The sequence below is a fragment of the Thermobaculum sp. T2p genome (assembly GCF_059335935.1).
This window is the reverse complement of the sequence record NZ_JANZYQ010000014.1, coordinates 1-115,343: the sequence shown is the minus strand read 5'-3', so window position 1 is coordinate 115,343 and position 115,343 is coordinate 1. Positions and strand designations below refer to the sequence as shown.

The following is a 115,343-nucleotide window of genomic DNA, read 5'->3' as shown; positions in this document are numbered from 1 at the left end:
TATACTTTCTCTTTCTTGCTAACCTGACTGAATCCACAATTATTTGGTATTATCCTTTCTATTGGATTTTGTATGTTGCTCTATTCTTAACCAAAGACTAAAGAGGTAAGTTAGCTATGCCTTCTAGCTACGCTACTAGGTTTCAAACTGAAGAGGCTGTTAAGGAATATGAACAGGTTGAGTATTCGCCTAACAGCTATTCTGCAAAGATATGGTCTTTGCAAAAGCCTGTAGTACTAAGTTTGATCGAAGATTTTGCCTCTGCTAGGACAGGGTCAAGATTGCTAGATTTTGCTTGTGGTACCGGAAGGATCCTATCTGCAGTTGAGCCGCTGGTGAGTGAGAGTGTGGGTCTGGATATATCACCCTCAATGATTAAAATTGCTGCTTCCAAGTGTAAAAGGTCAGAGCTTATAGTTGGAGATATTTTACAAACTCCAGATTTGGTGGATGATCAATTTGATATCGTTACTTGTTTTCGATTTCTCCTCAACGCTGAGTCACAAACAAGGATCGAAGTCCTTAAGATTTTGCGGTCAAAACTTGTCTTACGTAATGGTATCTTGGTTGCTAACGTACATGGTAATTCTTGGTCTACTAGACATATTGCGTTGCTCTACAGGAAGTGGGCCAAGGGAGAAATTCATAACGAGATGTCTCCCCCTGAGATCACTAGGATGTTCCATGCAGCTGGTTTCAAGGTAGTTAGGTGCTATGGATTTGGGATAACACCTCCGACTTTATATCGGACCCCGCTTGCTCTACCGGCTTTCAAGCTAGATTCGATAGCGGGAGACATAAATATATTCAGGAATATATCGGTAGATCTGCTATATGTCTGTGTTCCCATGTAACTTACTAGGGCTTAGCATCTGGGAGGTATATCCTTGTGGACCCTAGATCATTCTCCTGGAAGTATCTATTGCATTCACAAAGTAGACTTCTTCCTGTGCAGATTCCCAAGGATCTGTTACCGTTTCTCTATTCTGCTATTCATCCAGACGGTGATACAGCCGTCAAAATTGGCGAATCATCTTCCTGTATCAGTGATCATGCTCATAACGCACTAAGGTCTGCAGTAGTCCTGAATCCAAATAAATCTGATTGGGCTTATATTCGCAGGCAGGGGTTCAAGTTCATTAGAACTTATGGGGTGTTCCCAAGTATTAGAGACGCCAGATGGTATATTCCACTAGATAATCCTCTAGTTACTTTCAGGGCGTGGGATATATACAAACCCTTTGCTCTAAAGGGTAAGGTCTATAAGTGGGTATGCAGGCCTTTATCTCTTACAAGGCTCTCTAAGTACTTTAGTGACACGCTGCTCATAGCTCAGGACGAAGTACCAATTCTGACTGAGATAGCGTCTAAATATGTGGAAAACGATCCTGCCAAACAATTTATCGCTCTATCATCTGGTACGCCCGGACCCTCTAGAAAAGTAACTGCATGTTTGATAGATGAGTCTGGATACCCGACGGTTTTTGTTAAACTCGGGGACACCGATAAAGCCATAGCTTCGGTGCAGCATGAATTCGATATGCTGAATTATGTTGGTTGCCGAGAATATGAGTCTTTTGAGATACCCATTGTTCTGGGCTACGAAATGCGTGAAACATTTACCTACATAGCGACCAGACCAATCGGCAAAACCAGGCCATCTGGCTATACCCTCTTGCCTTTGCACATAAACTTCTTAAGAGAAACCTATAAACCCGTCGATGGACAATATCCAGTGGATGACCTCGTGCACGAGCTTACGTCTAGATACGATAAGATCAAGGACTCGTTACCCCAAGAATTTAGTGCCGCTTTAGCTGAATCTATCTTGTACATTGAAGACGCGATCCTTTATAAAGGTATGCACTCCCAGCTATCCCATGGGGATTTTGCTCCCTGGAACGTGTACCTCACGCCAAAGCGACTAGTTCTACTTGATTGGGAAAGCGCAAAGATTTCTCAGTTTCCACTTGCTGACGCGTTCCACTTCGTCATGCAGGTAGAATTATTAGTGAAGAATACGTCCGGAGAAACTAGTGCCGCTCGAAGTCTCAAGGAGGGGCAACGTGTAGCTAAGCTGATTGGTGCCGATTTTTCTTACAGACAAATAGTAGGCTTGTATATGGCGTATCTTGCGGACGTAATTTTGAGGTGGTTCGAAGACAGATCGGGGCAAGATAGCTATCATCTAGATGTTTTACAACTGGGTCGATTGAAAGCTTTGCTTGCCGCCTCTCGCCTCTACAGTGATGCTCGATCGGGAATTACGAGATAATGCGTATCTTGGTAGTACATAACTACTATAAGCAGCCTGGTGGAGAGGACCAGGTATTTAGATCGGAAGTCGAGCTGCTACGAAATAGGGGGCATGAGGTCTTTACTCTAGAGGCAACTAACGATGAGATCCCTGATAATCCCTCCATAAAGGACTCTTTGGCTGTAGCGCGTAATACAGTTTGGTCCTATAGGGGATATAGGTTAGTATATGAGGCTGTGGCCAGGAACAGTATCGATATAGTCCACTTTCACAATACATTTACTAGAATCTCTCCAGCAGCTTACTGGGCTACGAAAAGAGCCGGTGCTAGAGTAGTTCAAACTTTACATAACTACAGGTTATTTTGCCTTAATGCACAGTTCTATAGGGATCATAGAGTTTGCGAAGACTGCCTGCACAAACCAGTTCCCTGGCCTGGAGTATGGCATAGATGTTATAGGCAGAGCAGACTAGGAAGTACAACTGTAGCAGTAATGCTTACTCTTCATAGGAGTTTGCGCACCTTTTCTACTTACGTGGATGCCTATATAGTCCTTACCGAATTTGCGCGGTTAAAAGTAATCGATGGGGGATTATCGCCCCAAAAAGTGTATGTAAAACCTAACTTCCTGCTGGATGATCCGGGTCAAGGCTCACATCTAGGCGGATATGCCCTGTTTGTAGGTAGATTATCTGAGGAGAAGGGAGTATCGGTACTGTTAGAAGCATGGAGTGATCTTAGCCTTGATGTACCATTAAGAATTGTCGGGGACGGCCCGTTGAGTGGGAAGGTTGCAACTGCGGCACAACATGATAGACGTATTGAGTACTTGGGTAGATTAACTCAGGGCGAAGTAAGGCATCAAATGCGAGATGCAGCTGTCCTGATTGTTCCTTCTCTGTGGTATGAAGCTTTCCCGATGGTAGTTGTGGAGGCGTACGCTTGCGGATTGCCAGTGGTAGGTAGCAAGATCGGCAGTCTTGACTCCTTAATTGAAGATGGCATTCAAGGTGTGAAGTATCCCCCTGGAGATCATAAGTCCTTAGCGGATAATATAAGTTGTTTATTATCTCATCCTAACAAACTAGCGGAGATGAGTCTCAACGCAAGGAGAACTTACGAAGACAATTATAATGCCGATGCTAACTATAATGCTCTGATGCATATCTATAGTGAAGTTTTATCGAAATAAAGCTTACTATGTGCTTGGGCACTGTTCTTGATAAGTAAAATATATTGGCTTCTATGAGTTGTTAGGAGGTTGACATTTGAGCAAGATATTAGTAACTGGGGCTGGAGGTTTTATAGGTCATCACCTAGTCAAGAGCCTTAAGGAGCAAGGCCACTGGGTCAGGGGAGTAGATATAAAGCATCCAGAATATGAACCATCTCCTGCAGATGAATTCTTGATCCTGGATCTAAGGCGTTGGGAGAACTGCCTTAGGGCTACTGAGGGCGTAGAATACGTCTACAACTTGTCTGCCGATATGGGAGGCATGGGGTTTATCTCCTCTAACCATGCAAGAATTCTTCATAACAACATCCTGATTAGCACTCACATGATAGAGGCTGCTAGAGTCAATGGTGTTGATAGATATCTCTTCACATCTTCGGCTTGTGTGTATCCTGAGTATAGACAGCAGGAATCTAATGTTACTCCTTTGAAAGAGGAGGATGCTTATCCTGCTGACCCTCAAGATGCTTATGGTTGGGAGAAGTTGGTATCGGAACGTCTGTGCATACACTATCACGATGAGTATGGATTCAACACCAGGATAGTACGATTCCATAACATATATGGACCTCTAGGTACTTGGGATGGTGGAAGAGAAAAGGCTCCAGCAGCTATATGCCGAAAAGTGGCTATAGCCAAGCTTACTGGTAACCCGGAAGTCGAGATATGGGGAGATGGTGAACAGACCAGGAGCTTTTGCTATATAGACGACTGTGTGGTAGGCATACAAAAGATAATGATGAGTGATTATCATCTCCCTCTCAATTTAGGCACGGATAGGTTAGTAACCATCAATCAGCTTGTAGACATAGTAGCCGATATAGCCGGAATAAACGTAATCAAGAAGCACGTGCCTGGTCCTCAAGGTGTAAGAGGTAGAAACTCTGATAATACCCGTATACGGCAAGTTCTGGGCTGGGAGCCACAGATATCTTTAGAAGAGGGACTAAGGCGTACCTATGAGTGGATCGAGGATCAAGTAAGGCAGAAGCTTGCTATAGAAAGTAGCAAAGTGTCAGTTTAGGGTCTGCAAGTTGAGGAACCTTACGACCTATAAAGGACGCCTTAACGTACTAGGTGTAGGCATAAGTTCTATAGATATGAAAGGAGCCTTATCCAAGATAGATTCCTGGATAAGGCTCCGAGATAAGCAGTATGTATGTGTTACTGGGGTACACGGCGTCATGGAAAGCCAAGTTAATCCCAGGTTGAAAAAAATACATAACCGTGCTGGCATGGTTACTCCAGATGGCATGCCGCTTGTGTGGCTAAATAAACTTGCGGGCAACAACTGGGTAACTAGAGTATATGGCCCGGACCTTATGCTCGCTGCTTTTTCTCAAGGATTAGAGAGAGGGTACAAGCACTTTCTGTATGGAGGAGGTCCAGGGGTAGCAGAAAAGTTAGCAGAGTCCCTCCAGGAAAGGTTTCCAGGAGCCCGAATAGTGGGTTGCTATACTCCTCCTTTTGGCCCTTTGTCAGAAGACGAAGACCAAAAGATAGTTGAGATTATAAATTCATCCAATCCCGATATAGTGTGGGTTGGCCTAAGCACCCCTAAACAAGAGCTGTGGATGTACGATCATCGCAATAAACTCGAAGCTCCAGTACTGATAGGTGTCGGGGCTGCTTTCGACTTTCATGCTGGGCTGAAGGCACAGGCGCCAGAATGGATGAGACGGGTGGGTCTGGAGTGGTTGTTCAGGCTTGCCACCGAGCCTAGAAGGCTGTGGAAGCGGTACCTAAGAAACAACCCACTTTTTATCTGGAGTGTATCTCTTCAGATTCTAGGACTCAGGAAGTATCCGTGTGAATGGTAGGAGCGTGCTTACCATATCCCTGGAAGATATTTCCACTCTCTTTGATGCTTATCTTCCTGGTTACGATTTCTATGCTCGCGATCCATGTGAGGTAGCTATAGATCTCATAGGTTCATACCTTGTAAGTACGGACCACGAAGGACTCACAGCCATAAGGATAGTGGAGGTAGAAGCCTACGGGGGAGAGGATGACCCTGCGTCGCATGCTTTTAGGGGGATGACCAGAAGAAACGCACCTATGTGGGACAGCCCAGGGAGATCCTATGTTTACTTTACTTACGGTATGCATTACTGCTTCAACATAGTAACATCTCCCAAAGGTGTTGCTGGGGCAGTCCTTATTAGGGCTGGGCGGCCGGTTCAAGGCATTGACATAATGACACGAAGGCGTGGCAAGAGCTTATTGGGAGATCTTTGTAGTGGCCCTGCTAAGCTTTGCCAGGCTATGGGGATAGACCTAAGTCTAAATAATGTTATCTTGGACACTCCAAGGATTTGTCTACTTGTACCTCGAAACAGGAACCATCTAGAAATAGAATGTAGCGCCAGGATTGGTATACGCAATGGCCTGCATTTGCCCTGGAGATTTTACGAGAAGGATTCAGTGTGGGTATCTACCAAAAAATTAAACCCAGCATAGTTTTTTATTGTCCACTAGGCTATTTGTGTATTCCTCGTCTTGCCTGTTGTTTTTACAGGTAGTACTCTTTACCTGGCTACAGAAATTTTTACTTAGCTATTAGAGGACTTTGGGTGTCTAACATCCGCAGAACCGACAGAATAAGAAGCTTTGCTGGTCCGCTTAGAAGTATAGCCAAGCGTGGTGCATCTATGTCTCCGCCTATAGGCGTTGAGGTACGTGAGAGAAGGAAGGAGATCAGATATAAAGGTTTGCGGTGGATAGATATCCATAGACCTACCTTGGAAGACATCACTTACCTTGAGCAAGAGTTTGGTTTTCATCCTCTGGCATTGGATGACGTAACGAGTAAAATCCAAAGGCCAAAGCTGGATGACTACACAACCTACCTCTTCTTAGTGCTGCATTTTCCTGTATACGATCCTTCGGAGAGGGTGGCCGTGCCAAGTGAGGTTGATTTCTTTGTAGGTAAAGACTATGTGGTTTCAGTGCACGACGGTCAGTTGAAGCCGCTTTTGTTGATGTGGGCTAGAGCCGAGGAGGATGAAGAAAGCAGGGAGCGCTATATGTCTCAAGGACCTGAGATGCTCCTGTACTACATAGTAGACAGGCTTACTGACTACTTGTTTCCTATGATGACTAGGATAGATCAGAAGCTGGACCTGCTCGATAACAGGATTTTTCGAGGTGATCCCAGAAGGGCAGTGAGGGACCTTGCTGACTATAGACATGACATCATTAGCCTTAGGAGGATCATTCGTCCTAACATGCTAGTGATATCTCAGTTAGAGAACGGGAGAGCTTCCTTTCTGGACGAGAACCTGCAGCCTTATTGGGGGGATATCCTCGATCATTTGCAAAGAGTATGGGACATGCTTGGGGAGTTCAGGGAGCTAGTGGAGGCATTCGATGACACCTTCAATACTCTATACAGCTACAGGACGAACGAGACACTTCGTATACTTACTGTGATAAGCGTCCTACTACTTCCTCTTACCCTCATATCCGGCATATGGGGCATGAACATACCATTACCTTTTCAACCCGAGTTTAGAGATAACCCCTATTCATTCTTGGCGATAATAGTTCTAATGCTAATTACTGTTTTAGCTCTGATATTCGCCTTTAGGCGAAAAGGGTTGTGGTAATCTTAGTACCGTACTTCCCAACCACGGGCTTTTGTTGTTTTCGCCTTTTCTAATAGTCTCTCGATGGCTATTAGCCATAAGCGTCTTGCTGCTATAAATAATATTCCGCCGAACAGTATAAGCTTTCTACTTGCTGGCATAGGATCCCAGAAGTACTCTTTTTCTATCCTGTAACTCTCTTTCCAGTCCCAGCGCTTAGGCATTTCTACCTTTAGAGTGCCTAGATTTCTCCTGGCTATTACTATCGAGTCGTTTTCTAAAGGATTAGGCAACTTCTTGGGATATTGCACCCATATATGATCAAGTGAGCCCTCTATGCTGTAAGGTATACCCTTGGCCTTTAGTATGCTAGCTAACACCAGCATTCGCCCTTGACAGTCGCCTTTCCCAAGCCTCACTACCTCTTCAGTAGTAGGGAAGTACCAAGGAACTCCATACAGTTCCCAAGGAACGGCATATTTCACATATTCTGTATTTACCTTTTGTTCTATAAAAGCAGGGTCATCAGGAAGATCTTTAGCAATGGATGCCACAGCTTGCGTGTCTATATCAGGATTCATAGCGTTGGGGATAGATCTCATCAACATCATTGGATCTGGGTATAGTACCAGCAGCACCCACAGGAAGTAAGCAAAGAAAGCAATAACCCTCCGATGAATGTAAGATATAACAGGTATCATAGTATAGTTCCTAATTGTCCGTGTTTACCGAATTATAAACCTACTACCAGAAACTTCAACACGATCGATCGCCTCAACCTTCATTTACATATCCCATTAGATAAAAATTGCCACAAACAAAGAAAAAGATTTATCCTAGCAGAGGAAAGGATAAAGGGAGAAAAGCATTATGCAAGAAAAACAAACAATGGAAATGCGATGGGACCTAGAAAGCATATTCCCTTCTCTAAACTCGACACAATACGAAGACACATTAAAAGCAGTCAAAACACACATAGACAGCCTAAGACAAACACTAGAAGAGATAGAGAAGATAGATTCCCAAGAGGAAAAAGTACAGGTCCTAGATAAGATAATCGCGACCTCTAACACACTAGGTGAGGATTATCATAAGCTCTATTCATATGTCTATTGCATGGTAACAGCAGATTCACGCAACATAGAGGCGCAAAGGAAGCTAAGTGAGCTAGATAAGTATGGCGCTCAAATACAACAAATCAACTCAAAAATTACTGCCTGGATAGGCAAACTTAGTCTGGAAGAAGTTATCCAGCGTTCAGAGATAGCAAAAAACCACGAATTCTACCTAAGGGAAACTCAGATTCGTGCTAAGCACCTGATGCATCCAGAACAGGAAGATTTATACTCGGATCTTGCTCTAACTGGATCCACTGCATGGGAAAAGCTATATAGCAATCTCACATCTCAGATTACCGCTGTCGTGCCTCTCCCAGAGGGAGAAAAAGAGTTACCTATAAGCGCAGTTAGAAATCTGGCGCTACACAGCGATAGAAAAGTAAGAGAAAAAGCTTATAAAGCTGAGATTTCTGCTTGGGAGAAGTGGGCACTACCTATAGCATCTGCCCTAAATAGTATCAAAGGAGAGAGCCTAACAATATCACAAAGAAGAGGATGGAGCTCTCCGCTAGAGCAGGCATTATTCAGAAATAGAATAGACTTTGAAACGCTCAATGCCATGATGGAAGCTGCTCAAGAATCGTTCCCAAGCTTCAGAGAATACTTACAGACAAAAGCAAGTATTATAGGAGTCGAAAAGTTAGCTTGGTACGACATATTTGCGCCAGTAGGAAGATCAAACCGTAGCTGGACACCACAAGACGCAAAAGAATTTATAGTTGAGCAATTCCACAAATTCTCGCAGAAGCTAGGGAAATTCGCTCAGAGAGCTTTCGATAACAAGTGGATAGATCTAGAACCAAGAGTAGGCAAGGTAGGAGGAGCATATTGTATCTCCATACAGGGAGAAGAGTCGAGAATTCTTGCAAACTACGAATCATCCTTTGATAGCGTAAGTACCCTGGCTCATGAGCTTGGACATGCATACCATAACCTCAACAAAAGCCGCAGAACTTACTTACAAAAGTCGACACCAATGACGTTAGCAGAAACCGCTAGTACATTTTGTGAGACAATAATACAAAAAGCTGCCCTGGAGAGTGCTGATAAGGAAGAACAGATACTCATTCTTGAGGGATCACTACAAAATAGCTGTCAGATAGTTGTAGATATAACATCTAGGTTTCTCTTCGAGAAAGAAGTAATAGATAGGAGGAAAGATACGGAGCTATCGATAGAGGACCTAAAGTCCATCATGACTGAGGCTCAAAAAGCTACATATGGGGAAGCACTAGATAGTGATAAGCTTCATCCTTACATGTGGGCAGCTAAACCTCATTACTACGGATCGGATTTCTATAACTTCCCGTATATGTTTGGTTTACTGTTCGGGCTAGGTCTGTATGCAGCCTATGAGGAATCTCCAGAAGAGTTCAAAGCTAAGTACGATGAGCTTTTGTCATCAACTGGTATGTTCGGCGCCGCAGACCTAGCATTAAAGTTCGGCATAAATATAAGAGATAAGAGCTTCTGGAGATCAAGCTTAGAGGTTATCAAGCAAGACATAGCTAGATTCAAGGATCTAGTAACCTAGTTATATTCAGGAAAATAAAGTGAATTATATATCTAAGCTAGCAAGGTTAATATATCCATACAAGCGATTATTCATTATAAGTATCATATCAACTATTGCTGCCAACGTAGCATCATTGTTTGGGCCATACATCATAAGGCTGTCTATAGATTACGTTCAGAGCAGTAGATCACTTAGGATGATTGGGGTGTATGCCTTGCTACTGCTGTTGGCAGCGGCAGTTGAAGGCTACTTTAGATTCAGCACGAGATACTTCGGTGGCAGGGTTGCTAGAGAGATAGAGTACGAGCTAAGAAACAAGCTATTTAGACATCTACAGTTCCAAGATAGACAATTCTTCCAGTCCTGGCACACTGGTGACCTTATGGCAAGGGCCACTAACGATTTGAATGCTGTCCAAAGATCGGTATCACCAGGTATAACGAACTTATTTAATACTTTGGCGGCATTCGTGAGTGTAGTATCAGTCATGCTTAGTATAAGCGTAGTGTTGACCCTTTACTCCATCTTCATACTGCCTTTGATGAGTATTATCTTCATAGTTTCTAGTAGAGTTATAGAGAGAAGGTTTGAATTCGTTCAGTCCAGCTTTGGGGATATGTCTACTAAGGTTCAGGAGAACGCCTCCGGCGTAAGGGTGATTAACACATATGCCCAGGAGGATAATGAAATCAAGGACTTTGAACGAATAAACAAACAATATCTAGATGCCAGTGTCTCATTCATCAAGATCCAGTCTCTTCTATGGCCATCCATGTACGTAGTCGCAGGCATAGCCACAGTAATACTCCTCTTTATAGGCGGCAGACAAGTAATTCAAGGACGTATATCAATAGGTGAGCTCACTCAATTCTTGCTTTATATCGGCTCACTGCGCTGGCCCATGATCTCTATAGGATGGGTGGTTAACCTGATACAGCAGGGTGCGGCATCAATGAATAGAATAGAGCAGATAATCTCCAAGCTACCTTCCATAAGAGATGAGGACCCCGGCCTAAGCGAGATATCTAGTATAGAAGGAGAAATCGAATTTCGAAACATTTCGTTAACTATTGGGTCTCACAAGATCTTGAAAAACATAAATCTCAAAGTCCCTGCAGGCAGTACATTAGGCATCATCGGACCTACAGGATCAGGAAAAAGTATGCTAGTAAGCCTAATACCAAGGTTATGGGACCCCACGGAGGGGCAAATCCTGATAGATGGAATTAACATAAGACAAATACCTCTCAAGGTTCTTAGGAAGAACATAGGGTTCGTTACTCAGGATACTTTTCTGTTCTCGGATACATTGAAAGAGAACATAACCTTCGGAACAAACAATAAGGATGAGTCACTAGTCCGTTGGGCAGCTGAGGTCAGCCAGCTAAGTAGGGATGTAGAACAGTTCCCTAAGGGATACGAGACAATAGTAGGAGAAAGAGGAGTGACCCTTTCCGGCGGTCAGAAACAAAGAACAACAATAGCGCGTGCTATAGCAAGGGATCCTAAGATCCTGATACTAGATGATGCACTATCCAGCGTCGATACGAACACGGAGAGCGAAATACTGAAGAGGCTAAGGACAGTCATGCAACAAAGGACAAGCATAATTGTTGCTCACAGAATATCAGCTATACAGAACGCTGATCAGATAATCGTGCTGTCAGACGGGGAGATAGTTGAGCAAGGAAAACATTCAGAGCTATTGGAGTTAGATGGCCTATACGCATCAATATACAGGAGACAGCTAATAGCAGAAGAGCTAGGAGTAGATGAAACAGACTCATCCGTCGAAAACACATAAGATCCAAATACCGACAGAAGAATACTACGATCAGAGAGAGGATGCAGGGCTAACAGCATCTCTGCTAATTATACTGGTACTGGCGATTATTACTGCAATCCTCCAGATAACCGGCATAGTAAAGTTGATGTAAGCAAGAAAAAGCAATGGACGAGAAAAAGATTTCCATAATACTTGTATATCCATCAGGATCATACCGAGTTCTACCATATTTGAAAGCTGCCAAATCACTTGATGTAAAGGTACTACACGTTATTGATCGTATGCCTCCTGTTCTCAATAGACAAATGTCGGATGACGTAGTATCAGTAGACTTCGAGAAAGTTGAAGAGGCCGCAGACTCGGTAGTAAAAGCATTTGCAGAGGCAAGAACATCCGCAGTAATAGGTATAGATGACAGCTCCGTTGTATTGGCATCATTTATAGGCCAAAAAATGGGGCTCCCTGGAAATACTCCCCAGAGCGTTGGTATTTCAAGAGACAAGTCCAAGTTGAGAGAGACACTGACCAAAGCAGGACTATCAAATATACGCTTCTATTCATCGAGACTAGATGCGGATGAACACACCCTGGCCATAAGCTCATTCTATCCGTGCGTAATAAAACCTGTAAGCCTCGCGGCTAGCCGTGGGGTTATAAAAGCTAACAATCCCACGGAGTTCATAGAGGCTTTCTCCAGGATAAGGAACATGCTCCTAGAAGATGGGTCGGACCCCTCCACACAGATACTGGTGGAAGAATATGTACCCGGATTTGAAATAGCAGTTGATGGATTGCTAACAAACGGAGAACTAACACTTATAGCTATATTTGATAAGCCAGATCCAATGGAGGGGCCCTTCTTTGAAGAGACTATATACGTGACTCCATCTAGGCTGTCACCAAATATACAAGAGAGAGTAGTAAATCTTATCCAGCTAGCTAGCAAGGCAATAGGTTTAAGATATGGCCCTATACACGCAGAATTACGTGTAAACAGTGACAGCATTCATCTAATAGAGATAGCAGCCAGGGCCATTGGGGGTAAGTGCTCTACGATATTGGAATACAAGCTAGGAATGTCGCTTGAGGAACTTATAATAAGGCACAGCCTGGGTAACACGGGTAGTATAAATTGGTCTGCAATCAAAGATAACAATACAGCTACAGGCGTAATGATGATCCCTATTCCGCGTAGCGGCATACTAAACAAAGTAAGCGGGGTAGAAGAAGCACTATCGATTGAGGGTATTGAGAACATAGACATAAATATACCCCTCAAATCCCATGTGACACCACTCCCCGAAGGGGCAACCTACCTAGGTTTTATATTCGCTAAGGGCCCAACACCAGAGATGGTAGAGTACTCCTTGAGGAAAGCGCATTCGCTCTTGAAGATAGAGATCACTCCCGAGATTCCCATTATTAACCGGCACTTCCATCTCAAGAGCGAAGAGGGACTGACTTCAAAAGTGCACTAACAACACAAGTTATCGTTTAAAGGCTCAGCACAGCAATACCAAGGTTCTGTAAGGCCTGGTGCTTCCCTATAGGAATTCCTAACAGGAGCATCGGGCATTGGCAACCTCGCCTTGGCGTAGGCTACAGCTTTCACCCGATCAAAGATCTCATAATTAGTCTTATTCTGGGATACCATCTCCTGAACTAGCACCGATATCTCATGGTAGAGTTCGTCCATCCTAGTATCAGGGTGGGACCAGATGTAAGTAAACGATTCCTCATCCAGGGCGCCCAATACTCCCATCTGTTCCAGCTTGGGAATTATAAGAGACCCAGGCGGAACCAATAGCCTTATGGAGTAGTGTACAGGAGAAACATTAGGAATAAGATCTTGGTCTTCCACAAAGTGGAGCAGTTCAAGGAAGCTGTCCAATGTCTCCCAAGGAGTGAATGGTAATAGGGAAGGGTTCATCTCTATATCATTCTGCCTAAGAATGGACAATGCTTCTTCAACATCCTGTCGAGTATGACCTTTCTCTAGATTTCTAAGTACATCCTCGTTGAGAGATTCCACAGCTGAGACCACAAAAATACATCCTAGCTCACGCAATTCCGTAAATAAATCTCTCTTCTCGATTATGTGCTCGATCTTGATAGTCGCATCAAATGTGAGAAATGGAAACTCTTCATGTACAGCTCTCAAAATCTTTAGGACATGCCCTGGACCATTGAGAAAATCAGGATCGCCGAAGGTAATGTGTGTAGCCCCCGCATTAACCTGCTGCCTTATATCCTCTATTACTACGTCTTTAGGAACGACGAAGAACCTTCCCCCGTACACCGGAGGAATAGGGCAGTGAGTACATGTATGAAGGCAGCCACGAGTAGCCTCAACATACCCAGCCTTTCTAAGTTGGCCTTTATGCCTAAGAGCAGCGTACATTTCTATATTGGGAAGACTTTCCCTGTGAGGCACCACAAAACTCAGCTTGGTTAATATAGGGTTTAGTAAATCAGAGGTGAAAATCCCTGATCCATCATGCTGAGAAGACGAATCTTGTGCCTCAAGACTCAAAGCTAGATCCACAAGAGCTTGCTCATATTCACCAGCTAGGACAGAATCCGCCACGCTAGATAAGAGATAGTTGGCGTTAAGGTAAGCATAAAGACCATAGAAACATATATGAGTATTGGGATTAATACCCCTTATCTCCCTGGCTACTGGAACGGCAAGCCTCATGGCAGTATGCATAGGAGTAGATATCGCGACGAGCTTGGCGTTAGATACTCTAGAAAGATCCAAGTGCTCAATACTTAAGTCAACGGCTATAGGGGAAAACCCAGCCCTCTTTAGGAAGGCAGCAGGAGATGCCAGGGATAGGGGCTGGTGCCCAAGCTCATATACAGCTAAGAGGACTATATCTCCAGGGGCTCTCACTTCCTTGGAGCTGCTCCTCCCTTAGCCCCTCCCTTAGGGGAAGATGAGCCTACCGGTATCCAGCCTTCCGGCATCTGAGCGTTCTCTCCGAAGAAGAACTCTTCCATCTGTTCCCTAAGGAATGCCCTAGCCTCAGGATCGGCCATATTTAGACCATAATGATTAATTATAAGCTTTGCCTGCTCCTCCCAAAGTTGGTAGGCTTGAGCAGATACGTTTTCATAGATACGCTGACCAAGCTCGCCAGGAAATGGGGGCTCATCTAGACCCGGAAGCTCTTTGCCAAGTTTTACACAAAAGACCGTTCTAGGCATATTATAGAAAACCTCCAAACACCGTCATACAAGTATATCTGCTAAGCTAAGTTATAGGAATGCTTAGGTGGAATCAAAGGACAAAATAAACATCGCAATACTATGTTCCATATGTAGGTTCTCTACTTACCCCCTGTACAGGGTACTATCAAATAATCTATTTAATCCAGTACTGATAGCTATACACACTACACAATCTTATAGAAGAGACGAAAAATTACCTCTTGTTGACATAAATTCGGCAAACTTACAAAGAATTCTAGATAAGGATAGAGTAATAGTTATTAATGAAAAAAAGCAGCTTTACCAATTAGAGCAGGAGCTTGTAGTCTCTAAACCAGATATAGGTGTCCTGCTTTGCTTCCCATACAGAGTAGAAAGGAATATTATTTCGATACCAAGCAAGGGGTTTATTAATCTACATCCATCTCTGCTGCCTGCTAATAGGGGGCCAGACCCCATCTTTTGGTCCTTATACTATGGGGATAGAGAAACTGGTGTCACGGTGCACAAGGTAACAGAGGAACTGGACGAAGGCCCTGTAATCTTACAGCAAAAGGTAACTATACCAGTAGGTACAAGGTACTTAGAGCTTGAAGACGTGTGTGCCAGAATTGGAGCTGATCTGCTAGAAGCAGCCCTAGCAAATATTGATACCCTAATACCAATGGAGCAAAATAAAGAGCTAGCGACTTATAATCCTCTCCCAAAGTCAGAGCATTTAGTTGTGAGTACTGACTGGACAGCAGAGAGATCATTTAGATTCCTTAGGGGTATAGAGGGTATTTGGCTCCCTCGTATATCAGGCGTTTTCGGCAGCATTCCTGTGTTGAAGGCATTGGAATATACACAAGAGCCTATGGCAGAAGAAATAAGATCAGAAGATAGTACTGTCTTGATAAGATTTCAAGACGGAGCTGTCAGAATCATCCCAGCTAATTAGCAATCCACCAAACGAGTTTTACTTCGCAGAACGTGCCTTCTGCGAAGTAAAAAGATTATGCCTTCACTTATCTAGGAAAGTACCAACAAGTATTTATCAATCTAGCAGGACTCGTGATTTTCGTATAAGTGACTAAACCATGTCCTCAGCTTCATACTCGATATAACTTATAGGAATCGCCTAGGGATATTATGGTACTACCTTAGTTAAATAGATCTTCGCAACCGATCTAATGGGATATGTCAAATAGTGGTGTAAACTTGCTAGCTTTCAACTCGATGATAGTAACAGTATCTGTTGGCTTGATTCTAGTCATGTAAAAAGCCCTCGACCTACCCAGTAGGTCGAGGGCTATATAAACACAATTACGCAGGCCTTGCTCCCAAACCACCCTCGTATTCGGGAACAGTAGCAGGGTGTCGGGCAGTAGTTATGATCCAATCAACTATCACAGCTATCAGAGAACCCACGGCTATCGGAATTATGTGCAGATCACCAAACGCCGGACCATGAGGATAGAATACTTCAGCCACCCACATACCTAGAAACGGGTAGGCAGCAACCCTCCAAGGCTTCATAGCAAGCTTGCCCGGCAACAAGTCATACCATAGCACACCCAGAGCATAGCTAAGAGCTAGCATCAATAGGAACGTACCTATTTGCATCTTCCTACCTCCTTTATTAAATGCCTATGGATAAATGCTGTTCCTGATAGTATTTTACAACTTATATGATAAAACTACAAAATTTAGACTATGAATATTCATAATCATTATTAAATTTGATAACTATCATTTACTAAGTGTCCACTAATTCCTTGTGATTTGGCCAACGGCAGAAAAGATTATCAGCAATAAAGACGCAGCCATAAAGAGTATCCTCATATTAGGAGGTAGAAATACGCTTACTAACATCAAAAGCAGAGCTAGAAAAATGACAATTAAATGCTGTTTCATTAGAGTCCTGAAGTTATTGTTTTATGTCAAATTGCTTTGTAAGTAAATCCCATATACCTTATGGCTATCCTATCCCGTATTATTCCCACCTAAATAGCTCTATCTCCGTAAGCCCTATGTACACGCCAAAGTTAACAGGGTTCTGGTTCGTGCCAAGCACCCGCACCTTTTGGCTATGCACTGGCTTGAAGATGACCGTGTTGAAGCCCTCTGACGGTTGCACCGGGTAGCGCGATATCTCCTCTACATCCACCCACCTGTCGCCATCCCAATACTGTACCTTGTAGTCACGAGGCGGCTTGACCCCACCGTTGTCGTTGTAGAAGAACAAGTTCACACGCGAGAACACCATCTTGGTGCCTAGATCGACCGCGTACCAGTCCTGTGCGTTGTGCGAGTTCCACGACGTCCATCTTGGGGATGCCGCGTAGGAACCATCCAAAGGACCCCATAGGGTGTCGTAGGGTGATGTGTAGGAGGCAGATGGTATAACGTCGCGTCCGAAGAAGAGGTTGGCATTGACAACCTCAAGCTCAAGTAGTTGTGGACGCGAACCATCTGGGAAGACGAGCCTCACCTTGCGGGCCTTCACAGTATCGAACGACACCACATTCCTACCCACAACGATCCGATTGCCCAGCCACCAGGGATGCGTGACGTCTGCCCAAGAACTACCCGTCCAGTACTGGATGCCTACCTCACTTGGCAGGTTGTCCCCGCCAAGGTAGAACGTCACTCTGTTGAAGAGCTTCAGCCTGTGGAAGTCCATACCGTACCTGGGAGTGTCGTCGTCAATTGCAGGTCTCCAGGCACTCACGGGATTGATGGAGCCGTCGAGTGGTAGCCAGGCTGCGTCCGTATTCGACGAGACTATGGGCTCAGGAGTACCCAGTCCCGCGGATGGCCCCTTGGAGTTGCCAGAGAGGTTGCGGGTATTGAGAATCTCCAGCTCGCTGATGCCAACGTACGTGCCCGTGCCCTTGTGAGACGATACGTTCTCGATCCTCACCCGCACCTTGCCGGTGAACACAGCATCGAAGGTCACGGTATTAGCTCCCTCCACCGGGCGCTGGCTCGACCTGACCTGATTCTCGACTTCGTGCCAGGCGCCATCCTGCCAGTAGAGTACCTGGAAGGAGCGCGGTGGCTGGAGTCGGGAGCCAAAGGAGACGAAGTCCACAATCACCCTGTTCATCTCGCGTGGATACTCGAACTGCACCTCATACCAGTCGTACCTATGGCCAGAGTTCCAGTCACTCCATATCTTACCGTTGTCGATGGAGCCATCCAGCGGTGCCCACAGGTTGTCGTACTCAGGAAGGTTCCAGTCACCATTGAAGGTATAAGATGCGTTTGGCCTGGGATATCGCCTTGCCTCAGGATTGAGGGCTATGTTGGGTGCTATCTGTGGCTCCGGTGGGTTGTTGCCAAATATGAGACCATCGAACCACAGCTTGTACCGGCCAGCACTCCCACGAGTCACGATCTCGATCGAGCGCACGCGCGAGAGATCTGGCTGGCCAGTGGAGCTTCTTGCCCAGTCGGCGCTGCCACCCAGTGGCACCTGCAGCCATTGCCAGCCATCTCGGGCCTCTGAGTATGGTACTGAAGAGGGGTTGAGGTAGTTTACTCTTGGGGTGTACTCGAAGTAGCTAGAATTATCGGTCACGAGCCTGATCACCGGCTGTGGGTCGTTAAAGCCCCCAACCACCTCATGCGCAAAGCTGATCCAGAAGGCAACGTAGTCCCTGTCGGAGAGGTCCCAGGAGCCACTTGGAGCAGGATATCTCCAGACCCCTGTCGCCGCATTGCTCTCGATGCGGATCGACTCGTTGCCCACCACCCTGTGATCGGAGTCAACAACAACACGGGCATAAGGGGCTTCCTCTTCAGTCACAAGCGGTGACCAGCCCTCGAGTGTGGAGCCATCAGATATGAGCTGAGTACCCACCTTCACGTTGTCCACCCACCATCCGGGTAGATCCACTCCAGGGTCGGTCACGTAGCGGAAAGCAAGCAGCACCGTCCGACCAGCATACTGCGAGAGGTCGAAGGTCTCCGTGCGCCACCCACCCGAGTCACCACTGAAGCCAGGGACGTTATCCTTGACGAGCTGGATGGCATCGCTTGCAGTCTGGGTGGTAGTGTGCTCGTTGGCCAGGCTGCGGAACGTGCGCCCGCCGTCCGTTGAGACCTGCACGAATCCAAAGTCGTAGCCCTGCTCTATCTGATAGTAGGTATCGAACGAGAGGGTGGGAGAGCCGGCAGGCACTGTCACCTCGCGCACGATGCCACGATCGAGGTTGGGGGCTGCTCCAGAGCGGAGAGCCGGATTACCAGCCCCGTAGGGTGGGTTAGCATCAACCGCCCACTCGATAGCCTTGGCCGGGATCTCCGTCTGCCATGCCGAGGCGGCCACCCCTTCAGTACCCACCTCGGTGCCCCTAGGAGTAGCGTACACGTCGAACCACGCCAGGTCCGCAAGTCGCCCATTGTTCACCGTCAGGCTAACTCTGTAGAAGCCAGGATCGACGTAGGTGTGAATCACCGACGCAGTCTCCGCTATGTCACCGTCGCCCAGATCCCAACGGAATGAGAGCTGTCTGCCCTCGGGGTCGCTACTAGCGGAGGCATCGAAGGTAACGGGCTCGCCGATGTACACAGTGCGGGCAGAGATAGAGGCCCGGGCCACTGGAGCTTTGTCGTCCATTGTGGCCTCCCGCTGGAAGATGTCTGACACATTGGAGCCCCTGTAGATGGCGCCCTGGCCATTGCCAGTTATCTCGTTGCCGGCAAGGTCTACCCAGCGGGTGTCGTACATGTAGACGCCATAAGTGGTGTTGTTCTCAATGCGGTTCTGCTGGATGATCCAATGATAGGCCTCGTACCCCGGCTTGTAGCCGAGGGCCACACCGACGCTCTTGTTGTCATGGACGTAGTTACCGCTCATGATGAAGTGACTGCTGCTGCCGTGTACCACCGCGATACCAGCGTTACCGAAAGGTTCGGGAGCGTAGGCATTGACAGTGCCGTTGTATGCGGCCTCGTTACCAATAAGCACGGTGTGGTCGGAGCCACCTAGCCAGAAGCCATAGCTGGAGTAATTGCCCTTGTTGCGCACGAAGATGTTGCCCGCGGACCAGCACTCCCAGGCGTTGTTATGAGCATAGGAGGCATCATTACCCTCAAAGTAGTTGCCCGTACTAAGGTAGCCGTTGAGAGGGCGAATAAATACTCCATCACCGCCATGTGTAAAATCGTTGTACAAGAAGCGATTATCGTTCGACCCAGTTTCAATCAAAACACTAGCAGAATCCCGCGCATGAACCTCCCCCGGCGCTATGCGTATGCCATAATTCATCACGTTGTTCTCGATTAGGTTGAGGGAGGAAGCCCACATCTTGAGGCAGACGTTCGAGCAGTGCGAGAAGTAGTTATTCCTTATTGTATTTTCGTTACTATACCGAAGGTGAAGCCCATTCCAGATACGCTCTCCCCTGTTGTTTGTTATAGTGCTTCTATGCACACTAACCAACATCACTGCACCAAAGTTAGGTCCATCTCCCCATCCAAAGTCTGGGTCTGTGTAGTTGTCAGAAAAGTTATTGTCAGTGATAGTCCAATTTTGGCCGTTAGTCACTTTCAATCCAAGCTGAAATCCCTTAGCAGTGAGGTTCTTAAGAACTACGTTTGAATGACCTGTAGATGTCACAGCAGTTCCAAGAAAACTCTCCGGATCTCCAGCTCTACCAGGGCCGACAAGGAGTGCCCCATTCCCATCAACTGTAATGTTATCAGCCGCTATAACTATTCCCTCACCATTAGGGAAATAATACTCACCAGGGCGGAAAGTCACGTCTTGTGTAATTACCATTCCAGGAGTAGGCACAACAAGTTCTTCCTGAGCATGCACCACATCGAGTCCTATATTAGGTTTGTTAAACAACAATAAGGCTACCAGAATAATCCCTGTTGTCAATGATCGCTTTATATTGGTCAGGTACCTCATATCAATCGCCTCGGATGTATATGCATGAAAGATACATTAATACTATAAATATTGCAATAAGTTACAGGGGCAAATCGTTCAGAGAGATTTTGAGCACATGAGCTATACTAAAATGCTGCAAGCACAAAAATCGAAATACCTGATGGAAAACTAGACTTATGGAAATTGTATCTATCGATAGTCTACAAGAAGCGCTCAGAAGGAATAACTACATAGCTGATAGAGGCTTAGCAACATCCCTTTTTCTAGCACTACGCCTTGGAAAGCCCCTGTTGCTGGAGGGTGAGGCCGGTGTAGGTAAAACTGAGGTAGCAAAAGTAATGTCTCAGATCCTCAAGACAGATCTGATTCGACTACAGTGCTACGAAGGGCTTGATGTATCCCAAGCGGTCTACGAATGGGATTATGCCAGGCAGATATTGGAGATCAGGATACTAGAATCTGAAGGCTTAGATAGGCACAGTACGCTAAGAGAGATATTTAGCGAGGAATTCCTGATAAAAAGACCTCTATTACAAGCTATAGAGTACTCTTCGACACACGCAGGTAAATTCCCAGTCTTGCTAATAGATGAAGTAGACAGGTCAGACGAGGAGTTCGAAGCTTTCTTGCTGGAGATATTATCAGACTTCCAGGTCACCATACCAGAGATCGGAACGATCAAAGCACAAGCCAGGCCATTAGTAATACTTACATCTAATCGTACTAGAGAGCTACACGATGCCCTCAAAAGGAGATGCCTCTACTACTGGATTGACTACCCTTCCATAGATAAAGAAGAGGAGATAATTCGAGTTCGAGTTCCCGGGATAGAACGAGAACTTGCCCATCAAATAAGTAGCTTCATGCACAGACTTAGGGCCATGGATCTGTACAAGGTACCAGGCGTTGCCGAAAGTATAGATTGGGCATCAGCATTAGTAACTCTTAACCACTCTAAGTTAGATCCTGAAACGATTAATGAAACTATAGGCACTTTGCTTAAACATCAGGAAGATATCATCAACGTCCGTCGTGAGTTAGAGAACCAAGTAACCTTGGGTCAGAAATGAATGAGTTGAGAGAAAACCCAGATTTATCATCTCCCATAATAGGAAACCATATACTGGTGAAACTACTTGGTTTCACTAGGTATCTACTGAACAGCGGCGTTCAAGTAGGACTATCCCAAGTAGTAGATTTTGTGCGTGGAGTGACTCTCACTTCGCTGCAAGAAGAAGATATAAGAACAGTAGGTCTATTGACATTAGTAAACAGGAAAGAAGATATAGATAAGTTCAATGCGGCCTGGAAAAACTACTGGCGAGGGGAAAAGATAGATCAGGCAGGTAGAGAGCTCTCAACTCAAGCTCACAAGGGCGAGGGATTGCTACCTCATATAAATAGTGAATCCACCGCTATGCGCAACAACCTATCGGTACAGCCTCAAACTCTAGATATAAACCGCGACAGTGATAACAACGATGAAACACCTAACAATTTGGCAACATTGTATAGCCCAGACGAGATCCTACGGCACAAAGATTTTTCGAAGCTGTCTCCAAGCGAGCTGCTAAGAGCTCGAAAGCTCATCCAGCAAATGAGATTACAGATGCCGCTACGAAGATCGCGTAGATTGGTTCCATCTATAAAAGGTAGAAAGCTAGATATCAGAAAGTCCTTACGAAACCAGATAAAGTATAGGGAACTGATAAGTACCAGCTGGAAAGATAGAAAATTCAAGCCTAGAAAGATAGTTTTACTATGCGACATTAGCGGATCCATGGCCCCCTACGCCAGCATGTTAATACACTTTATGTATACACTTCATCAGGACAATGCAGCAATTGAAACCTTTGTGTTCGGGACGAAGCTCACCCGCATAACAAGACTCATGCAGAGCAAAGATGTCGACAAGGTATTGAAGAGGGTATCAGAGGAAGTTCAGGATTGGGCCGGTGGTACTAGGATCGGTGAATCTCTTCATACTTTCAACATCCGCTGGTCAAGGAGAATGCTCCAGCAGGGTGCTATTGTAATAATAATCAGCGATGGATGGGACTGTGGAGACGTCGATCTTCTCTCAAGGGAAATGGCCCGTCTACAAAGATCAAGCTACCGACTAATATGGTTGAATCCGCTACTTGGGACTCCCGGATATGAGCCTCTTACAAGGGGAATAAGAGCTGCTATGCCTTTCATTGATGATTTTATATCAGCACATAGCCTAGCTAGTCTAGAACACCTCGTGAAGCTTCTCGGAGAGATTCCATCAGTTAGAAGTCAGAGAAGGCAGGCCCCCGGATTTCTAATCTAGTTGACTCAGAACTAAACTCCTATTAGGATATTCAAGTATCCTTGTAGTTTGCTCTCACAGACATCAATCTCTGGAGGCTGAGTATGGCTTATTCATCCCTCATAGGTGCCAGAGTAAGAAGGAAGGAAGACCCAAGGCTAATAACAGGAAGATCTACATATGTAGGGGACCTTAGATTACCAGGCATGTGCTATGTCTCTTTCGTGAGAAGCCCCTACGCACATGCCAAAATCAGGAATATAGATACAGCAGAGGCTATTAGCGTACCGGGGGTAGTGGCAGTCTTTACCGGAGAGGATCTAATAAATGACTACGACCCTATGCCCATGTCGAGCTCAGGCGAAGGAGAGGCTCCCGACAGCTCCCAGGAGACTAGCCACACGCACTATGCCATCTCCATAGATAGGGTGCGCTATGTAGGGGAGATAATTGCGGCGGTCGTTGCCGAAACTCAGGAAGCAGCTGCAGATGCAGCTTCTAAGGTACAAGTGGATTGGGAAGAGCTTCCAGCCGTAGCTGATATTGAAGCTGCACTAAGTCCAGAGGCTCCAAAACTGTACGATAACACCAACAGTAATGTTGAGCATGTGTGGCGATACTCGAACGGAGATGTGGAAGGTGCCTTCAAGAACGCCCACAAAGTAGTAAAGCAGCGAATGATTAATCAGCGCCTAGCTGGCATACCAATGGAAGGTAGAGCTGTGGTTGCTTCTCCTGACCCGATGGTGGGCGGTATAACTGTATGGTCTAGTACTCAAGCCCCTCACCTATCGAGAGGTGATATAGCCAAAGTACTTCGATTACCCGAAAATGCAGTAAGAGTAATAGCTCCTGAAGTAGGAGGAGGATTCGGGGTCAAAATAGGTATATATCCAGAAGACATAGCTCTCGCGGCTATTGCACGTCGCCTCAACATACCTGTCAAATGGGTAGAAACACGTAGCGAGAACCTTATGGCCACCACACACGGCAGGGCACAGATAACTACACTCGAAGCAGCAGTAGACAAGGATGGTAAAGTACAGGCCATTAAAATGCATATTCTTGCAGACGTGGGAGCATACCCGGTAGCTCCAGGAATAGCAGAGCTAACGGGCAGGATGAGTACTGGAGTCTATGATATCCCGGCAGTTGAGATCGAAGCTACCTGCGTGTACACGAATACCACTCCTGTGGCAGCATACAGAGGCGCGGGTAGACCAGAAGCCGCTTATTATATAGAGCGTATGATGGATATCATTGCAGATGAGCTAGGTCTAGATCCTGCAGAGATCAGGCGTCGCAATTTCATTCCACCAAATGCTTTTCCCTACAGGACCGCAACAGGGGAACTCTATGATAGTGGAGAGTACAATAAGGCTCTTACAAAAGCTCTTGAGTTGGCGGACTACAATAGTCTAAGGGAAGAGCAGAGAAAGCTAAGAGATCAAAACAGCAACATCCTAATCGGAATTGGCATCTCTTGTTATGTTGAGATGTGTGGCTTCGGTCCCTACGACAGCGCTATAGTAAGGGTAGATCCCAGCGGCAACGTAACGGTTTTCACGGGCATATCTCCTCATGGTCAGGGGCAGGAAACAACGTTTGCTCAAATCGTTGCAGATACACTTGGCGTAGACTATGAAAAGATAATAGTAAGACATGGCGACACAAGAGAGACTCCCCAAGGTATGGGTACCATGGGAAGCCGCGGTTTAGTGGTAGGAGGGTCAGCTCTGGTAAGGGCTGTCAATAAAATACTTGAAAAGGCAACAAAGATAGCCGCTCACATCCTGGAAGCAGCCCCAGAAGACATAGAAGTGTTGAACGGCAAATATCAGGTAAGGGGAGTACCGAGCCGTAGCGTAACATTTGCAGAGATAGCATCCAAAGCTTACAGTGGTGACCTACCCGAAGGGATGGAACCTGGTTTGGAGTCCGTGGACTTCTTCAACCCCCCAGAGCTTGTGTATCCCTTCGGGGCACACGTAGCCGTAGTAGAAATAGAGAAAGATACTGGGATAGTACGCCTTCGAGACTACGTTTCGGTGGATGATTGTGGAAGACGAATAAGTCCTATGCTTGTAGAAGGTCAGGTACATGGCGGCCTGGCTCAGGGCATATCACAAGCGTTATATGAGGCAGTCTTATACGATTCTCAAGGCCAGTTACTAACTGGAACCTTGATGGATTACAATGTACCGCGAGCCACACAACTCCCCAGCTTTAGAACTGACAAGACCGAAACTCCTACGCCTCATAACCCTCTTCAAGCAAAGGGAATAGGAGAAGCAGCCACTATAGGCTCTACTCCAGCAGTAGCAAACGCAGTAGTGGATGCGTTAGAGCCTTTCGGTATAAGACATATAGATATGCCTTTCTGGCCAGAGAAGATATGGAAGATTATAAACTCCTCATCTCGTTAGCCCAGGGAATCCGATGATCCCTGGGTACATTCATTGCTTGATACCTCCGTCGTGTACGACGGAGGTATTGTTATGTCTAGTATAAAGCTTCCACCACTTATAGTACCCATCATAACGATCACTCACTATCTATTATCAGCTCCTCAGTTTACGCAGCAAAGACCAAGCGTATTGATATAGTGCTTGAATAACATGATCTAGGATACCTGGTAGTGGCACGATAGTAGACAATAGCACCGGCACTGTAAGCATAAGATTATCATGGGGCCAGTCAAAGGAGTACATCCTGTACATATACATGCCGGGGTATGCACAGGTACCATACCCACGATCGTCTATCCACTTCACAACATCCAAGATGGTAAGAGCATCACAGTAATTAGGGCAACTCTAAAAGGTCTTACAATGGAGCCCATGTTCATCAACGTGCATGAATCTATGGAGAGATTACACAATGTAATCGCATGTGGAGCCATTGGATCTCCTCCCTATAACAGGAATAGGAGCCTTAGGTTACATAGCAAACAAACCCTGGTCAGATGGATTTATCTTCATAGTAACGTTCTCCAGCATCATTGCGATTATCATGCAGCTTGTGATTAGGGAATCTGTACAGCGTCAATAACAATCGACGAAATCTTACAGCCTTTAAATTGGTATACAGTACCTGGGCATACACCAATCCATGGGGCGCATGTCCTAGTAGAGACTGGAAGGCACCTAGAGAGCTGTGTCATTATGGTAAGTCCCCAGCATACTGGTCCTATCTACTAGTTACCTAGTATCCAACTTTGTTGCGCCCTTTGGGGCAAAAGTAAGTGCAGAGCGTAGTACTTAACAAGATCAGCCGTCTTAGTAGCCGTGACACATTCTTGCTAGGTGTGGCTGGGGTATGGTGTTGGAGTTATCACCGAGGTTACGGTTATATCTACTATAGGCGTTTTTAGAAAAGGTCTAGAAGGGATAAGGTCCATGGGGAGGCCGCAACGCTGCTTCTGGAGATGATATAGGCTTTGCTAGACATAGTTTATTATCTGTAGTTGCTGGTGATCTGTCACTAGGCATGTTATTTTCCAGATACAAAGATAATCCCCATCCTAACTATTATTAAAAAGATTGACGCTATTAGGAAGAACACAATTATAGTAGTAAGAGGTTTTATAGAGTTACGGGCATCACTAAGCATACCTTCTTGAATTGGAACTACTTCACTCGGTGTATCATCACCAGACGCTATGGAAGGGACATCCTGATTATCCAGTAAGCTAGACTTTAGCTGCTCACTCACCTTGGAAAGGATCGCATACTTGGTGCTAAGCTTGTCCAAGCGCTCCTGCAAGTAATTGATTCTGGATACAATACTAGCACGCTCTACCAATGCTGCTTCCAGAATAGACCACAAGCCTGAGTCCTGCGCAATAGATATAACTCCGTCAACTACACCTAACCTGTTAGTTAGCTTTATCAGGTCATCTTTGACTTGAGCTTGGAGTCCATCCACTCGCTCAAGCATTGAGCTGATATCCCGAGCAAGTACACAGAGATCTTCATGGGGTTGTGGCATTTTGCACCCAATCTTACAGAACCCAGATCTATAATTGCCCGAGTTGCATTCAAGAAGGAACCATAAACTTATATCCTACTCTAGGTAGAACAACTATGTTGCCCAGCGATTCATTAGGCATGCCTAGCTTTCTGCGAATATGGCTTATATGAGTTTTAAGGAGAGACTCATCTCCCTCATCGTATCCCCAAGCATACTCAACTAGTCTAGAGGAAGGTACCACTCTACCAGCATTTGCAACAAGTATATAGAGCAGCTTGAATTCTGTAGGAGTCAAGTGTATTTCCCTACCATCCAGGAGGACCTCATGTGTATCCCTGTCAAGGGATAGCGGCCCGGATACTAACTTGCCTGAAAAGTCAACGCTAGAAGCACTTGAATTGCGCTTGGCCACAGCTCGTATCCGCATAGCCAATTGTCTATGACTAAAAGGCTTAGTCACGTAATCATCCGCGCCTATATGGAATCCTTGAACTATATGGTCCTCATCATTTAGCGCAGTCAGTAAAATCACAGGTGTATTAGATTGCTCCCTGATACGCTTGCAGACTTCAAAACCGTTCATCTTAGGCATATTCGCATCTAGAACCACTACATCAGGGTGATCCATCTGCCATCTACGTAGAGCTTGCAATCCATCACTTGCTGCTATGACATTGAAGCCCTCCCTTCTTAATGCATAGGCTGTAACATCAAGCATATCCAAATCATCATCAGCTACTAACACCTTCACCTTATCCCCTCCATGATTCTTATATACTTATAAAAAGTCTGCTGCTAGAGGACTTAGGCGTCTTATCCAAGGCTAGCGGGATACGAAACCAGAAGGTGGTTCCTATTCCCTTAGAGCTTTGCACACCCACAACGCCTCCATGCATCTCTACTATCGCCTTCACGATAGAAAGCCCCAACCCTTGCCCCTTAGAGTAAGACTCTCTGCCAACACTACCACGGAAAAATGATTCGAATACTCTATCCAACTCTGAAGAATCCATACCTGGTCCGTGATCTCGGACTCTTGTTTCGACAAAGTTATCTATTTCCAAAATTTCGACTTCTATCTGATCACCATCAAGAGAATAGTTGATGGCGTTGTTGAGTAAGTTGATTATCACATGCTTGAGCCTGACTTTATCTGCCCAAGCTGGAGATAGTTTCTTGGGCGCAAGTAATAAGATCCTTTTATTCTTCTGATCAGCTATCGGAGCCAAAATCTGCACTGCTTCACGAACGCAATCAACTATAGATACGGGCTCCAGCTTCAACACCAACCTTCTATCCACAATGGCAGTCCAAGTCTCAATATCCTCGACCATAGTCTTGAGCCAATTGACGCTTTTCTTTAGATGGCTAATTAGCCCCTTACATTCGTTGCTTTCTTGCGACTCTTCAAGCAGGTCTGCGATCAAACTAATAGTAGAAAGGGGAACCTTCAACTCGTGGGAAAACCTGGCCATGGCTTGTAAGTCCTTATTTTGCAGGTGATTGAAGGACTTAGAACTACTGTAGTTCGAACCGATTAGAGCATTACTCATCTGAAGCCCCTTTCTATTAGCATCGTTCCTGTTGCAACAATGAGCATACTGCAAGGGGCTACAAACTTCATCACCTAAAAAGGTAATTTTCAAGTAACTAAAATTGTGAATTTTCGGTTTAAGGAGACTCTATCCTGTAGATAATATTGTCGAGGATCTCCAGAAAGTCGCCTAAGGTTATATCCTCGTAGTAGGATTGAACCTTACCATTGAGGTAAAAAATAGAGTTCTTACCTTTATAGTAAAGGGTTATCCAAACGGTGGGTACATCTGTACACTTAAAACTCTCTAGCGGTAGGTCAGATATCACTAGAATCTTCTTCCCCAAATCACGGCACCGATTTGGTAAATTCTCAAGTTCAATGCAGACAACTTCAAGCTTAGGTCTAAGCCTGTATATCGCACCCGATATGGCTTCCCTGTAAACTCTAGGACTATTAGCAACCACTACGACGGGCTTCTCAACGGTTTCCATAATATCACCTGTGAAAACACGTCATGTCTTACCTTTGTAAGTTAGAATAAATAAAGATTAGTATGATTGAGTATTATTGAAGTAGATGCTTTGGTTTAACCTCTGTGTAGGTTTAATTTTTTACGAGATTTTTATGCGGACGGTGTAAAGCAATATTTACAAGCTTATAGCTCCATGTCTGAGTGCGAACAGTACGGCTTGTAGTCTAGAATTAGTATCTAGCTTACGTAATATGTTATTGGCATGTTTGTGAGCCGTATCCACGGTTATGTTGAATCTTGCGGCTATCTCCTTATCGCTTAGACCCTCTGCTATTGCCTGTAATATCTCCCTCTCCCTGTCAGTAAGTTGTCCTATCTTATCTCTGGCATTTGCATCCTCTATTCTGGCTCTACCAGCTAGAAGTAAAAGCTCAGCTATTTCCTGGGGACTATGAATTGAACCACCAGCTGATATGCATCTAATAGCCTGAATTATGTCTTGTACTCTGGATAGCTTTAGCATTACACCGTCAGCACCAGCATCTATAGCCCTAGCCAAATCTAGCTTGTTCATACTGCCGGTCAACACTAATACATGGCAAGCAGGATTCGATGACTTTATCTCCCTCACAAAATCTACGCCATTACCATCTGGTAACCCCAGATCCAGTAGTACTAAGTTGACACTCTGTAGATATTTCCTGGCCTCGGCTATGCTACCGGCCTGGGAAATGACGCTAATATCTTCCTCTATACTGCAGATTAGAGCTAAAGCCTCTCTAAATGCTGTATGATCATCTACAAGCAAAAGCTTGATCATGTTACCACCCGCTCCAGGTAGAAAGAAAAAACAGAACCCTTGCCAAGTTGAGAAGAGACTTCCAGATCTGAACCATGAAGCTGGATTATACGCCTAGAAACATAGAGTCCTAGACCAAGTCCCGGCAATTTTCTACCCAGAAGATCCCTACCACGTCCGAACTTACGAAAAATCTTATCCATATCGTCAGGATGTATACCAGGGCCATGATCTACAACTTCCAATTTGACCTTGTTTTCTGACACATTAGCTCTAATCAATATAGGGCTATTTCTCTGAGAATACTTAGCGGCGTTGCTAAGCAAATTCCTCATTACCTGTCCTATTCTTTCTCGATCAGCAAGAACTAACACGTCTGTATCGCCAACTACCTCTATAGGATGATATTCAGATAACAAAGATTGACCATAAACATAAGCATCCATGACTATTTCCTTAAGGCTAACCGGCGATAAAGAAACCTCAAAATCGCTCTTCTCATATTCTGAAGCATTGTATACATCACCGGCTAGGCTAGCAAGTACATCTACCTCTCGCTTTATGACATTCAACAGATCCTTATGGCGCATGTTAGCGTTAGCTTGTTCTATGACATCTAGTACAGCTCTGATCGCTGCGATTGGAGAGTTAAGCTCATGGGCAATCATAGCGCTGAAATCGGCTTTCATTTGAGCCAACTCCCGCAGCCTTCTAGTTTGCTCCTGCTCAATAAGCAACAACTTTTCTTGCTGCTCCTCCATACGCTTTCGATCAGTGATATCCGTATCCACATGCAGCACACTTGCAGGTAGGCCTTCCTCATCTCGCTGCAAAGCCTTGTGGCTCAAGATGGTCAGGTGCTTACCATCACGAGTATTGACGTGCAACTCCCCATCCCAAAAACCTACATTCTTCAAGCTGTTATATACATTGGCGTCTACGGACCTGTCGATGTTTATCAGAGAACTGAGAAGCTTGCCCTTTGCTTCCCCTTTGGTCCAGCCATACATTTTCTCAGCACCATGATTCCAATAGATAACAATGCCAGTGTCAAACTCAGTAGCTACTACAGCCACAGGGGCCATATCCAGCATTTGTGCCTGTCTTCTCAGCAACGAGGACTGAACCTTTACAAGCTTCTCTATCTTTGTCCTACGAGTTACATCTCTTAGAATGCACACAAATACAGGAGATTCATCAAGACCGCTGACTCTAGATAAACTGAGTTCAAGATGCAGATCTGCACCATCCCTGCTGCTCCCCATAAGTGTCATATCATATGCTGCGGGCTCCTCATCATTGGATAGGGGAAGCCATTCTTCGGTAAATCCCGGGACAAGCACCTCCAAACGCTTACCTGTTATCTCCTCAGCCTTGTATCCAAATATAGTCTCAACGGCTGGATTACAAGATAATATGCGTGTATCAGCCGACAGGGTGATAATGCCGTCGAGTGCTGACTCAAAAATCATTCGATATTTTTCTTCGCTCTGTCTGAGAGCCTCCTCAAATCTCTTACGGCTAAGAAGAGCACCTAAATACGAGGCAGTCAAGCTAGCTAAATCAATGCTTTGTGCAGTCATTTCAGGTTTAAGACAGAAAAAGTTGAGAACAACTATAGGCTCATCCTTATAGTAAACAGGGATAGCTATTTCGGCACCGAACCCTGCTTCAGAGCTAGACCCATGCTGAACGTTATGCTCGATTAATACCCTTCTTTCCCTGATAGCTTGGGAGGCCAGAAAGTTTCTAGATTCGCCGAGGCTTTCCCAAAAGCATCCTTCTTTGCTTATTGTAAGCTCCCTTGACGAGCCTTGAGGCCATGAAGAAATCAAGGATAACCCACTTCCTTGAGGAACCCATGCAAGCCCGAGATCCCATTCAAGAGCGGTGCACATCAGCCTCAGTACTTGCGTTAAAGCCGTATCCCAATTATCTACTTCAGCTATGGTAAGAGTAATAGCACTCAATAAACGTAGATCCTGTCCTACCCTGCGCCTATCCTTAGTCTTGCTAAATCGAAGGATATATTCAGCAGGGAGGCTATCGCCACAGGACTTTTCAATTTCATATATTACTGGATACATCAAACCATCCTTGGTGGAGAATATCTCAAACCTTGGATCAGCGAGAGTCAAAAGCCTCAAGTTACGCTCAAAATCGCACTCGGAGGCAAAGGTGTGTCTATGCCAAGAATGTAGCACATCATGCACGGTCTTACCTACGACCTCCGAGCTATCCATAGACAGCATTTTCAGAGCAGCATCGTTAGCACAAACGACCGTGCAGTCAGCATCAAACAGTAGGTACCCTTCTTCCATAGCGTATTCACCCATAAGATGAGCTAAGCAAAGACAATTTGTAAATAGACAATAACTAAAGGTTGTTAGATTTTCGTTAGATGGCTGAGAAACATAGAGGCAATTTGACCCTATCTCAACTATTTGCCAAGAGTACAAACAGTTTCTACACCATAACAGCCTACAATAAGAACCACAAGCCAATGCAGGAGATTTACTACCATGTCGAATATCACTATAGTTGGGTGTGGTTATGTTGGACTAGTGACTGGTGCGGTCCTTTCTAAGCTAGGTAATAATGTTATTGGAGTAGATATAGATTCAGAAAGAATAGCCAAGCTGAACGCTGGCATATGCCCCATATATGAACCGGGACTCGTTGAGCTTATAAACGAGCAAACCAGGAATGGCAAACTGGGGTTTACAACCATGTACGAAGAAGCTATTCCTGACTCAAGGTTTGTTTTTATTTGTGTCAACACTCCCCCATCACCTCATGGCGGTGCCGATATGCGGTTCGTGCGCAATGCTGCCAGGGAGATAGGGAGAAACCTATCAGTACAACATAAGACAATAGTAATTAACAAAAGTACTATGCCTCCAGGATCAGGCGATATGGTAGAAGCTATACTCTCTGAAGAGGCACAGCCAGAAGCAGAATTCGCTGTGGTAGCTAATCCAGAATTCCTGCGTGAAGGCAGCGCATTACACGATATGCTGAACCCTGACAGAATAGTCCTGGGATCAAAAGATCAGGAAGCAGCAGAGGCGGTAGCATCCTTATATTCATCGTTTACATGTCCCATATTACTCACCAACATACGCACTGCAGAGATGATCAAATACGCAGCAAACGCTTTCTTAGCCATGAAGATCTCTTTCATCAATGAGATGGCACAGATATGCGAAGCAATAGGAGCCGACGTAAGGCAAGTATCAACTGGTATCGGCTTGGATAAACGCATAGGTACACATTTCCTGCAAGCTGGCATAGGATTCGGAGGATCATGCTTCCCCAAAGATGCGCAGGCTTTGGAATACGTAGCGTCAATATCAGACTGCTACCCTAGAATCCTCAAGGCGGTTCTAGAGGTTAATAGAGAATCAAGGCGCAAATTCGTTACTAAGATAGACAAAGTTGTAGGAGGACTCTACGGCAAAACAGTAGGCGTATGGGGCTTAGCTTTCAAGGCTAACACAGACGATATTAGAGAGGCACCAGCGCTAGATATAATCCCTGAACTATTATCTAGGGGAGCGAACGTCAAAGTCTACGACCCAGCTGCGATGGAGAACGCCAGGCGTATTCTCCCTGAACGCGTCTCATTTTGCGAGAATGCATATGCAGCTGCAGAAAACGCCCATGTATTAGCAATCGTCACCGACTGGGAACAGTTTAGGAGCATAGATCTGATAAAGGTGAAGAAACTAATGACTACTTCCAAGATAGTAGATGGGCGCAACATTTTTGATCCAGAAATAGTAAGAGGATTAGGATTTGAATACGTAGGTATAGGGATACCTTGCTGCCCAAGTGAGCCTGAACGTTACCTACCACAAGCAAGCGTACCTATTTGGCATTAGAAGTAGTAATTATGAATTTGCCTCCTAAACTGCTAGCATACAGTAGCATAGAGTGAAGCAGAATTAGGAGGCACTTATTGGGTCAGAAATCCAACGTCAGAAATAATAATGCATTGATTTTAGGCATAGTAATCGGTGCGATAGTACTCGGTATAGCAATCGTTGCTTTCCTTGTGCTAACAAGCTCCTCCACAAGCAAAGACTTGGGAGGCTATGTACCCCAAGAACAAAGGATACCTAATGAAGGTAGAAGCCATGTAGCTACAGGAATCAAGGTGAATTATAAACACAACCCACCAGCCTCTGGACCTCATTGGCCTTCACCTGCTAACTGGGGAATATATAAAGAGCAAGTGCCAACCGAGGCCTGGGTACATAACTTAGAGCACGGTGGTATTGTAGTACTTTATAAATGTCAACAGAATTGTAAAGAGGTTCAAAAACAGCTCGAAAATCTATACAACTCCATCCCCCCAGATCCAGTATTTAACGAAAAAAAGATACTAATAACCCCGTATCCTTCACTACAAACCAGCTTTGCTGCTCTAGCTTGGGACTACTATCTACCAATGGATTCACTCGACAATCAGCTAGTGCTTCGTTTCTACAGGGAGCATATCAACAAAGGACCTGAACTTGTACCGTAGCTGTTATAGCGAAAACACTATGCCGTATCATCTCTAGCTACAGCAGCCTTACTTCATGTATACATTGCTATAAGCCATGAAGAAACAGAGAAAAGTAACTTAGGGCATAAACTGCTTATGAAATATAAACACAAATGCATACAACTAGAAAAAGAAGGCTAAGAATAGCTTCCTGTCTCGTCTTGAACCGAGTTATAGCTAGCCTTGAGCACTCCACATGATTCCCGTCTGACTAGATAACAAGGCACCTTATGTATCCCTGGCTCAGGGGTAGGTCCTAATATTGCCGAGACAATCATCTCTCCGGCCATACGGCCCATCTCGTACAGCGGTAGAGCCACAGTAGTTAGGGGTGGCACATGATGCGCGGCGAAAGGTCTATTATCAAAACCTACTACCGGAATGTCATCTGGCACTCTGATATCTAGTTCACACAGAGCTCTTATAGCTCCCGCAGCCAAACTATCACTGCAGCAGAACAAGGCATCAGGAGGATTATCCATGCTCATCAAGTCTTTAGCCATCATGTAGCCAGCATCTTCATACCATTTGCCTGAACGTACTAAGCTGGGATCATAGCTAATGCCTGCATTTTCAAGAGCAGACTTATAACCTTCTAGCCTATGATGGGTAGCCTCGTAATGATAAGGGCCATTTATTAGGCCTATACGCTTTCGACCCAGAGATATAAGATGATTCGTGCCTATCTCGGCCCCACCAAAGTCATCAGGAATAATGCAGGGGACATTGATATCCCGAGTATACTGGTAGAGGTACACAACAGGGATTGATCCTAGATCGAGTGCAGGAGCACCTCTTTCCCTGACCTTGTAGCCACTGAGTAATATGACTCCATCTACCTGCTTGTCAAGCAGAAGCTGCAGATGGGCTCTTTCTTTATCAGCATTTCCATAGCTATTGCAAAGGAAAACACTAAATCCTCGGGAGCTGGTAACATCCTCAACACCTCTCATCATAGAGGTAGTGAAGACGCCTTCTAGATCATCTGTAATCAGCCCTATAGTTAGAGTACGTCTAGACTTTAAGCTACGCGCTATACTGTTGGGCCTGAAGTCCAACTTGGCAACCGCACTCATTACCCTCTGTCTAGACTCTTGGCTGACGTGGGGAGCATCATTTAGAACCTTGGAAACTGTAGCCGGTGACACTCCAGCCAGCTTAGCTACATCGCGTATCGTGATCCTTTGGGGTCTCTTCTGCAATGCATTGTTCTTATCACTCATATGCAAGACCTACTAAATTCCAATAAATCTTGAGATTGAATTATAGTATCTCTTATGTTACTTGTTGCTACTCGTCATTATAGATTATCATATTATGAATCGTTTTATAAGAACTTAGGTATTACTACAATTGACAATAAGATTACTTATATAAAACGATTTAGGAAATAGGCTTATGTATGTAAATAATCTTAGTTATAATCCTAAGGATCCCCTACTTCCTCTTCCGGGTGACACCAACATCAGATGGGGGATCCAAGTGTTTACTACTCGCAACCTTTATGCCCTCGCACCAGATAGTATCAAACTATACGAAGCACCGAACTCAATAAGGATCGAGTGCCATGAACTTAGCTGGGCAGGCCAACAACAAAGATCCCAAGGTAGTGTAAAAGCTAGCGTTTGCCTCCAAGATGGCACATACTCATGGTCAATAGAGGCATGGCATCATGAGCCAGTAAAAGCCATAAAGCTATTACTGCACAACCTTCCGGAAGAACCTCTGAAGGCTGGTTTTTGGCATCCAACATCTCCACCAGGTGAAACTCAGAAGCCTTCAAGAGACATACCAATTCGATGGAGATACCCGTGGCCAGAGTGGCTAACACCCTGGGCATGTGTCGGAGAAGCTAGTAAGGCTATTTGTATCAGCGTTAGGGATTCTGAAGTCCGAGCCAAGCGTTTCTACGTGCATAGACCTCCATACTTGGAATATCCAGAGGTTGAAGTTATATGTGAGGAAGACGCGTGTAGATGGGATAGCTACTTTTCTACGCCAGAAATAAGGATGAGAATCGCTAACGGTTTCGATGAAATCACGGAAGATTTCGAGTCGCATCTGAGTTTCTTGGAAGAAGCGTATGGTCTACAGAGGTGGGAGATCAGACAAGATGTACCTAAATGGATGCACGACATTAAACTAGTGGTCAACCTTCATGGTCAGCATTGGACCGGATACGTATTCAACACTTTCCCAAAGATGGCAAAAGCGCTGGAGGAGATAACTAAGCACATCCCTGGGAGGAATGTATTGTGCTACATCCCTGGCTGGGAAGGACGGTATTATTTTCAATATCCTTATTATTCCCCTGGCGAGGACCTAGGTGGTGAAAGGGAGTTCGCAAGGCTCGTCTCTAAAGCTCACCAGCTGGGAGTGAAAATAATGCCTATGTTTGGAGCCAACGGTGCAAACGCACAACTTTATGAGCGTTGGCGAGAGGCTGCTTTCCTCAACAGAACTGGTCGAGTAGTAAGACTGATAAATGCTCCTGATTGGGATACAGATCGATTCGGTGAGGACGATCAGGTATTCCTCAATCCTGGAGAGCCAATGTTCCGAGAACACCTTTTGCAACAGATATCCCAGACAGTAGAAAAATTTGAAGTGGACGGAGTATTTCTGGATACCTCAGCATGCTGGTTCAACGATCCAAGATACAACCTTTACGAAGGATATAAACAACTAGTTGAGTCACTAAGAGCACGATTTCCCAATCTATTAGTAGCTGGAGAGGGTTGGTACGATGCGTTACTAGCTCTATTCCCAGTGAATCAAAGCTGGCTTGGAATATATAGAGGATATAGGTTTCACGAACTACTTACAAGATACTCTAGGGCGTTGGGGCACCTAGCGCAGGGCGCGCCAGGCACAGGCAGTACTGGCGTACATGAGGGAGGTTTCTATCCCTCTGTATATAAGCAACCAGCTTTTGGCCATATAGCTTGCATAACCATAGCTGATGATACCTTGGAGAAGTACTCCGGACTGGTAGCCCAGATATGTAAGGCAGCCCTCGGGATGGCTCAATGGCCGGACGAATAGATGAATAATTATGGAAGGGGAACCTCATGAGTAAGATAAGCAAGGTAGTAGTTGATACCTCGAACAGTCAGCATGCCAAACTCAGGCCTGTGCCAATAGATGGCACGAAACTTCAACAGGGATTTTGGCACGAAAAACTAAAGGTTAACAAGACAGTTACTATCCCAACACAATATGAGCAGATAGAAGCCACAGGAAGATTGGATAACTTTAGAAGGGTAGTGGGCAAAAAGGATGTGCCGTTCCAGGGCAGATATTACAATGACTCGGATGTATACAAGTGGATGGAAGCGGTAAGTTGGTCTCTGGCATACGATTATGATCCCGACTTGGATTCATTGCTGGATCGAGTAATAGAAGATGTAGCAGGAGCCCAATGGCCAGATGGTTATATAAATACCTACTTTTCCCTAGAGCGAGCAGATCAGAGATGGACAAACTTCGACTTACATGAGATGTACTGTGGAGGGCACCTCATACAAGCTGCAGTAGCTCACTACCGCGCTACAGGAAAGACAACCCTATTAGACGTTGCTATCAGGTTTGCTGACCATCTTTGTGATACTTTTGGACCTTCATCCAAGCATGGAAGAGATGGTACCGATGGGCACCCTGAAATCGAGATGGCGCTCGTTGAGCTTTATAGAACCACTGGAAACAATCGTTACCTAGAGCAGGCCAAATATTTCGTGGATGTACGCGGTCACGGAATATTGGGTAGCGCTTATGGTCATATGGGATCAGAGTACCATCAAGACCACAAGCCCTTCAGGGAGATGAGAGAGATAGTTGGACATGCTGTCCGAGCTCTTTATCTAAACTGTGGATCTACCGACATAGAACTAGAGCAACATGATGAAGAGATTAGGGAGTCGCTGCATGCTTTATGGGAAGATATGACCACCCGCAAAATGTACGTGACAGGGGGATTAGGCTCCCGTTACGAAGGTGAATCCTTCGGATCACCATATGAGCTACCTAATGCTAGAGCGTACTGTGAAACCTGCGCAGCTATTGCAAGCATCATGTGGAACTGGAGACTACTGCTACTTGAAGGGGATCCCAAATATGCCGATCTAATAGAACATACCCTATACAATGCAGTGCTGCCAGGTATAGCTCAAAGTGGAGACAAATACTTCTATGAGAACCCATTGGCAGATTACTATGCTCGACATACTAGATCTGCGTGGTTCGAATGTGCTTGTTGTCCTCCCAACATAGCTAGACTCATAGCTTCGTTACCAAGTTACTTGTACTCGACATCCAATAAAGGAGTTTGGATTCACCAATACGTGCCAAGTACTAACCGTGTGCAGATTGAAGATGAAGATGAATTGGAGTTTGTCGTGGAAACAAACTATCCTTGGGAGGATGAAATCAAAATTAAGATACTAACTAATATCCACTGCGCTTTGAATCTGAGGATACCCTCATGGAGTAAGAGTTCAGAGATAACTTTGCCCAATAATGAGCATCTACAAGCAGCTGGAGGAAATTACTTTACTATAGAAAGGCATTGGAAGGCAGGAGATTTGCTCACACTCAGGTTAGAGCTCTCTCCACAAAGGATATACGCACACCCCTATGTAGATGAGGATGTCCAGAAGGTAGTTTTTACAAGAGGCCCGATAGTATTCTGTTTTGAAGACGTCGACAACAAGGGCTTAGACCCCAGAGATGTATTGATACCAGAGAATGCTCGGGTCGTAGATTTCCCCCACAGTGATTTTCAAGGTGTTAGAGCCCTACATATTCAGAGTATGCAGAGACACCTGATACAGCCTCAGACGCTCTACTCTAGGGAGATTCATAAGTATGACGCTGTTCCACAAGAGTGCGTATTAATTCCCTACTTCCTGTGGAACAATAGAGGGAAGAGCCGAATGTCTGTCTGGCTAAATAGAATCTAGTATACGGTTATAACTAGTTATAACTATTTCATATAGAAATCTATATTAAAGACTTCTTGGAGTGAAGTAGACTCCTAAAGCTGCTAAGATACGAACCCAACGAACTCGTTGTCAGTTTCGGCTACGGCGTTATATCTCGCGGCGTAGGCTGCCACTTGAGCTCGATTTTTGAGATGTAGTTTGCTCAGTATATTCCTGAAGTGAAATTTTACAGTATGCTCAGTCACTCCAAGTTTTTCAGCCAGATCGCGCGTTGAGCTGACACCATGCACTAGTAATGACAATATCTCCCTTTCTCGAGACGTCAGTAAGGCAAAGGGTTCGTTCTTAGAAGAATACCTGGTTGTTAGTTCACTTACCAGCTTACGGGCTAGATCAGGTGTAAAGATGATCTCTCCATGTATTACTCTTCTTAGAACACATATGAACCTAGCATAGTCGACCTCTTTAGTAATGTAACCTCTGGCTCCTACTCTCAGGGCATCGAAAACAAGCAGTATATCTTTATCCTCAGCTAATACCACTATCCGAACTTCCGGAGCTTTTGAGCTAATGCTCTCTATAATAGATGTAGATCTTAACCTAGCTTCGGATACATCCATCAAGAGTAGATCAGGCCTAACAGCAATTACCCGCTCAACAAGCATATTTATGTCATCTAGCTCTTCAACAACATCAAAATCTTCCATCATGAGCATATTTCTCAAGCATTGCCGAAAAAGCGTATGAGTATCAAAGAGCATAACCTTAGTACGTGACATTTCTCCTCCCAAACCGGTAGCAATGAGTAATCGTACACCTCTTAGAACTTGAAATATCCAAGGCCAAAAATAGTTTGATTCAACAAGAAATCCTTTACCATGAATTTGCCTTGACATCACACACACAATTACCAACACTTTTTCCCACACAAATACTGGAACATTCTCTAGCAGATGCGGAGATTAACTGTTATTCTATGTTTATCGGTCGATAACATTTTCCTTCGTAGCGGATGCATAAGGCGGGGAGAAGTAACAAGTTATGGAATCCGAGCCAGAACCCTTCGGGAGCCTCCTTAGAAGCTTCCGAATAAGGAATAAGCTCACACAGGAAGAGCTAGCAGAGAAGTCAAACCTTAGTGTGAGAGCCATAAGTGACCTGGAGCGAGGTATTAAGCTAACCCCCAGACGTGACACTATAGAACTTCTAGCTCAGGCATTGAATCTTACAGAGGAAGAAAAAGCTAGGTTTGATCAATCCGCAAGGGCTCATAGATATACTGGGCAGAAAGTACTAATAGGGCGGCTGATGCCCATCTCCCTGACGCCATTTGTAGGTCGAGAAAAAGAAATAAAGGATATCATAGATATCCTTCAAAAGCCCTATGTAAGATTATTGACACTAACAGGTCCGGGCGGTACTGGCAAGACCCGCATGGCAATGGAGTTAGTTAAGCGCTTAGATGATACGCTTTTGGAGGGGATATATTTAGTGCCTCTAGCTCCAGTAATGGACCCAGAATTGGTACCGCACGTGATAGCCAGAACCCTAGAAGTGGACGAGAGCATCTCTACTAACGTGCTTAGCAATATCGTTGGGTTCATACAGAACAAAAGACTACTTATAGTCTTGGATAACTTTGAGCATCTTGTATCTAAAGCGTCCTTTGTTGCTGATCTTATCGCCAATGCCCCGAACTTGAAGGTCATAGTCACTAGCAGAGCTCCTCTACAAATTTATGGTGAGAATATCTATTCCATACCTCCAATGACTCTACCTTCGTCTCCGAACATCACATCTTCAGAGGCGATGAAATATGAGAGCGTCAACTTATTCGTCCAGCGAGCTAATGCTATAATTCCTAACTTCCAGTTAAACGACAACAACGCATCTACTATAGTTGAGATATGTCGCAGGGTAGATGGTTTGCCCCTGGCTATAGAATTGGCAGCTTCCAGGATAAATGTCTTGACCCCATCGGCTCTTCTTGAGAGGTTACGCGAGCCCATGAAAGTACTTACAAGGGGAGCTCAAGATGCTCCCCCTAGGCATCAGGCATTAAAGAACACGATTGATTGGAGCTATGAACTACTTAGTCCAAGTGAGCGTAAGTTGTTTGCGCGTCTAAGTGTGTTCACTGGTGGTAGATCATTGGAAGCCATAGAGCGAATCTGTTTACTAAGCGAAGATGAGTTCAACGAGTCAATAATAGATATGATCGAATCACTAGTTCAGCAAAGTCTACTTCGCAGAGATGAGAGCTTCTCAGGTCAGCCAAGATTTTACATGTTGGAGACTATTCATGAGTATGCTCGCCTGAAGCTTGAAGAATCTGGTGAAGGTGATCTGCTGCGTCAAAGACACTTAGCATATTTCTACGATTTATCTGTTAGAGCTAGGTACGAGCTTGAAGCAGGAATAAATCAGGAATATTGGGTGAAGGTCCTAGATGAGGAAATAGGCAACTTGAGAAGCGCCCTCTCTTGGGCAACGGACAAATCACCAGAAACAGCACTGACATTAGCTGCTAACCTTTGGCGTTTCTGGCAAATAAGAGGTTACCTCTTAGAGGGCAGTCGTTGGTTGGATGCAGCTTTGAGGGCTGCAGATAATGCTCGAGACGAGATTAAAGCTGAGGCTCTGCATGGTCTAGGAGTACTGGCACATGGACAAGGTGACTATAACTCTGCAGACAAGTATTACCAGCAGAGTTTACAAATATTTGAGTCAACTCAAAATAAGGAAGGCATATCTCATCTTCTTCACGCCCTCGGAACGCTAGCCTGGATGAGAGGTGAGCTCGACAAGGCAGAAGATCTCTTCAATCGTAGCTTAGAGATTCGTAAGCAGTTGGGTGATCCCAGACAAATAGCCGTAGCATTGAATAACTACGGATACATAGCCCTACTCAAGGGCAAACTTGATACCGCAGAAGCCATGTGTGCTGAGAGTCTAGTCCTGAGCAGAACCAACAGAGACTCGTGGTGCACAGCACTATCCCTCAGCAACTTGGGCAGAATATATCTAGAAAAGGGAGAGATAAAACCCGCTATTGATAGTCTGCTCGAGGGTATCAGGTTATTGGAAGAATTGGGAGACAAAAGAGACTTGGCGATTGCACTCACAAACTTGGCTTGTTGTTATATGGTAGTAGATAAATCTATCGAAGCCAAGGTCCATTTATCCAGAGCTCTTCAGACGCTACTTGAACTTGGGAACAAACTAGATATTGCATATTGCATCGAGACTACTGCCCAACTTGCCATCACAAACGGAGAGATTGACATTGGTGCCGATATGGCAAGCACGGCTGAATACCTGCGTAGATCTATAGGATATGAGCTACCCCCTATAGAGGAAGAGAGACATAAAAGATACGTGTTGGAGTTGATACCTCTGGAATCGCCAGAAATGGCCAACTCCAGAGGTATCAAGCATGCTATTTACTGGGAAAAAGAAATCAGTAAGTTTCTGGAATGGCTGAACTCAGGATGACCTGCGGTAGAAGCTAAACGACCTCGTAGCAAATATTCCACATATTAGTGAAAAGACAAGCAAAAGTAGAGCTCTGCCCCAAACACCATCCCAGTTGGCACCCATAAGAGCATCCCTAGCCCCGTCAACTGCCCAGTTAACTGGGTTCAACTTAGCTATATTTCTTATCCAGCTTGGCATTAGAGCAGCAGACATAAAAGCAGTCGACAAGAAAGTTAAAGGTAAGCCAAAGAAATTTATTACCGCTATGAGCGTCTCTTCTCTCTTAGTGAGTAGCGCTATACCATTAGAGAGAGCCGATAGCCCTGAAGCAAGTAATCCTCCTAACACAATCAATGCCAACACTCCCAAGAACCCTCCTGGAAATCTGGCTCCAAGCAGGAACCCCACAAGCAATATAATAATGCCTTGGAAAAGCACTGTAAGGGCAGAGTGTAGGACACGAGCTGTGATTAATGCCCCTCTGTTTACTGGAGTAGCCAAGAGCCTGTCCATGACACCATCGTTGAGGTCTTGGATTATCCCCATCCCTGCCCAGGCAGACCCAAACATAGATGTCATGATCACTACTCCTGGGGTAAGAAACTGGATGTACGAAGAGCTACCAAAACCAGGGAGCTCTACTACCCTTCTAAATAATTGACCATATAGAGTCAACCATACTACAGGTTGGACAAGCGTTACAAAAATCCATATTGGAATGCGTAAAGTAGTCATCACATGTCTAATGAGCAGACGAAAGGTATCATTTATAAAGTTCATAGGTCATTCTCCTAAAGGGATTTGATCGTGTCGGCGCCTTCCAGCGTCCCTTCTGCAACGAAACGATGGCCAGTATGATACAGATAGACATCATCTAGGGATGGTCTGCTTAAAGCTACAGATCTTACCGAAATTCCTGATCCCTCAAGAGCAGTTACTATAGCGGGGATAGCAGTAGCTCCGTTCTCCACCCTGGCGACTAAGGCATGGTCAGTGACAATGATGTCTATAACCTGTGGCAGCAGCTTGAGACGTTCATTAGCTTCATCCACATGTCCCTCAATCTCCACAGTTACCCTATCTCCACGAATCCCTGCCTTCAGATCAGAGGGGGAACCTTCTGCTACAACTACTCCGTGATCAACTATGGCCAACCTATCACAGAGATAATCCGCTTCATCCAGGTAGTGAGTTGTCAATAGCACGGATATGTTTTGTTCCCTCTTCAATCTAAGTAAGTCCTGCCACAACGCAGATCGAGTTTCAGGGTCAAGACCAGTGGTAGGTTCATCTAGGAAAAGTACGCTTGGGTTATGTACCAGCCCCATCGCTATATCAAGTCGTCGCTTCATACCTCCTGAGTAAGTCTGCACAAGTCTGTCTGCAGCTTCTGATAGACCAACCCATTCAAGTAGTTCGTTCACTCTATGCTTCAGTTGTGATTTAGGAACCCTTTGCAGGTGCCCCTGTAGCATCAGATTTTCTCTGCCAGTCGCGTACTTATCTACCCCAGATGACTGAGCTACATACCCTATCTTGCTTCTGACGCGCTGCGGCTCTAGCACCACATCATGGCCAGCCACCAATGCTTTACCAGAGTCAGGTTTGGTCAAGGTAGCTAGTATCCTAACTGTCGTGCTCTTACCGGCACCATTAGGTCCCAATAGGCCGAATATCTCTCCTTGTTTTACATAGAAGGATACTCCCTTGACTGCTTGCACCCCGTTCCTGTAAGTCTTCTTTAACTGTTCAGCTACAATAGCCTCCATGGCTACTTCCCCTCCCTATCATGTATTAGCGATTGCCTGTGCCAAGATCTCCATGGCTCTATTCCCTCAAGCTTGCCCTCCTTTATGTCTTTATATATCCCTTCTAACCAATTAAGCTCAGCTTCCTTCAGAGCAATCTCATACTCCAGCTCCAATATGAATAACCTCTCCAATCCTTGTTTTCTGAGTACCTTCTCTTGGGTTTTCATTGCCTGGACTATATCTCTGAGCCGGTCTATGCGCTTCGCAATGAGTCCTAATGCCCTCTCAGGTGACAATGTAGCTATAAATGACAGTCCGGCACCCAATTGCGTGTACTCTTTGACGGGGTTGGCCAAAAGATCTTCCAGCCAAGAGTAGAAGTAGTTCTTCCCAGCACTAGTGATTGCATATACAGTACGCTCTGGTCTGTTACCCTCCCTCTCTTTCTCGATAGGCTCTATAAATCCAAGAGAGTGCAACTTATCCACAACTGTGTAGAGCGAGCCATAACGTATCTTAATGCTTTCGTGCTTATGCCACTCCCTTAAGGTAGAAGCTATGTCGTAGGGATGCATAGGACGGACCAATAACACCCCTAAGACGGCTAGGCCTAATGGATTAGAAATCAACTTCTCAGCTCCCATATACGTATACGAATATACTATGGCGTATATATCTTGTCAAGGATTTGTTTGAGTTTTCAGAAATAGACAGATACACTTTTACGAGAATATATGCTCATGCTCGCATCCTCGTACCACACAAGAATAATTACGCACATATTGTTAATCCTGCTGGTTAGCTTTATGGTGCCGGCTATTAACATGGTCTGGCAGTTAGGAGGGCATGCGACTCTAGAACAAGCTGAGCTACATGATCAAGCTATAGCTGAAGGTCGATTCATGCACCATCACGTGCAAGAAATAAATCACCATAGCATCTCTGATGATTCAATAAGCGATCTGTATATTCCCGAACAACAGGTAAAGTCGATACTTAGTAGCGTTGTCTTCACAGGGGATAATCTATCAGCTCACATAATTTACGCAGACTTACCGATAGACAAAGGCAAATGTCCTCTATCAGCTAGTAAACAAATAGCACCTACTCAGAATCATGTCATACCTGATCATTATCCTCCTAGGAAAACCCCTAGAGCTTGAAAGAACGTAATCTAGATAAAACCTAGGAGGATCAATCATGTCACGTGTAATGCTAACCCTTAGGGTATTTGCATCTATTCTCCTGATAGTCCTGTTTATGTCAGGAGTAGCCGGAGCACACGAACACCGGCAGGTAGGGAAATACGAGTTAGTTGTAGGTTTTCAGAATGAACCTGCCTATGTAGGAGAACCGAATGGTATCTGGATACAGGTAACTGAATCGACAGGCCATGGGAATCAATCTAATAATCAAGAATCCGATGAGCACGAAGAGACTGGCAAGCCTATAGAGGGTCTTGAAAAAACTTTAAAGGCAGAGGTTATTCAAGGTAGTAGCCGCATGCAAGTGCCCCTGAGCCCTGCATGGAATCAGCCAGGTGTTTATGTAGGGAATTTTATACCAACTGTAGCTGGGGATTATAAGTTTCACTTCACAGGATCAATCAACGGACAAAATATAGACGAAACATTTGAAAGTGGCCCCAACCGATTCAGCCCTGTGGAAGATGTCGCGGCTTTACAGTTCCCTGTTAAAATTGGTAACCCTTCTCAGATCAGCTCGGAGATAGATGAAGCTCGATCTACAGCAAATCAGTCCAGGATCCTAGGTGTTGCAGGGCTGGTGATTGGTGCTATAGGGCTAGCCACCGGGTTAACTGCCCTGGCCAGCAGAAGGAGATACAAGGTCTAAAAGGAAGATTAGGTCGCTAGTAGGAGGCAGCTGCGCTGCCTCCTACTAAGGAGCTTGCTATGCGAAGATATATATTATTTATAGTTCTAATAATGCTCGTTTGGTTTCTAACTTTGCATCCTAATCCTGCAGAGGCACATGCTTCCCTGGAAAGATCGGACCCACCCGCTTATGCATCTCTCAGTTCAGCCCCCGCTAGGGTAAGATTGTGGTTCGCAGAGCCCGTCGAGCCCAAATTTACCTCGATAGAAATCTATGACTCGTTAGGTCGAAGAGTAGACTATGGAGATCTCAGGATAGAGGATGATGGAAAGGTAGTAAGCGTAGGGCTAAGAAAAGACGCCAATGGAGTGCTCACTGTAGAGTGGTCAAATGTATCTAAAGTGGATGGGCATGGAATATCAGGTTCTTTTGTCTTTGGCATAGGCACCCGCAGTATTCCCCAGCAGGAAAACACATCACAGCGACCTAATACTAGTTTCAAGTTTGTATTTGCATCAACCATAGTAAGGTTTCTGAACTTCCTTTTCATGGCAATCGCACTAGGAGGCTTGATCTTCCAGCTAGTAGTTGTAAATCATGTCAGCAAGCTAAGTAGCAGTAAGCATCTATCAGCACCTATCAATCAGGTAGTCAGATTGTCCACCTTTGCGCTTCTTTTAGTCAGCCTAATGATATGGCCACTGGAGGTATGGGCTTCTGGAGAGGTTAAGCTGTCCAGCATGGGCAACATTCTGGATACAAGGTTAGGGCTGATATGGTTGATACGACTGATACTAGTGATTCTAAGCGTATCGATATTAACGATTGTTCCAAACAACGAATACACTTCATGGATAGCTGTGTTCACCAACTTAGGAGTAGTGCTTACTACATCACTCATCAGTCATAGTGCGTCATCTATATCATCCCTCATCAATGATTACCTTCACCTTACTGCGATGGCTATATGGGTAGGTGGTTTGCTCTGCTTCATCCTGCTGTTGTCTAGGTCGACCGAGCCAACTAGGGATGAGCAAGCTATATTTCAGATACTGCCTGCCTTCTCGAGAATAGCTATAACGTGTGTAGCAGTATTGGCAGCCACTGGCATCTATTCGGCTTTCATACATATACGTTATATGAATGCGTTGACTGGAACCATCTACGGATTATTAGTACTAAGCAAAGCTATACTCCTATTACCTGCATTGATGATCGCAGCAGGAAACCTATATATAGGTAGTAAGAGATTACAGCAAGCAGTAAAAAGACTCCCGTGGTTTCCAATAAACACTCGGCAACTACTATTATCCACCCGGGTAGAAGGGCTAATTATCATAGTTATACTGCTGACTACTGGCGTCTTGACAACCCTATCACCACCTGTTTCTGGTCAAAGATCGAACGCGGCTTTCTATGCAGAGACCAAAGCAGATTCGGCAACAATATCACTTAGCGTAGATCCAGCTTTTGCGGGTGTTGCTAACAGTATAGATATAGAACTCAGCAAAGGTGGTTTACCAATTTCAAACGCTAGTGAGGTACTAGTTAGATTTAGCAATCCTGGTGAGGGCATATCTCAAAGCGAGGCTAAGGCTAGAAATGTCGGAAACGGTCATTACACTCTCTACGGCCCCTACTTTGGGATAGCTGGGGACTGGGAGGTTCAGATAGTAGCGCATATACCAGGTAAGGCAGATGCAAACAGCATTTTCCTAGTACCAATAGATCCGATACGGGTTATAACACAAGATGGTACAACAGTCTCTCTTGATACCGAGCCTAGATGGATATATCTAGGAGAAACAAACCGTTTTAGGATAACTGTAAGCAACAGCAGGTCTGGAGCCCCTGTAGCCGATGCCCAGATCAAGATGGCATTCCTGATGCCTGCACACGGGCATTTCCTGGATGTGTTTGTCAGTCGACAAAGCCCAGGGGTGTTTGTAACTGGTGATGTCGAAATGCCTATGGTCGGAGAATGGGTAGCCGAGATTCAAGTTTCTATTCCTGGACAACGTGTAAAGACCTACCAAATACAACTCCTAGTACACACAAGGCAACAATAGAGCTATGTTCAAAAGAATAAAGCTGATAGCTACATGCCTAATATTTATAGTGTCAACTTTAATATTCATCGGTTGCATCGAGAAAGGTAATCAATTTGGTGGTAACCCTCAAGCTGCTCAAGCATATAGTCCTGAGGGTAGGGCCTATACTGCAGATAGCGCATCCAACACAATAAGCGTCATAGATATAGCTCTCCAAAAAAGGATCGATGTAATCAAGACTGGATCACAGCCTCATCATCTGGCGATAAGGCCCAAAAGCCGTGAATTATGGGTTACTTTGTATGGTGCAGATTACGTGCAGATCTTTGATCTCACAAGCCATAGTTATATTGGGAAGGTAGATGTGGGAGCATCTTCAGATGACATTAGCTTTTCATCAGATGGACAGATCGCATATATATCGCTAGGCACGTCTAACAGAGTAGCTATAGTAGACTGCAGCTCGAGGAAGTTATTAAAGACGATTTTAGTAGGGAAAGCACCTCATGGCATTAAAGTCAATTCAGACGGTAAAGAGGCGTATGTAACAAGCACCGAGGAAAACAAGGTAATAGTCCTAAGCTTAATTAGTAAGAAGGTATCTAAGTACATAAGGGTGGGGACAAATCCTTATGAAGTATTGTTTACTTCAGATGATACTGCAGTAGTCACGAATCTTTTAGATAACACCTTATCAATCATACGTCAGGGTAAGGCGGAAGCATTGGTCAGAGTGGGGCAACAACCATCTATGATGGCCTTGTCGCAAGGTGGTAAGTTACTGCTGGTAGCGAATATCGGTAGTTCGGATGTGTCGTTCATAGATACCAATAGTTGGAAGGAGATAAAGAGGGTACCCACAGGGCTTAGATCTCACGGTATAGCTACTATAGACAACAAAGCCCTAGTAACTAATATGGGTGATGGATCGGTATCGATAATAGACATACCTTCATCCAAGATAATTGGTAAAGTACAGGTTGGTGAACAACCCAACGGCATAGCTGTAATCAAATAAAATCCAGTATTAAAATGGCAAAGTATTCCAGATTAGCTATTGTGGCAGCTACCATATTCATATTGACCTTGGCCCTACCACTAACCCTCAGATTGCTCTCGCCTTCCATTGTTAGGCCGCCTGAGGGACTCGTATTTATTTCAGGCAACTCCCTAATGACTATTGCACAGGATGGAAGTGCACAAAAGCTAGCAGAGATGCCTCCTACTGGTTCTATAAACAATCCGGCTGCGTCACCTGACGGGAAGTATGTAGTGTTCTCTTTTTCTTACGGAACATACGGGCAAAGAGACTGGGGTGCTGATCTTTATCTAATGCAAATAAGTCGAAGCCCAAGCTCCCAAAGCAAACCAAAGATGATTTTGAGACATGAAAGAAGCGGAGATGTGATAAAGTCAGCTTCTTGGAAACAGGATGGTCGACAATTACTGGTGTCCTATGATAAAGCTACCTACGACAAGGACGGCAACTACAGAGGAACTAAATCTTATGTAAAACTACTCGATCTAGATACACGACGAACCAATACTCTCCTAGCAAACGCAACTGATGCTGTGTGGTCACATAAAGGTGACAAGATAGCCTACGTGAAAATTGATCGGAGTGGTAAGCAGTCACTGTGGTTGCTAGAACTTGCAAGCCATCGTTCCAAGCGGATAACGGAGGACTCATTGACATTGATCAGTAACCCCAGGTTCTCACCAGATGGGCAGCTACTAGCTTTCGCAGCATCTCAGGGTTGGCCATCCCAATCCAGGGTGATCAAAAGAAGCTTAGGATTTGTCCCGGTTGCTAAAGCTCACGTTATTCCATGGGACTTGTGGATATGGGATGAGGAAGGAGAACCAAGAAGGCTTACCACTATAGGCCAGGATCTGATATCCGAAATATGGCTTCCCGACAACCAAACCCTATTCTTTATCACAGATCTAGGAGCTTATCAGATAAATGCTGGAGGACAGGACCTAAGGAAAATAAGACTTAGAGCTACTCCCCGGGGAATAACTTATATAAGCAATCCAAACGAGTAGTTGCCTGAAAGCCCTTAGTTCCATCAACTGGAGCTATCGCTTCTCTCCTCTTTTAGATCCCCTATCCTTGTCAAGTACAAAGCTATAGCGACGGCCAGTATAACCCCTGCGTTCACACCGAGATCTATCATAAGCCGGTTGAACCTCTCCTGATTTATCTCCTGGGTAAGAGCTACCTCGGCACCTACTGTGAGGATACGTCTAGTAGCAGATATTGAAGCAATAACTAGAAAGGGATGCAAAGACAGCACATGTTTTTGCAGCACATCGACGACTGTTCGGAGTATTTCTAAGATTATCACTACTAGTAAAAGGTCATTGACGAGGGTAATCAGAGCATGGGCAAAGCCATCCTCTCTCAAGCCCAACATAAATATTACTAGGCTGTACCCCAGGGCACCAACAGCACATAAAAGGAACATCACACCAGTTACTACATATACATAGCCTTCGGCCTTATCCAATACGCCTATAAGCGGTATGTGAACCCTGGGGGCTGGGACCTCCGAGCCACTGTTACCTAGATTGCTCATGTAATCACCTTAAATCCAATCTTGGCTGGTAATCTTCTACGATCACGGTATACTTGTCAAGGCAGGAGTCCAATAAAGTTGACCTAATCACAACCCTAATCTGACCTTAGTACTATTCCCCATTCCAGTCTACTCTGTTAAGATCTATTTACAAGGACATTGTATCAGTGTAAAACGGAAGTTGAGTTATGCACGCGATAATAAGGACTGTTATTGTATTGCTCCTTCTATTGGTCTTGGTGGTACCTATATCTGCAAAGATGGCTTCTACAGCACTAGCCGAAGAATTAGACGGAAACGGCAGCTGGTATAGATACCAGGGGGAACCATCAAGCTATGATAGTCACAGCAATCAAAACGTCAACTGCGGTCCTACGTCCGTAGCAATGGCCATTCAATATACCCAGAACTTATCAGTGCCTATCAGGGATATAAGGGACTTTATAGGCAAGAATAAAAAATCCACTAATCTCTCCGATCTTACTAAGGCACTCAGTCACTGGAATGTTTCCTATAGGGCAAACATATACAACGTAAACGATATCAAAGCAGCCCTTCAGAGAGGACATATCATCATAGTAGCGCTGGACATGCGCGCGATCAGCCCTGGAGTAGATCTAAATGGAGCTTCAACTGATCCAAGTATCAGGATAGGTAGATTCGAATCGGTAGCCAGAGAACACTGGATCGTGATAAAGGGTATAACTCCCGATGAGAATTACTTTATAGTCTACGATGGCAATGTATGGGGAGGGCCTGGCAACCCAGTCTATTGGTACAGCGATGGCACACCCAAGGGTATGGACAGATACTACGCCGTGAATGAAGTTGAGAAAGGCATGCTACATTTTGGTACTAACACAGTTAAAGGTATAGAAATATTATCCTCTCGAGGACAAGATCGAACCCTCAGAAGTACAGTAATAGCCAAAGTAACCTACTACACCCTGAGTCCAGAGGAAACCGGCAAGAATCCCGGAGATGCTGGATGGGGGATAATGCGTAATGGTAAGAGGATTCACTGGGGTGCTGTAGCTGTAGATCCCAACTACATTCCACTAGGGACCAAGATGCTCATAGATGGTTGGGGAGACCAAGTATTTGTAGCATCTGATACAGGCTCGCAGGTGAAGGGATGGCATGTAGACATCTACTGGCCGGGCAGTAGGGAAGAGGCTTTCAGAAAGAATGACGAACTAGGGGGATGGCGTAAGATCACGTTCGTAGGTATAGATACTCCCGTAAGTACTTCCGCTACAACTCCCCCTGTAAATGCGTACATCAAGGCACCCGAAACGACGACTACACGATGGATAAATCTACAATTGCATGCTGAGGACCCGGAAGAAGGTGTAGTAGGCATGATGATATCGAATAGCAAGGACTTTACAGATGCCTTCGAGGAGCCCTACTCACCAAGTAAGGAATGGACCTTGCCCCCCGGAGACGGCGAAAAAATGGTGTACGCTCGATTCAAAAACTCCGATGGAGCTTGGAGTAGTGTCGTAGGGACACGCATACACCTGGAAGAAGAGCCCCCCACTGGTGCCGTAACCTTGGCTCCTAAGCCAGGGCTAGTATCCTATATTCCATTTAACGGGAGCATCATGGCAGTCATAGGATCTCAACCTAAGATTTCAGGTCCTGTAAGGTATGCATCCATGAACAATAACGAGCTAAGCAACTCAAGCTTTGAGCTATGGGCAGGAGGGATACCTAAGGATTGGGACTCTCCACTGAGAGATGAGTCCTATGCTGCGTATGAGCCCAGTACAGAAGCATTGGATGGTTCAACGTCTCTATTTTCAAACTCAACCAAAGATGGCTATATCTACCAGATAGTACCTGTAAGAGCCAACACCAGTTACACACTCTCTATAATGGCAAAGGGCAATAAAGGAGCCATTCAAATCCAAGAATTGCAGACCACAAGCACAACAAGCCGTGTTCTCAAGTCTCATATTGTTGGATTCAAGTATGCACCAGATTGGAAAGAGCTTAAGATCCAATTTAGGACGCAGGCTGAGACCACAAATGCCTTAGTTAAGCTATGGGGGAAGAACACCTACTGGGACAACATACAGCTCGTAGGGGGAGTTAAATCAACTAACTACCTACCAGAAGGACTACTAATAGAGGGATCATCAAGAAACTACATAAAGAACCCTAGCGGAGAGTTAGGCCCAGAAGGCTGGAGCGGCATAAATTCCTGGGTGGATATAACTAGTACTAGAGAATATACGTTCTTTGGATACAAAGCATTACGCGTGCGGAAGGTTAAGCCCGGCCCTGCAGCCACTATAATTGCAGCTAATCTTATCCCTGGCAAGACTTACACACTCTCAGCTTACCTAAAGCTGGAAGATCAAAGACCCGTAGATAGTAGCATTATACGAGGATGGTTTTTTGAAGGCATAGATACGGTGGATCAGCTAGATCTGTCTCAGGTAACAGATATGAATAGACCTGTAATGCAATGGGAGTCCGTAGGAGGAGGATGGTATCGAGGTCACTTCACGTTTGTAGCTAGGCACAACAAGGGTCTATATGGAGTGATGTCTACAGATCGTATCCCGGTCGGTGGCATTTACTACATGGATGGTGTGCAACTGGAAGAGAGGGATGATCCATCGACATACTTTGATGGTAACTCTGGACCCGGCTACAAATGGTCTGGGAAACCCTATTACAGCTCATCCCACAGAGAAAGCACAAAGGTGATAGTTGGTGAAACCGGGAACTCTACTGGAACTGTATTTTTCAAAGCCAGATCCTTAGATAGCTATAAAACTATAAGCAATGCGACGATTCTAAAGATAGGACAGTTGTACATTCAACAAGGAAGCAATCGCCTGCTCTTCAAATGGGGAGATAAGCTCGTTGGGTCAGCACCGTTAGATACCCATCCTAGAGCTTATGCAGTAACGTGGAATCCCCAGGGAATAACTGTATATTCTAATGGGAAAGAAATGGGCAGCGTTGCTGCTCATGGTCCCCGAAAAGGCAGATTGGTAGAGATAACGCCCAGCCAAGATACCAAGGCAATAGTCATTTCAGAATTTAGCCTATGGAAAAGCGTGCTCACTAAAGAGAACCTAAGGTTTCTGAGCTCACACAGGAGTATAGATCCAGGAGTAAGCTTCACGGTTGATCCTAAGACAAGAATATGGGTTGCCGCCCAGGATCCAACCAACAAGGATCTTAGAATTCTATGGAGCCTGGACGGAATCCACTGGCAGAACTGGAACAAAGGACTTGGTCCTTCGCCTTGGAATCTGGGCGGAGCGAAAGGGCTCAAAACCGTATGGATAAAAGTCGTAGATCCCATAGGAAATTGGATGATGTATAAAGATGAAATATATTTAGGAAAGGAAGGGTGAAGTGGAAGCCTATAGATATAAATTAGCCTTCACTACACTTGCCTGCCCAAACTGGTCCTGGGAAATGATCGTAAGTAGAGCCATAGAATACGGGTATCAGGGTATAGAGCCGCGTGGAGTTGAAGGTGAGATGGACCTGACGAAGGCAAGACCATTTATAAAAGAGAACCTTCCCAGTACCAAGAATCAACTAAAAGAGTATGGACTAGAAGTCCCATGTTTAGATACTTCTGCTCGATTTGATGACCCTGAGACTATCGACAGAAACATAGAGGAAGCTAGGAAGCACGCCGATCTCGCTGCCGAGCTAAATGCACCTTACATCAGGGTTTTTGGTGATCGTATGCGATCCCCAGAGTCAGCTTCTGACACCATTGCACAGGTCGCCGAATCGCTAGACAAGCTGGGCGAATATGCAAAAGACACTTCTGTAATGGTCCTTATAGAGACCCATGGCGATTTCTCCAAGACAGATTATATGTTGGAACTACTTCGCCAGATACAAAGCCCAGCAGTTGGAGTTCTATGGGACATACATCACCCATATAGATTCCAAGGCGAATCTCTAGAATCTACATTCAGTCGTATATCTAACTACGTGAGACACACACATGTAAAGGACTCAATCATGACAGAAAATGGGCCAAGGTATTGCCCAATAGGACAAGGAGACTTACCTCTCAGAAACGCACTGGAACTGCTAAGGAATCATAACTATAGCGGGTGGATATCTTTTGAATGGGAGAAAAGATGGCACCCTGAGATAGAGGAACCAGAGGTAGTCCTTCCTCATTTCGTACAAGTTATACATCAGATAGAAAACAGTCTAAGATGATCTAGGGAGTATTTCATGCGTTTCGGTATATGTTGCTCTCCAGAGTCTTCTTCCCTTATGACAGATTTCGGATACGAATTTGTCGAATGGTCGCTATCGGGTACTCTAGCAGACATATCGGAGGAGGCTTTTCAAAAGCTAGAGAAAAGCCTGGAACAATTACCTGTTAGACCAGAAGCTTGGAATGTCATGCTACCTGCGAGTATCAAGGTAGTAGGGCCAGAGGCTGACTTCGAAGCACTGACTCAATATCTGGAGCGTACATTTTCAAAGGCGGCAAGACTTGGTGGTCAAATAATAGTCTTTGGAAGTGGCAAATCCAGATTCAAGCCCGATAACTGGGGAAAACAATCCACAAGAGAACAACTTATCAAGACCTGCATAATTGCAGGAGATACAGCTCAAAAATATGGGCTTAGGATAGCTATAGAACCTCTAAACAGAGGAGAAACGAATACGATTAACACCACACTGGAAGCTCTGGACCTGGCATCTTTAGTAAATCACCCACATGTTGGAGTATTGGCAGACCTATTCCACTTCGATTTGGAAGAAGAATCACTACAAAACCTTCTGGCTGTGGGGCAGAACCTATTACACGTCCACGTATCTGCACCGAAGAGTCGGCTTGCCCCTAATAGGGATAATTCTTATTCAGAGATGGAAGCCTTTTTCCGGACACTGCACTCCATTGGATATGATCACCGAATAAGTTTGGAGTGTAGACTATTAGAGCCCCAAGATGCAGAAACTGCTCTCACATACCTAAGATCCCTATGGGAAGAGACTTCATAGCTATTCAGTTTGTTCACAATTATCTAACCATAATTACTTAGGACCCTACTGCGTCCTTTGAAAACTGCAAAAAGCACAAATAGTGAAGGAATCAGTATTAGCATACCTATAGGGACTGACCATATTACAAATCGCAGAGTAGCTTCAGAAGCGGAAGAGTTAGCTATGGTAAAGTCAGGATAAATTATGTAAGGCCTCTGCGCAATCGCCCATCCCAGCAGAAGGATCACTACTTGTCCAGCAACACTAATTCGAGCTATCCAATACTTGCGAAAGAGCAGCGCACCTGCAGATACTAGTCCTACTACTATCCCTAGGAAAACTATTGGAACAACCGATGGTGCAAGCAACCTTTCCCAAAGGTGGGGAGCATAAACTGCGAACACAGGGAGAGCACCTAAAGACACTACTGCAAACATGAATCCACTAATTAGTGCCCTAATTCTGAACGATTCCTGCAAATCCTTATCCCCAGATTCGAGAGTAAGATACACAGCTGCTAGATATGCTGCTTCAAACAAAGCCATCAAGCCCATAACAATCGACGTGGGGCTAGTCCATACAGAAACATCATTGGTGATCTTACTTCCTATCTGACGCACACTACCAGCAGATATAGCTCCCATACACATCCCCAATACAAGGGGAGTAAACAGGCTAGCGCTTCCAAACACAGACCCCCAGAAAGATGCGAAGCGTGATCTCTCAGGGGCGTAAGCCCGAAAAACAAAGGAAGCTCCTCGAAGGACAATTCCCAGTAGAGCCAAATGAAAGGGCACAAATAGGGAAATACTCAATGCAGAGAAAGCTCTAGGGTAGCAAGTGAATAAGAGCACGATTATAAATATAAGCCAGACATGGTTAGCTTCCCACACAGGACCTATAGCGTTTGATATTACCTTACGCTGCTCCTTAGCTTTTGGTCCCCAAGCAAGGAGATCCCATACCCCAGCCCCGAAGTCGGCTCCAGCCAACACCGCATAAGCCATCAAAGCAAGAACACCAATTACGGCAGGTATCTCGTTAAGCTGGAGCATTATTGACCACCTCCCGAGCAGGCAAATTACGATTACTGTCTCGAAGCTTCAATAGCAGCCAAACCAGAGCCAAAGAAAGCAATGTATAGATAGCAACTACAGCGAGAAGTGTTTCAAAAACACCTTCAGATGGGGTAACCGCTTCCGATGTCCTCATAACTCCGTAGATTATCCAGGGTTGTCTTCCCACCTCCGTGACTATCCAGCCTGCTTCTAAGGCAGTGTAGCCAGCGATTCCGGACAATACTAATGCAATGTATAACCACTTAGTGTGCAAACGTCTCCAGATTCTAGAAGTCCAGTACCAGAGAGACACTACTACCAGGAAGAACCCCAACCCAACCATTACCTGAAAAGCCGCACGAACGACTACTACGTTAGGCCATTGGTCTCGAGGAACAGAATCTAGTCCCTTTACCAACGCATTAGGGTCGTGAAAAGCCAGGAAGCTCAGAAGCTTTGGAATCTCAACAGCGTAGCGTAACTGTTCACGCTCTAGATCGGGCCATCCCCCTATGCTTAGGCCAGCACCCTTCTCAGAATGAAACAGCCCTTCCATGGCAGCCAGCTTGGCGGGTTGTCGAATAGCAACCGATCTAGCACTAGCGTCTCCGCTGAGGGGCATCAGTAAAGCCGATATGGCAGCAACGGCCATGGCTATGTTCAGGGCTCTTTGATGGTATTTTTCAGACTTACCTCTTAAGATAGCGAATGCATAAACTGCTGATACCGCGAAGGCAGAGGCTATATAAGTAGATAGTGTCGAATGTAGAGCCATGACTCCCCAAGCTGGATTAAACAATGCCTTAACAGGATCAATATCAGTTGGCTGCCCTCCCACCAATTCAAATCCAGTCGGGCTCTGCATCCAAGCATTCGCAGATAGTACAAGAACGCCGGAGGCCAACCCAGACAGTGCTACGGGAACCCCGCATAACCAGTGTATCTTTGGAGGTAGTTTATCCCATCCATATAGATATAAACCTAGGAATATAGCCTCTATAAAAAACGCATAACCTTCCAGAGCGAAAGCTACACCAATTATGCCTCCAGCAAATTCCATGAATTTAGGCCACAATAGTCCGAGCTCAAAAGACAGTACAGTACCACTCACGGCTCCTATGGCAAAAAGCACAGCTGTTGCCTTAGCCCACTTACGCGCAAGATTTAGGTAGTCCCTCTCTCGAGTACGTAGCCATAATCCTTCGGCTATAAGCATAAGTACAGGCATCCCAATACCCATAGCAGCAAATATCATATGAAATGCTAGCGAGAAGGCCATCTGAAATCTTGCGGCTAGGAGCTCGTCCATAATTGACCCTCCGAAGTTGTTATCCATGCCTTCGATAGATACTACCCATATAGGTGTTGGGGTGAGATCGTCTGGAAGGTCAGTTACAGACTGGCCAAAAGATCAGTAAATGGGGTACAAAACCTAATCTTGTCTCTTATCCTTAGGGATCAAGCCATGCTGGAGAGCATAGGCTACTACTTGCGCTCGGTTCTGAAGGTGTAATTTATTCAAGATATTATGAAGGTGATATTTGACTGTACTTTCAGATAAGAAAAGTCTTTCAGCAATCTCTTTATTAGAAGTTATTCCTTGTACTAAAAGTTCCAGTATCTCCCTTTCTCTATCGGTTAATTCAGCATCTGGGCGTTTCTTACGCTCAATCCTCGGCTGAGCAAATTCCTGAAGAACCTTGCGTGCAAGATTAGGGGGTAGGGCGGGCTCTCCCTGATATGCTGCCTCAAGCAGCTCAAAAAATCTATCGGGATCTATGTTCTTAATTATGTACCCACTTGCTCCAGACCTAATGGCTTCGAACAAGTCCTCCTCTTCCTCAGAAGCCGTCAGTACGACCACCCTAACCTCAGGAAGTTCAGCGCTAATGAGCTTAGTAGCCTCTATGCCGTCCATCTTGGGCATCATTAGGTCCATTAGCACAATATCTGGCTTGAGCTCACGTGCAAGCTCCACTGCCTCCTCGCCGTTAGTAGCTTCACCTACAACCTCTATGCCACGAGCCTCGAGCAGGCTCCTAAGGCCATCACGCACCAGAATATGATCATCTACTATCAATACTTTCATATGCTTTTGAACTCCCAGCCTGTAACTCGCTCTTGGAAAGAGGTATTCTCAATCTTATCTCAGTACCTTGTCGTGGACCAGTATCTATATTGAGCTCCGCACCAACAGACTCAGCCCTCTCCCGCATCATAGCCAGCCCAAACCTTGGGAAATCGCTCCTAGTAAGGGATGAAGGATCAAATCCTGCTCCATTATCTTTTATCGTGACCACCAACCTATCATCTTGTTTATAAATAGTAATCCAGGCCTGAGTAGCCCCTGAATGCTTCCTGATATTGGACAGAGCCTCTTGAACGATACGTATTACCTGTAGATCCGTGGTAGGTGTGAGTCTAACACTCAGTCCTTGTTGTATATCCAACTGGACTGGGATTCCACTTTGATCCTGCCACTTCTGTGCGTATTCTCTTATTACATCAATGAAACCACGATTTCTCTCCTGTGAGGTTCTTAGAGCAAGGATTTGCTCACGTACATCAGAGTATGCCGAGCGGGCAGCATCAACCAGCTGAGATAAATTCTTCGAGGCTTTGTCTAACTCCCCTCGCTCCAATAACATTTGGGTAGCATGTCCCTTAGTGGTGACATATGTAAGTACTTGAGCAAGACTATCGTGCATCTCTCTAGCTATACGCTCCCTTTCTTCAGCAATAGCCAGGGCCTTCACTTGTTCATGCAGACGAGCGTTCTCAATAGCCAAAGCTGCTTGAGTAGCAAACCTTGAGAGCGTTTCCTCGTCCTCCTCAGTAAACTCTCGAGCGCTCTCTTTCCCAGCAACAAATAAATTGCCAAGTACTTTATCTCCGGACAATATGGGTACAGTAAGCAGAGAATGAGCTGTCTGATCGGAAGGCAAGCTGAGTATATGGCCCACAACTTCTTTACCTGATATCCTGATCGGTTTATAGTCAGAGGTGTATGAAGTAAACGCTCCTAGTTCAGAAGCCTTTACATCACCAGGACTATAACCAGAAGTTATGTAGGTATCAACTAACCCAGACTCATTTATGGTAAGCAAAGCACCATACCTTGCACCTACCAGCTCTCTTGCCTGATCGACTATCTTCTGAAGCACGGATTCAAGATTAAGTTCTCCGGCGATATCAAGTCCAGCTTGATGAAGTGCCAACAGCTCCTTATTCTGCTGCGATAGGCCAGCTTGCAATCGCGACACAATACCAAATACTACCTCGGAGAATATAAGTGCGGCGATAAAAGTCAAAATAACCACCCCAACATCTACAGCCCAAACAGCATAGTTTGAAAGGGATAAAAATTCATAGAGTGCTAGGACTACAACCACGAACACAGTTGGGGCAGCAATAGTAATAAGCTTGAGCCTCTCTAGGGTTATAATACGCAATATCCCCATAACGCTTCTCTCGATAGAGCATAAGTCTGCAAAATATTATTTCAAGTAAATTGTATTACAAAACAGACAACCAGACACTTAAACAACAGACATCTATTGACTAGGGACTTTAGACGTACTGCAGGAAAGACTCCTTAGTATAGGACAGGAGCTCTGACAGAGACATGTTCCAAAGCTCGTCATTGAATACTTCTACCTCTATAGGGCCAGTATACCCAGCAGACTCCACGGCAATACGTATACGCCGTATGTCTATGATCCCTTTCCCCATCATCTCACGGGCTACTAGAGGTGAACGGTCAACCACCCGTGGGTAATCATTGACATGGAACCCTAATATCTTCCCGCTAGCCCGTCTTATTTGCTCATCAATCTTCGGATCCCACCATATATGGAAAGTATCTAGGACTAAGCCGAGATACTCATCATTAAACTTATCAATCAAGTCATTGGCCTGTTCCATAGTCACAATCACGGACCTATCTGAAGCAAAAACAGGATGCATGGGCTCTATACCTAGCCTTATGCCGCAAGATCTAGCATAAGGCAGCAGGACATCTATTCCCTTCTCAACCATGTATCTAGCTTTGCTCAAGTCTTTATCCGCAGCAGGACCACATACTAGCACTAACACTTCAGCATCAATACGAGCAGCTTCTTCTATAGCCCTTTTGTTGTCATCTACATGGTCTGCGAACTCTTCTTCGCTCCTAGCTGGAAACATACCTCCCCTACATAAGCTTGAGGCCCTTATACCATAAGCCTGAAGTAGGTTAGCAGCCTGCTCGAGACCTACCTCCGCAATCTTATGGCGCCACATACCCACATATCTAATGCCTAAACGACTGCATGCATCTAGCAACGAATACAAATCATATTTCTTAGCAGTCATATGGTTGAAGCTTAGCCTGGATATATCTATCTTGCACATCTGTATTACCCTATTCCGCAAATCTGTAAGAAGAGCCGCATCCTGCTGACAGCCAAGTCAGGATCTATCAGAACCCCCGCCTTATCTGCCAGCACGAACAAGTCAGCTAGGTAGACAACCGATCGCATAGACTCCTGTCCACCTAGCATACGAAAGTGCGATTGGTGTCCGTTCAGGTAAGCTAAGAAGACTACACCGGTTTTGTAGTACATAGTTGGTGGACGGAAGATATGTCTAGCCAAGGGGAGAGTTGGCAATATAGTGTCAAGAAAAGCTTGCTTGTTTCCAACATCAAGGGCGGTGAGGGCGCGTACTGCCACTGGGGCAATAGGGTCAAATATACCTAGCAATGCGTGACTGTAGCCTTTATCATCTCCCAGAATCAACTCTGGATAGTTAAAATCATCTCCTGTATAGAGTTTGACACCTTCTGGAAGCCTATTCCTCATCTCAACTTCAAGGTCTTTATTAAGGAGAGATAACTTTATGCCATCGATCTTCTCTTGGTAACTCTCTATAAGGTCCAGACAGAACTCCATCGCACGTACAGTATCCGAACTACCCCAATAACAGCTGAGAGTAGGATCAAAAGGTTCTCCAAGCCAATGCAGGATAACAGGCTTATCAATCTGATCCAGCAGTCTACTATAAACCCATAGATAGTCATCTGACGACTTAGCAACGCGGGCAAGAGCACGACTAGCCATTACAACGGGTATACCAACCCCAGGGTGCACAGATTCGTACTGGTAAAGGTAAGCACCTAGAATATCTTCGAGAGAGTAAGTGCGACCGTTATCCAGATGATCAGTACCAATACCATACGCAAACTTGCCTTCATACCCCCTAGCTTCGCTCCCAGTCCTGATGATTAGTTCTCTGGCTGATTCCCAGCTAAGTCCCATTCCCCTCTGAGCTGTATCCATTGCCTCAGCCACACCCATTCCAAGAGACCACAGATACCGTCTATAAGCCAGCGTCGCATCCCAGTCTATTGCGCCCCCTGATGAAGGATCGATGTCAGCTAATGGATCAGCTACGACGTGAACTGCAGCGAACGCAACTCGAGAAGAAGGGGCAGTAGATGGAAGTGAAGCATCCCCTTGATCCCTACTTTCAAGGGTATATGTGTAAACTGTACGATCTTTACCAGGCAATTTGATCCGCAACCCAACCCTCCGACTAAGATTCGTTAAGTGGTGGCACATCGACCCATCTGCGTTCTCGCCATGAAAGCATAGCGAGCTCTGCCAACTGTACACCCTTAGCACCTTCCAACAGATCCCAGGGGAAAGGAGCATCAGCAACTACATGCTTGATAAACATCTCCCACTGTAATCTAAAAGCATTGTCGGGTTTAGCCCTGTCTGGAAGCAGTAACCAACCCGAGAAGTAATCTTCTCTATGTGGAGAATCGGGATCCCATATCGCTCTAGGGGTAGCAGAGGACGGCTGCACCCAGCAGTCTCGCAACGTAGCTACAGCGCTCCCGTCTGTTCCATCCACCTGTAGGACGAACAAATCTTCCCTACGAACTCTAGTGGCCCAAGAAGAGTTAAACTGCGCTATCACATTTCCCTCTAGCTGGAAGAGCGCATAGGCAGCATCCTCAGCGGTACATCGATACTTTCTATCGAACTCGTCGTATCTCTCTGGGATATGTATAGCTCCAATACAACATACTGAGGTAACAATTCCAAATAAGTTGTCTAACAGATATCTCCAGTGACAGAACATGTCTAAGATAATACCGCCACCGTCCTCCCTCCTGTAATTCCATGATGGGCGTTGAAGTCCCCCCTCCTCTCCCCGTTCAAAAACCCAGTATCCAAAATCGGCTCGTACCGCCAGAAGTTTACCAAGCTCACCAGATTTGATTACCCGCTGTAGTTTCCTAAAACCTGGCAAGAACAACTTGTCCTGCACAACCCCGTTCTTGACACCCTTAGTCCGCGCCAATTTAGCTAGCTCTAGGGCCGAGGATAAATCTAGAGCTACGGGTTTCTCACAATACACGTGCTTTCCTGCGTTTATAGCCTTAGTCAGGGCTGGAACTCTAAGCGCAGTAGTCTGTGAGTCAAAATAGATCTGGTAATTAGGGTCCGATAGTGCACAGTCAAGATCAGTGGTCCATTTCTGTATTCCATACGTTTCTGACAGTTGGCGAAGCTTATCCGGATTACGACCAACCAGTAAAGGATCAATAACGATCCTGTTACCAGAAGGAAGCAAGACGCCACCATCTTTCATAATGGCTACAATTGAACGCTCCAGGTGCTGCCTTGCCCCCATACGGCCAGTTACACCATTTAGGATTATGCCTATAATATGTTCTGACACTTTGCCTCCATGGAAGTGTAATATTGAACTATACTGATGAGTATAGTCACATTATATATAATATACACAAGCTGTGTTAGAAAAATGTCAGGAATAAGACGATGAGTACGAGAGGGAACATGAGCACCTTTACGCCGGTGGGTAAACCCCAGACAAAGCAAGCATACGTTTACACAACTCTTCGAGAAGCCATAATGCATTGTAAGCTCAGACCAGGGCAAAGGCTGATTATAGAAGATATAGCACGAGAGCTTGGTGTCAGCCCCATACCTGTGAGGGAAGCTTTACACATGTTGCAATCAGAGGGGCTCGTGCACAATGTGGCACATTCAGGGTCAGTAGTGACTCCAATAACTCCAGACTCAGTACGAGAGACCTTTACTATCTTGGAAGGGCTAGAGACTGTTGCTGCTAGAGTTGCTGCGCAGAGAATGCAACCAGAAGACGTAGTAGAACTTGAGGAGATAGTATCAAAAATGGACGATGCAGTAGCTAGGCAGGCGGAGGATGAATGGTCAGCCCTCAACAAAGAATTCCATACCGCAATAGTAAAAATAACTGATATGCCAACATTGCAGGAGATGACCATAAGGATGCTAGATAGATGGGACAGGATAAGGTGTTTCTTCTTCCAGGGCACAATGTACCATCGAATGGGGCAGTCGCAACAGGAACATCACCAACTTCTTGAGGCGCTGAAGTCTAAAGACTATGTTCAAATAGAAAACATAGCTAAGATCCACAACCAGCAAGCCCTGGAAGCCTACATGCAACTTATGAGCAAGGGGGAGAGGTAACCTAATTACCTACATTGCTTCTCCATAGAGATAGAGAAATCGACTAAATTTTAGCCCTCTAGATAGTTGACATCTTAGCTATATTATATATAATATTGCTGATTCCTAGGTGCAGGAGAGGCAATGCAGGTAAAAGTTCAAACTCAAACTAAGCCTATACTACGCGGTGCATTTAGAACTAGCCTGAAGGCTATAACCACTGAGCTTAGAAAAAATTACATGCTCTATATCATGGTCCTACCAGGAATTCTCTACTTTCTAATCTTCCGGTATGGACCTATGTACGGTGCAATAATTGCCTTCAAGGATTACCACATTCAAGAAGGTATACTAGGAAGCCCATGGGCACACCCATGGTACAAACACTTCAAGACCATTTTCGAAAGCACTTATTTCTTCAACATACTCACCAACACGCTTCTGATAAGCATATACAAACTTATATTTGGGCTACCAGCAGCCATAATCATGGCATTACTTCTGAACGAGGCAAGAATAACTTGGTTCAAGAGGACGGTACAAACTGTAACTTATTTACCGCACTTTCTTTCATGGGTTGTTGTTTACGGTATAGCACAAGCTGTACTTTCTCCATCTGGAGGACTAGTAAACAAAGCGCTCGTAGCATTAGGAATGAATCCCGTTGATTTTATAGCTAGCCCTCAGTGGTTTAGAACGGTCATAGTAGCCTCTGATATATGGAAGGATATAGGCTGGGGAGCGATCATCTTCCTAGCAGCGCTTACAGGTATATCTCCTCACCTGTACGAAGCCGCAGCCGTCGATGGAGCTAGTAGACTTCAAAGGATCTGGTATGTGACGATACCAGGGATTATGCCCGTTGTAGTACTTGTTGCCCTACTGAATATCGGCAACTTGCTGAATGCAGGTTTCGAGCAGATATTTATTTTCTATAGCCCATCAGTCTATTCAGTAGGGGATATCATCGATACTTGGGTTTATAGACAAGGTATTGTTGGATTCCAGTATTCAGTAGCTGCTGCTGTGGGATTATTCAAGGGAGTCGTGGGATTCATACTCATATTTGGCACCAACTGGCTATCCAAGAAGTACACAGGGTCTGGCATCTGGTAGAGCAGGAGGATCAAGAATGGCACTCTACAGAAGCATGGGCAGGAGCGAAAAATTATGGGACGCTGGGGTCTACTTGCTCCTAATACTAAGCGCCATAGTGGTGATAGTGCCCATATGGTACGTCCTTATGATCTCTATCACTCCCTTTGAGGTTTGGGCTAGAACCGGAGGCACTCTGCTCCCTCACCCTTCAGAGATAACCTTCGAGGCTTATAAGCAACTGCTAAGCTCTTGGCGTTTACCAAGAGCATTCCAGGTTAGCGTGTTCATTACTGTATTTGGTACTCTGCTGAATCTCATTTTCACAACCATGATGGCTTATCCTCTATCCAAGAAAAATTTCAGGCTTAGGAATCCAATCCTTTTGTTTATTCTTTTCACGCTCCTATTCAATGGGGGATTGGTACCTACATACATAGTTGTTAGAAACTTGGGACTAATAGATAGCTACTTAGCACTAATACTTCCTGGCCTAATAAGCGGGTTCAACGTACTGATAATGAAGGCCTTCTTCCAAAATATACCCGATGAGCTTGAAGAAGCCGCTAAGATTGATGGGGCCTCCGACTTCCAAGTTCTGTGGCACATAATACTACCTTTATCTAAGCCAATATTAGCAACTATAGGGTTATTCTACGCAGTAGGGCATTGGAACTCATTCTTCGATGCAATCCTATATATCCGCAGTGCTGATAAGCAACCGCTGCAGGTAGTTTTGCGGGAAATCCTAGCAGCTGGTAACCTAACAAACTATGTTCCTATAGAGCACGAAACCATGCCCACGGAATCCCTAAGAATGGCTGCAGTTGTGATAAGTACGATACCAGTACTTATTGTGTACCCATTCCTGCAGCGCCACTTCACGGCAGGAGTACTTCTAGGATCCATCAAGGAATAAAAATTCCCAGTTTATTAGGAGGAGTAAGGCAAATGCATAAACTATCAAAACATAAAATATATTATATATTTAGTTTGCTTCTTATAATTCTATCTCTCTTGATAACCTCATGTGGAGCCGCAAATACAGGAAGTACCCCTACTACTGCGGCTAACAGTCCATCTCCTAGTCCTTCAGGAGCCAGTCCCTCTCCAAGTGGTCAGCAAAACAGCCCAAGCGCTAGTCCTACGCAAGCGAGCAATGGACAGGAATCTTCACAGCAACATGGCAAACTCTGGTCAGACAAACCTGTCTCTATTGAGATTTATGCAACTGTTGGATCCACCGAAGTGGGACCTCCACCTAAGAACTGGTTCTGGTATGACGCCGTCAAGAAGGCCACTAACATAGACGTCAAGATAAGCTGGATCACAGACCCCAGTCAGTATACCCCTACCCTACAAACAAGGGCAGGCGCCAACGACCTACCTGACCTGTTTACAACAGATCGCAATACGTTACAGCAATTAGTACAACAGGGCCTAGTAGCTGACTGGACTCCCTATCTAAAGTACATGCCCAACTTCGTGAAGGATAGAGATGTCAACGAGTTGGCCAAATATGGAACCTTCGATGGCAAGCATTACGGCCTAGTTACCAAGAACGCTTATCCTTACAAAGGCATTGTGGTAATTAGACAAGACTGGTTAGATAAATTAGGGCTCAAACCTCCCAAGACAATAGATGAGTACTTGGAGGTAATGAAGGCATTTACGGAAAAGGATCCCGATGGGAACGGGAAGAAAGATACTTACGGTTACACAGCCTTCATAGATGACAACGGTCAGATATCAGGATTTGATCCTTTCTTTGCGGCTTTTGGTGCCCAGCTCGATTGGAAGTTTGAAAAGGATCAAGTGGTCCCAATGAGGATCAGCGATCAGAGACGACAAGCACTTGAGTTTATTAACAAAATGATCAACGAGGGTGTACTGGATCCTGACTGGAAGACCCAACAAGGTCAAGATTATGCTAATAAATGGAAGACGGGCAAAGTGGGAATATTTGCTGGAGATTGGTGTGCTATATTCTGTCGACAGGGATATCAGGAATTTGCTCAGGCAAATCCCAAAGGCAAGATGGTGATAATAGACCCCCCCGTAGGGCCTAATGGCGATAGTGCAGCAGGAACCTACTCTAGGCTAGGAAGTATGTATGTAATGTCCAAGAAGGCGGCAGATGCAGGCAAAGGCGAAGCCATTGCTCGGTTGCTTGAATGGATAGATACGGATGGCTATTATCTAACAGCCTTTGGACAAGAGGGAATAAACTGGAAACGCGATAGCCAGGGACATATAGTTCCTGGTCCCAAATCCTATCTTGATCCTGAGAATTTGGTACTAACCCAGCTTAGAGGTTACGCCTACAAGGGTACGGAAGAAGAATTGAGAGCTAGATATGACAACACCTACAAGGCAGCTAACGGACAAACCATATCCGTGTGGAGTGTTTACCAGAGAGCACTCAAACTACCCAAGCTCGATACCACCAATCAGGCCATAATTCCTCCAGCCCCGCCTGAGATATCTGCAGACCTTACGCGAACAATGGCCGAATCTGAACTTAAGTTCGCCACAGGACAAAGGCCCTTCTCGGATTGGCCCAATTACGTCAATCAAGTTAAGTCTATGGGGTTGGATCAATGGACCGAGATGGCCAATCAAGCAGCAGCTGAGGCAGGATTGATCAAGAAGTAGTTTCCCTCCCATTCGGGGTAGTGAATCTTCATGTAAAGATTCACTACCCCGATTTCACTTCGTCCCAGGAGAGGTCTCCAATGCGTAGTCATACTCTAAAGTATGTATATGTAGTTATATCGTTTCTAGTAGTTATATTCCCGATACGAATTGCTCACACAGCCTCTACGTCAACCCAAAGTTGGATGTTTGACTTCGGCTGTGATGCTAGCCCTGTAGCTGAGGGGTATATACAGGTCTCGAACACGATGCTCTACGATGCTGCTAGAGGTTATGGCTTAGATAGAGAGACAAGCTGCCGAGATAGAGGCACACCAGACCCTCTACGACGCGACTTTACTAATGAATCAGATTACAACTTTCTGTTGGATGTGCCGAATGGAGACTATCAGGTAACCATTATCGCAGGAGATGCAATTGCCTCAAATAACACTTCAATAATCTTAGAAGGACAGAACGTAGGCACCATCTCTAGCCGCAGCGGTAGCTTCGGAGAGCTAACGACCGTGACCAGAGTATCGGATACACAACTAACTATAGGCTTTGGCAGGGATGGTAGAGTAAATGGAGTAATCGTTATAGCGATCCCATATCCCACAGGTCTAAGGCTGGAAGATAGAGTCTTAACGCCAGATCCCTCTGTAACTATCTCATGGAGTCCCGTTGAAGGGGCAATCAGCTATAACGTATACCGAGCCGAGGGCGGCGGTAAGTTTGAAAAGATCGGAAGTACCACCAAATCTTCATATGTCGACACGACCGTGGAGTTAGGGCTTTCCTATAGATATGCCGTTACCCAGGTAAATAGCAGAGGGATAGAGTCCGCAAAGAGCGACATACTAATAATATCTATGTGGGATGAATCACAACCAGCTCCCAGTGCTCCACAAGGGATCGAATTAGATATAGCCACGAGATATGCTCTGGAATTTTCTTGGAAGCCTGTGGACAATGCGGTCTTATATTATATCTACAGATCTAAGAATCCCACTGGCCCATTTGAGCGAGTAGGAGCTACAAGCGAGGCTCAATACCAAGACAACTTGAATCCCACCATAAACTATTACTACCAAGTGCGTGCAGTTGGGATTGGCGGGCTATCGCTACCATCCGAAACCTTGAAGACTCCCATATCCAACACCCCAATTAGGCGTATGGAGAGAATTAACCGTGCCCCAATAGCAGTACATACCGATGGCGGCGTCCTGGTTAGTTGGAGATTACTTGCATCGGATCCGCCCAACATAGCGTTTGATGTTTATAGAAACGGGCACAAAATAAACAAGTCGCCAATCAGAGATCGGACAAATTACCTAGATAGGTCCGGCAATACCAAAGCAGTATATACTGTGAAACCGATCGTTCGAGGACATATATGGGGCACAATAGAAAGTACTACTGTATGGGACAAGAATTATCTAGATGTTCCGCTTCACAAGCCACAAGGTGGAGTCACACCAGACGGGGTTAAATATACGTATAGTGCTAATGATGCTAGCGTTGGGGATCTAGATGGTGATGGATACTATGAAATCGTATTGAAATGGGATCCATCAAATTCAAAAGATAATTCTCAATCTGGCTATACAGGTGATGTCTTGTTGGATGCATATGAGCTCGACGGCAGTCTTCTTTGGAGGATAAATCTAGGCAAGAATATCAGGGCTGGAGCTCATTATACACAGTTCTTGGTTTACGACTTCGATGGAGATGGTAGAGCAGAGGTGGTAGCAAAGACTGCCGATGGTACTATCGATGGCACAGGAAGAGTCATTGGTGATCCGAATGCCGACTATAGAAACAGCGAAGGTCGAATATTGGAAGGCCCGGAATACTTAACTGTATTTGATGGCCTCACGGGTAGAGCCCTTGCTACCACAAACTACGATCCGCCTAGAGGGAACGTATGTGATTGGGGTGATTGTTATGGCAACAGAGTAGACAGATTTCTTGCTGGAGTAGCGTATCTCGACGGTGAAAATCCAAGTTTCATTATGGCTCGTGGCTACTATACACGTACAGTGTTAGTAGCCTACAACTGGCGAGACAATAAGATTACTAAACTTTGGAAATTCGATAGCGCAGCCCCTGGGTATGAATCTTACGCTGGGCAAGGTAATCATCAACTTAGTGTTGGTGATGTAGATAACGATGGCCGAGATGAGATAATTTATGGCTCGATGGCGATAGATGATGATGGGAGTCCAATGTACTCCACGGGACTAGGGCATGGAGATGCTATGCATCTTGGCGACTTAGATCCCAAGAGACCTGGTTTAGAGGTCTTTCAAGTTCACGAGAACGCTAATGGTCCTTACGGCTACGAAATGCATGATGCTGCAACTGGGGAGATCTTATGGGGAGTTAGAACAGGCATAGATACAGGTAGAGGTCTTGCAGCAGATATAGATCCCAGATACATAGGGTATGAAGCTTGGGCTGTTAAGGGAGAATGGAACAGCCCTATAGGAGGATTACATACAGCCCAAGGAGATAAGATCTCAGATAACATACCACCGGCAAACTTTGCTGTATGGTGGGATGGGGACCTGAAAAGAGAGATTCTGGACCACAATTGGTCTCAAGAACAATACGTGGGGGTTGGTACTATTGGTAAGTGGGATTATGAGCATAAGAAGATGATCAACCTACTAACTGCCCACGGCACTTACTCCAACAACGGTACCAAGGGTAATCCTAGCCTACAGGCAGATATATTAGGAGACTGGCGAGAAGAAGTTATATGGAGAACTGAAGATAGCAGTGCCCTTAGGATCTACACTACTCCTTACCCAACTAAGTATCGATTTGTTACCCTCATGCAGGATCCTGTTTATAGACTCGGTATTGCATGGCAGAACGTTGGATATAACCAGCCTCCACACACCAGCTTCTATCTGGGTACAGATATGCCCAAACCCAGTTGGAAACCACTAAGCACTTATGAACCCATAGAGGTTAAGTTGGATCTCTATCCAAACAGGATCGCTTATACAAACGAGAAGCACAACATGCTCAAAGCACTTATAAGGTTTCCAGCTGACATGCAAGGTGATGTCGTTATAGCAGATAGCATCCATTTATTAGTAGATGGTGATGACTTATCTCCCAAGAATAGCAGGTTTGGAAAAGTCATAAGTAAAAGGAGTACTATTCTTGTGCCTTTTAGGTTGAACGACTTAGTTAACGCGGCAGCTGAGTATACAGGAAAGGTACAGATAGCAATCCTTGGATACACACAAGAAGGTAAAACTTTTTGGGGAACTGCTCTTATTAGGGTTGGGGAATAAAATGTTTATTCCCCAACCCTATGTAATTGACATTAGTATCTCCCGCAAGCTTAGCAAGGACCTTCTGAGCCGTATCTAAATTCGGTGCTATGACATAGTTTACCCACGTACCTTCCTGAGATATAACAACAGTCTTATCGTGAGCCTCAAGAATATAGTTATCCTCTGACCGTTGATATCTAGCATTAAATCTAGACTCATCATATGAGATCATGGCAGAAACAAATTCGTTAGCGTCACTCTCGCTATCCCATACACTCTTCCAAACCAAGACTTCCTGATCGCCATTCGTCCATAGGGCAAACTCATCACCATCCCAACCAGCAGCCGCTTTCCGTGCGGTCAGATCATCAATCTGACCATCAAGTAGTACCCTAGTCTGAAATTCTCCAAACAAATTCTCTTCTAACTTCTTCCAGCCCTTGCCTAAGGTCGGGGATAAGTCAGGTAAATCTACTAGAGTGGGATTATCACGATTTATATATCTTTCCGGATGAATGATTTGTTCAGTGCTGGTGGGGGGATCTCTGAAAGCCTTATTAACAGCTGCTAGACCTCCCTCCCTCATCAGGACCGCTACAAACGTAGCTCCTGCTTCATATGGGAACAGCAATGTTTCGGAGATTATAGGAGGTGCTGAACTGAGCTTTTCCGAGCTTATATCAGATTGTGTTATTTCATCCTGTATGCGACCTATCAGAGCAGGATACCTTGTCAGGTACTCTCGCTCGACGGTGCGAGCATCGCCTTCTACTAGTGAGGTAACAGCCAAGTAGGCATCGTCATCTTTGTCCTCATATTTCTTGAGCAGAGGATTAAGGTGAAAATGTTGATCCTGGAGAGCATGCGTCACTTCATGAGCATATATCAGTTCCTCTAGGGCATTTAGTTTGTTGCCCTCACTAACTACATATAGTTCCTTAGTCTCCGGATCATAGAATCCCCCTATCTGTTCCGTATATAGATCTAAATATAACTTATGCAAATCCAGATCGCCGGATATCAAGCCAAATTCCCTAAGAACCCTTTCATCAGCTTCCGCCTCTGAAGGCGGATAGTCCTTATTTATATCTTTTTCTAGCTTCGCCCTTAGCTGCTCCCTGGTCATGTAATCTAAGCTTATAGGAGCTAGGGGTTTCAATCCCCTAATCTCCGAAACAGATCTAATTATCTTGTTTATCTGAGGATTAGAGGTTATAGATAAGCTGTCCTCGGTCGGTGTGGGTGTCGAGCTCCTTGGAGATGCTGGTGGAGTAGGTTTTATAGCAGTAACCTTGGGATTTGCTGTGGGAGCGGTCCTGGCAACCGTAACGGTGATTACGGGAGAGACCCCAGGTTGAGGGATAGTAGACGATTTCTGCTCAGAACCACCGCATGCGGATAAGAAAAGTAAAGCACCAATAATCAAAAAGCGTATAGATCTCAAGTCCTAACCTCGCTTATGCTTAAGAACTATATAGAACTATATCCTTTGAGACGTAACCCTACTCTCTGCAGTATATAATATGTCGAGTATAGGGTATTACAAGTTAGGAGAACCCCAAGTTGGAAAGACCTCTAATCCTTGTAATAGATGATGACAAGAATATCACAAGCTTTCTAAGGAGAGCGCTATCCTACGCTGGATATGAAGTCAAAACTGCACACAATGGACAAGAAGGCCTACAGGTAGCCTTATCCAACACTCCAGATCTTGTGATACTTGACTGGCTAATGCCAGATATGGATGGCATAGAGGTATGCAAAAGACTCCGTTCAGCAGACAACATACCAATACTGATGCTGACAGCAAAGGACGAAGTATCTGACCGGGTGCAGGGGCTAGAGGCAGGAGCAGATGATTATCTTGTAAAACCCTTCGCACATGAGGAACTAATCGCCCGAGTGAAGGCTCTCCTGAGACGAGCCTCACCAGACTCGAGAAAAGTGCTGCGATTCGCTGACCTTTCAGTCGATTTGGGGACCAGAGAGGTCAAAAGAGGTCAAAGAGTCATAGATCTAACAGCTAAGGAATTTGATCTATTGGTTACCTTCATGCAGCATCCCAGACAAGTGCTAACCAGAGATCAGCTTTTGCAGATCGTGTGGGGTTTCGATATGGAGGTTGAATCTCACGTAGTAGCGGTTTACGTAGGATACCTAAGAGACAAACTGGAAGCGGGAGGAGAGTCCAGACTTATCCATACTTTGAGAGGCGTAGGATACGTCCTTAGGGAGTCTAACGAGAAATGAGTCCTCTGGGAATTTTTCCTAAAAGCCTCAGATGGAGATTAGTAGCCCTAGAGTGCATGGTAGTAGGAGTGATACTCCTAGCATTTACTGGGGCCCTGTATGAGCTAGCAGCCAGGAACCTTATGCATGATGTACAGAGCTCATTAGTAGACAGAGCCCAACAAGTCAATGGAGCCATTCGGCAGTATGTAGTTTTTGGAGCATTAAGACCAAAGCAAGTTATAGAGATTCCCCCTCCTGAATCCTTTGCATCGTCTGATACAGTAGTGCAAATAAGTACTCTTGATGGTCAAGTTATAGTAACCACCTCTACACCAAATGGGAATAATATTCCTCTGGATCAGGACACACTTCAACAGGTAGCCCTAGGCAACAGTATCTTCGAGCGTATAAAGGTAGGAGACGAAGAACTGGAGGTATACAACAGCCCTATAGTTCTCAGAGACAGGGTAATAGGAGTCCTACAGGTAGCGAGAAGCCTACAGCTTATAGAGCAGACATTGGCAAGGCTTAGATTGTTTGCGATAGTAGGCTTCACTCTAGCTATGACAGCCTCAATACTGGCTACATTCTACGTAGCAAATAGATCGCTCCTTCCTCTAAAAGAGCTGATACGAACTGCTGAAAGGGTGGGTAGATCTGGTGATCTCTCACAAAGGGTGAAGACTTCTCCCAACTTAGACGAAGTCGGCAAATTAGCATCTACATTTAATACGATGCTAGAACGTCTAGAACTCTCTGATAAGCAACTGAGAGAAACACTAGATGCTGAGAGAAGATTTGTAGCAGATGCATCCCATGAGCTCAGAACACCGCTCACAACCATACTTGGGAACGCCGGCCTTCTACTCAAAGTGCCGAACATGAGCCCGGAAGATAGGCAAGAATCCCTGGAGCAAATATATGAAGAAGCTGACAGGATGCGAAGGCTTGTATCAGACCTTTTGACCTTAGCTAGGGCTGATGCGGGCTTTAGACTCAAACAGGAACCTGTAAAAGTACAACCAGTAGTAGAGTCCGCGGTCCGAGAGATGGAGCATAGAGCTATAGACCGGGAGCTACGGATAGACAAGATATCTGACGTCGAGGTATTAGGAGACAAAGACGCGCTAAAGCAGTTGGTCCTGATACTTCTAGACAATGCTATAAAATATACGAGGTCCAAGGACTCCATTCAAGTCGAAGTTGAGAAGGATGATTCTCAGGCTGTTATAAGAGTGGCAGATACCGGTATAGGGATATCCCAAGAACATCTCCCCCATATATTCGAGAGGTTTTATAGGGCAGATACATCCAGAAGCTCCGACGGCACAGGCCTAGGACTCTCAATAGCCAAGTGGATAGTAGAGCAACACTGCGGCTCAATAAGCGTGGCTTCCGAAATAGGCAAAGGTTCGATATTCGAAGTCAGACTGCCAGCAAAAGGGTAGTTTTCTTATCATTTTCTTATCTTAGTCTTACCTCTAATTGAAACTGCAAGGGCAAAATATTACGCGGAAATTGTTATTAGAAATCTTATGGAGTAGTTCATGAGAAGGAGAGTCAGCTACCTATTGGTTGCATTAGCAGCCGTAGCCCTCTTGGCAGGAATGAGTATCGCAAGAGCACAAGCTGATCAAAAGAAGAACTACTACAACACATTCATAGACAAAGTAGCACAACTACTTGGCAAATCCCCTACAGATGTAGAGAAAGCGCTGAAACAGGCCAAAGAGCAGGTTATCGATCAAGCTGTCAAGGATGGAGCGATTTCGCAGGAAAGAGCCGAGAAGATTAAGCAAAGAATAGAACGTACTGGCAAGGTCTTTCCGATAATCACATCCAAGCCGAGAGGATTAATTCCAAGAGTAATACAAGGGAATGTAAAAGGAGTCACAAGCGATAGCATAGACGTTGAGACGAAAGCTGGAAAGGTATGGAAAGTAAACATCCAGCCACAAACCAAGATAGTGACAGCGGGCAGAGTTGAGCAAGATGCCGTACAGGTTGGAGACAGAGTCAAAGTGGTAGGTAAAAGTCAGGGAAATAGCATCAATGCTCGCATAATACTTATCAATAACCAGGATACTAATCAGTAGAACTTAAAAAGACTATCACCTACCCCTCCGGGAGAATGGGGACTTGAGAATCTCAAGTCCCCATTTCCTTTTTAATTTGCCATATATTGTCATATTACAACTTCATTATATTTATCTCTATATAATTGACATGATAAAAAGTTTGCAATATTATTAACTCAAGGCATGTGGCATACCAATTATAGATTTGAAGCTCAGACTCAAAAGCTTCGAACATAAATACATAAATGCAGGAGGATTCGCATGTCAGACGGACCTTGGAATCACAATATTAGCAGGAGACGGATCCTCAAGCTGGGTGGGTCACTCCTAGCAGCAGCTGTTAGTGGTGCCTGGCTTGAAGCCTGTGGCAGCTCATCCCAGAGCACACCTACCAGTAATATTGGAGGTCAATCTCCCGCTCCAAGTCCTACGCCTACTACAGCATCAACCTCAATGTCAAGTCCTACACCGATGGCTTCGCCAGTAGCTACCGCTACAGCAGGTAACACTAGTTCATTGCCCTTTGGACTTATACCCATCCAGGGTAACGTTAGTATAACCGTTACAGATGGGCCAGGGCCTGGTTGGCTTAAGCAAGATAGAGACTTCTACATGGACTTGATCAAGAAATACAATGCCATTTTCCCAAACGTGAAGATTACCCCACATGCTGGTGGTTACGATCCACAAGCTTTCGCAGCTAAGATAGCTGGAAATAAAGTTGAGGACGGGTTCGCTGTCTGGTTTACTGAGCCTCAGAAGTTCATAGAACAGGGTGTGGCAGCAGATATAACCGATTACATCAAACAATGGAAGTACTTCAATGAATTTAGGCCAGAAGCACTAGCCGTGCTCAAGGACAAGCAAGGACACATCTATGGCATCCCGGTCAGCATGTATGCACTCAGCTTGGCCTACAACCGTAAGATATTCCAGCAAGCAGGTTTAGATCCAGATAAGCCACCAACAACATGGGATGAGCTTAGGCAGTATGCAAAGCAGATTGTAGACAAAACAGGCATTCCAGGTTTCTGCTTCCTAACCACAAACAACCAAGGTGGCTGGTATTTCACTACCCTTATGTACACTATGGGAGCGAGCCCGGAGCAGCAGATAAACGGTAAATGGACTGCAACCTTCAACGATAAGGGGAAAGGATTAGAAATACTAAAGCTACTACATGACATGAAGTGGGTCGACAAATCAATGACTCCACAAGCTCTACTAGATCAAGGCAAGCAGTCCCAGCTCCTTGCTACCGGCAAGGTGGCTATGGCAATAAGTGGTATACCCGGAGCTGATGAACTAGCCAAATACAAAGCTGATATAAAGGACTTTGGACTAGGGATAGTACCGCAGGGTGGTGGGAATGCCGTCCTAGGTGGTGGTTATGCTTGGATGTTCAACAAAAAATCCTCCCCAGAGCAGATAAAGGCCGCTATAGACTGGGTATTATTCACCAACTTCTATCCAGAGAATGTAGAAGCAGGATACAAGAAGGACAGGGCTCTAAAGAGATCCATAGGATTTCCATCACCTCCAATATTCGAAGGAGACCTGCAAGAGCAGCTAGATGCCCTAGTTGAGAAGTACGCTACTGTGCCCAATGAGAACTACACACCCTACACTGAAGGCATGAGACACATCGCGGTTAAATCAGAGCCGCCAATAGAGACACAAAAGATGTACGCGACTCTAGACCCAGTGGTGCAAGCAGTGCTCACGAAAGAGAATGTCGACATGGAAGCCTTGTTAATGAAGGCACAGAAAGATTTCCAGACTAGTGTATTGGACAAGCTGTAATACAGCTTGTCCAATACACTCTAAACTCTAAGTGAGGAAAATGTATGAAAGTCGCCACGAGACAAGGTTTACAAAGCTCCTTCATGGTAAGGGTCCTGTCCTATAAAGTCAGACGCAATATAGTAGCCTACTTGTATATAGTACCAGCATTGGTGCTATTCGCAGTCTTTTTATGGTGGCCCATTGTCCAAGCCTTTGTCGTTAGTTTTCAACACGTAGACCTTAGTTTTCAGCCCAGATGGGTAGGGTTACAGAACTTCAGGGACGTTATAACTGACCCATTATTCTTTACAGCGTGGAAAAACACACTTTATTACACAATATTGGCCGCTTTGTTCGCCTACATAATACCGGTAATATTCGCAATAGCTGTCAACGAAATGCCCATGAAGTCTTATCTAAGGACAGCCTTCTACTTACCAGCTGTCCTTCCCCCAATAGTTACAGCTCTACTGTGGGGATGGATATACCAGCCCGAAGGTGGCTTAGCAAACACCCTGCTGCATATGGTAGGGCTGAATCCTATCAACTGGTTAGAGTCTGAGAGAACAGTCATCCCATCGATACTTATCATGACCACTTGGGGTGGCATGGGTGGTACCATGCTCTACTACTTAGCTGCCCTCAATGCTGTCCCATCCGATCTTTACGAAGCAGCAGAGCTGGATGGGGCAAATATCTTGCAAAGAGCTTTGTACATCACAATTCCTCAGATTCGTCCAATCATGTGGCTATTCCTTGTAGGGTAGATCATAGGTACGATGCAGATTTTCACAGAGGTGTTCGCACTTACCGATGGAGGCCCAAACAACGCAAGTGTTACTCTTATGCTGTTGTTGTATAGGTATGCCTTCCAATACAACGAATTCGGCAAAGCCAGTGCATTGGGTGTGATCCTGTTCATATTCCTTTCAGCGTTCTCGATCATGTACATGCGAATGACCTTTTTCAAGAAGCAGGAATCATAGGGAGGAAAATAGATGGCAGTTATCTCGCAACCTAGAATCTGGAAGAGAGGACCAACGGAGAGCAAGAACAGAACCCTTATTTCTCCTGTAGAGTTGAGAAACCCCAAGATCAAGGCCATATACTACTTGATCTTCTTGTTCTTGGTAGCTTTCTCCCTTACTATGGTATTCCCCCTGTACTGGCTGTTCACAGGGCCCATGAAGAGCCCTATAGAGTTCCTGCAGGTACCCCCAACATGGTTTCCCAAGCACTTTAGCCTGGACAACTATATAGCAGCTTGGCAGCAGTTCAACTTCGTCAAGTATTTCGCTAATACCATGGTAATTGCGGCAGGAAGCTGGGTGACAGGTATGCTGGTTACCGTAACCGCAGCATACTCGCTATCGAAACTAAGACCGGCCTTTGGCAATTTCATACTTTTTCTTTTTTTCAGCACTATTATGGTACCTGGTGCTATGCTCTTAGTGCCACTTTATCTGACAGTCGCTAAAGTCCCAATCATCCATGTTTCTCTACTGCAAACTTATTGGGCGATATGGCTTCCTGGGGCAACAAATGGCTTCGGAATATTCATGATGAAGCTGTTTTTCGATGCTATACCTAAAGACCTTACTGATGCAGCCAACCTAGATGGAGCTAATTCCATTCAATCGCTTATTTGGGTGGTGCTCCCAATGGCAAAGGCAGCCATCATAGTTATGACGATCGGCGCGATCATGGGGTCATGGAATGACTTCTTCTGGCCTTTTCTAGTACTTACCGGCGCTGAGGATAAGTGGCCAATAATGGTAGCTTTGTTTACCTTCTCAGGAGGTCCAGGTGGAGGCGGAGCATTAGACATGACGATTGCAGCGGATGCGATAGCTGCAATACCACCTCTAGTGCTGTTCTTCTTCTTGCAAAGACACATCTTGCAATCAATCAACCTTACTGGGCTCATGCAGTCATAAGCATATCAAAGGAGGAGTAGTGCGAATGCTATCTAAAGGCAGGACGCTTAATATTCTTTTAGCGGTCATATTCGCGTTGATGCTAATACCGCATGTAAACAATATAGTAGCCTTAGCAGACTCTGAGGAACACGGCCTAAATGCTCAATATTTTGCAGATAAGGATCTGAAAGACCTAAAGGTTACCAGGATAGATCACAACATAGATTTCGACTGGAGCTCGGGACCTCCGGCACCATCTATACCTCCCTACAATTTCTCAGCACGCTGGTACGGCAAAGTAGAGCCAAAGTATTCCGAGACATATACTTTCTACACAACCACCGATGACGGCGTAAGGCTGTGGGTCAACGGCCAGTTACTGATAGACAAATGGATTGACCAAGCCCCTACAGAATGGTCAGGATCAATTCAGCTGCAAGCCGGTCAGAAATATGATCTGATAATGGAATATTATCAAGCGGGAGGCGGGGCTATGGCCAAACTAGAATGGTCAAGCCCATCTCAACCAAGAGAGGTAATACCTAACGAAAGCTTATATCCGGAAGATGTAAACTTTCCACCAATAATAAGCAATATTGGATACGACGACCCAACAGGATTGTACATAGTAAGACCTGGCAATCCTGCAAGGCCCAAGATAACTTTGAACGTGACCAACAAATCACCTGATCCTATCACGCTTACTCTGGATTGGAGGCTACTAGCCAGGGGCACCAACCTAGTATCACAGGGATCGTATGATATAGAGATACAAGGCAACAAGCAAAAGCTAATCAAGGTACCTTTGGGCAAAATAACAAAGCCAGACTACTATAGATTACAAGTAAAGGTCCTCAATGACACCGGAGCGACATTAGCTCAGAAGGAAATGGGCCTAGGAATCATCTGGCCTCCCCACTATGGCCTGAGGTACTACTCCCATTTCGGACTTGGATTTAGATCTGAGGGAGATATGAGCATTCAAATGCAGATAGGTGAGAAGATAGGGGTAAAGTGGACTAGAGGGATAAATTCTGTGGATCCCCCAGTAGTAAACCCGGAACCTGGGGTTTACTGGGGCAATGAGGAGATAAGCAAAGCTAGAGAAGAGATACTGACTTGGATGAGTCACGGAATATACCCATTGGGGTATATCAACTACAATATGCCCTGGAACGTTAGACCTGGGCCAAATGGCGAGCCTCTACCTAGGCACGCTAACTGTCCTAAGGACATGGAAGCACATGCCAATATGGTGTACCACGCAATAGCACCCTTACACGATCTTGTTAAGGACTGGGAGCTTTGGAACGAGCCGTGGGTACATGGTTGGACTTGGACCACATGTGATGCACAAGATTATAGGATAATAACTAAGCTGATATGGGATAAGGTCAAGAAAGATTTTCCTGATGTAAACCTCATTGGTGGAGGATCGACTACCTATAACAGAGATGTAGTTTACTGCAAAGGATGTCTAAACAATAAGTACTATGGGGGATATATAGATGGTTCGGTAAACCACGCTTACGGAATACCAGATGCAGCTCAGTTAGCAGCCATAAAGACACAGGCAGCAATGGACAGGATTTGGTCCAGAACACACGGTAGAGCCGGCCTTTGGCAGACTGAGTTGGGTACTAACGAAGGTTACTTCCCCAACCTACCTGAGCAGGAGCGTCCTTACGAAGTAGCTAGGACAATTGCTCCGACATACCTCCTTCATATTCTAGGTGCAGGGAACCTGCCAATACGCATCTTCTGGTTTGCACTCTCTTATGGAGCTGGCTATTCCGGAGGTGAGTACAACATATACGACACCGAAACAAATACTCCAAAGCCCGCCGTAGTAGCCTACTCAGCAATGACCCATTTTCTAGAAGATAGCAAGCTTATCAAAGAAATATTCCCTCAATCCAAGTCAACATGGGGTTTCATATTTAGAAGAAATGATGATGGGAAAGCTACTGCAGCTTTATATTTAGATCAAGGATTTAGGGGAACCATAGAGATACCTAACGCCCGGGGATTGAAGATCTATGACTACCTTGGTACACCTCTGTTTGACGGCAATTCTAATGTAGCTAGAATACAAGCCGAACACTGGCAAGTTATATACATAGTAAGCGAACACACACACCTAAAAGGCTGGAGCAGATAATTAGAAACGCACACTTCAACATAGAAGACCCGCTGTTGGTGAATCCACTCTCTTTCACTAAACCAATATCACAGAACTCAACGATCAAGGTCAGAGTTGAAAATGCATCACCCAATAGAGTTTCGGCTCATGTGTCAATTCAAGGCCCATCCGATTGGGAGCTTACCAGAAACAATGACTATACTGGAGTATTGCAACCAGGGCAGGTAAAGATACTAAGGTTCAAGGTTACCAGAGCTCTACCCAATACCGATAATAGGTACGAAATAACATGGAACGCAAGGATCACAAATATTGACAGCAGCTATGTTACAAGCCAATCCGGTAATCAATTAGTACAGGTAGCTTACGCACCTTATCATAAGATAAAGATTGACGGTAATCTATCAGACTGGCAGGATATTATACCTGTTACAGTTGATCCTGACGGTGAAGGAGGTCTTGGACCTGATAAAGTATGGACTGCTTGGGACAAAGATTACTTCTATCTAGCAGCCCAGGTACCGGATCAACAGCAAGCATCCAACAAGCCCTTCAACGAAGATCCGTACGCATTTGCGTTCTATGCAGATAGCATTCAAATGGCATTTGATACAATCAAGAAGAACCTGCCTGATGATCTTCTAGTAGGAGACCCCGAGTATGAAAAAGCCTTGGCTTCAGACATGGATCACCTATTTATCGCCACGTTAGCTCAGGGGAATATACCAGAGCTGTATCACCAGACTGCGCCTGGGACCAACTATCAGACATACTATCCTACTAATCCAGATACTAATCCTCCTCTAGGCCCCATGGACGCATCACCTAGGGGCGGTACGGATGGCAAAATCAGGATAGTCAGGGACGAAACCAATAAAATAACTACCTACGAGATCGCCATAGCATGGAAGGACATCTCGCCACTCTGGCAGAAACTCGAGCGTCTGAGAAGAGGAGAAGTGATCACTACTCACTTCGCTTTCGCCATCAATGACTCGGGAGATCAGGGTAGAGGCATGTACTACTGGACCAAAGAGGCAGGTATGGTCTTCTCCGGTGGATATAACTTCGCACCATTCTGGGGCACTGGACAGAAAGCTAATGGAGGACGAGTGGTAACTCCTTGGGGCTTTGGTAGATAGAACTATGATTGGGTCGGCAGCAGAACCTGCCGGCCCAATCTAATTGCCAATGACTATGGATAAAATAAAGCTCACTATGCTCACAACTATGGATCCCAATAAAGCGGACCAAAAATCTCTCACGTAGAAACCCACGTGTAATACGTCGGCAGTTACGTAGGATGCTAACCAGAACATAAAAGCATTGATCACTAATAGAAACAACCCCAAAGTTAGTACAATAAGTCCGCAAGATAGAAACTCTAGCACTGGTTTGACAAAAGCATTAATAAGCCCCAGTACCAAGGCCATGATCACTATTGCCAAGAAGGCATTCTCTTCTACCCTTATGCCTGGTACCAAGTATACAGCAACTAGCAGCGCTACAGACGTGATTAACCATCGCAGTATAAAGTTCATGCGCTCTCCTTATGTGAAGTTGCTTAATCTACTCAACCAGAAACTTAGTAGCAACTATCGTTCTCTGACTATAAGGCACAATCTCCCCAGATATGTTCACCTCTATCTCATGTCTTATATCAGTCGAGGAAGATCCCAATCTAAATACAAACTCTCCAGGCTCAATGACAAACTCCATTGCCTCGTTATAAAAAGCTAATCTGGAAGGATGCACTACAAAAGTTACCTTCTTGGATTGTCCAGGCTCCAACCATATCTTTCCAAATCCAATCAACATATTAGATGGGCGAGATACAGATGCAACCACATCCTGGCAATAAAGTTGAACCACCTCGCTACCAGCATGTTCACCTGAGTTCTTGACCTCAAAAGATATCACAGTTGGCTTGGTCGTATCACCAACTTGTACTTCTGGGGAAGTGTATTCAAAGCGCGTATAGGACAAGCCATGCCCGAATGGAAACAGTGGGTCCACAGAAGAATCAATATAATCTCCAAAGAACATAGCTCTGTCACCACCATTCCTCTGACCGAAGTAGTTGGGCACTTGGCCTACTCGACGTGGTAAGCTAACTGGTAGCCTACCGCTCGGACAAACACTGCCAAATAGCACATCAACCAGAGCGTTACCGCCCTCTTCCCCGGGAGGAACACAGAATAGCAAGGCGTTGGTAGAGTCAACTAACTCTTCTAGGACATGTACTCTTCCGCTTATTACCACTACGACTAGTTTCTTGGCCACTTCCGATATTGCTCTTATCAAGTCGGTCTGTACACCCGTCAGATCTAAGGATGTAGCATCATTAGCCTCGCCAGTTGTAGCAGGTCTCTTTAGACCACTCTTACCTCCCACAAAGACTATAGAGACATCAGCCCGACGAGCAGCATCAACTGCGGCTGCAAATCTAGATTTGTCATCTCCCAGAATATCGCAACCCTTCTCATATATTATGTCAATAGCAGGGTATTTATCTCTTAGTGCCTGTAGTGGAGTAATATGCGGAGTGTAGTAGGGACCAGGAGCAAAGTCGCCTAGATTAAGTTGGCCAGCAGGAGTGGGAGCTGGCTCTTCTGATAGCAAACCTAAGGACTCCGTATCTGATTGAGACTCAAATAAAGACTCGAGATGTGCTGGATAGTGGTAATCTCCTTGCAGAAGCCTCTTATCGTCTGCTGCAGGACCTATGACAGCTATCGACTTGACATCATCCTTTGATATTGGCAATACACCATCGTTCTTTAGTAACACTACCGACTCGGCGGCAGCTTGATAAGCTATTTGTCTCTGCTTTGGTGTCTGGAATCTCGAGCTAGCAGTTTCTGCATCAACGTATGGTTTCTCAAACAAGCCTAATCGGAACTTAAGCTCCAGTACTCTTCTAACTGCAGCATCTACTACCTCAATCTTGATCCTGCCGGCCTCGATGGCCTTCTTTAGAGGTTCGCCAAAGCAATCCAGAGCAGGTAGCTCCATATCCAATCCAGCACTTAGAGCTATGCAGGCGGCTTCTGACTTATCAGCAGCAACCTTATGAAAAGACCTTAACATCTCAACGGAAAAGTAGTCCGCAACTACGGATCCCTTAAACCCTAACTCTTCCCTCAGGAGGTCAGTAAGTATAGACTTACTTCCAGCACAGGGTAAGCCATCAACAGAAGCGTATGAATTCATAATTACCGATAAACCAGCATCCCTTATCGCCGCTGCGAAGGGCTCGGCATAAACCTCTCTAAGCTCGCGTGGGCCTACATGGACAGGCCCCCAATTTCTTCCTCCTAGTGAGAAGGAATAAGCCAGGAAGTGCTTACCTGTGGCTGCAACTCCTTGAGTGAGATCGTCCCCTTGCAGACCCTTTATATAGGCTTTACCCAGGGTACCCACTAGAACAGGATCTTCACCATAAGTTTCCTCAACTCTTCCCCAACGAGGGTCTCTCGCCACATCAAGTACAGGTGCCAAAGCTAATCTGGCTCCTACAGCAAGCATCTGATCTCTAATCACCTGAGCAACTTTTTCTATTAGGTCTGGGTTCCACGAACAAGCTAACCCTAAGGCCTGGGGAAACACAGTAGCATCTCTATGACAAAAGCCTCCTACAGACTCCTCATGAATAAAAACAGGGATACCCAACTTAGTTCTCTCTATAACAACTCTCTGAATAGAATTCATGAGGTTTGCACTTTCATTAGGGCGGAGGCCAGTAGCTGCCCCGATGCGTGTCACTTGCCCAATACCATTTGGGATTAAGCCAGCTGCGTAATCAGGATCAAACCTTCCATCTTTTATCAGGTCTGTACTCCAGATACATCCTAGTTGGGCAATCTTCTCATCAATACTCATTCTTGATAAGAGGTCATCTATTCGCTGGTCCACAGACAGCGAGCTGTTTCTATACGGCAGAACCTCTGAACTCACCGTAAACCTCCTCTTAATTGAAGTTGTACTTTCAAGATAAAGCTAGACCTTATCAAGTGCAAGGGAGAATTATTACCGGGAGTATGAATATAATGTCTCTATGCAGCAGGTAATTGCATCAGCAATCCTAATACTAACTGTAGGTCTAGTATTTACTAGACCTAAGGGAATAAGCGAAGGGCTATCCGCGCTCACAGGAGCAATATTGGCAATCCTGCTAGGTCTAATATCTCCATCACAAGCAATCCACTCCGTCATAGAATCTTGGAACATATTCCTTTTCTTTCTGGGTATGATGTCCATTGCAGCGCTAGCAGATCAGTCCGGAGCTATAGACTTTTTGGCACAGCTGGTAGCTAGCACAGCACAAGGTAGTACTGTAAGGTTATTTATTTTCATCTGTTTGGTGGGAGCCGTCATATCGACACTGCTAGCTAACGACACCACAGCAGTAGTTTTGACTCCAATAGTATACACACTAGTTCTTAGGTTATCCCTCGACCCATTACCATTTATGTTTGCAACGACTTTTATAGCAGATACAGCATCGACTGGCTTGCCCGTGAGCAATCCAATCAATCTAATAATATCCGAGCAAGTGGGGATAAATTTCCGATCCTATCTAAGTGCTATGTGGCTACCTTCATTGTTGGTTATAACAACAAATATAGGCTTATTCCTTCTACTGTTTAGGAGAAAGCTAAGAACTAATTACGCTATACCCGCAAAATCCAAAGCCTCAAATTCGGTATACACGGCAATAGCGATTCTTACAACTATAGCCATTGCCTACGTCCTAGCGTCAGCTATGAAGTGGCCACTAGGGTTAGTCTCATTAGTTGGAGCTGGGATCTTAGCTTTGGACTTGGCTGGGCAGCGCAAGCTATCTGTAAGAAGACTTAGAGAGGATATAAGTTGGTCAATATTTCCATTTATAACTGGCTTAGTTATAGTAGTGGAGATGTTAAGAAACACAGGTATAACGGATTATCTAGGAAAGCTTATTGTAAGAGCTGCTGGAGAGGGGCTTATCAGGCAGATCACAGTTACTACTCTAAGCTCGATGGTAGGTACTAATCTGTTCAACAACCTTCCAATGTCGTTGATTATAGCCAAAGCTATCAACGATCAGCCCCTGTCGATAGCTACTAAGCAGATGCTTTCCCTAGCAGCAATTCTAGGCTGCGATCTAGGACCTAATCTTACTCATCTTGGTTCGCTAGCGAATTTTCTCTGGCTGTTCTTCCTCAGGAAGGAAGGAATCGAAATATCTGTAATAGAATACGCAAAGTTGGGGGTAGTTACGATTCCCTTTTTGATGGCAACAGCCATTTTGGGCCTATGGATAGTTATAAGGTTTCACTTTTGGATCGTCCCATGAAGGCTTTGATTCCGATAAAAGGGACAGAAGATGAACGACAAATCGAGATGATGCTTAGAGTACTACCAGGTACTCTAAAAGCACTCGTAGTGTTGCATGTGTTAGACCCATCATTAGAGAAAGCGCTTGAGCTGATGGAGATTGGTCATCATCGAATATCAAGGTACAGATTAGATGAAATTCAGAAAGCTCAGGAAGCGTACGCTCAACAAATTATAGATAAGATAATAAATACTATACATCAGTACAACGACATACCCACGATTGGAAGGATATTGAAAGGAAAACCCAATGAAGTAATCCTAAAATCTATAGAGCAGGAGGGGGCTGAATTAGTAGTCCTTTTTGCCAAAGAACGTCTATCAGGACCAAAGTCTATTGGTAAAACCGCGAGGTTTATCCTAGATCACGCCTCCTGCTCTGTATTACTGATCAGGGTATAGCATCATGACGCTATTTCAAACCCAGCAGGTTTGTTGTCCAAAAGCGAGGAGTAACTAACTCTAGGATTGCTTTGCTTATAATATTCAACTCTGTATGTGCCAGAAGCCAAGGCAACAATAGATTGTACTAGCCAGTTTTCATTGAGCATCCTACGAACACCTCTCAACATTAAGGATCTGTTAGAATAGTACACCTTTCTATATTCCATAATTCATTTACTCCTTTGAGTAAGTACTTTGTTGTAATTTCATGTTGGTCTCTACAGCATAAATATAATTTCCAGCTGATAAAATTAGAGCGGCATTCAGAACAAAAACACACTTCTATCTGTGCATAATGCACAATCGAGATAGGTGTATTGGAGAGAGGCTTGAGAGCAGAGAGAAGACGCTGTTATAGATATCTAGATTTCATAACTGCTGCCTTTGTGGCCGTACTCCTGATATCCAACGTAGCATCCACCAAGATTCTAGTTCTAGGCCCTTTCACATTCGATGGAGGTACCATATTATTCCCTCTGGCTTATATATTTGGCGACGTGCTAACCGAGGTGTATGGTTATTCTAGATCCAGAAGAGTTATCTGGACGGGATTCTTTCTTGTAGCTCTAGCAGCCTGTGTCTTTGCTATAGTCGACGTACTCCCGCCTGCACCCGACTGGAAGTTACAGGAGTCCTTTCATGCTATCTTAGGGCAGACTCCAAGGATAGTGCTCGCTAGTTTAGTGGCTTATTGGATAGGTGAGTTTTCAAACAGCTTTGTCCTTGCTAAGATGAAGATCTTTACGCGAGGAAGATTCTTGTGGACTCGAACCATAGGATCAACCTTGGTCGGGGAGGCTTTCGATACATCTACCTTCCTGCTGGTGGCATTCTATGGGGTACTGCCTCCTAATCTCATAACAACGGTGTTTATATCTAATTATATCTTCAAGGTTGGAGTTGAGGTTCTAGCTACCCCAGTTACTTATATAGTAGTAAACACTTTGAAGAAGCTAGAACGTGAAGACTACTTTGATGTAGGGACAAACTTCAACCCATTCCTTATAACTAGCGATAATTAGCAGCTTCTAGCATCCCATACCCTCTAGTCCTAGAAGTAGATTCTATCTGGGCTTTTCCCTTGCCAGCCTCTTTCCTTCATATCCCTTGTAATAACAGATTTTTCACGCGCGTTTTTGACAAGTATTTGCACGTGCTGGAAGCGCCTAGGCCAACCGCGCAGGTAACTAAAACTTCTAAGCTATATCTGATTGTAATGATCTCAGTTAGTGCGAACCCTTATGGGCTCACGATTCCACTTGATCTTAATAACTCTCTCTCTAACTCTTTCTTCTAATAACCTTCGCCTTCTAGCCTGTAGCAGCGAGCCGAGGGTTATAATGCCTAGTACTCTTTCAGAATCCGGTTCTACCACAGGCATCCTAGTAATGCCATGTTCGGCCATCCTGTAGGCTATAGACCTCATTGTCTCGTAAGGATAAGCAACTACTGGGTGCTTTTCAGCTACGTCAATTATTCTCGTAGATGGAGGAACGCCTTTGATTAGGCTTTGGGTCACTATGCCTAGCAATATATTGCTATCTCCGACTATAGGGTACAACCTCTGGTGAAGTGGAATATCCTTCCCCAACCGATCTACAAATTCACCCACAGTCATATCCTTTGGGATGAGCTTAGCATTGGTATCCATAGCCTCAGAGGCAAAATGCAATTCGAGAGGATCTGGAGAGTATTCATACGTAAGATGATAGCCCCTACGATCTAGTTTTTCGGTAAGAATGGATCTCCTCATAGTAAGTACAGTGAATCCATAAGATACCATCACAACCAGTATCAAAGGTATTACAGAATGTATATCATGTGTAAGCTCTAGGGCAAATATTATGGCTGTAAGAGGGGCTCTCATGGCCCCGCCCAGTACCGCGGCCATGCTGAGCATCGGCCAGAACCCTTCTCCCATTGATGGGAATATATATGACTCAACGATCCCTATTGATCCTCCTATCATGAGGATAGGAGCTAACACGCCTCCAGATGTCCCTGAGCCCAATGCTATAGCCCATATGGCAGATTTGACCAGTAATATACCTAGTATTAGCTGCCAAGTATTCTGCCCCCTAAGCATATCAGCTATTACATCATAACCAACGCCTAAAGCCCTCGGGTAAATCAAGCCGCCTATACCAACGAATACACCGCCAATGGCAGGCCACCACATCCAGTGAACTGGTAATTTGCGAAATATATCTTCAACAGTGTAGACCATCCAGGTAAGGATCAATGAAAGCAAGCCAGCAACCAATCCGGTTATGAAACAATCAACTAGAACCACAAGCGTAGGATAAAATGTGTGAGTTGGGGTAGGGAATATGGGAGGTATCCCTAGGAGGTAGTACCTTAGAGCACCTGCGATCGCACTCGATATAGCAACAGGTATTAGACTTCTTGGCCTCCATTCGAACAGCAACACTTCGACTGCTAATGCTATAGCCGCAAGAGGCGCACCAAACACAGCAGCCATTCCTGCAGCCGCGCCTGCTACCAAAAGTGTCTTTCTTTCAGAGCTGCTCAGTCTAAGTAATTGAGCAATAAGAGATCCAAATGCCCCACCCGTCATGATTATTGGGCCCTCCGCGCCGAATGGCCCACCAGATCCTATGGTAATAGCAGATGAGACTGGCTTAAGTATCGCAAGTCTAGGTTCTACCTTACTACCATTAATCAATATGGCCTCGATAGCTTCAGGGATGCCATGTCCACGTATCTTCTCAGATCCATATCTGGCCATGAGGCCTACGATAATCCCTCCTATTACAGGGACAAAAAGTATAGCTAATCCTAAATGGTTATGAGACGGTGATACATCTCGAAAAGATATACGCAGGAAAAAGAATAAGTTAGTAAAGAAGTGTATTAAATAAAGAAGTGTTAGGGCTAAAAAAGCTCCTACAATCCCTACTACGATTGCCAAAGCAGAGATATAAATTAACCTAGGAGAAGCTGAGAAGTCACCAAGTCTGGGTCGTGTATCCCTAGCTTCACGGTGTAAAGTCCTAAGCCCCCTTTCTACAAGAATGCTCAAATTATCTTCCTCCCCAACACTTTATTTAGAATACATATCTTCTTTCACTATAGATTCAAGGGCACGAATTAACTGTGGCCCCATAACTTTCAACTCACCCATATGAATGGCAGACAACATATCGAGGACTCTTTCACCTTGGTCAGTAAGCCATACTATGACTTGCCTCTTATCATCCCTGTCCTTCGACCTCCTTACATAACCTGCAGCTTCAGCTCGATTTACTAATTCAACCGCAGTGTTATGCTGAACCTGCAACCTTTCAGCAATCTCGCCTATCGTGGGTTTTGTCCCCTCCGGCAAGCCTTTTATTGCGAGCATGAGTTGATGTTGCTGGGGATCTACGCCTGCCTGCCTTGCAGCTGACTCGCTGAAATGCAGGAATTTCCGGATAACGTATCTTAAGTTAGCTAGAGCCTGATATTGCTGCTTCGTAAGAGTTCCGTTATGCACAAGCAATTTATATCGTATTACGATATAAATTAGGAAGATATACCATTCCCTGTTAACCTCTAATTGAATAAGACCTAGGAGAATAATCGTGGTCAAGAATACAAAGAGTTACTTCGAAGACAAAATAGGAAACCTAGCATCATTTGGTAAGGCGCTTAGCTTCATAGCTATATGCGAGGGAGTAGGACTAATAGGATCAATACCGACTTCGCAGAACATACCGTCATGGTACAGTGAGCTAAGGAAGCCAAGATTCAATCCCCCAAACTGGTTATTTGGACCTGTGTGGACAATCCTGTATATGCTGATGGGTATAGCTTTATATATCATCAATCTTAAGGAAGATAGCCCATTGAAAAGAACAGCAACCAAACTGTTCTTTATACAGTTAGCACTAAATCTCCTCTGGTCTTACATATTCTTCGGACTCAGATCACCCAAGCTGGGATTCATTGAGATCGTCATACTTGTGGCATGTATAGCAATGACGATCAGAGCTATAGCAAAGGTATCGGTTATTGCAGCTGTTATCCTTTTTCCCTATCTGGCCTGGTGCCTATTTGCAACTGTACTCAACTTCTCTATATGGAGATTGAACAGCTAGTTAAGAACTACCTGACAAATATTGTTCTACAGGTGTATTATTAGCTTATCCTGAGCTGAAGGGAGGAGGAAACCTATGATAGGCAAACAGCCATTTGGTAGAACAGGTCACCTAAGCAGTCGAGTTATATTTGGCGCTGCAGCTCTTAGCAACGTCACGCAAGAAGAAGCAGATAGAACAATGGAAACGATTATAGAGTATGGAGTAAACCATATAGATACAGCTGCAAGCTATGGTGAATCCGAGAAACTTTTAGGTCCATGGATGGAAAAACATAGAAATCAATTCTTCTTAGCTACCAAAACCGAAAAGCGTACTTTTCAGGAAGCATACGACCAGATACATCGCTCGCTTGAAAGACTTAGAGTAAATCAGGTGGATCTCATTCAGCTCCACAACCTGGTGGATCCAGAAGAATGGAACATAGCTATGGGACCAGGAGGTGCATTGGAAGCGGCTATTAGAGCAAAAGAAGAGGGGCTTGTAAGGTTTATCGGTGTAACCGGGCATGGTCTTACAGTAGCCCGAATGCACATAAGGTCTCTAGAAAGATATGACTTTGATTCAGTGTTACTTCCATACAACTATCCACTTATGCAAAACCCAGATTACGCACGCGATTTTGAAGAGTTATTAGCCATATGCAGAGAAAGAAACGTAGCGGTACAGACGATTAAGTCCATCACACAAGCCCCCTGGGGAGATCAGCCCAGAACAGCAGCTACCTGGTACGCCCCACTAACCGAACAGGAGGATATAGACCTAGCAGTGTGGTGGGTATTAAGCAGACCAGGAATATTTCTCAACAGTGTAGGCGATATAAATCTGCTGCCCAAAGTATTAGATGCAGCCGATAGATTCAACGGACAGTCACCGACTGAAGATGAAATGCAAAGATTGGTTATTAGAAGGCACATGGAGCCGCTGTTTGTCTAGAGTATAAACGGTACTGCATCTGATTTTGAGCTACCAATCGGGTTCATCATACCCGATTGGTAGCATTTTTAAGTTCTTCCCACAGAACTATGACCGCCAGTTATAGCGGTTTGTGTTTCGCATTCTATCTCGTGCACATCTCTGAGCATCCTGATCGCGAGTTCCACAACACAGCTTGGATGCAAGTATACGTCTGCACCATTTCCCCACCAAGCAACTATAGTGCCCTGTAAGGGATATCCACAGTAAAAGCATGGTGTGCCGGATGGTATTGGTCTATGGCTTTCAGTAGCTGGGTGTTGCTCATCAGTTGTGTGTGTAACCATACTTTTTGCTCCTTGCTGAAAATATTAAGTCTCCGAAAAATCACTAGCACTAGTCACGCTAAGGTAGAATATACAGATCTTATGATATTGAAGGGAGATGGCGATGAACATCTACAGCAACATGCTAAGAATAAAGGAAAGACTTCAAGCAAGAAGTGCAAGCCCCCAAACGCTTAAGATGATGGACAAGTACATATCCTTGGCTAGTAAAGTAGCGGGAAGCGAGCATACTTCCACTCTTAGAGTGCTAAGTGAGCTCATGAAAACTCCTGAGGCTCTAGGCAACATGTCTATCTACAACGACTTGGCAGCGCTCGAAGAAGAATTGCAACAAGAGCGAATTGAGATCCAGAAAGAGAGAGAGCAGATCGAATCCAGACCAATCCCCAAGCCTAAGAAGTACTATAAGCAACATAAAAACAAGAAATAGTGCTGCTTTATTCTCTCCTTAGTATGTTACTTATCCTAATTAGCCAGCGATAGCAATAGCTGGGCAAGTTCCGAATAGTACCTAGCAGAATGATTTTCCAATCATTCTTTAGTGTGCTAGAACTCACGATTTTATGCCCATACACCTCCTCTACGTAGCTGCTAGTTATTCTATCTACGGCATCAGAAGCTCCAGGCACTGCTGAAGATAGTTGCATTGCAAACTCATTTGGAGTCTTACTCTTAGCTGGTATAACTCCTATGAGATACGCCAAGCGTATCAGTTTAGCGTATTGCCTCCTAGCACCAGAGAGTCCACGAAGCTGGAACACTAAAACACCATAGCATGCTGATACCAGTATTATTAGTGAAGACAATACATAAAAAGGTATCCGCATGAAGTCGAAGATATCTCTTGAATTAGATATCTCTTGATTGGATCCTCCCTGAGCGGCAGTCCGATTGACTGTATCAGGATTAACAGCATTCCTATCCGGAGCCTGAGGGGCTACCGTCCCTCCACCGATTGCAGGAGATCGGTTGATCTCGGGCCTAGCCGGCGTGGGTTCATAGTTGACCCACCCGTACCCAGGATAGTAAACCTGCACCCAGGCATGAGCTAGAGACTCTGTTACAACATATCTACCAATACGACTATCGTATTTACCCGGAGCAAAGCCAGTTGCGACACGTGCAGGTATGCCTATAGAACGAAGCATAACTACCATAGCCGATGAAAAATATGTGCAGTAGCCTTCCCTTTGATGAAAGAGGAAATAATCTACGAAGTCCTCACCTTCAGGTGTAGGAGGCATGTTCTCTCTATACTTCATCTTGCGAAGATATGCTTCTATAGCACTGGCCTTTTGATGAGTGGTCTTAGCATTCCTTGTAATATCTAAAGCCAGCTGCCTTACCCTATCGGGTAAATTCGGGGGCAACTGCAAGTACTTATCCTTGACCCATTGAGGAGGCTGTTGTGTTACCTTATTCAACTGGGCATCCGTAGGGTTAGCAACTATAGAAGTAGCCTTATAAGTTTGACCAGGTTCCAATGGGTCTATGGCAGTCACGCTCATAATGTCTCGAATATTGGTCTTATAGTAGGAGAAGGTTATAATTCCCTCACCCCGTACATACCTATAAGTAGTTTCGAGCCCATCCTCTCTTAATCCAAGCATGTAAGACTGTAGCTCGTTAGCGCCAGCTCGAAGTCGATAGAACTCAGAGTCCTGATAATTTTGAGATTGCTCAGTTGTAGGTGTCGCGCTAATAATATTTCGTCTGAAGACAACACCATCCGCTGTCGCTCGAAGAATTTTATCGGGACCTATAGACAAGATTAAATCACGCAGCCGAACTAACTCGTCAGAGTACTCAGCAGCATTGGAGGGCTCTTTACGGGAATCTATAGACCATCTACCCGTTACCTTCTCCCTTGACAGATCCCATATGGCATCCTTGTCAAAAGAAACAGCTCTATCTGCAGCAAGAAGAGTGTGCCCTAGAGGAATCCTCAATGTAACCTCTTGATCTACCCTTTGTAAACCGTCCCTTAAAGGTCCAAGCTGATCCTTAGGAACTAGCTGAGGAGACTCTACCTTGATAGAAGTCTCTGGATTTTCAGCACTTGATTGCTCCCAACTTGTGCCCGTATATATATCGTAGGCCGCAGCTTGCCAATACTGCAGAGGATCTCCTAAGGCAATAAAGACCACTCTATTACCCAGATTCAAAGGGCCACCCAGGCGAAAGTTATTCGTGAAGCTTGCGAAGCCTCCACCAATGCCAGAATCCGAAGGTCGAGCCCCATATAGGAAAGCAAAAGCTCGCTCCCAACCATCCTGCAACTTATGAATTGGGGTGCTTATGTTTTTCCAAGCAGATTGCAATGTAGTGGCAGCTAATTTGTCTGGACCTCTCCAGGCTAACATCAAAAGTAATATGGATATCGCTGTCCCTACCAAGAACAGCCTTGTTGGAAGACTCGAATCATAAGAGACCCCTTCACGTGCCCATCTCTCTGAGCTGTTAGAGAAGTGGGAGTATATCATAAGGAGAAGAGACAAAAATAGAAATATACCAAAGGTAGCATAGTCTCTAGCAGGGCTATAACTCACATTAACTAATATAACTACACCGGTAGGTATAATTGCCCACCATACCCAGCCATAATTAAGCACAAACCAGGCATTGTTATAAGCTAAGAGCCAAACTATAAATGCCATAACAAATATAAAAACTAGTGGATCATAGCTCCGCCCTCCATCCATAACTATAGATATCCACTCTCGCAGGTGTGCTAGCACTACTGAGCTTCTCGCTTCCCCATCCAGAACAACCGGATCTAAAGTTCTCCCGGTTTGCCAGGTGACTATAAAGAATCCAAGTATAAAGGCTAGAACATGGGACTTGACAGGGCTTATGTTACTTCTGGAAAGAAAGAAACCTATGAACGTACCAAGTATTGCAACCCATATTAATATCTGGAGACCTGGGGCCCATTGAGCCTCCTTTATTGAATTTGCCGTAGTAACGACCATTAGTAGTAAAAGGAAGGTCGCAAATATATCCCTGGGCCTTATCGATAGGCTCATATAACTCTCCTCCTAGCATCCCCTGAAAGCGAATAGCTCAAGCTAGGCTCTCCCAATATGTAGCTTATGTCATCACCATTACGAAGAATGTAAGTTACGGATTTGGCCGCAGAAGTGTTTAGTGAATAAGCGGGCCTTGGGGCCCTTTTGTCAAAGCTCCTAGATTCTATTAGCACTTCAGCAAACTGTACGTATCGGCCCCGTCCTAGTGCCAAGCCCGCAACCCAATCCCTCGAGATGTCAGGGGTAATTACTACTATCGAATAATTACCAGCGAATAGAGGTTGACTATGAATCAAAACTTCCTTTAGGCTCGGTCCAATACTCACATCAACTAATGCCAGGACATCCAGTATTTTCCATAACTGCTTTATACCCCTATCAGGTAGCACCACATACCTATCTTTACTCCAGGTAATAAGTCCTACGCTCCTGCCCCTTTCCAAAAGACAAGATGCCAAGGATGAGGCTGCGGTAACTGCATACTCGACGGTCGAGTTGAGATACCTTCTAGACGGATCATCCCTGACATGGCACTCATGACTAGCAGTTGGAACATGCCACCTTCTATTAAGATCAAGCACAATCCATACATCAGAGACTGGATCGAACTCAAACTCCTTGACCATCAGCCGCTGATGCCTAGCAGTAGCCTTCCAGCTTACATGGCTCAGACTATCCCCAGGAGTGTAATCCCTCACAGAGCTGGCATAAGGATTAGCCTGAAAAGTACGCTTTTGAGTTATGCTTCCCCCGGGTAGCTCCAAGGCAGGAACTCTAAAGTCGGATATTGTAACTATCTGAGGATAAATTACTAGTTCGTGGGATCTACCTATTTGAACAGTTCTAGAGAATATGCCGAATGGGTCCGAAGCGGTAACCGTCAGTGGACCCAACCTATATACTCCTCTACGCTCGCAGACGGTTCTTCTCCACCAACGTCTTTCGGTCTTAGAGGGTACAGTAATGACGCTTCCTGTATCTCTACCTGGTAAATCACCGCCGTCATGCACTTCCAGCCAGAACTTGGGGATTCTAGAAGTATTGATAAATGAAATTCTTTCACGTAGAACGTCACCAACCTGCACTCTAAGGGTAGGCTCTGGGCGAACGACCTTGAGTCCTCTAAAGGCCAAGACCACCCATAGCCAAGCTACAGCTGTTACCCCAAGTATCAACCAAAAAAGCACGAATAATAACCGCCAGCCAGTAGAGACTGCAGCCAACCCTACAGTTATAAGTAACAGTCCTAATACTGCAGGACTAATTCTAGACATACATACAAACCTGCAATTTTATCTACGAATAACAGACCTAGTACCAGGAACAGTTACGCTCTCTAAGACATTAGATATAACTGACTCTGTTGTCACTTCCCTCATGCGAGCGGAAGGGTTGAGAATTATTCGATGCGACAGTACGGGAATCACAACAGATTTTACATCGTCAGGTATAACATAGTCCCTACCAGAGATCGCAGCACGCGCCTGGGCAACTCTGTATATACCAAGTGAACCCCTAGGACTTGCGCCCAAGTAAACATCTGGATGCTCTCTGGTCGCAGAGGTTATATTTACGATATATTCGCTTATCAGCCTGTCTACATATACAGACTTAACCGCTTCTTGCGCCTCCAATATATCTGCTGGACTAACTACCTGGCCAATTTCCTCCAAGGGGTGTCTTATGTGCTGACTCTCTAGCACAGAAATCTCATCAGACTTATCTGGATACCCTATGGCCATCCTTATAAGAAACCTATCTAACTGGGCCTCTGGCAATGGGAAAGTGCCCTCGTACTCAATAGGATTCTCTGTAGCAATAACCAGAAAAGGCTCAGGAAGACTATGAGTCACACCATCAACGGTAACCTGTTTCTCCTCCATCGCCTCCAATAGGGCTGACTGTGTCTTGGGAGTAGCTCTATTAATCTCATCTGCCAGCACAACTTGAGCGATGATTGGACCTGGCCTATATTCAAACTCTCCAGTTTTTTGGTTATATATAGATACGCCTATTACATCGCTAGGAAGTAGATCAGGAGTGAATTGGATACGCTTGAACGAACAACCTAGAGATGCTGCTAGAGATTTTGCCAAGACCGTCTTCCCTACTCCAGGTACATCCTCGAGAAGGATATGGCCCTTACTAAGCAATGCTAAGATAGCTAACTCTATTTCGTCCTTTTTGCCCAGAATAACTTTCTGTATGTTCTCTGATATCCTTTGAGCTATTGAAGCTACGTCAACCAACATCCCCACCTTTTTAAATTAGTTTACATAGGAGTACGGTAACTGTTTGCTTTATTATAACAGCGAGATCACTTACGGCAAATCAGTAAAGATAACTATATCCACGGAGGCCAAGAAAGCAGTGCGAGATCAAACCATCTCAAATCATGACATAGCAGAGAAATTCAGGCTGCTGGCAGACCTTCTTGAAATAAAGGGAGAGGCATCCTATAAAATTGCAGCGTATCGTAAGGCTGCAGATTCCATAGATCACACCCCCGAGTCTTTATCTATTCTAAGGCAACAAGGCAAGCTTGAGACCATTCCCGGCGTAGGTAAGGCAATAGCTCAGAAGATAGAAGATCTGCTAGATACAGGAACTTTCGAACTGTTAGAAGAGGTTACATCGGAGTACCCACCGACACTCCGTGAATTGCTGCAGGTGCCTGATTTGGGACCCAAAAGAGTCAAACTACTATGGGACGAGTTGAAGGTAGGCTCTCTGGATGCCTTAGAGCTGGCTATAGAAGATGGGAGAATCTATAAGGTAAAGGGTCTAGGGCCTAAAGCCATAGAGAGGATAATAGAGGGGCTGAAATCCCTGAAAGGTCGAGATATAAGAATACCTATAGGAAAGGCAAGGGAGCTGGGTAAGCGTCTCATCCAACAGCTTCTTGAAAAGACCGATAAAGTGGAAAAGATAGAGCTGGCAGGAAGCATTAGGAGGTTCCGGGAGACTGCAGGAGATATAGATATAGTTGCTGCATCAGAACACCCAGAAGATATAATCGATACATTTTGCTCTCTGCCTATGGTCTACGACGTAAACATGAAGGGTGAAAATAGATGCAGGATCATGATCGAGGGCGGTATACAAGTTGACTTGATCTGTCTGCCTGCTCAGCATTGGGGGACTTTGCTACTGCACTTCACAGGTAGCAGGGACCATAACCTACACCTGCGTGACCTAGCATTGGAACGTGGAGCCCATATGAGTGAGTACGGGTTCAAGAAGAACGAACAGCTCATTACATTCCCAACAGAAGAGGAAGTCTATAAGTTTCTAGGAATGCAATACGTGCCCCCTGAAATGAGAGAGGACAGAGGTGAAATAGAGCTATCTCTGATTCACCAACTGCCAAAGGTAATTAGACAAAAGGATATCAAGGGCGATCTTCATATGCACTCAACCTGGAGTGATGGTAAGTGCAGCATCCGAGACATGGCGCTAGCTGCTAGATCTTTAGGATACGAGTACATATGTATAACAGATCATTCCCAAAGTCTTGGGATAGCTAGAGGCTTGACCCCAGAACGAATCGTCGAGCAAAGGAAGGAGATAGAATCCCTCAATAAAGAACTAGCACCGTTCAAGATATTACACGGCATAGAGATGGAAGTCCTTAGTGATGGCAGCGTGGACTTGCCTGATGAGGTGCTCAGGGATCTGGATATCGTTATAGCAAGCGTACATTCGGGACTAAGGCAAGGGAGAGAGAAAGTTACGTCCAGGGCATTAGCAGCAATACGACACCCGCTAGTTGACATACTTGCTCATCCTACAGGACGAATAATAGGGAGCAGGGAGGGTGGGGATTTTGATCTTGAGGCTATCTTTAGAGAGGCAGCTCGAACAGGAACAATACTAGAGGTAGATGGTGACCCTAATAGACTAGACCTTAGAGACGTCAACGCCCAGGAGGCTGTAGACTCGGGCTGCCTAATCAGCATCAGCAGCGATGCACATAGCATTGAAGGACTATATAACATGGAATACGGAGTCGGCACAGCAGCCAGAGGATGGTTGCAGCCTCAAGATGTTGTCAATACTAGGCCCTTAAATGAGATGCTGAAATTACTTAAGAGAAACAAGAATAGGAACTAGGCGACCTGTACCTTATCGCCATTATTATTGACGTAGAGTCGCCAGCATCTAGAACCTAGTACTTTCTCCAGATCCTTTTCCAGTACAGCACTAAATGATACTTCTAGGTTCGTGGGTTCTATGACCACGAACCTAGAACCCACTGGTAGCTGGATCAGGATCTTGTCGTCGCCAGGGTGAGATCTAAGTAGCTTATAAAGAGCGTGCATCCTTTCTATATCTACCTCAAGATCATCAGACACCGGGAAGCGTATTCGTATTTCGTAAGCTCTAGCATTTTCCAGAGACGGAGAGTCATCTTCAAGCAGAGATTCTACTTCCCTCGATATTTCATCTCCAGAATCACTATCTATCTTCGCCACGGATTCACAGACAATCTGAAAGCTTTCCTGTCTCTCATCTAGCTTGCCTGTCACAAGAAGTACGGCATCGCTAACAAGTAAATCTCTATACTTTTCATATTGTTCGGGGAAAACTACAAAATCTATACTAGAGGTTTGGTCCTCCAACCTGCCTATAAGCATCTCTTGTTGCCTCTTTGTTGTCCTGATCTGCGGATTTACCAGCATAGCAGCCACCCGCACGGTCTGGCCTACCATTTCTTCAGAAATCTCAGAGATCAGAGATGTGCTGTCTAAACGTCTCTTGCCAAGTACTGCGTTAAGGGGATGCTCACTGAGGTAGAGACCGAGCATCTCCTTTTCCCAAGCAAGCAGTTGCTCCTTGGGGGCTTCATCGACTTCAGGAAGGCTTAGAGACGGTAAGTGATCTTGAGCCGAAAAAGCCTCACCAAACAAGCTGAACTGTCCCAGATCTGATGCCCGCTGCATTTTCTGATTCAGGGCTATTGCCTCGTCAATAGCTGCAAGGAGTTGGCTTCTATGACCAAACTCGTCAAAGGCTCCGGCTTTAATAAGACTTTCAAGTGCTCTTTTGTTGATTTGCTTGAAGTCAACAACCGTGCAGAAGTGCTCAAAAGACTTGAAGCGCTTATCTGGTAGCGACTCCCTGGCGTTCACGATGGCTCTGATAGGACCTGACCCAACGTTCTTCACAGCGCCCAGGCCAAACCTTATGGGGATAGGTTCACCCGGGCGCTGCGACTGGGGTTCCAGCGTGAACTCCTCAAAGCTGTCGTTCACACTTGGTGGAAGTACCCTTATGCCCATTCTATTACATTCAACTATTCCAGAAGCAACCTTCTCTGAGTTATCCATGCCCACTGTAAGCAGTGAGGACATATACTCGGAGGGATAATTAGCCTTCAGATATGCTGTCTGATAGGCCACTAGGGAGTAAGCTGCAGCATGTGCTTTGTTAAAGCCATACCTGGCAAAGGGTTCCATCCAGTCCCACAGTTCTCGAGCTTTTTCTGGAGACAATCCCCCGTGTTCTTGGCAACCCTTTATAAACTTATCTCTTTGGGCCTCCAATTCTTCACGTATCTTCTTACCAACAGCTTTTCTAAGCTTGTCAGCCTCCTCCCAGGTGTATCCAGCTATCTCTATTGCAATCAGCAGTATGTCATCCTGGTATACAAGCACACCATAAGAATCCTTAAGAATAGGTTCCAGTCCAGGAACTAGGTATTCAACGGGTTCCCTACCGTGCTTACGTGCAATATACGTAGGTATCATGTCCATAGGGCCAGGGCGATAGAGGGCTATCATAGCCGCTACGTCCCGTATATTTGAAGGCTTGAGCTCTCTTATATATCTCCTCATGCCTGCAGACTCTAGCTGGAAAACACCTGTGGTTTCACCCGAAGAAAGTAACTCATAAGTCTTGGTATCATCTAGAGGTAGCTTGTCAAGCTCGATATCTATGCCTCGAGTCTGCTTGATAGTTTTGACAGCTCTACCCAGGATCGATAGGTTGGCCAGTCCCAAGAAGTCCATCTTGAGCAACCCTATCTTCTCGCACATACGCATATCGAACTGTACAAGAGGCCTTGAGCCGTTCTTATCCTTCTGAAGAGGTGCATAGTTTATGATTGGCTCGCGTGAGATAATGACCCCAGCAGCATGGGTAGAGGCATGTCTCGTTACACCCTCCAGCTTGGAAGCCACATCTATAAGTTGCTTTATCTTCTCATCTCGCTCGTACCACTGCCTTAGCGCCAAAGAGTTCTCCAGAGCTTCCTTTATGGACCACCCTGGTTGGATCATTTTTGCTATGGTATCGGTATCGCTATAGCTGATACCCAGAGCTCTACCTACATCTCGGACAGCAGCACGAGCTTCCATTGTGCCGAAGGTAATGATTTGCGCTACGTTCTCTTCACCATACTTGGAGGTAACATACTCTATTACTTCCTCCCTTCTTTTATCTTCGAAGTCCATATCAATATCGGGAGGACTAGGTCTATGTATGGTAAGGAATCTTTCGAAAGGAAGCTTGTATTCTATAGGATCTGCAGTCGTTATGTTGAGAAGATAAGAAACCAGGCTTCCAGCTGCTGAGCCTCGACTTGTAACAGCTATTCCTCTACTTCTAGCCCAGTTTACAAAATCCTGCACAATCAACATGTAGGCGGTATATCCCTTGGTATTGATTACGTTGAGCTCGTATTCAAGTCTATCGCGAATCTCCTGAGTCACTTCTGAATACTTTTGCTTGAGCCCCTCCTCACACAGATATCTTAGATAGGACTGTAGGTCGTAACCATCAGGAACATCAAAGTGAGGCAAAATCCACTTACCCATTGGGATTTGCAGGTTACACATCTCAGCTATTAGAGCGGTATTCTTAATTGCTTCCGGATAATCCCTGAAAGCTTGCTCCATTTCCTGAGGAGAGCGCATATAGTTAGTATCACTACTCATCCTCATACGATTCTTGTCAGTAACCTGCTTACCCGTTTGGACGCATAGCAATATATCCTGGATAGCAGCATCTTCCTGTCGTGGATAATGCACGTCACAGGTAGCTACTAGAGGTATTTCCAAGTCCTTGGCAAGCTCTATAAGCTTAGTGTTAGCTATACGTTGTTCTTCAAAAGGATGATCCTGTAACTCGATGAAGTAGTTCTCACGACCTACTATGGACCTGTATTTATCAGCTAGTTCCCTTGCCTCCTTATCCTTTCCTTGAAGTAATAGTTGTGGAACTTCTCCACCAATACAGGATGATGTAACTATAAGACCTTTGGAGTACTTAGCTAAAAGCTCGTGGTCTATCCTGGGTTTGTAGTAATATCCTTCAAGGAAAGCATAAGAAACAAGCTTAATAAGGTTTTGATATCCTTCATAATCCTTGGCTAAAACAAGAAGATGAGCATAATCTGAATCCAGCTTTTTCTCCCGATCATGTCTAGACCTAGGGGCCACATAAAGCTCACAACCTATGATAGGCTTTATTCCTGCCTCCAAGGCCTCGGTGTACATCTCGATGGCGCCATACATAACACCATGATCGGTCAGAGCAATGGCTTTCATACCATATTCTTTGGCGAGACTTACGTAATCCTTGATCTTCCCTAAACCATCTAGCAGGGAATAATCAGAGTGAAGATGAAGGTGTACAAAATCGCTCGACAAGGCTTAAACCTCCTTTCGGAGTATAGGATACCAGCATGTCTCTACAAGTTGGTACACTGCACCCAAAAGTGCCCGCCTAATAAACAAAAAACATTACACTATTTAGCAATTAGCATCCGTCACCATTTGACAAACAGTACTAGACAGAAGCTAATATTTGGAGTAGTATAAGCTCAAAGGGTCTTTAGTCCTTATTTCATGGTCGTCGTCCTGGAAAACAACAAAGGAAAGGAACGTAGGCGGCGCAATGATTTATACAATGTATTTGACCCTTCATTTCTTACCTACAGCTTTGGTAAGTAATTGTAACTACTTGGACACCGGCTGATTCCTGGCCTAGTACATAGCCATAATTTGAGATCATTAACTTAGGTGCAGAGCAGGAGTAGTAGGAGGCCAGGATAATGATTCAAGATTACAAGTTTCGTATTAGCATACCCAGTGATGGGGCGTTTATAGATGATGCCCATTTACAATCTGAAGAAAGCTTCGAATTAGAGGGCGAAGACATAGCAGTTGAATTCTCTGATGACTCCACTAATGATGTAGATCAGGAAGGTAGCGATCTAGGTGATCTCGAACATTTAGAAGACTACGCTGACGACCTGGACGAGCCAGTCCAGATGTACCTCCGGGAAATCGGTAGGGTTCCATTACTAACGGCAGAGCAAGAAGTTATCCTCGCCAAGAAGATAGAGCTATCTCGTAGGCTGGATGAATATTGGCTTCAACAGCACACAAATGCGGATATAACCTCGGTAGTTCTCAAGATATATAAGTCTGCATCTTTGGGTTATATACAAGCGAAAGAGTGGCTTCCCTCAGACATAAAATTACCTCTATCTGAGCTCTATCAAGCAGCTGTAACACATGCACGTGAGTCATTTGCAAAAGACGAAGAGGTTAAGAAGTTGTTGGAAGCAGAGCAAGACATGTGCTTGCTCCCCCCTCTTATCACCGACTACATAGAGCGTTCAAATAAGTGTCCAGATGTCAAAACAGTATCACAGGTCCTATTGACCAACAAAAGTATAGTAATTAACCACTGGAATAAGGTAAGAAAAGAAGGAGAAGGTGCAAAGTGTAAGCTGATAGAGGCCAATACAAGGCTAGTTGTAAGTATAGCTAAGAAATACCTGGGCAGAGGATTGTCACTACTAGATCTCATACAAGAAGGCAACATAGGCTTGATGAGAGCCGCTGACAAGTTTGACTATACTCGTGGGTACAAATTCTCTACCTACGCAACCTGGTGGATAAGGCAAGCAGTAACTAGAGCAATAGCGGATCAATCTAGAACTATACGTCTTCCAGTACACGTATGCGAAACCGTTAGTAAGATCCACAAGACAAGCCAGAAGTTACAACAAGAGCTCGGGCATGAACCTACAATAGAGCAGCTTTCCAGCGAGTTAGGTATACCTATAAAGAAGGTTATGCAGATACAACAGGCTTCTAAGTTCCCCGTATCACTGGAAGCTCCGATAGGAGAAGACGGTGATAGTATGCTAGGAGACTTCCTGGAAGACATACACGTGCTAAACCCAGTACAAAAAGCAGCTAATGACATACTTAGAGAGCAAATTAACTCCGTCCTCCAGAACCTTCCACCCAAAGAGAGAAAGGTTCTAGAGCTAAGGTTTGGGTTAGTTGATGGTAAATGCAGGACACTTGAAGAAGTGGGTAACGAATTTGCTATAACTAGGGAGCGTGTAAGGCAGATCGAGTGCACCGCCTTACGTAGACTAAGAGAAAACCATCTAATTAAGCAGTTAAGAGACTTTCTCGAAGATTAGTTGTAATAACTTAGTAATGGATTTTGATCAGACTGAAGCTTCCGTTCCAAGCTATATAGGGATCCTACCAGATCTAGTTGATCTGGTAGGATCCCTATGTGATCCTTACATATTGACCACCCAAGACGGAATTATCTTAGGATATAGTCATTGCACTACAGAATTACTAGATCTGGGTCGTGCATCCAGTCTAAGAGCTATTCTGTCCCCCGAAGATTGGGAAAAGATAGATAGCCTACTTCAAGACGACTCCACCACAGGTGGTGAGACTCTTATACCTGTCAGTATCGGAAGTAATACCGTCACATGGATCGTAAAGAGAGTCAGATCGCAATCTACAGGGTTATTTTTACACAGAATAACCTTATCAACCGAACAAGAAGAACCTAAAAGTGATTTTTTGAGCAACGTTACGCATGAATTAAGAACCCCTTTGACTGCACTAGTTGCTACCACTGAGGTAATGTTGCAAGATTACAAAGATATACCTCAATCTGAACTTGGAAGTATGATTAACCTTTTACACAGAAACACCCGAAGGTTGGAGGCTCTAGTTAGCAATCTACTAGATGTAGCTGCGATACAAAATGGCACCCTTCAACTACGGAAAAGCTGGGTATCAGTAGAATCTATAGTCAGAGATGCGGTTGACTTCGTCCAACCCCTACTTAATAGCAAGAACCAAAGGCTAGAGATAAGAACTATTGGTGAACCCCCCGCTCTGTTTGTTGATCAAAGAAGGGTCATAAGCGTTGTAGTAAATCTACTGTCTAACGCCAGTAGGTACGGCCCCCCAAATGAGCCTATACAGCTCATGATGGCCAACGAGGGAACCCTAGTAAGGGTCTCCGTCAGGCAGAGAGGCCCGGCAATCCCCAAGAATGAGATTGCAATGTTATTTAAACGGTTCTACAGAGCAAGCACTTCAGATAAGAACCCTGTTGGTACCGGATTGGGTCTAGCGATAGTTAAAGAAGTAGTAGAGATGCACGGAGGAATAGTAGGAGTAACAAGCCAATCTGGAAAATCAACCACTTTTTGGTTTACCCTTCCCATTGAAAACAAAAAGCAGGATCGATGATAAAGTCTACTGATCAGAATAAACCAAGCGTAGATAAGAAATTGAAGGTTCTGATAGCAGATGACGACTTGGACCTGCTTGATATACTGGCGTTTACACTACGAAGGGAAGGGTTCGAAGTTATAAAGGCCATAGATGGCAAAGAAGCCTTAGACAAAGTTTTCTCTGATCCTCCAGATCTCGTAGTTCTTGATGTTGCCATGCCTCACATAGACGGATTTGAAGTTTGCGCAAGACTGAGAGCCACTAGCTCTGTACCAATTATTATGCTTACCGCTAGAGGTCAAGATTCAGATATAGTACACGGACTAGAGCTAGGTGCTGATGACTACATAACCAAGCCCTATTCACCTAGAGAATTGGTAGCCAGACTACGAGCACTAGCCAGAAGATCTGCCAACACAAGTGGGACTCAGCGAATAATTGCGGGACCATTTCAGTTAGATTTGCAACATATGGAAGTGAGATACAAGGGAGAGTTAATTAGACTTACGAAACTCCAATTTGAGCTTTTCAAGTACATGGTAATGCATCAAGGAGAAGTCTTGCCTACAGAAGACTTAATGCGAAACGTTTGGGGTTATAGCATAGCAGCAGACGATAGCCTAGTCAAAACTCACATCTATTATCTTAGACAGCGTATAGAAGAAGACCCTACACATCCTAGACATATACTTACCGTACCAGGAGTAGGCTACCTCTTTCAACCCTGATCTTTTGTTCTCAAAAACTCTTATTTGACAACCTGCGTAATAACACATATACTAATAATGAACGCATGTTCATCATTTTCGAGGTGGTATAGGTGAAGAAGGAATTTATAATCGAAAGACAGGGGAAAAGCTTTGTCCTATACGCAGGATTGCTAGAGGAAGCACACGCTCAAGGGCTAAAGAGGATAGAGACAGAGCTGTTGCAAATTCCCACGCCGGAGAATGGTAACGTAGCTATATGTAAAGCTACAGTACAGACAGAAAAAGGCATCTTTACAGGTCTTGGAGATGCATCTCCCGAGAACGTATCGAAGCTCATGAGTCTACATCTCATAAGGATGGCTGAAACCCGAGCAAAGGCGAGGGCTCTAAGAGACGCCGTCAACGTAGGTGTAGCTGCTCTCGAAGAGCTAGCAGAAGACGAGCCGGAATCCACGCGTACATCCGAAGCAGATTCACTAGAAAGAGATAATACGGCAGAATTTGCTCCTAGTACCGAGGCAAGAGCAATTAGTGCTAGAAGTATAACCGAAAAGCAGCTCAATGCTATATACGCGATAGCTCAGAATAACCTCAATATGAGCAAAGAAGAGGTTGACGAGAAGTGCCAGAGCATATACGGCCATAGCCCTCAAGAGCTTACGAGATGGGAAGCTTCCAAGTTTATAGACATGTTGAAGGCTGATAGAGTAGCCTAGATCAAAACTCAACGATAAAATCAAGGGCCACATAGCTGGTTAGCTATGTGGCCCTCTTCTTTGGTATGGCAGCAACAAGAATTGTTAGTATAGCTTTTGAATCAAAAACAGAAGGAGTTATACTTGAAGCACACTACGGAGTGTATCACTGTAGTAGGGACAGGATCGTGGGGTACCGCACTTGCCACAATGCTCTCTAAAGAGCATAAGGTTACTCTTCTTTGCAGATCCAAAGAAGAAGCGGAAAAGCTATTATCTACACGAAGGAACGAAAGATTCCTTCCCTCTATAGTTTTGCCTGAGCAATTATGCATCACTGCGGATCCCGAGATCGCTACTAGCCATTATCCCGTAGTAATAATGGTAGTACCTTCAGCGTCAATGAGAGAAAACATCAGGATTCTAGCTCCTTACCTGAATGAGAATCACATAGTCTTAAGTGCCGCCAAAGGTTTTGAACCATGCACCGAGCTTCGAATGACCCAAGTTTTGCAGGCTGAGTTACCAGAGATTGACCCCAAGAACATCGGAGCGCTTTCGGGTCCGAACATAGCACTGGAAGTAGCTGAAGGCAAACCTTCAACTAGTGTAGTGGCATTTCCAGATGAGCAAGTTGCCATGAGAGTAATCACTGCACTTACCACAAAAACATTTAGAATTTATGGTAGTCGAGATGTTGTAGGAGTAGAGATAGCAGGAGCCCTAAAGAACGTCATAGCTATAGGTGCTGGGGCCATTGATGGCTTGGCAGCAGGTAATAACGCCAAGGCAGCATTTGTAACGAGAGGTATTGCGGAGATATCCAGATTTGGAATAGCTCAAGGAGCTAATCCGCTAACATTTGCAGGACTTGCAGGTATTGGAGATCTCATAGTTACGATCACTAGCAACTACAGTAGAAACAGATGGGTAGGACAAGAGTTTGCTAAAGGCAGGAAACTGGCTGATATATTAGCAGAGTTGCATCCTCAGGTAGCCGAAGGGGTAGAAACCACTAGGACAGCTTGGAAGATGGCTCAAGAGATAGGGGTGGAAATGCCAATCATCGAGCAAACCTACAAAGTTATTTTCGAGGGCAAACCTGTTCATGAGGCTCTAATAGATCTAATGAACAGAGAACCCAAGTTTGAGTCCTAACTCAAAGGGTCTTTGACCACTATAGTCTGACCTCTAGATGGACCAACCGATATTATCGACACAGGGATTTCCAACAGTTCCTCTATACGATGCACGTAATCTTGAGCCTCTTTAGGTAGATCTTCCCAGCTGGTAGCTTCACTAGTAGAAGTTTTCCACCCATCCAAATCCTCGTAGACTGGTACACACTCAGCAAGTACCTGTGACCTAGCCGGGAAATGACTGATCCGTTCTCCGCGGTACTCGTACCCAACACATATCCTAATCTTATCCAAACCATCTAGAACATCAAGTTTGGTGATAGCTATACTAGTAGAGCCATTTATCTCAGCAGCGTATTTGCTAGCTATAGCATCAAACCACCCGCATCTTCTTGGCCTACCAGTTGTAGTACCAAACTCGTGTCCCCTCTCTCTTATGTAGTCGCCATACTCATCATTTAACTCTGTGGGGAAAGGACCCTCCCCTACTCTGGTCATATATGCATGCATCACCACTAAGACATGAGATATGTCCTTAGGCGGTATTCCCATATAGGCACATGCACCACCCGAGGTCGTAAGAGAGCTCGTAACATATGGATAACTCCCACAATCCAAATCTAGTAATGTGCCTTGTGCACCCTCAAGTACCACCCACTCGCCTCGACGCAAGGCAAGCCTGATTGACTCTTCCGTATCACATATCATAGGTGAAAGAGCAGCGCACCATTCGTTTGCCTGAAAAACCAATTCTTCCACGTCTATTGTGGGGGAATCGAGAACGCACTCTAGGTATCGGTTGGCTATGAGCGCATTGGCCCGTACCTGACTTAGAAAATAATCTCTGTCAAGCATATCGCCAGCTCTAATACCATCCCGAGCAGCTTTATCAGTATAGGCTGGCCCTATACCTTTGCCAGTGGTGCCAATCCTTCTATCACCTCTACAGCTATCACGGGCTTTATCAATGGCTAGGTGATAGGGCATAACCAGATGCGCCCGCTCGCTAACGTAGAGATTAGATAGGTCTATACCTTTGCTCTTGATACTACCTATCTCTTCAATCAATGTAGCAGGATTCAACGCAACCCCTGCTCCTATCATCGCTTTGACACCAGAGTGAAAAACGCCACTAGGGATCTGATGTAGTGCAAACTTCCCAAGGTGGTTGACCACGGTATGGCCGGCATTAGCCCCGCCGCTATAGCGCACATTATAGGTAAACCTACCCGCGAGCAGATCTATTATCTTGCCCTTTCCCTCATCGCCCCAATGACCGCCCACTACCACTACCGCTGGCAATAAGTTCCTCCAGACACATTGATTTCATCGGGTTATACCCGCCCCAAACATTATATAGGCTTTTATATCTCCATCTAAAGGTTAGATATCCAGTCCCTTAAACCGGTATAATTATTATGTTGAACAAAATTTCTCTTTTTGAGCACTTTGACTACAACTAGGGGGTTGTTATAGGAAGATGGAGATAGGTGTAGTACGTCCTGTTGACATAGATCAAGAGATGCGCTCATCATACCTTGATTACGCTATGAGCGTAATCATGTCCAGAGCATTACCTGACGTGAGAGACGGATTGAAGCCCGTACAACGCAGAACACTCTACGCCATGTACCAGCTCGGACTCACTCAGTCAGCGAGATACAGAAAAAGCGCAGGTATCGTGGGTGAAGTATTGAAGCTATATCATCCTCATGGAGATTCGGCAGTATACGACACCCTAGTACGCATGGCTCAGGATTTTACGCTTAGGTACCCCCTAGTTGATGGCCAAGGCAACTTTGGGTCTGTAGATGGGGATAGCGCAGCAGCGATGCGTTACACAGAAGCCAGGCTAACTGGCTTAGCTGAGGAGATGCTGCGTGATATAGATAAGAATACCGTAGACTTTGTTCCCAACTATGATGATAGCGAGAGAGAACCCGTAGTACTACCCAGCAGGATTCCTAATCTACTGATCAATGGCTCCTCTGGAATAGCTGTGGGTATGGCAACAAATATCCCACCGCACAACCTACGTGAGATATGTAATGGTCTCATCTACCTGATCGATCATCCAGATGCCACAATAGAAGATCTATCTAAGATAGTCCAAGGGCCAGACTTTCCTACCGGAGGTATTATCCTCGGTAGGGAGGGCATACTCTCTGCCTATAGCACAGGTAAAGGTAAGATCATAGTTAGAGCCAAGGCACATATTGAAGAGCTGCGAGGCAATCGCTCAGCTATCATCGTCACCGAGCTGCCCTACCAAGTCAATAAGGCGGCCTTAATAGAGAAGATAGCCGAACTAGTCAAGGAAGAGCGTATCCCAAGCATATCTGATATCAGAGATGAGACTGATCGAAACGGTATGCGGATAGTTATAGAGCTGCGCAGAGAGGCTCAGCCACTAAAGGTGCTTAACCAGTTGTATAAGTTCACGCCTATGCAAACGACTTTTGGCGTCAACTCCCTAGCTCTCGTCGACGGAACCGTGCCGCGCATGCTCACATTGAAGCAGATGATGCGGCATTACATAGAGCACCGACAGATAGTTATCAGGCGCAGAACTGAATACGATCTCGATAAGGCTAGAGCACGAGCACATGTACTCGAAGGATTGATGATAGCTCTCAATAACTTAGATGCCGTCATAAATACAATCCGCAACTCTAGAAGTGCCGATGCTGCCAAAACCAAGCTGATGCAGGACTTTGGGCTTACAGAAGTCCAGGCTCAAGCAATTCTGGACATGCAACTGAGAAGGCTAGCAGCTCTGGAGAGGCAGAAAATAGAGGATGAGCTCAAAGAAGTAAGAACCCAGATAAGGGAATATGAGTCGATTCTGGCAAGTCCTGAAAAGGTATTAGCAATAGTCAAGTCTGATCTCCAGGAAATCAGAGATAAATACGGCGACGAACGTCGTACTAAGATAGTGGAAGCTAGCGGAGACATTAGAGACGAGGATCTCATACCAAATATCGAGGTAGCTGTAAGCGTAACCGATAGGGGGTATATCAAGAGACTACCACCAGATACCTATCGCACACAACGAAGAGGCGGTCGAGGTGTAAACGGGGTGGGAGTCAAAGACTCTGATGTAGTAGAGCACCTCCTGGTATGTAATACCATGGATAGCATCCTATTCTTTACCAATAAGGGTAAGGTTTACCAAATTAAAGCACACGAGATACCCGACTCAAGTCGAACCTCTAAAGGGCTTCCATTAGTCAACCTAATTAACCTAGAACCCCACGAAAGAGTGACTGAGGTAATAGCAGTCAGGGAATTCAAGCCAGATCGCTACCTTACGACTATAACCAAGAAAGGGAAGATAAAGAGGACTTCATTGGAGGAATACTCATCAGTTAGATCCAATGGACTAATTGCGATGTCACTAGAAGATGGGGATGAGCTAAGAGATGTTCGACTCCTAGGTGACAACGACGACATACTTGTCCTTACCGCTAAGGGGCAATCAATAAGATTCCCAGCCACAGATGTACGCCCAACTGGAAGGCAAGCAGTAGGTGTAACTGCTATCAGGTTATCAGAGGGTGATGAAGTAGTTGCTATGGAAGTTGTCCAAAGTGGTGCAGAGGTACTTTTAGTAACTAAGAAAGGTTTTGGTAAGCGGACATCTATAGACGAGTTTAACAGGCAATCCAGGGCTGGATCAGGAGCTAGAGCCATCAAGCTAGACGAGAAAACAGGTGATTTAGCTACTGCCAGGATGGCCCCAGAAGATTCTGAAGTTTTGATAGCCTCTGCCAGCGGGCAAGTAGTAAGGTTAAAGACTAATAGTATTAGTAAACAAAGCAAAGCAGCCAGAGGCGTATCTCTAATGACTCTGAAGCCTAATGATAGCGTCACCAGCCTAGCGATTATAGCCACCAACCACAAGAGATAACCTCAAATCCCAGCAGTAGAGATTCAGAATCTTGATTTGCTATTTCTGAGTCTCTACTGCTATAAACTCTTCAAAAACGCCTTAGGGATGAAACGTGATTCCTCAGGTCTACGATCTTACTCAGCAAACCCTGACTAAAGCTGCAGATATAATCGGCAAAATAGTTGTCCTACTAATTGCACTAATAATCTCGATCACAATTGGCAGATATATAAGGGACAGAATAGTTCGTACCGGAAACAGAGCCCTTCGAGATCCAGCAATCTTGGCATTGCTATCTAACATCGCCTTTGTTTCTGTAATCATCTTAGGCATACTCACTGCCCTCCCATTAGTAGGTGTACAAGTCACAGCGATAGTCACCGTGCTTGGTGTTAGTGGTTTAGCCGTCAGCTTGGCCCTGCAGGATATACTGAGAAACTTCATAGCAGGTATATACATACTTCTAGAGAAACCATTCAACATCGGTGACAGAATAACGATAAGGGATCAAACAGGAAACGTGCGTACTATAGAATTGAGAACTACCGTATTGGAGACGGATAATGGCACGAAGGTTATAATTCCCAACTCGGTATTGATGACAGACATCATCTCCAATAAAGCGGCCAGTAACCTATTACCATATCTAGTAACTATCAAGGCCAATAGAGAAGTTATATTACAGATCGTAGGTTGGTATCCGTCTCTAGCAAAGGAGATCCCAGAGCTGAACCTAATACCTCAACCTGAGACACGTATAGACCTGATAGAGGATGAAAACACAACTCTAGGTTTGAGATATTGGCTGCCTAAGGACAGCTTATTGATAGGTGAGATCGCAGCTAAAATAAAAGAACACTATCCACAAGTCAACATCAATGTAAAAGTAGAGGCATAAATCAAAACTATGGGAAAGATCGGTATAATGGGTGGTACTTTCGACCCCCCACATATAGGCCATCTAGCAGCAGCCGAGGAAGTTGGATATAGGTTAAGACTGGATAAGATACTCTGGATACCTACTGGTATTCCTCCACATAAGAGAGACACTCAGGTTACACCTCCTGAGCATAGGCTTCAAATGGTAAGACTTGCCATAGAGGGGAATAAGCTATTTGAGCTCTCCGATATTGAAGTAAAGCGCCCAGAAGTATCTTACACGGTTCATACCTTAGAGACGCTCAAGCAGCTAAACCCGAATGACTCACTCTTTTTCCTACTTGGGACAGACGAGTTCTCCTCGCTTTATCGTTGGTATATGCCTAATAAGATAGTGTACTTGGCCAACTTAGCCGTGATAAAGCGAGCTGGTATGGGTCCCGATATAGCCAAAGTCGAATCCGAGTTGCCTTGCATCAAAAACAGATATTTTCTAGTAGATGTACCTCACATACCTATTAGTAGTACAGAGTTAAGAGATAGAGTAAGAAAGGGGGAGCCTATAAGATATCTCGTTCCAGATAAGGTTATGGAGTACATCTACTATCACAAGCTCTATGTAGAGTGCGGTAAAGATGCTGCACCCTAAGGCTGATTAAACGCTAGCTTGATTAAATTACTTGCCAGCATTAAGTTGGTTAGCGGACCTATACCACCTGGTACAGGAGTAATAAAGCTTGCTAACGGGGAAACCGAATCAAAATCTACGTCTCCTACGAGTCTACCATTCACAAAATTTATTCCAAAGTCTATAACTATGATCCCTTCTCTTACCATATCTGCGGTGAGAGTATTGGGTCTCCCTACAGCTACGGCCACAATATCAGCGTTAAGTGTATAGTCTCTAATCGACTTGGACCTACTATGTAGCACGGAAACTGAGGCATGCTTCATAAGCATTAGCTGAGCGAATGGCTTTCCTACGACGTTACTCCTACCGATAACAACTACATTCTTTCCTGAAACATCTATCCCGTAGTGGTCAATCAGAGTAGCAGCAGCCATAGGAGTGCTCGGAATAACTTGAGGATTCCCTATGGAAAGGAGTCCAAAGTTATAAGGATGAATTCCTTCGACATCTTTCATAGGGTCTAGGGACTCTGCTACCCTAAGATAGCTTACACCACTAGGCAGAGGCATCTGTACCATGACACCATGTATATCTTCTGAACTACAAAGAGAGCGAATATGTACACACAGGTCTTCCTGTGTTATTGAACTAGAAAGCTGATGCACAAAACATCCCAGACCAAGCTTCTGAAACCATTTCTGAAGGTTCTGAGCATAAAGACAAGCATCAGGTTCTTCAGAAGGCAGGACAACAGCCAGGTTGGGAACATAACCTCGTGACGTTTGGAAATCTTGGATTTGACCCTCTAGCTGCTGCCTTACAGTCTTGGCAACAGCTTTACCATCGAGTATGTTATCAGGTCTATCTACCATACGAGCATAATAGCATAACAGCGTTCCGTCGATCCAACAGCATTTACCCTTGACATTCAGTGAAGGCTTTCGTTATTATGTAAACGCACTTGATACTATACAAGCCATATCGTTGAGAGTCCAAGGAATATTTGGGGTTTTTCCTTGACACTCATCTGTGGCTTGTATAGAATAGTGAGCGCCCCTGAGAGGGGTGTGG

General features: G+C 45.0%; 93 protein-coding genes (1 of these 93 running past the window's edge). 57 read left to right on the top strand and 36 right to left on the bottom strand.

Annotation, left to right across the window (positions count from 1 at the left end; translation table 11 throughout):
• From N2245_RS07170 to N2245_RS07135, 8 genes are all read left to right on the top strand, one after another.
• On the top strand, positions 1 to 101 hold the 3' end of the coding sequence (locus N2245_RS07170; RefSeq protein ID WP_494536051.1) for an O-antigen ligase family protein. 1,201 nt of this gene lie to the left of the window's left edge; the window shows 101 of its 1,302 coding nt (coding positions 1,202-1,302); its start codon lies beyond the left edge, outside the window; it ends in the stop codon at positions 99 to 101.
• A gap of 15 nt (positions 102 to 116) precedes the next feature.
• On the top strand, positions 117 to 854 hold the full coding sequence (locus N2245_RS07165) for a class I SAM-dependent methyltransferase (RefSeq protein WP_494536050.1): 738 nt from the start codon (positions 117 to 119) through the stop codon (positions 852 to 854).
• A 35-nt stretch (positions 855 to 889) separates the two neighbouring features.
• Positions 890 to 2,275: a hypothetical protein gene (locus N2245_RS07160; protein ID WP_494536049.1), complete on the top strand. Its 1,386-nt coding sequence runs from the start codon at positions 890 to 892 to the stop codon at positions 2,273 to 2,275.
• Positions 2,275 to 3,450, top strand: coding sequence for a glycosyltransferase family 4 protein (locus tag N2245_RS07155; RefSeq protein WP_494536048.1), 1,176 nt, complete (start codon positions 2,275 to 2,277; stop codon positions 3,448 to 3,450). Before N2245_RS07160 ends, N2245_RS07155 begins: the two co-directional genes overlap by 1 nt.
• A gap of 76 nt (positions 3,451 to 3,526) precedes the next feature.
• Positions 3,527 to 4,516: an NAD-dependent epimerase/dehydratase family protein gene (locus tag N2245_RS07150; RefSeq protein ID WP_494536047.1), complete on the top strand. Its 990-nt coding sequence runs from the start codon at positions 3,527 to 3,529 to the stop codon at positions 4,514 to 4,516.
• A 10-nt stretch (positions 4,517 to 4,526) separates the two neighbouring features.
• The gene (locus tag N2245_RS07145; RefSeq protein ID WP_494536046.1) at positions 4,527 to 5,312 is read left to right on the top strand and encodes a WecB/TagA/CpsF family glycosyltransferase; all 786 of its coding nucleotides are present in this window, start codon (positions 4,527 to 4,529) and stop codon (positions 5,310 to 5,312) included.
• The gene (locus N2245_RS07140; RefSeq protein ID WP_494536045.1) at positions 5,302 to 5,952 is read left to right on the top strand and encodes a DNA-3-methyladenine glycosylase; all 651 of its coding nucleotides are present in this window, start codon (positions 5,302 to 5,304) and stop codon (positions 5,950 to 5,952) included. Before N2245_RS07145 ends, N2245_RS07140 begins: the two co-directional genes overlap by 11 nt.
• A gap of 113 nt (positions 5,953 to 6,065) precedes the next feature.
• Positions 6,066 to 7,100 carry a magnesium transporter CorA family protein gene (locus N2245_RS07135; RefSeq protein ID WP_494536044.1) on the top strand — a complete coding sequence of 345 codons (1,035 nt, stop codon included), beginning with the start codon at positions 6,066 to 6,068 and terminating at the stop codon, positions 7,098 to 7,100.
• Between the two features lie 2 nt (positions 7,101 to 7,102).
• On the opposite strand, the gene N2245_RS07130 is transcribed toward N2245_RS07135, so the two are convergent.
• Entirely contained in the window at positions 7,103 to 7,780 is a 678-nt protein-coding gene (locus N2245_RS07130; RefSeq protein ID WP_494536043.1) for a transglutaminase domain-containing protein, read from the bottom strand.
• A gap of 169 nt (positions 7,781 to 7,949) precedes the next feature.
• Here N2245_RS07130 and N2245_RS07125 point away from each other — a divergent pair, with 169 nt between their 5' ends.
• From N2245_RS07125 to N2245_RS07115, 3 genes are all read left to right on the top strand, one after another.
• The gene (locus N2245_RS07125) at positions 7,950 to 9,731 is read left to right on the top strand and encodes a M3 family oligoendopeptidase (RefSeq protein WP_494536042.1); all 1,782 of its coding nucleotides are present in this window, start codon (positions 7,950 to 7,952) and stop codon (positions 9,729 to 9,731) included.
• A gap of 19 nt (positions 9,732 to 9,750) precedes the next feature.
• Positions 9,751 to 11,517: an ABC transporter ATP-binding protein gene (locus tag N2245_RS07120; RefSeq protein ID WP_494536041.1), complete on the top strand. Its 1,767-nt coding sequence runs from the start codon at positions 9,751 to 9,753 to the stop codon at positions 11,515 to 11,517.
• A gap of 146 nt (positions 11,518 to 11,663) precedes the next feature.
• Positions 11,664 to 12,977 (top strand): ATP-grasp domain-containing protein, encoded by a 1,314-nt coding sequence (locus N2245_RS07115; protein ID WP_494536040.1) that lies wholly within the window; start codon positions 11,664 to 11,666, stop codon positions 12,975 to 12,977.
• Here N2245_RS07115 and N2245_RS07110 read toward each other — a convergent pair.
• Positions 12,974 to 14,395 (bottom strand): CUAEP/CCAEP-tail radical SAM (seleno)protein, encoded by a 1,422-nt coding sequence (locus N2245_RS07110; RefSeq protein WP_494536039.1) that lies wholly within the window; start codon positions 14,393 to 14,395, stop codon positions 12,974 to 12,976. The two genes, N2245_RS07115 and N2245_RS07110, sit on opposite strands and share 4 nt — an antisense overlap.
• Positions 14,392 to 14,709: an oxidative damage protection protein gene (locus tag N2245_RS07105; RefSeq protein WP_494536038.1), complete on the bottom strand. Its 318-nt coding sequence runs from the start codon at positions 14,707 to 14,709 to the stop codon at positions 14,392 to 14,394. The genes N2245_RS07110 and N2245_RS07105 overlap by 4 nt, the downstream gene beginning before the upstream one ends.
• Before the next feature lie 67 nt (positions 14,710 to 14,776).
• Between N2245_RS07105 and N2245_RS07100 the strand changes: the two genes are divergently transcribed.
• Entirely contained in the window at positions 14,777 to 15,652 is an 876-nt protein-coding gene (locus tag N2245_RS07100; RefSeq protein WP_494536037.1) for a formyltransferase family protein, read from the top strand.
• 365 nt (positions 15,653 to 16,017) lie between these two features.
• On the opposite strand, the gene N2245_RS07095 is transcribed toward N2245_RS07100, so the two are convergent.
• Complete coding sequence (locus tag N2245_RS07095; protein ID WP_494536036.1) at positions 16,018 to 16,317, bottom strand: hypothetical protein; 300 nt, start codon at positions 16,315 to 16,317, stop codon at positions 16,018 to 16,020.
• Positions 16,318 to 16,687: 370 nt separating this feature from the next.
• Positions 16,688 to 20,617, bottom strand: a complete 3,930-nt coding sequence (locus tag N2245_RS07090; protein WP_494536035.1) for a discoidin domain-containing protein — start codon at positions 20,615 to 20,617, stop codon at positions 16,688 to 16,690.
• A gap of 158 nt (positions 20,618 to 20,775) precedes the next feature.
• On the opposite strand from N2245_RS07090, the gene N2245_RS07085 reads away from it, so the two are divergent.
• From N2245_RS07085 to N2245_RS07075, 3 genes are all read left to right on the top strand, one after another.
• Positions 20,776 to 21,669 carry an AAA family ATPase gene (locus tag N2245_RS07085; RefSeq protein WP_494536034.1) on the top strand — a complete coding sequence of 298 codons (894 nt, stop codon included), beginning with the start codon at positions 20,776 to 20,778 and terminating at the stop codon, positions 21,667 to 21,669.
• The gene (locus tag N2245_RS07080; RefSeq protein ID WP_494536033.1) at positions 21,666 to 22,913 is read left to right on the top strand and encodes a vWA domain-containing protein; all 1,248 of its coding nucleotides are present in this window, start codon (positions 21,666 to 21,668) and stop codon (positions 22,911 to 22,913) included. The genes N2245_RS07085 and N2245_RS07080 overlap by 4 nt, the downstream gene beginning before the upstream one ends.
• An 83-nt stretch (positions 22,914 to 22,996) precedes the next feature.
• On the top strand, positions 22,997 to 25,318 hold the full coding sequence (locus N2245_RS07075) for a xanthine dehydrogenase family protein molybdopterin-binding subunit (RefSeq protein WP_494536032.1): 2,322 nt from the start codon (positions 22,997 to 22,999) through the stop codon (positions 25,316 to 25,318).
• 1,066 nt (positions 25,319 to 26,384) lie between these two features.
• On the opposite strand, the gene N2245_RS07070 is transcribed toward N2245_RS07075, so the two are convergent.
• The 6 genes from N2245_RS07070 to N2245_RS07045 form a co-directional block, all read right to left on the bottom strand.
• Positions 26,385 to 26,831 carry a hypothetical protein gene (locus N2245_RS07070; RefSeq protein WP_494536031.1) on the bottom strand — a complete coding sequence of 149 codons (447 nt, stop codon included), beginning with the start codon at positions 26,829 to 26,831 and terminating at the stop codon, positions 26,385 to 26,387.
• A gap of 100 nt (positions 26,832 to 26,931) precedes the next feature.
• Complete coding sequence (locus N2245_RS07065; RefSeq protein WP_494536030.1) at positions 26,932 to 27,615, bottom strand: response regulator transcription factor; 684 nt, start codon at positions 27,613 to 27,615, stop codon at positions 26,932 to 26,934.
• A 19-nt stretch (positions 27,616 to 27,634) separates the two neighbouring features.
• Positions 27,635 to 28,417 (bottom strand): sensor histidine kinase, encoded by a 783-nt coding sequence (locus N2245_RS07060; protein ID WP_494536029.1) that lies wholly within the window; start codon positions 28,415 to 28,417, stop codon positions 27,635 to 27,637.
• 118 nt (positions 28,418 to 28,535) lie between these two features.
• Positions 28,536 to 28,892 carry a hypothetical protein gene (locus N2245_RS07055; RefSeq protein ID WP_494536028.1) on the bottom strand — a complete coding sequence of 119 codons (357 nt, stop codon included), beginning with the start codon at positions 28,890 to 28,892 and terminating at the stop codon, positions 28,536 to 28,538.
• Positions 28,893 to 29,048: 156 nt separating this feature from the next.
• Positions 29,049 to 29,693, bottom strand: coding sequence for a response regulator (locus tag N2245_RS07050; RefSeq protein WP_494536027.1), 645 nt, complete (start codon positions 29,691 to 29,693; stop codon positions 29,049 to 29,051).
• Complete coding sequence (locus tag N2245_RS07045; protein ID WP_494536026.1) at positions 29,690 to 31,993, bottom strand: PAS domain S-box protein; 2,304 nt, start codon at positions 31,991 to 31,993, stop codon at positions 29,690 to 29,692. The genes N2245_RS07050 and N2245_RS07045 overlap by 4 nt, the downstream gene beginning before the upstream one ends.
• A 201-nt stretch (positions 31,994 to 32,194) precedes the next feature.
• Here N2245_RS07045 and N2245_RS07040 point away from each other — a divergent pair, with 201 nt between their 5' ends.
• Complete coding sequence (locus tag N2245_RS07040) at positions 32,195 to 33,556, top strand: UDP-glucose dehydrogenase family protein (RefSeq protein WP_494536025.1); 1,362 nt, start codon at positions 32,195 to 32,197, stop codon at positions 33,554 to 33,556.
• 77 nt (positions 33,557 to 33,633) lie between these two features.
• A complete protein-coding gene (locus N2245_RS07035; RefSeq protein WP_494536024.1) occupies positions 33,634 to 34,203 on the top strand; it encodes a thioredoxin-like domain-containing protein in 570 nt (189 codons plus the stop codon).
• Between the two features lie 158 nt (positions 34,204 to 34,361).
• Here N2245_RS07035 and N2245_RS07030 read toward each other — a convergent pair whose 3' ends face one another.
• Positions 34,362 to 35,447, bottom strand: a complete 1,086-nt coding sequence (locus N2245_RS07030) for a LacI family DNA-binding transcriptional regulator (RefSeq protein ID WP_494536023.1) — start codon at positions 35,445 to 35,447, stop codon at positions 34,362 to 34,364.
• Positions 35,448 to 35,706: 259 nt separating this feature from the next.
• Between N2245_RS07030 and N2245_RS07025 the strand changes: the two genes are divergently transcribed.
• Complete coding sequence (locus tag N2245_RS07025) at positions 35,707 to 37,269, top strand: alpha-amylase family protein (RefSeq protein WP_494536022.1); 1,563 nt, start codon at positions 35,707 to 35,709, stop codon at positions 37,267 to 37,269.
• Positions 37,270 to 37,295: 26 nt separating this feature from the next.
• Positions 37,296 to 39,182, top strand: coding sequence for a glycoside hydrolase family 127 protein (locus tag N2245_RS07020; RefSeq protein WP_494536021.1), 1,887 nt, complete (start codon positions 37,296 to 37,298; stop codon positions 39,180 to 39,182).
• An 83-nt stretch (positions 39,183 to 39,265) separates the two neighbouring features.
• On the opposite strand, the gene N2245_RS07015 is transcribed toward N2245_RS07020, so the two are convergent.
• Positions 39,266 to 39,943: a LuxR C-terminal-related transcriptional regulator gene (locus tag N2245_RS07015; protein WP_494536020.1), complete on the bottom strand. Its 678-nt coding sequence runs from the start codon at positions 39,941 to 39,943 to the stop codon at positions 39,266 to 39,268.
• Between the two features lie 262 nt (positions 39,944 to 40,205).
• Here N2245_RS07015 and N2245_RS07010 point away from each other — a divergent pair, with 262 nt between their 5' ends.
• Positions 40,206 to 42,659 carry a tetratricopeptide repeat protein gene (locus N2245_RS07010; protein WP_494536019.1) on the top strand — a complete coding sequence of 818 codons (2,454 nt, stop codon included), beginning with the start codon at positions 40,206 to 40,208 and terminating at the stop codon, positions 42,657 to 42,659.
• Here N2245_RS07010 and N2245_RS07005 read toward each other — a convergent pair.
• The 3 genes from N2245_RS07005 to N2245_RS06995 are packed head-to-tail and all read right to left on the bottom strand — an operon-like array spanning position 42,651 to position 45,021.
• Entirely contained in the window at positions 42,651 to 43,421 is a 771-nt protein-coding gene (locus tag N2245_RS07005) for an ABC transporter permease (RefSeq protein ID WP_494536018.1), read from the bottom strand. The two genes, N2245_RS07010 and N2245_RS07005, sit on opposite strands and share 9 nt — an antisense overlap.
• Before the next feature lie 11 nt (positions 43,422 to 43,432).
• Positions 43,433 to 44,410: an ATP-binding cassette domain-containing protein gene (locus tag N2245_RS07000; RefSeq protein ID WP_494536017.1), complete on the bottom strand. Its 978-nt coding sequence runs from the start codon at positions 44,408 to 44,410 to the stop codon at positions 43,433 to 43,435.
• A 2-nt stretch (positions 44,411 to 44,412) separates the two neighbouring features.
• Positions 44,413 to 45,021 carry a PadR family transcriptional regulator gene (locus tag N2245_RS06995; protein ID WP_494536016.1) on the bottom strand — a complete coding sequence of 203 codons (609 nt, stop codon included), beginning with the start codon at positions 45,019 to 45,021 and terminating at the stop codon, positions 44,413 to 44,415.
• A 105-nt stretch (positions 45,022 to 45,126) separates the two neighbouring features.
• On the opposite strand from N2245_RS06995, the gene N2245_RS06990 reads away from it, so the two are divergent.
• From N2245_RS06990 to N2245_RS06970, 5 genes are read left to right on the top strand one after another with little or no spacing between them, the layout of a single operon-like run.
• Entirely contained in the window at positions 45,127 to 45,555 is a 429-nt protein-coding gene (locus tag N2245_RS06990) for a hypothetical protein (RefSeq protein ID WP_494536015.1), read from the top strand.
• 37 nt (positions 45,556 to 45,592) lie between these two features.
• On the top strand, positions 45,593 to 46,246 hold the full coding sequence (locus tag N2245_RS06985; RefSeq protein ID WP_494536014.1) for a hypothetical protein: 654 nt from the start codon (positions 45,593 to 45,595) through the stop codon (positions 46,244 to 46,246).
• 59 nt (positions 46,247 to 46,305) lie between these two features.
• Positions 46,306 to 48,297 carry a copper resistance protein CopC gene (locus N2245_RS06980; protein WP_494536013.1) on the top strand — a complete coding sequence of 664 codons (1,992 nt, stop codon included), beginning with the start codon at positions 46,306 to 46,308 and terminating at the stop codon, positions 48,295 to 48,297.
• Positions 48,298 to 48,301: 4 nt separating this feature from the next.
• The gene (locus N2245_RS06975) at positions 48,302 to 49,297 is read left to right on the top strand and encodes a YVTN family beta-propeller repeat protein (RefSeq protein ID WP_494536012.1); all 996 of its coding nucleotides are present in this window, start codon (positions 48,302 to 48,304) and stop codon (positions 49,295 to 49,297) included.
• A gap of 14 nt (positions 49,298 to 49,311) precedes the next feature.
• Positions 49,312 to 50,328 carry a TolB family protein gene (locus N2245_RS06970; protein WP_494536011.1) on the top strand — a complete coding sequence of 339 codons (1,017 nt, stop codon included), beginning with the start codon at positions 49,312 to 49,314 and terminating at the stop codon, positions 50,326 to 50,328.
• Positions 50,329 to 50,351: 23 nt separating this feature from the next.
• Here N2245_RS06970 and N2245_RS06965 read toward each other — a convergent pair whose 3' ends face one another.
• On the bottom strand, positions 50,352 to 50,861 hold the full coding sequence (locus N2245_RS06965; RefSeq protein WP_494536010.1) for a phosphate-starvation-inducible PsiE family protein: 510 nt from the start codon (positions 50,859 to 50,861) through the stop codon (positions 50,352 to 50,354).
• Positions 50,862 to 51,049: 188 nt separating this feature from the next.
• Here N2245_RS06965 and N2245_RS06960 point away from each other — a divergent pair, with 188 nt between their 5' ends.
• The 3 genes from N2245_RS06960 to N2245_RS06950 are packed head-to-tail and all read left to right on the top strand — an operon-like array spanning position 51,050 to position 55,871.
• Entirely contained in the window at positions 51,050 to 54,241 is a 3,192-nt protein-coding gene (locus N2245_RS06960; protein ID WP_494536009.1) for a phage head spike fiber domain-containing protein, read from the top strand.
• Position 54,242: 1 nt separating this feature from the next.
• Positions 54,243 to 55,076, top strand: coding sequence for a sugar phosphate isomerase/epimerase family protein (locus N2245_RS06955; RefSeq protein WP_494536008.1), 834 nt, complete (start codon positions 54,243 to 54,245; stop codon positions 55,074 to 55,076).
• A gap of 15 nt (positions 55,077 to 55,091) precedes the next feature.
• On the top strand, positions 55,092 to 55,871 hold the full coding sequence (locus tag N2245_RS06950; protein WP_494536007.1) for a sugar phosphate isomerase/epimerase family protein: 780 nt from the start codon (positions 55,092 to 55,094) through the stop codon (positions 55,869 to 55,871).
• A 23-nt stretch (positions 55,872 to 55,894) separates the two neighbouring features.
• On the opposite strand, the gene N2245_RS06945 is transcribed toward N2245_RS06950, so the two are convergent.
• The 7 genes from N2245_RS06945 to N2245_RS06915 form a co-directional block, all read right to left on the bottom strand.
• Positions 55,895 to 56,908 carry a cytochrome d ubiquinol oxidase subunit II gene (locus tag N2245_RS06945; RefSeq protein WP_494536006.1) on the bottom strand — a complete coding sequence of 338 codons (1,014 nt, stop codon included), beginning with the start codon at positions 56,906 to 56,908 and terminating at the stop codon, positions 55,895 to 55,897.
• Positions 56,895 to 58,220, bottom strand: coding sequence for a cytochrome ubiquinol oxidase subunit I (locus N2245_RS06940; RefSeq protein WP_494536005.1), 1,326 nt, complete (start codon positions 58,218 to 58,220; stop codon positions 56,895 to 56,897). Before N2245_RS06940 ends, N2245_RS06945 begins: the two co-directional genes overlap by 14 nt.
• A gap of 123 nt (positions 58,221 to 58,343) precedes the next feature.
• Positions 58,344 to 59,000 (bottom strand): response regulator, encoded by a 657-nt coding sequence (locus N2245_RS06935; protein ID WP_494536004.1) that lies wholly within the window; start codon positions 58,998 to 59,000, stop codon positions 58,344 to 58,346.
• Positions 58,978 to 60,372, bottom strand: a complete 1,395-nt coding sequence (locus N2245_RS06930; protein WP_494536003.1) for a GAF domain-containing sensor histidine kinase — start codon at positions 60,370 to 60,372, stop codon at positions 58,978 to 58,980. Before N2245_RS06930 ends, N2245_RS06935 begins: the two co-directional genes overlap by 23 nt.
• A gap of 109 nt (positions 60,373 to 60,481) precedes the next feature.
• Positions 60,482 to 61,303 (bottom strand): sugar phosphate isomerase/epimerase family protein, encoded by an 822-nt coding sequence (locus N2245_RS06925; protein ID WP_494536002.1) that lies wholly within the window; start codon positions 61,301 to 61,303, stop codon positions 60,482 to 60,484.
• Positions 61,304 to 61,308: 5 nt separating this feature from the next.
• Positions 61,309 to 62,472 (bottom strand): dihydrodipicolinate synthase family protein, encoded by a 1,164-nt coding sequence (locus N2245_RS06920; RefSeq protein ID WP_494536001.1) that lies wholly within the window; start codon positions 62,470 to 62,472, stop codon positions 61,309 to 61,311.
• A gap of 13 nt (positions 62,473 to 62,485) precedes the next feature.
• On the bottom strand, positions 62,486 to 63,643 hold the full coding sequence (locus tag N2245_RS06915) for a Gfo/Idh/MocA family protein (protein ID WP_494536000.1): 1,158 nt from the start codon (positions 63,641 to 63,643) through the stop codon (positions 62,486 to 62,488).
• Positions 63,644 to 63,744: 101 nt separating this feature from the next.
• Between N2245_RS06915 and N2245_RS06910 the strand changes: the two genes are divergently transcribed.
• The 5 genes from N2245_RS06910 to N2245_RS06890 all read left to right on the top strand — a co-directional run bounded on the left by N2245_RS06910 (position 63,745) and on the right by N2245_RS06890 (position 71,459).
• Positions 63,745 to 64,440 (top strand): GntR family transcriptional regulator, encoded by a 696-nt coding sequence (locus tag N2245_RS06910; protein ID WP_494535999.1) that lies wholly within the window; start codon positions 63,745 to 63,747, stop codon positions 64,438 to 64,440.
• A 123-nt stretch (positions 64,441 to 64,563) separates the two neighbouring features.
• Positions 64,564 to 65,535: an ABC transporter permease gene (locus N2245_RS06905; RefSeq protein WP_494535998.1), complete on the top strand. Its 972-nt coding sequence runs from the start codon at positions 64,564 to 64,566 to the stop codon at positions 65,533 to 65,535.
• A gap of 16 nt (positions 65,536 to 65,551) precedes the next feature.
• Positions 65,552 to 66,433, top strand: a complete 882-nt coding sequence (locus N2245_RS06900; protein ID WP_494535997.1) for a carbohydrate ABC transporter permease — start codon at positions 65,552 to 65,554, stop codon at positions 66,431 to 66,433.
• 329 nt (positions 66,434 to 66,762) lie between these two features.
• Positions 66,763 to 68,169, top strand: a complete 1,407-nt coding sequence (locus N2245_RS06895) for an extracellular solute-binding protein (RefSeq protein ID WP_494535996.1) — start codon at positions 66,763 to 66,765, stop codon at positions 68,167 to 68,169.
• 80 nt (positions 68,170 to 68,249) lie between these two features.
• The gene (locus N2245_RS06890; RefSeq protein ID WP_494535995.1) at positions 68,250 to 71,459 is read left to right on the top strand and encodes a rhamnogalacturonan lyase family protein; all 3,210 of its coding nucleotides are present in this window, start codon (positions 68,250 to 68,252) and stop codon (positions 71,457 to 71,459) included.
• Here N2245_RS06890 and N2245_RS06885 read toward each other — a convergent pair.
• The gene (locus N2245_RS06885) at positions 71,443 to 72,885 is read right to left on the bottom strand and encodes a hypothetical protein (protein WP_494535994.1); all 1,443 of its coding nucleotides are present in this window, start codon (positions 72,883 to 72,885) and stop codon (positions 71,443 to 71,445) included. The genes N2245_RS06890 and N2245_RS06885 overlap by 17 nt on opposite strands.
• A 119-nt stretch (positions 72,886 to 73,004) precedes the next feature.
• On the opposite strand from N2245_RS06885, the gene N2245_RS06880 reads away from it, so the two are divergent.
• From N2245_RS06880 to N2245_RS06840, 9 genes are all read left to right on the top strand, one after another.
• Positions 73,005 to 73,691, top strand: a complete 687-nt coding sequence (locus tag N2245_RS06880; protein ID WP_494535993.1) for a response regulator transcription factor — start codon at positions 73,005 to 73,007, stop codon at positions 73,689 to 73,691.
• Positions 73,688 to 75,121: a sensor histidine kinase gene (locus N2245_RS06875; RefSeq protein WP_494535992.1), complete on the top strand. Its 1,434-nt coding sequence runs from the start codon at positions 73,688 to 73,690 to the stop codon at positions 75,119 to 75,121. Before N2245_RS06880 ends, N2245_RS06875 begins: the two co-directional genes overlap by 4 nt.
• A gap of 99 nt (positions 75,122 to 75,220) precedes the next feature.
• On the top strand, positions 75,221 to 75,769 hold the full coding sequence (locus N2245_RS06870) for a hypothetical protein (RefSeq protein WP_494535991.1): 549 nt from the start codon (positions 75,221 to 75,223) through the stop codon (positions 75,767 to 75,769).
• Positions 75,770 to 76,012: 243 nt separating this feature from the next.
• Positions 76,013 to 77,554, top strand: a complete 1,542-nt coding sequence (locus N2245_RS06865) for an ABC transporter substrate-binding protein (RefSeq protein WP_494535990.1) — start codon at positions 76,013 to 76,015, stop codon at positions 77,552 to 77,554.
• A 44-nt stretch (positions 77,555 to 77,598) separates the two neighbouring features.
• The gene (locus N2245_RS06860; RefSeq protein WP_494535989.1) at positions 77,599 to 78,303 is read left to right on the top strand and encodes a carbohydrate ABC transporter permease; all 705 of its coding nucleotides are present in this window, start codon (positions 77,599 to 77,601) and stop codon (positions 78,301 to 78,303) included.
• Between the two features lie 12 nt (positions 78,304 to 78,315).
• On the top strand, positions 78,316 to 78,522 hold the full coding sequence (locus tag N2245_RS06855) for a hypothetical protein (protein WP_494535988.1): 207 nt from the start codon (positions 78,316 to 78,318) through the stop codon (positions 78,520 to 78,522).
• Between the two features lie 12 nt (positions 78,523 to 78,534).
• Complete coding sequence (locus N2245_RS06850; protein WP_494535987.1) at positions 78,535 to 79,473, top strand: carbohydrate ABC transporter permease; 939 nt, start codon at positions 78,535 to 78,537, stop codon at positions 79,471 to 79,473.
• A 25-nt stretch (positions 79,474 to 79,498) separates the two neighbouring features.
• Positions 79,499 to 81,616 carry a PA14 domain-containing protein gene (locus N2245_RS06845; protein WP_494535986.1) on the top strand — a complete coding sequence of 706 codons (2,118 nt, stop codon included), beginning with the start codon at positions 79,499 to 79,501 and terminating at the stop codon, positions 81,614 to 81,616.
• A 131-nt stretch (positions 81,617 to 81,747) separates the two neighbouring features.
• Entirely contained in the window at positions 81,748 to 82,740 is a 993-nt protein-coding gene (locus N2245_RS06840; protein ID WP_494535985.1) for a DOMON domain-containing protein, read from the top strand.
• A gap of 39 nt (positions 82,741 to 82,779) precedes the next feature.
• On the opposite strand, the gene N2245_RS06835 is transcribed toward N2245_RS06840, so the two are convergent.
• Positions 82,780 to 83,139, bottom strand: a complete 360-nt coding sequence (locus N2245_RS06835; RefSeq protein WP_494535984.1) for a phage holin family protein — start codon at positions 83,137 to 83,139, stop codon at positions 82,780 to 82,782.
• A gap of 28 nt (positions 83,140 to 83,167) precedes the next feature.
• Entirely contained in the window at positions 83,168 to 85,555 is a 2,388-nt protein-coding gene (locus N2245_RS06830; RefSeq protein ID WP_494535983.1) for a glycoside hydrolase family 3 N-terminal domain-containing protein, read from the bottom strand.
• A 100-nt stretch (positions 85,556 to 85,655) separates the two neighbouring features.
• On the opposite strand from N2245_RS06830, the gene N2245_RS06825 reads away from it, so the two are divergent.
• From N2245_RS06825 to N2245_RS06815, 3 genes are all read left to right on the top strand, one after another.
• Positions 85,656 to 86,936 carry an ArsB/NhaD family transporter gene (locus N2245_RS06825; RefSeq protein ID WP_494535982.1) on the top strand — a complete coding sequence of 427 codons (1,281 nt, stop codon included), beginning with the start codon at positions 85,656 to 85,658 and terminating at the stop codon, positions 86,934 to 86,936.
• Entirely contained in the window at positions 86,933 to 87,379 is a 447-nt protein-coding gene (locus N2245_RS06820) for a universal stress protein (protein WP_494535981.1), read from the top strand. Before N2245_RS06825 ends, N2245_RS06820 begins: the two co-directional genes overlap by 4 nt.
• A gap of 371 nt (positions 87,380 to 87,750) precedes the next feature.
• Positions 87,751 to 88,443, top strand: coding sequence for a queuosine precursor transporter (locus N2245_RS06815; RefSeq protein ID WP_494535980.1), 693 nt, complete (start codon positions 87,751 to 87,753; stop codon positions 88,441 to 88,443).
• A gap of 200 nt (positions 88,444 to 88,643) precedes the next feature.
• On the opposite strand, the gene N2245_RS06810 is transcribed toward N2245_RS06815, so the two are convergent.
• A complete protein-coding gene (locus N2245_RS06810) occupies positions 88,644 to 90,353 on the bottom strand; it encodes a chloride channel protein (protein ID WP_494536118.1) in 1,710 nt (569 codons plus the stop codon).
• A gap of 132 nt (positions 90,354 to 90,485) precedes the next feature.
• Positions 90,486 to 91,013 carry a MarR family winged helix-turn-helix transcriptional regulator gene (locus N2245_RS06805; RefSeq protein WP_494535979.1) on the bottom strand — a complete coding sequence of 176 codons (528 nt, stop codon included), beginning with the start codon at positions 91,011 to 91,013 and terminating at the stop codon, positions 90,486 to 90,488.
• On the opposite strand from N2245_RS06805, the gene N2245_RS06800 reads away from it, so the two are divergent.
• On the top strand, positions 91,006 to 91,521 hold the full coding sequence (locus tag N2245_RS06800) for a TspO/MBR family protein (protein ID WP_494535978.1): 516 nt from the start codon (positions 91,006 to 91,008) through the stop codon (positions 91,519 to 91,521). The genes N2245_RS06805 and N2245_RS06800 overlap by 8 nt on opposite strands.
• Before the next feature lie 75 nt (positions 91,522 to 91,596).
• On the top strand, positions 91,597 to 92,457 hold the full coding sequence (locus tag N2245_RS06795; protein WP_494535977.1) for an aldo/keto reductase: 861 nt from the start codon (positions 91,597 to 91,599) through the stop codon (positions 92,455 to 92,457).
• A 68-nt stretch (positions 92,458 to 92,525) separates the two neighbouring features.
• Here the strand turns inward: N2245_RS06795 and N2245_RS06790 are convergent, their stop codons facing one another.
• Positions 92,526 to 92,783 (bottom strand): hypothetical protein, encoded by a 258-nt coding sequence (locus N2245_RS06790; protein WP_494535976.1) that lies wholly within the window; start codon positions 92,781 to 92,783, stop codon positions 92,526 to 92,528.
• A 103-nt stretch (positions 92,784 to 92,886) separates the two neighbouring features.
• Here N2245_RS06790 and N2245_RS06785 point away from each other — a divergent pair, with 103 nt between their 5' ends.
• The gene (locus N2245_RS06785) at positions 92,887 to 93,213 is read left to right on the top strand and encodes a hypothetical protein (protein ID WP_012875030.1); all 327 of its coding nucleotides are present in this window, start codon (positions 92,887 to 92,889) and stop codon (positions 93,211 to 93,213) included.
• A gap of 7 nt (positions 93,214 to 93,220) precedes the next feature.
• Here the strand turns inward: N2245_RS06785 and N2245_RS06780 are convergent, their stop codons facing one another.
• From N2245_RS06780 to N2245_RS06770, 3 genes are read right to left on the bottom strand one after another with little or no spacing between them, the layout of a single operon-like run.
• Positions 93,221 to 95,809, bottom strand: coding sequence for a DUF4129 domain-containing transglutaminase family protein (locus N2245_RS06780; RefSeq protein ID WP_494535975.1), 2,589 nt, complete (start codon positions 95,807 to 95,809; stop codon positions 93,221 to 93,223).
• Positions 95,806 to 97,086, bottom strand: a complete 1,281-nt coding sequence (locus N2245_RS06775; RefSeq protein WP_494535974.1) for a DUF58 domain-containing protein — start codon at positions 97,084 to 97,086, stop codon at positions 95,806 to 95,808. Before N2245_RS06775 ends, N2245_RS06780 begins: the two co-directional genes overlap by 4 nt.
• 18 nt (positions 97,087 to 97,104) lie before the next feature.
• Positions 97,105 to 98,064: an AAA family ATPase gene (locus N2245_RS06770; RefSeq protein ID WP_494535973.1), complete on the bottom strand. Its 960-nt coding sequence runs from the start codon at positions 98,062 to 98,064 to the stop codon at positions 97,105 to 97,107.
• Between the two features lie 43 nt (positions 98,065 to 98,107).
• Between N2245_RS06770 and polX the strand changes: the two genes are divergently transcribed.
• A complete protein-coding gene (polX, locus tag N2245_RS06765) occupies positions 98,108 to 99,925 on the top strand; it encodes a DNA polymerase/3'-5' exonuclease PolX (protein WP_494535972.1) in 1,818 nt (605 codons plus the stop codon).
• Here the strand turns inward: polX and N2245_RS06760 are convergent.
• Entirely contained in the window at positions 99,922 to 103,464 is a 3,543-nt protein-coding gene (locus tag N2245_RS06760; RefSeq protein ID WP_494535971.1) for a DNA polymerase III subunit alpha, read from the bottom strand. The genes polX and N2245_RS06760 overlap by 4 nt on opposite strands.
• A 404-nt stretch (positions 103,465 to 103,868) precedes the next feature.
• Here N2245_RS06760 and N2245_RS06755 point away from each other — a divergent pair, with 404 nt between their 5' ends.
• The 5 genes from N2245_RS06755 to N2245_RS06735 all read left to right on the top strand — a co-directional run bounded on the left by N2245_RS06755 (position 103,869) and on the right by N2245_RS06735 (position 108,889).
• On the top strand, positions 103,869 to 105,260 hold the full coding sequence (locus N2245_RS06755) for an RNA polymerase sigma factor RpoD/SigA (protein WP_494535970.1): 1,392 nt from the start codon (positions 103,869 to 103,871) through the stop codon (positions 105,258 to 105,260).
• Positions 105,261 to 105,276: 16 nt separating this feature from the next.
• The gene (locus N2245_RS06750) at positions 105,277 to 106,341 is read left to right on the top strand and encodes a sensor histidine kinase (protein ID WP_494535969.1); all 1,065 of its coding nucleotides are present in this window, start codon (positions 105,277 to 105,279) and stop codon (positions 106,339 to 106,341) included.
• Complete coding sequence (locus tag N2245_RS06745) at positions 106,338 to 107,054, top strand: response regulator (protein WP_494535968.1); 717 nt, start codon at positions 106,338 to 106,340, stop codon at positions 107,052 to 107,054. Before N2245_RS06750 ends, N2245_RS06745 begins: the two co-directional genes overlap by 4 nt.
• A gap of 92 nt (positions 107,055 to 107,146) precedes the next feature.
• Positions 107,147 to 107,752: a hypothetical protein gene (locus N2245_RS06740; RefSeq protein WP_494535967.1), complete on the top strand. Its 606-nt coding sequence runs from the start codon at positions 107,147 to 107,149 to the stop codon at positions 107,750 to 107,752.
• A 123-nt stretch (positions 107,753 to 107,875) separates the two neighbouring features.
• Positions 107,876 to 108,889, top strand: coding sequence for an NAD(P)H-dependent glycerol-3-phosphate dehydrogenase (locus tag N2245_RS06735; protein WP_494535966.1), 1,014 nt, complete (start codon positions 107,876 to 107,878; stop codon positions 108,887 to 108,889).
• Here N2245_RS06735 and N2245_RS06730 read toward each other — a convergent pair.
• Positions 108,886 to 110,172, bottom strand: a complete 1,287-nt coding sequence (locus tag N2245_RS06730; protein ID WP_494535965.1) for an adenylosuccinate synthase — start codon at positions 110,170 to 110,172, stop codon at positions 108,886 to 108,888. The genes N2245_RS06735 and N2245_RS06730 overlap by 4 nt on opposite strands.
• A gap of 178 nt (positions 110,173 to 110,350) precedes the next feature.
• On the opposite strand from N2245_RS06730, the gene gyrA reads away from it, so the two are divergent.
• The 3 genes from gyrA (at position 110,351) to nadD (ending at position 114,290) form a co-directional block, all read left to right on the top strand.
• Complete coding sequence (gene gyrA, locus N2245_RS06725; protein WP_494535964.1) at positions 110,351 to 112,780, top strand: DNA gyrase subunit A; 2,430 nt, start codon at positions 110,351 to 110,353, stop codon at positions 112,778 to 112,780.
• A 94-nt stretch (positions 112,781 to 112,874) separates the two neighbouring features.
• Positions 112,875 to 113,660: a mechanosensitive ion channel family protein gene (locus tag N2245_RS06720; RefSeq protein WP_494535963.1), complete on the top strand. Its 786-nt coding sequence runs from the start codon at positions 112,875 to 112,877 to the stop codon at positions 113,658 to 113,660.
• 9 nt (positions 113,661 to 113,669) lie between these two features.
• Positions 113,670 to 114,290 carry a nicotinate-nucleotide adenylyltransferase gene (gene nadD, locus N2245_RS06715; protein WP_494535962.1) on the top strand — a complete coding sequence of 207 codons (621 nt, stop codon included), beginning with the start codon at positions 113,670 to 113,672 and terminating at the stop codon, positions 114,288 to 114,290.
• Here the strand turns inward: nadD and N2245_RS06710 are convergent.
• On the bottom strand, positions 114,287 to 115,144 hold the full coding sequence (locus tag N2245_RS06710) for a bifunctional 5,10-methylenetetrahydrofolate dehydrogenase/5,10-methenyltetrahydrofolate cyclohydrolase (RefSeq protein WP_494535961.1): 858 nt from the start codon (positions 115,142 to 115,144) through the stop codon (positions 114,287 to 114,289). The two genes, nadD and N2245_RS06710, sit on opposite strands and share 4 nt — an antisense overlap.
• Positions 115,145 to 115,343: the final 199 nt, after the last annotated feature.

Coding starts and splice junctions, on each gene's coding strand:
- N2245_RS06820 (WP_494535981.1), top strand. CDS start 86,933: ATGAAGGCTTTGATTCCGATAAAAGGGACAGAAGATGAACGACAAATC.
- N2245_RS06845 (WP_494535986.1), top strand. CDS start 79,499: ATGCTATCTAAAGGCAGGACGCTTAATATTCTTTTAGCGGTCATATTC.
- N2245_RS06870 (WP_494535991.1), top strand. CDS start 75,221: ATGAGAAGGAGAGTCAGCTACCTATTGGTTGCATTAGCAGCCGTAGCC.
- N2245_RS06985 (WP_494536014.1), top strand. CDS start 45,593: ATGTCACGTGTAATGCTAACCCTTAGGGTATTTGCATCTATTCTCCTG.
- N2245_RS06940 (WP_494536005.1), bottom strand. CDS start 58,220: ATGGACGAGCTCCTAGCCGCAAGATTTCAGATGGCCTTCTCGCTAGCA.
- N2245_RS07090 (WP_494536035.1), bottom strand. CDS start 20,617: ATGAGGTACCTGACCAATATAAAGCGATCATTGACAACAGGGATTATT.
- N2245_RS07070 (WP_494536031.1), bottom strand. CDS start 26,831: ATGCTTGAGCGAGTGGATGGACTCCAAGCTCAAGTCAAAGATGACCTG.
- N2245_RS07010 (WP_494536019.1), top strand. CDS start 40,206: ATGGAATCCGAGCCAGAACCCTTCGGGAGCCTCCTTAGAAGCTTCCGA.
- N2245_RS07030 (WP_494536023.1), bottom strand. CDS start 35,447: ATGAGTGATAAGAACAATGCATTGCAGAAGAGACCCCAAAGGATCACG.
- N2245_RS06855 (WP_494535988.1), top strand. CDS start 78,316: ATGCAGATTTTCACAGAGGTGTTCGCACTTACCGATGGAGGCCCAAAC.
- N2245_RS06910 (WP_494535999.1), top strand. CDS start 63,745: ATGAGTACGAGAGGGAACATGAGCACCTTTACGCCGGTGGGTAAACCC.
- N2245_RS06925 (WP_494536002.1), bottom strand. CDS start 61,303: ATGTGCAAGATAGATATATCCAGGCTAAGCTTCAACCATATGACTGCT.
- N2245_RS06710 (WP_494535961.1), bottom strand. CDS start 115,144: ATGGTAGATAGACCTGATAACATACTCGATGGTAAAGCTGTTGCCAAG.
- N2245_RS07045 (WP_494536026.1), bottom strand. CDS start 31,993: ATGGAAGAAGGGTACCTACTGTTTGATGCTGACTGCACGGTCGTTTGT.
- N2245_RS06755 (WP_494535970.1), top strand. CDS start 103,869: ATGATTCAAGATTACAAGTTTCGTATTAGCATACCCAGTGATGGGGCG.
- N2245_RS06990 (WP_494536015.1), top strand. CDS start 45,127: ATGCTCATGCTCGCATCCTCGTACCACACAAGAATAATTACGCACATA.
- N2245_RS07130 (WP_494536043.1), bottom strand. CDS start 7,780: ATGATACCTGTTATATCTTACATTCATCGGAGGGTTATTGCTTTCTTT.
- gyrA (WP_494535964.1), top strand. CDS start 110,351: ATGGAGATAGGTGTAGTACGTCCTGTTGACATAGATCAAGAGATGCGC.
- N2245_RS07020 (WP_494536021.1), top strand. CDS start 37,296: ATGAGTAAGATAAGCAAGGTAGTAGTTGATACCTCGAACAGTCAGCAT.
- N2245_RS06945 (WP_494536006.1), bottom strand. CDS start 56,908: ATGCTCCAGCTTAACGAGATACCTGCCGTAATTGGTGTTCTTGCTTTG.
- N2245_RS06875 (WP_494535992.1), top strand. CDS start 73,688: ATGAGTCCTCTGGGAATTTTTCCTAAAAGCCTCAGATGGAGATTAGTA.
- N2245_RS06980 (WP_494536013.1), top strand. CDS start 46,306: ATGCGAAGATATATATTATTTATAGTTCTAATAATGCTCGTTTGGTTT.
- N2245_RS07115 (WP_494536040.1), top strand. CDS start 11,664: ATGGACGAGAAAAAGATTTCCATAATACTTGTATATCCATCAGGATCA.
- N2245_RS07165 (WP_494536050.1), top strand. CDS start 117: ATGCCTTCTAGCTACGCTACTAGGTTTCAAACTGAAGAGGCTGTTAAG.
- N2245_RS06890 (WP_494535995.1), top strand. CDS start 68,250: ATGCGTAGTCATACTCTAAAGTATGTATATGTAGTTATATCGTTTCTA.
- N2245_RS07085 (WP_494536034.1), top strand. CDS start 20,776: ATGGAAATTGTATCTATCGATAGTCTACAAGAAGCGCTCAGAAGGAAT.
- N2245_RS06750 (WP_494535969.1), top strand. CDS start 105,277: ATGGATTTTGATCAGACTGAAGCTTCCGTTCCAAGCTATATAGGGATC.
- N2245_RS07050 (WP_494536027.1), bottom strand. CDS start 29,693: ATGATCAAGCTTTTGCTTGTAGATGATCATACAGCATTTAGAGAGGCT.
- N2245_RS06965 (WP_494536010.1), bottom strand. CDS start 50,861: ATGAGCAATCTAGGTAACAGTGGCTCGGAGGTCCCAGCCCCCAGGGTT.
- N2245_RS07055 (WP_494536028.1), bottom strand. CDS start 28,892: ATGGAAACCGTTGAGAAGCCCGTCGTAGTGGTTGCTAATAGTCCTAGA.
- N2245_RS06785 (WP_012875030.1), top strand. CDS start 92,887: ATGAACATCTACAGCAACATGCTAAGAATAAAGGAAAGACTTCAAGCA.
- N2245_RS06795 (WP_494535977.1), top strand. CDS start 91,597: ATGATAGGCAAACAGCCATTTGGTAGAACAGGTCACCTAAGCAGTCGA.
- N2245_RS07075 (WP_494536032.1), top strand. CDS start 22,997: ATGGCTTATTCATCCCTCATAGGTGCCAGAGTAAGAAGGAAGGAAGAC.
- N2245_RS07005 (WP_494536018.1), bottom strand. CDS start 43,421: ATGAACTTTATAAATGATACCTTTCGTCTGCTCATTAGACATGTGATG.
- N2245_RS06850 (WP_494535987.1), top strand. CDS start 78,535: ATGGCAGTTATCTCGCAACCTAGAATCTGGAAGAGAGGACCAACGGAG.
- nadD (WP_494535962.1), top strand. CDS start 113,670: ATGGGAAAGATCGGTATAATGGGTGGTACTTTCGACCCCCCACATATA.
- N2245_RS07015 (WP_494536020.1), bottom strand. CDS start 39,943: ATGTCACGTACTAAGGTTATGCTCTTTGATACTCATACGCTTTTTCGG.
- N2245_RS06935 (WP_494536004.1), bottom strand. CDS start 59,000: ATGAAAGTATTGATAGTAGATGATCATATTCTGGTGCGTGATGGCCTT.
- N2245_RS06975 (WP_494536012.1), top strand. CDS start 48,302: ATGTTCAAAAGAATAAAGCTGATAGCTACATGCCTAATATTTATAGTG.
- N2245_RS06860 (WP_494535989.1), top strand. CDS start 77,599: ATGAAAGTCGCCACGAGACAAGGTTTACAAAGCTCCTTCATGGTAAGG.
- N2245_RS06745 (WP_494535968.1), top strand. CDS start 106,338: ATGATAAAGTCTACTGATCAGAATAAACCAAGCGTAGATAAGAAATTG.
- N2245_RS06950 (WP_494536007.1), top strand. CDS start 55,092: ATGCGTTTCGGTATATGTTGCTCTCCAGAGTCTTCTTCCCTTATGACA.
- N2245_RS06770 (WP_494535973.1), bottom strand. CDS start 98,064: ATGTTGGTTGACGTAGCTTCAATAGCTCAAAGGATATCAGAGAACATA.
- N2245_RS06960 (WP_494536009.1), top strand. CDS start 51,050: ATGCACGCGATAATAAGGACTGTTATTGTATTGCTCCTTCTATTGGTC.
- N2245_RS07125 (WP_494536042.1), top strand. CDS start 7,950: ATGCAAGAAAAACAAACAATGGAAATGCGATGGGACCTAGAAAGCATA.
- N2245_RS06790 (WP_494535976.1), bottom strand. CDS start 92,783: ATGGTTACACACACAACTGATGAGCAACACCCAGCTACTGAAAGCCAT.
- N2245_RS07155 (WP_494536048.1), top strand. CDS start 2,275: ATGCGTATCTTGGTAGTACATAACTACTATAAGCAGCCTGGTGGAGAG.
- N2245_RS06970 (WP_494536011.1), top strand. CDS start 49,312: ATGGCAAAGTATTCCAGATTAGCTATTGTGGCAGCTACCATATTCATA.
- N2245_RS06835 (WP_494535984.1), bottom strand. CDS start 83,139: ATGAACTTTATACTGCGATGGTTAATCACGTCTGTAGCGCTGCTAGTT.
- N2245_RS07060 (WP_494536029.1), bottom strand. CDS start 28,417: ATGAGTAATGCTCTAATCGGTTCGAACTACAGTAGTTCTAAGTCCTTC.
- N2245_RS07105 (WP_494536038.1), bottom strand. CDS start 14,709: ATGCCTAGAACGGTCTTTTGTGTAAAACTTGGCAAAGAGCTTCCGGGT.
- N2245_RS06865 (WP_494535990.1), top strand. CDS start 76,013: ATGTCAGACGGACCTTGGAATCACAATATTAGCAGGAGACGGATCCTC.
- N2245_RS06775 (WP_494535974.1), bottom strand. CDS start 97,086: ATGTCTAGAATTAGTCCTGCAGTATTAGGACTGTTACTTATAACTGTA.
- N2245_RS07095 (WP_494536036.1), bottom strand. CDS start 16,317: ATGCAAATAGGTACGTTCCTATTGATGCTAGCTCTTAGCTATGCTCTG.
- N2245_RS06825 (WP_494535982.1), top strand. CDS start 85,656: ATGCAGCAGGTAATTGCATCAGCAATCCTAATACTAACTGTAGGTCTA.
- N2245_RS06905 (WP_494535998.1), top strand. CDS start 64,564: ATGCAGGTAAAAGTTCAAACTCAAACTAAGCCTATACTACGCGGTGCA.
- N2245_RS07040 (WP_494536025.1), top strand. CDS start 32,195: ATGTCGAATATCACTATAGTTGGGTGTGGTTATGTTGGACTAGTGACT.
- N2245_RS06930 (WP_494536003.1), bottom strand. CDS start 60,372: ATGGGGATATTGCGTATTATAACCCTAGAGAGGCTCAAGCTTATTACT.
- N2245_RS07000 (WP_494536017.1), bottom strand. CDS start 44,410: ATGGAGGCTATTGTAGCTGAACAGTTAAAGAAGACTTACAGGAACGGG.
- N2245_RS06780 (WP_494535975.1), bottom strand. CDS start 95,809: ATGAGCCTATCGATAAGGCCCAGGGATATATTTGCGACCTTCCTTTTA.
- N2245_RS06900 (WP_494535997.1), top strand. CDS start 65,552: ATGGCACTCTACAGAAGCATGGGCAGGAGCGAAAAATTATGGGACGCT.
- N2245_RS07080 (WP_494536033.1), top strand. CDS start 21,666: ATGAATGAGTTGAGAGAAAACCCAGATTTATCATCTCCCATAATAGGA.